Here is a 115,343-nt window from a genome sequence, read left to right as displayed (position 1 = left end):
CATTGGCTTGGAGGATAATAGTCAGCGGCCCAGGCAGAAAGGCTTGATAGAGTTGCTTCAGATAACTGGGCTGGTTCTTAGAAAAAGCATAAATCTCTTCTATGCTAGCCACATTGAGATTAAGAGCCTTGTCACGAGGTCTTCGTTTTAATTCGTAGACTCGCTCAACTGCCTCTTCATTTAAAGCCTGAGCAAAGAGGCCATAAACAGTTTCTGTCGGCAGGACAACCGCTCCACCTGCTACCAGAGTCTTTTCTATCTTATCCATTGTCCATCGCCACCATTCTATCTTTGCCAAATTGATCTTTCAGGACTCGGATTCGTTTTTGAGGGAAGTTTTTTTCCAGCAACTCCCTGATGCCATCTCCTTGCTTGTAACCAATTTCCAGATAGATTTTTCCTTTTTTTGTCAGATAGTCTCCTGCTTGCTCGGCTATTTTCCGATAGACGGCATAGCCATCTTCCTCAGCAAAGAGGGCCATGTGAGGCTCTGAGGTCAAAACATTGAGTCCAACTTCGTCTTTATCTGCTTCTGAAATATAGGGCGGGTTGGAGACGATAATGTCAAATTTTCCTTGAATCGAATCCAAGCAATCGGATTGGACAAAAGCAAGGTTAAGTTCGCAGGACTGAGCGTTTTCTGCTGCCAAGGCAAGAGCATCATCCGAGAGATCAGAAGCAGTAATCTGCCAGTTTGGACGGCTGTTTGCCAGTGCCAGAGCAATGGCTCCGCTACCCGTTCCGATATCCAAGACAGACAGAGAACTTTCGAGATTTTCTGACAAAATCAGCTCCACTAGCTCCTCCGTCTCAGGCCTTGGAATCAGAACCCGCTCATCCACCTTGAGAGTCAGGCCGTGAAAGTCACTGCTGCCAATGATATACTGGGCTGGCTTGTGAACAAGCAGCTGCTCTTGAATAGCTTTTAGCTGGTCACGGTCTTTTTGACTTACTTCTGCCCTAAGTTTGAGAACAAAGTCGGTAAAGGAGAGCTTATTAAGAGCCCTATAAACGAAAGACAGGCTTTCTGCTTCTTCTCCAGCTGCTACCAGCTCTTGCTCTAGCTGCAGCAAATATTGAGCTAATGTCATTATTTATTCAGCTCTTCTAGTTTTTGCGTTTGGTCATAGAGAACCAGAGCGTCAACGACTTCATCCAGTTTGCCAGCTAAAATCGTGTCCAGCTTTTGCAAGGTCAAGCCGATACGGTGATCTGTCACTCGATTTTGCGGGAAATTATAGGTGCGAATCCGCTCTGAGCGATCACCTGTACCAATCGTAGACTTGCGCTCTGCATCTTGCTCATCTTGAGCGATTTGAACAAAGTGGTCTGCTACACGAGCTCGGATGATTTTCATAGCCTTATCCCGGTTCTTCTGCTGGGTCCGCTCTTCCTGCATTTCGACCTTGATATTGGTTGGTAGATGGACAATACGAACCGCGGTCGCAACCTTATTGACGTTCTGTCCGCCAGCACCTGAAGCATGGTAGATGTCCACTCGCAGATCTTTAGGATCAATGTCGTATTCGACTTCTTCGATTTCTGGCATCACCAAGACAGTTGCTGTTGAGGTGTGAACGCGACCTTGGCTCTCGGTTACAGGAACCCGTTGTACGCGGTGAGCACCAGATTCATACTTAAGCTTTGAGTAGACCGACTGGCCTGAGACCATAGCGACCACTTCCTTTATCCCACCTACACCATTATAAGAAGCCTCCATGACTTCGAAGCGCCAGCCTTGGCTTTCAGCATATTTTTGATACATCTGCAAGAGGTCTCCTGCAAACAACTGCGCTTCGTCTCCTCCTGCAGCCCCGCGGATTTCAAGGATAATGTTCTTATCATCGTTTGGATCCTTAGGTAAAAGAAGGATTTTTAGTTTTTCCTCGTATTCTTCTTTTTCAGCCTTAGCATCCTTGAGCTCCTGCTTGGCCATTTCTTCTAAGTCAGCATCACCAGAGGCGTCTTTTATCATTTCTTCAGCGTCTGTGATGTTTTGCAGGACTTTTTTATACTCGCGATATGCCGTCACTGTATCGCGGGTGCTGGCTTCTTCCTTAGAAAGGTCCATAAAACGCTTGGTATCGCTGACTACATCAGGGTCGCTTAGGAGTTCACCAAGCTCTTCGTAGCGATCTTCAACCGCTTGTAACTGTTCATAGATGTTCATAGATTTTTCATCATCTCCTTTTTTCTATCGTTGGATTACTTAATGTCGGGGTTAAAATAGTGCTTGCGGCAAACTGAAATATATGTCTCGTGGCCGCCAATTTTGATCTGCTCACCATCATAAACCGGCTTTCCGTTATCAGTCCGTAAAACCATGGTGGCCTTACGAGAGCAATATTGGCAAATGGTTTTAATCTCCTCAATCTTGTCAGCCAAGAGCAAGAGGTGCTTGGAGCCTTCGAAGAGTTCATTGCGAAAATCGTTCTTCAGACCAAAAGCCATAACAGGAACATCCAGCTCATCCACCACTCTAGCCAAATCATAGACATGATGGCGTTTCAAGAACTGAGCCTCATCGATCAAAACGCAATAAGGTTTTTCAGGCAACTGCTGGATATAGCCAAAAATATCCGTCTGGTCTTCAATAGCTATAGCATTCCGCTTCATGCCGATGCGACTAGAAACAACACCAAAGCCGTCGCGGGTGTCAACAGCCGAGGTCATGATAACCACGCTCTTGCCTTGTTCTTCATAATTGTGGGCCACTTTCAAAATTTCAATAGTCTTACCCGAATTCATCGTACCATATTTGTAGTATAACTGAGCCATAATTTAAATCTTTGCTAATTCATTATCTCCATTTTTACTTCACATTATTTTACCATAATTTACTACTCTTTAAAACCTCATTTATGATAAAATAATAATAACGAAATAAAGGAGGCAGAAAATATGCCATTTGTTAGAATTGATTTATTTGAAGGTCGTACTCTGGAGCAGAAAAAAGCTCTTGCCAAGGAAGTAACTGAAGCCGTTGTCAGAAATACTGGCGCACCTCAGTCTGCTGTCCATGTCATCATTAACGACATGCCAGAAGGAACCTACTTCCCACAAGGTCAAATGCGAGAAAAATAAAAAAGAAAAGTCAGCAGTTTATATCCTTATAAACTGCTGACTTTTTTCTATGAATGAGTCCTACTATTCTCTCTTTTGCTCTCAAATTCTTTAATTAATTTTTGATACCAATAAAAACTATCTTTTCGAATCCGCTCTAGACTACCTCCTTCTTCCTCATCACGGTCTACATAAACAAATCCATAGCGCTTGCCATAGCCGTTGAGCCATGAAAGTAGATCTGTGAAAGACCAAGTACAATAGCCGATGACTTGGCAACCATCTTCGATGGCATTTTGTACAGCTGTAATATGGTTATCAAGATATTCAATCCGATATGGGTCGTGGATCTTTCTATCTTCTGTTAAGGTGTCATACTCTCCTAGCCCATTTTCAGTTATCATAATTGGAATATCATATCTGCTGGTAATCCGTCGCAAAGCTATCCGTAAACCAATTGGATCTATTTCCCATCCCCAGCTGGTACGCTCTAAGTGTTCATTTTGCACATGCTTAAACTGGTCCGGCTCTCCAGCTTCAGCATTCGGAACATTAGCAGCAAAAGTATGGGATTGGTAATAGTTGACGCCTACGAAATCAGGACGGCCAGCTTTTAAAATATCTAAATCTCCTTCTCGGATATCTAATTCTATACCGAATTGATTTTTCAAATAAGCTAGAGCTGTCCTTGGATAACGTCCTAATAAATAAGCATCCATCCAATACCAAACATTGACATCCAAAGATTTCTCCATGGCTAGGACATTTTCTGGCTGATTATCCAGAGCATAGAGGACAGGAAAAGCAAAGCTTGGACCGATTTGACCTTTTATTTTCAAATCATGGAATCGTTTGATAATCGTTGCATTAGCCAAGTTGACAATGTGATTTACCTGATGCATTAACTGAATATTTTTGATTCCTGGTGGAAAACGACCATCCCGATAACCTAGTCCAACAAAGACATTTTGCTCATTGAGTCCAATCCAATATTTCACTCGATCTCCAAAGTTTTCAAAGAGAACCTCTGCATAATACAGGAAATCGTCAATTATTTTTCTGGATTCCCAACCGCCGTACTCATCTTGCAGTACTTGAGGTAAATCCCAGTGATAGATTGTGATAATGGGTTCAATATTGTATTTGAGAAGTTCATCAATCAGATTTGAATAAAATTCAATCCCTTTCTGATTGACCTCTCCTCGTCCCTCAGGCAAAATACGGGTCCAAGCAATAGAAAAACGATAAGCTTTCAGACCCATTTCTGCCATCAGTTTAACATCTTCTTTATAGTGATGGTAATGGTCCACTGCCACGTCGCCAGTCGTGTTTTTAAAAGTCCTATTAGGCTGGCGAACAAAGACGTCCCATATAGATAGGCTCTTACCATCTTCATCCCAAGCTCCTTCAACTTGATAGGCAGCTGAAGCCGATCCCCAGAGAAAGTCTCTGGAAAATTTTGTCACATCAATCAAGCTGCTGCACCTCCTTTGGCTTCTAGAGCTTCCATTTCAGCTTCTTGCTTAACCAATTGCTCTTCATATTTCTTGAAGAATGGATAGTAGATTAACATAGCTGGTAAAATCAAGATATAGTCCCAAACAAAGTTTTGCCAACGAAGGGTTGTCAAGTAGTTGCTGAATCCCATTGGCAACTGTGCACTAACCACTATCCAAGCAGGAATAATAAAGCCTGTTTGGTAAGCAAAATAAGTCAAGATCATCATAATTGGCACATTGAGTACATAAGGGATACAAAGAATTGGGTTGAACATAATTGGCATACCAAACGTTACCGGCTCATTGATACCAAACCACCCAGGAATGAGCGAAATCTTAGAAACGGCACTAATTTGTTTGGATTTTGAGCGCAAGCCCATCAGGACCAGGGCCCAGGTATTTCCTGTACCACCAACTAAAGCCATGGAAGTGTAGAGTAAGACTGGGAAGAATTGCATTGGCTGACCGTTCGCATGAAGAGCAGCATTGGTCGTTGCCGCTTGAATCCCAAGTGGAGAAATGATTGGAATAATGATGAGGGTACCATGAATACCGAAGCACCAAAGAACCAGCGCTAACATACAAAGCATCACAATCCCTGGTACAGATGATACAGCGCCAAGCGGTGCCCGTAAGAGAGCCATAAAACCAGACGGAACGTTGTAAGCTCCTGCTGTCAAAGCACCAATACCAACATTCAGTAAGAGAAAGAGAGTAATGGAGAAAAATACTGGCAAAATAGAACCAAAACTATCTTGAAGAAATTGTGGCACTACATCTGGCATCTTAATTTTAATATCTTTTTCATAGCAGAATTTTTCAATCTGTACGACTACAAAGACAATGAAGAAGCTGATGAACATACCTTGTGACCCAAGATAGTCTAACTGTAGTCCGGAGAATTTTTCAGTATCAACAAAAGCTCCTGCTACCAGCATGAAAGTAACTGCTGTATCAACCGCGGCCATAATAGGAGATTTCAATTTCAAATTCTTAGCATAATGATAAGCAAAGAAGATAGCAACCCAGATAGAGATAAAATCCATCGAATAGCGGAAAGGCAAGGTCAATGTATTATACACTGCATCCCCTGTTTTGAACCAGCCTAGAGCTGTTTCATTTCCAATTGCAGCTAAGACTTGAAATAAGGAACCCACGGTAATCAATCCCAAGAGAGATCCTAATCCAGCTTGTAAAGACTGTATAAACACATTGTTGGCCAGTTTATAACCAATTTCCTGAAGTTTGGTCATAAATTTACTGTTAAAGAATTTTTCCATTAGAAAAACCTCCTTAAGATATTGCTTTAATTAATTGAAAGATATTCTTACAATCTCCCATTGCATAATCCATAGCTGGAATGGTGGCAACAGGTTTTGATACTGTCTCTTTGACCGAATCAAGTTTATAAGAGACCTGAGGACCTAATAAAATCACATCATATTCCTGAGCATAATCTTGATAGTCCATCAATCCGACCGCTTTGATATCGAGGTCAATGCCTTGGTCATTTGCATATTGCTCCATTTTTTTCATCAGGATACTCGTGGACATACCAGCCGCACATATTAATAAGATTTTCATTGTCTTTCTCCTTCTCGATTGGAATACAGCTCAATCATCTCAGTGATAAGGTCAATGGCCAAAAGACTGGTCATAAAATGGTCTTGCGCATGAACAAGCAGTATACTCAACTGATGACCGTTTCCTTGTGCCTCTTCCTGCAATAAATCTGTTTGGGAATGATGGGCCTTTAAAATAACACTATTTGCCTCATCCATTAATTCCTTAGCTGCATCGAATTCTGCTAGTTTTGCTTTTTTAAGTGCTTCAAAAGCTAAGGATCGGGCTGCACCAGAATTAGCAATTAAGGACATGGCAATAATCTCTGCTGAACTATTCCATTCTTCCATACAAGCTCCTCCTTTCCAGTTGACTTCTTACCCACAGTTTACTATAGCTCTATTCTACTGTCAAAAGCGCTTAGATTTTCTTGATATACAGTTTTCTAGCTTAGTGTATCCATTTTCAAATGCCATTCATACTCAATTTGTTATAAAAAAATTACAGCAATCGTTTCTTGCGTGCTTTACTGCTGGCACTCGCTATTTTTAAATTGTTCCCTTAATATATTTTAGAACCTATCGTAAAATTAGTGTATAAAAAATAATCGTTTTTTATGATAATGTATAACACAAAGCTAAAGAGTATAAAAAAGCACTAAAAACCGTCTCATTTCCCTAAAGGGGTTACTTTCCACAAGGGCTTATTATATACTTAATTTATGAAGATTATTAGAGAACTCCAAGTCACTTCAAACGAATTTTATGACTTTTTGGAAAGCGAGTTTCTGAATCAAATCAATCAAGCTGACAATCAAACAAAAAAGATAGATAGGTTAAAGAAAGGACTTCGTTACTCAAAATTGTCAGACAATGTCTATACTAAGACTGATTATGAGATTCTGGACTATCGTCGCCATGAAACCTACGTCATTCAAATCTCGTCCCACAGTGAAAAAACGATTACTTCCTACAAGACCAAGCCTTGCGCAAAAGGGCTGGAGGTTACACTAGAACAAGAACAAAATAAATTGACAAAAAATTCAAAAAGCAAGCTCATCAAGTGGATGGGGGAGCTACTCTACTTTGGTCGTCTTTCGGAAAATCTTTATAAGATTCAAGGCGAAATCGAGAAGGCTAGAAAAGAGAAAACTCAGTAACAAGCAAATCCGATTCATACCTTCTTTTTGCGCCCAGATTTATGACTTGCAGATATTCAGATAGTTCAAGGAGCAGATTATGAAACAAGGCATCACACCTCAATATTGGAAACAAGAAAACAACGGTCGCTATTTCACTAAAGAAACTCAAATATTTAGCCCACTTCCTATTTTGACCGACACTTTACTGGCTCATCCAAAAGCAAGAAATGATGGCCAGCTGGCTTTCCCTGCCATTCATTTCATAGAAGGGATTTCCCGAGAAGTCGGACAAGAGGTCATGCTGTCCTTTTCACTTCCCTATCCATCCAACCCTGAAGCGCACATCGTAAAGGTTGCTCAAGACGGCATTTTCGTTTATGCCTTGTCCCAGCGTGGCTTATTTTATGGGGCCATTTCAATTATCCAAATGTTACAGGATGGCTACATGCCTTATGGCTTGGCCTACGACGAACCCGTCTGTTCTGAGCGTGGCCTCAAGATCTTTTTACCGTCTCGTAAGAATATGGATTTCTTCAAGCAATTTGTGGATATGCTTGCTTTTTTCAAGTACAATACGATTATGATTGAAATCGGCGGTGCTATGGAATATAAAAAACACCCTGAAATCAATCAAGAGTGGATTAAATATTGTGCTGATATGGCTGAATACTCTGGCAAGACCAAAGAAATCCAAGACTATACCTTCCCTTGGTATAAGAATGCCATTCACATGGAGAATGGTGACGGGGAGTTTCTAAGTCAAAATGATGTGAAAGATCTGGTCCTCTACTGCAAGGAACGATTTTTTGAGGTGATTCCTGAAGTGCCATCCCTCGGTCACTGCGATTATTTGATGCTTGGCCACCCAGAAATTGCAGAAATCCCTGAAGATCCTTATCCGGATACTTACTGCCCATCAAATCCTGACTCTTATGAACTCCTCTTTGATGTTTTGGATGAAATCATTGAGGTCTTTGAACCTGAAGTCATCAATGTCGGACATGATGAATACTATTCAATTGCCATGTGTGAGCGTTGCAAAGGGAAGGCTGGAGCAGACATCTTTGCAGAAGACATTATCAAGATTTATGACTATCTCAAGCAGAAAAATGTCCGAACCATGATTTGGGGAGACAAGTTACTGAAAAACGCTATCGTTCCTGATGCAGGGCCTTTTGGTGGAGCAGAAATCATCATGTACACTCCCCAGTTCAAAAAAGATACAGGCAAAAAAGTTGGCATCATGCCGGCAACCTGGCAGGCCATTCACCAGATTCCCAAAGATGTCGAAATTCTCCATTGGCTCTGGAGTTTGGATGAAAAACTGGAAGATGAAGTTTTAGAAGAAGGCTTTAGTATCCGTTATGGTAATTTTGAAGGCTATCTCTTTCCGCATTGGGCTGAGCATTTGAAGAAGGGGAGCAAGGGAGCTATCATCTCCAACTGGAGTACCTTAAACGAGGTGATCCTGCAGAGAAATGTCATTTTCTTCGGCTTGGCCTATGCTTACGAGATGTTTTGGAATCATGACTATCGTGATGAAGACTATGCAACTATCCGTGATAAAACCTTATCTTATCTCTTCCATTACCACTATCCCGACCTTCAGAACCACACGCGCAGTCTTGAAGCACTGGCGCACCCTAGCTGGATTGAAGTTGGCTATGCTACAGACTATTTTGTGGAATACCAATGGTTTGTGGACGGTGTCTTCCCTGAAATGGAAACCTATCAAATCGGAAATATCCTACTAACCTATACTGATCAAACCGAGTTTACTGTTCCTATTATCTTTGGAGAAAACATTGGCAAAACAAGTGTTAACTGGGAACGGTCTACCAATACTAACCCTCTACCTGGCGAACCCATCTATAAGGTAGATGAGCAATTATTTGAAGTCTCGCTTAGCACCAAACCTTATCAAAAAGACGGCCAGACTTTCTTTGCCTTTCCAATCCAAAATCCTTATCCAGAAAAGGAATTGAAGAATGTAGAGGTTCAAACAGAAGCTAATAAAGATTGTCAAATTTTTGTTGATCAAATTGCCTATTATCACTAAACTTGAGGCTTATTTCAAGCTATCAGGTAGAAAGAGCGAAGTTTATTCGGAGTCAGAATCATCCAATTCAAAAAGAACTACAAATTTCTAGACATCAGGTTACTGGACACACTGATTGCTTATCCTATTTGAAACGAAGGGAGGTGGGAGAGTGAGTGAAAAGAAAACATTTCTGAAACAATTCTTACGGCTCAGTCTACCGTTTTCTCTTCAATTTCTACTAGCCAGCGCTGTCAATCTAGCTGATGTTGTCATGATTGGACAGCTAGGGGAAAAACAAATCGCAGCTACTGGTGCTGCCAACCAAATTTTCTTTCTCTTGACTATTGTACAGTTTGGTATCGGTAGCGGAGCTTCTGTCTTCATGGCCCAATACTGGGGAGCCCAGCGAATTGCTGATATGAGAAAAACCTTGGGATTAGTCTATATGCTGAGCGGGCTCATCTCTGCTACCTTTACTTTAGTCGCTTTACTTTTTCCCAAGCAACTGATTGGTTTTTATATCCATGATACCGAAGCTATTCAGTTGGGCGCCCAGTACTTATCAATCGTCTCTTGGACCTACTTGATGACAGCTATTACAACTTCTCTGGCTACTATGTGTCGCTGCAGTAATGAAGTTTTCTTACCAACTCTTGCTAGCCTCCTATCAATGGCGACCAATATCATTGGCAATGCCGTCCTTATTTTTGGACTGATCGGATTTCCTAAACTTGGACTGGTTGGTGCCGCTATTGCTACCTTTATAGCTCGATTGCTAGAGCTTTGCTGGTTAGTCTTTGGTGTCTATCGAACAAGGATGGCTGGAGCCGCTAGCATAGCTGAACTCTTTGCCTTCCACAAAGACTTCGTTTATCAATTTTTGAAAAAAACCTTACCAGTCGTCTTCAATGAAGGCGCTTGGTCGCTCGGAACATCGATTGGCTTGGCCATTATCGGACTATTAGGTACTGAAGTTGTGGCCTCTACCCAGATTGCTAGCGCCATTGCCCAAATTGGATTTGTCTTTGTACGCGGTGCGGGAAATGCCGTAGCTGTTATGCTAGGCAATACTATCGGAGAGAATCAAATAGAAAAAGCCTTACAAGATGCCAAGCGCTTCTTACTTCTATTACCTCTCATCGGACTCATCGTCAGCGTCCTACTCATCTGGGCCATGCCTTTAGCGCTGAAACTCTACAACTTAAGCAATCAGACAGAGCAGCTAACCATCTTGATGATTCAGTTAAATGCCCTGTTGTTTATCCCAAAAGCTTTTAGTGTTGTTTTAATCGTTGGGATTTTACGTAGCGGAGGCGATACCAACTATGCCTGCCTGCTAGATATTTTACCTGTTTGGCTCTTCAGCATTCCACTTGGCTATGTCCTAGTTAGCCTGCAGGCTCCCATTTGGCTAATCTTTCTTGTGATAAATGGCGAAGATATTCTCAAACCAATCTGGGGCATCCCTCGTGTCTTCTCAGGGAAATGGCTGCATAATCTTGTGCAAGAGCACATGTAAAAAAGCATCTAAATCACAACATTACCACAGAAATCGGAAATGTATATCCCGACTAAAAAGGTAATGAGAGTTAGGTGCTTTTTTATTGGTTTGCGACTCCAACTTACAATTTTATAATTTGCGCAGCATCTGAATTAAAACACTGACCTCTGCGTCATCTACAAGAATCTTAAAGCTTCGTTCCACCGTTCGAATGATTTTCCTAACGTGCTTATAATCATCAGGGAATTTTTCGATAACACCAGCAATTTCTTTACTATTCTTCTTCAAGCATTCTCCTGAAAGGGTCCGCTCCACTAGACACGCAATATGAACAAACAAACCTATTGTTTGCTCCTCTGTCAGCTGATAATAAAAATCAAATTCATCTAAAATAGCAGGAAGAATCTTTTTAATCTTAGCTAAGGAAGTATAGACAAATTGCTCTTCTAAAAATTGGTAAACTTTCTCATAATCGTAGCTATTGACAGAGGTCGGTACAAACATCAATAATTTATCTAAGTGCTCCTTGGGCTGCTCAAAAACATCTTTAATGGAAATGAAAGGGATACCCATAATTTGAGGGTCGAAAGTTCCAACAAAAGCATGAACTTGATAGGTCTTTCTTAAGGCCATCACTTCCTCAATCAACATCTCCTTATTAGCAACTGACAAAGCAATGACACGGTAACCCAGCTTTGAATACTGATCAAGATAGTGCTTGAGCTGAAGAGAACCGCCTTCGCTGGTATAACAGAGTGTAATGATGATTTTTTCTTGGTCCCGATTTTTATAAAGCTGATTCATTTCCATATGAAAAGCATGAAAGACACTGTCAATATCATTTTCTATCAAACAGCGCCGTGCAATCCCCATGCCAATCATAGTAATGGGAATTTCAAATTCTCTGATTTTAATCAGAGTTTCTTCTCGAATTTTATCCAGCATTTCCTTAATCGATCCCATATCATAGAGGACGATGACCCCTAAACCTTGGTCTAGCTCCTCAATTTGCTCTTTTAATTTACGATAACTTTCCTCTAGAGATTCTTCTAATAGAATATCAAAGCCATACACTTGGCTATTTTTAGTCAGCATCTTGGTTGATTCAGCCAAGGACTTGGCAACTCCTTTACCATGCAAAACGTAGAGCAAGATAGGTCGTAGACTATCTTGTTTCTTTTCGGATTCAATAATAAACATGGTTAGGATGACGATTTCATCTATCGGAACAGCTAGTTGAAATCTTGTTTCTAGTTGCCTGGCAAATTTAGAACATTGTGCATACTCTATTGGATAATCCCGAATCACTTTCACAATAGCATCATTATCCAACTGCCGATTTAAAGACCCTTTCTGCTTAAGCATCGCATTGACATGAAGGCTGATGCCGTAATATGCCGTCGAATTAAGCTCTATATTGAGTTCTTTTTGAACAGATAGAACAAAGGCTTGTACCAACTGGATTACTTCAGCAGAAACAATCGTCTCAAGCTGATTAAGATTTTCCAACTCATCTTCTTTCTTAACAAAAGGTTTGTATTCAATATAGCTTTGAATATAGTTTCTCACTGCCTCAAAAACATCATCCTGCTCAATGCCTCTTTCTGATAGCTGAGAATATTCTGATTTAATTTTGTTATATAAATCATCTGACTCTTGCTCTGGAAAATCCAGCAATCCCAACTCCTTATCATAAATTAGCACCTTACGTTTGCCAATCAATTCATCGATTTTAACTACATTATGACTTCCTAAATGCCGAATCCCTTGATAAGGAATGGGCAAATCGTCATTACTGAGTGTTAAATCTTTTAGATCTGACCTCAAACTTCTTACAAAAGCATTGGCGCAAGCTGTTCGAACTGCATATTCTAATTCTTTTATATTGCTAATATTCGCCGATAGGATGAAGGAATGAATAACATCACGCGGCACTTGAATATCATGCGCAGAATTCTTTGATTCAATAGCTAAAAAGTAATTTAGTAACTCTAGCTTTTCACTAATCGGTCGATTCGGATAAGAAGGCAGCTGGATTACAACAGGAAGTTTATTGGATAAATGTTCAGATAGCTTAGCGCTACTTCCGATAATTACCAAACCTTTCTTCTGACGTCTCTTTTGTTCTCCTTCTCTGTGATTCAGCCAGGAAATCAATCTATTTTGATCCGCCGAAGATAGAACTTGTATGTTATCTATAAATAAAATTCCTTCTGCCACTTTCTCAAATACAGACTTCGTCCCCTCTGAGCCAAATAACAACTTCAGCAAATCATCCAGAACATCAATATAGTCTAAGCAGTTAATTTTTTCAAACAACTGAGGTTTACTAATCGCTTGATTTTGAATGGCAAACTCCATCATTTTATTAACGAAGTGAGTTCTACCAGCACCGACCTCGGATAAAATGAGAACTGGAAGGGCATAATTTGGGTATAGAATAGCTGCTTGTGCTAACTGGATGGCTGTTCGCAAACTGCCATTTTCACCTATGATGCTTGGAAAATCCAAAGGATTTTCCACAAATACCTCTTTTAATTGGTATTTAACTGGCCGTGTATTTCCTTTAACGAGTATCCCTTCTTTTACCAATTGATTCAAGATAGTGCTCACATTTGAGCGTTGCATTCCTAAAGCAGCAGCAATTACTTTCGTTTCAAGACCTTGCTTATTATTCTTTAGTAATTCTTGCTCTAGATATTCTAAGACTAGTGTTTTGGCAACCTTCATGTTCTACCTCACTGATATTTTTCTCCCATTATCGTCATTCAATTTATCTTATACTGCAGCTTTATTCACCTACTTAGAGCCTTAGAACTTACTCCCTATCATCCTGTCATTTCCTTATCTAAACATTATAAATTTGAAGCAAGAGGATGATAGAATACATAAAGGCCAACTGTTAATGAGTGATATAAACAGCTGGCCTTTTTCTTTATCATTCAGGAATGAAATTCATTATTCATTCATTTATCAGAAAACCAAGTCGTAAGGAGACTCCAACTTGTCCGCTAGACTGGCTAGAAACTCCGCTGCGGGCTGACCGTCTACGACTTGATGGTCAAAAGTCAAGCTGAGCGGCAGGAATTTCTGCTCGTAGACTTGTCCTTGACTGTCAAGAGCCAGCGCCGTTTGCAAGGCACCAACTCCTAAAATGGCTACTTCTGGTGTATTTAGGATAGGAGTGAAATACTCAATCCCTGCTCCCCCGAGATTAGTAATACTGAAGGTTGAACCTGAGTAAAGAGCCGGATCCAAAGTTCCTTTACGAGCTTGATTGGCTTCCGTTTTGATAGCTAAGCCCAAGTCAGCCAGCGTTAGCTTATCCACGTGACGAATGACCGGAACCACCAAACCATCACTAAGTGCCGTCGCGATACCAATATGAATATCTTCTACTTCCTGATATTGACCATTGAAATACCAAGCATTGAGCTGAGGGTGATCTTTCAACGCCTTGGCAACAGCCTTTGTAAGCAGGGTCGTGATGCTGATTTCGCCATTTTCTAGTGGAGAAGCGACCTTATCCTTCATATCCTGTCTAAAGGCTATCAGCTGACTGATATCCACCTTACGATGCAAGGTCACCTGAGCAGATGTCTGGAGACTATTCATCATCCGCTCTGCAATAGTCTTGCGCATACCTATCAATCCTGCACCATAGTCAACTTGACCAGCATGCTGAAGGACTGCTGAGCTACTTTCAGGTGTTTGGTTTGGAAGCGCCTCTGGTTTATAATTTTCCACATCTCGTCGGGTAATACGGCCATTGCCTCCCGTTCCTGAAATCAAGGAAATATCATATCCTTTTTCCTTAGCAATCTTGCGGGCAAGAGGAGTGATGAAAATACGGCCATGTTCACTGTTTCCGACAGAGTTGGAACTTGCCGCCACAGTTTTTTCTGCTAGTCCAACCCCTGCATCAGCGGACTCTTGCTCACTTTCTGACTGGTTCGCAGAGGCTCCTTCTACTTCCATACCTGGAATAGATTCTCCTGCTTCACCAATCCATGCAATTACTTTCTTGCACGGGACAGTATCGCCCGCCTGACTGATAATTTTTAAAATCACTCCTGCGCTTGGTGCTTCTACATCGCTGGTCAATTTTTCAGAACTGATTTCCAAGACAGGCTGACCAGCAGCTACGGTGTCTCCTTCCTTGACCAGCCAGTTATTTATCAAACCTTCGGTCATTGTTAAGCCTAGCTTAGGCATTACAATTTCTGTAGCCATACTTGCCTCCCTTCTATCTCTTTAGATCGTCAATCAATTCTGCAGCAACAGTCAGAACCTTATCAGCATTAGGGATATAGAGCTGCTCCAGATTCACAGCAAACGGCACTGGCACATTTGGCGCGCAGACGCATTTTACCGGACCATCAAGATAATCAAAGCATTTATCAGTCACTACAGATGCAATATCCGTCGCTGTGTTATTGTGAGGGTTGGATTCATCAACGATAATCAGTCGTCCAGTTTTCTTGACTGATTCAAAGACAGTCTCCTCATCCCAAGGAGCTACTGTTCTCAAGTCAATGACTTCAACCGAAATACCATCTTTTTCCAAGCGATCCGCTACTTCATAAGCTACATAAAGCATCTTACCGATAGTAACGATAGTGAGGTCTGTTCCTTCACGGCGGACAGCAGCCTTTCCAATTGGAACTGTATAATATTCCTCTGGTACCTCTCCCTTGATACCATAGAGAGTCTTATCTTCTGAATAAATCACGATATTGTCGTCTTCAATGGAAGCCAGCAGTAACCCTTTAGCATCATACGGAGTTGCTGGAACAACTACCTTTATACCAGGAATAGATCCAAAGATACCGTAATATGAACCCGAGTGTTGAGCTGCAGCCGAAGCTCCTGCCCCATGCATGGTCCGCATTGTCATCGGAACCTTGGCCTTGCCACCAAACATATAGCGCATTTTTGAGCCTTGCCCCAGAATGGCGTCAAAGCAGAAACCGATAAAGTCATTGAACATCAGCTCCGGTACTGGACGCAAGCCAGTCAGAGCCATTCCAACAGAAGCTGACACGTATCCGTGCTCTGAAATCGGAGTATCAATCACCCGCTCTCGGCCATATTTTGGCATGAGTCCCTTGGTCACACCCATTACACCGCCCCAAGCATCTTCGTTTTCTTCTTCCAAGTGATTGATTGTTACACCGCCAGCAATATCTTCTCCCAGAAGGATTACGGTGTCATCTTTTGCCATTGCCTGATCCAGCGCTTCATTGATTGCTTTCATAAATAACAGTTGTCTAGCCATTTGATCAACCTCCTTCTATCAATCAGCAAATACATCTTCCAGCAGAGACTCGGAACGAGGAATCGGACTGTCTTGAGCAAATTTGATAGCTTCTTCCACATCCTTTCGAGACTCCTCTAATATGGCATCAAGTTCCTCTTCAGTCAAGAGGCCATGCTCGATAGCGTAGTCACGGAAGACATCTAGAGCATCCACATCAGCCCAGTCTTTTTCTTCACCTTCCAAAGCCTTATACTTCTGCTCATCCCCTTCAAAGTGACCATGATCCCGATATGTTACAGCTTCAATTAAGGTAGGTCCTTCACCTCTACGAGCCCGCTCTACAGCTTCCTTGGCTACTTGGTAGACAGCGAATAAATCCTTACCATTAACCCGAACGCCGGGCATATTATAAGCAGCCGCTCTCTCGGCAATGGTGCCAGACGCTGAAGAATACCATTGCGGTGTCGATTCTGCAAAGAGGTTGTTTTCATTGACAAAGATAACTGGCAGTTTCCAAATTGATGCCATATTGAGACATTCGTGGAAATTCCCTTCATTGGCTGCGCCGTCACCGAAGAAACAGACAGCCACACTATCGGTTTTCAAGTACTTGTTTCGCATAGCAGCACCGGTAGCTAGACCAAAGCCTCCGCCAACCATACCATTGGCACCGAGGATTCCCTTGTCCAAATCGGCGATGTGCATCGATCCGCCTTTTCCTTTTCCAAGCCCAGTCTCCTTGCCAAAAATTTCTGCCATCATTCCCTTTAAATCTCCGCCCTTAGCAACACAGTGACCGTGTCCCCGGTGAGTACTGGTAATATAGTCCTTGTCTGTCAGATTGGCACAGACGCCAGTAGCAATCGCTTCCTCTCCAGCATAAAGGTGAACAAAACCAGGAATCTGTCCTGCAGCAAAGAAACGCCGAGTATTTTCCTCAAAATTACGGATATCCCACATGGTTTTATACATGGTCTTGGCTTTTTCTTTGGAAACCTGCTCTACTTCAACTTCAGTAGCATCATAGACTTTTAAATCTACTAGCTCTGATACAGCACTTTGGTTTCTTGTTTTGCTTAATTGTTGTGGTAAATCTTTATAATTTGACATATTTTTACCTCCTCATTAATCGTCCTGAACGAGTCTTTTAGCGACGTCTTGTATTAGTTCTGATGTGGTAGGATGGGCAAAAACTGCTTCAAGAACTTGATCCAGCGTTGCTTCAGCCTGCCTCAGCAAAATCAAATTCTGCAGAAGATCTGTACCGTTCGGACCAACAATGACTGCACCTAGTAGAAGATGGTATTTCTTTTCTGAGATTAGCTTGACATAGCCCTCTGTCTCACCTATAGCAATAGCCCGCCCATTATAAGAGAAAGGCAGCTGTTGGACCAGAACATCATAGCCCGCCTGCTCAGCCTCATCCTTGCTGAGACCAAAAGAAGCTACTTCAGGACTGGTGTAGAGCGAACGGGGAACACCGAGCGGATCAACTGCTTCTTCAGCTCTCCGGCAGATAGCTCTCACAGCTTTTATTCCTTCTGCACTAGCTACGTGAGCCAGCATATAAGATTCTAAGAGATCACCGATAGCATAAACATGCTCTTTGGATGTTTCGTAGTATTGATCAACCTGGACAAAATTTCGCTCCGTCAAGGCTAAACCCATATCCTGTGCTAGCTCTAGATTTGGTTTGCGGCCAGTAGCGACCAAAAGATGGTCGAAAGCAACCTGCTCGTTCTCAAGCAAGACAGAATTACCAGTTACTTCCTTTATCTGCGCTCCCTGATAAATCATCACCCCCATTTTTTTTAGTTTCTTTTGAATCACATGTCGCGCTTCAGCTTCTTCAGTCAAAAGAATTTCCGGCGCGACCTCAATAACAGTGACAGCAACACCCAGAGGAGCCATAGCGAAAGCTAGCTCAATTGCGATAACGCCACCTCCGATAATGACTAACTTCTCAGGAAGCTCCCTCAAGTCAAAAAACGTATCCGTCGTTAGATAGTCAACTTGTTCCAATCCCTTGATAGGAGGCACAAAAGGATAACTGCCAGTAGCCAAAATAACATCTTTGCCACTGATTGCTTTACCATTGACGGAGAAAGTTTGGTCTTTGACAAACTTTGCCTGACCTTCTATATACTCAATGCCTAAAGACTTAAAGCTAGCATGAATTCCAGATTGCAAACTGGCAACAACCTGATTCTTTCGGTCTACCAATTTCTCAAAATCAATCCTTTCAAGATTGCTCTCAATGCCATAATGCCTGGCTTCCTCTATTGTCAACAGCCAATGACCGTGCTGGAGATAGGCCTTAGACGGTATACATCCTACATTCAGGCAGGTTCCGCCGATAGAATTCTTTTCTACCACAGCCACTTTCTTGCCCAAACGAGCTGCTTCTTCAGCCGCCACATAACCACCTGGTCCAGCACCGATAATCAAAACATCATAAACAGACAAAACAGGCCTCCTTTCATAAAATGCAAAGGGTGCTCCAACAATCAAAATGATTGCTGTCGGCTATAGATACAAAAAGTATCTCATTATTTATTCATATATCTAAGACTCATCTCGAAATCTTAAGATACAGTCTGCTCTAAAAAAGATAAACCTCCTTTCTTCATTTTTCTTTGTCTATATATAGTAAGCGCTTACTTTTTGAAAGAAGCTTATACCAAATAATTAAAATCCAGTTGCCCATCTTTCAAACTGACATGGACTGTCATTTCAGTTGTTTCCTTATTTTCGACCAAATAACGAGCCAAAGGCGTTTCTAGATAGCGCATAATGCTTCTTTGAATAGGACGAGCACCAAATTCTGGTTGGTAGCCTTTCTGGGCTAAAAAAGCATAGACTTCTTCTCTCAGATGAAGCTGAATCTTCTGATGTTCCAACCTTTCTTGAAGCTGCCGAACCATAATTTTTACGATATTGACCATATCTTCTGCCCTTAGAGGGTTGAAAATAACCGTTTCGTCAATCCGATTTAAAAACTCTGGTCTAAAGCTATGTTGCAGCAAGGATCGAACTTCATCCTGCGTTTCAGAAGTCAGTCCCTGTTCACTTTTGAGACTTTCCAAAATCTGCTGGGAGCCAATATTGCTTGTCATAATCAAAATAGTATTTTTAAAGTCAATAGTACGCCCTTTCGAATCTGTCAAGCGTCCCTCGTCCAAGACTTGCAGCAGGGTGTTGAATACATCCGGATGGGCTTTTTCAATCTCATCCAGCAAGACAATCGAATAAAGTCTCCTACGAACAGCTTCTGTCAGCTGTCCTCCCTCTTCAAATCCGACGTAACCTGGCGGCGGACCAACTAAACGAGCTACGGCATGTTTTTCCATGTACTCAGACATATCCAGCCGGACCATTTCCAGCTCATTACCAAACAGCCGCTCAGCAAGGGATTTTGCCAGAGCAGTTTTCCCGACTCCAGTCGGCCCCAGAAAGAGAAAGGACCCAATAGGACGCTTTGGATTTTGAATTCCTGCTCTCGAGCGCAAAATCGCCTCCGAAACCTTTTGAACAGCTTGGTCTTGTCCTACAATTCTCTGGCGCAGGAGCTTGTCTAGTTTTAGCAGGTGTTCGCGCTCATTGTCCATGATTCCCTGCACTTTGATTCCCGTTATACGCTCTACGATACTAGCTATATCTTCACGACTGACGTCTGGTCGTTCAGTTTGCGCTTGACCTAGCTGGATTTTCTTAACAGCACACGCCTCATCAATCAAGTCCAGTGCCTTATCAGGCAAATAACGATCTGACAGATAACGAATTGAAAGACTGATTGCTGCCTGCAAAGCTTCGTCCGTCAGCCTAACTCTGTGAAAGTCCTGATAATTCTCCCGCAGTCCTTGCAGAATTGCCAATGCCTTATCTTGATCGGGCTCCTCAATGCGAACCCGCTGGAAACGCCCTTCCAGAGCTTGATCCAGCTCGAAGCTTTCTCGATAAGCAGCAAAAGTCGTTGTGCCAATGATATTAATCTGACCCTGAGCCAAGAGTGGCTTTAAAAGATTGCCTGCATCAAGAGAACCCTCTGTCCGCCCTGCCGTCACGATTTGGTGGATATCCTCAATATAAAGAATAATCTTCCCCTTAGCAGACAGCACCTCATCCAAAACAGCCTTGAAGCGTTCTTCAAACTCTCCTCTATATTTAGTTCCAGCAATCAATCCGCCTAGATTTAACTTAAAAACTTCTTTGCCCAATAAATGTTCTGGAACATCATCTGCAAGTAATCTTCTAACAAACCCCTCTATCACTTTGGATTTTCCAACACCTGGAAAGCCTAGGAGAATGGCATTGCTTTTCTCTTTCCTACACAGCACACGGATAATATCGTCAATTTCGTCTTTTCGACCAATTACCTGTCTATCGGTCTGGTCAGCCAGCCATTGATTAAAGTTAGTCGCATATTTGCTCAGGGCTTGATAGCGACTCTCCTGACTTGGAGAGATTGCTCGTTTGCCTTGGCGAAACTTATTCAACTTTGCCGCAACTAGCTCCTTATCAATTCCTGCCTGTTTCAAAAAGACAGTTATCGGATTTCTCTGCTGATGAAATAGACTGAGAATCAGGTGCTCTACTGTTACCACCTCGTCCCTCAGTTCCGCCCTTTCAGCCTCTGCATCATCCAAAAGATTCTTGAGGCGTTGACTATACTGACGTCCGTAGCGGCTCGTGTCCGTATGTGAAAATACAGGAATCTTGGCTAGTTCCTGATTGATGACGCTGATAAATTCATTAATATCAAGGTCCAAACCGGCATAGAATTCCAAGGCAAAAGTCTGAGGCTGGGTCAGCACTGTCCAGACATGCGGAATGTCCACTTGATAATTGTGTTTTTGAATAGCTAATTCCTTTGCAGCATTTAGTACTTCTTGCAAAAGATTGGTATAGTGTTCGGTCATATAGTTTCCTCGCTTTTCTACTGAAAACCAAAGTCAACTGCAAACAATATTTTAAAAATTAACCTATTTTAACAAAAACTTAACTTGATAATCTTATGTTTATTATATCATTTTCACAATCAATATACTAGAAAAAATGTAAGCGTTTTTCATGTTTTAATCTAATTTTAACAAAAGATTGTGAAAAAAAGAGCACTGACTTATCCTAAAGGGACAAACCAATACTCTTTAATTTGTAATATTCTTAGCCAAACGATTAAGCCGCCACTGAAAGAGAATACCGCTCGTCACCAAGCTTGCAATGAGGCCAATCCAATATCCATAAGGGCCCAAGCTGGTAAAATGATCCAAGAAGAGTCCCAGGGGTAGCGAAACTCCCCAATAAGCAATCAAGCCCAAGTAAAACGGTACCTGAGTATCCTTGTAGCCCCGAAGAATGCCCTGCAAAGGAGCCGCAAAAGTATCTGCTAATTGGAAAAAGAGGCTGTAGGTCAGAAAAACAGATGTCATTCGGATAAACTCGGTATCCGACCCATAGAGAGCAGCCACACGGTCGCGTAAGACATAGAGAAAGAGGAAAGTAAATCCAGCAATTCCCAAGGCCGTCAGCCGCCCAAGTTTACAGAATTTCTTAACATCGTCAGGACGATTAGCTCCAATTTCATAAGAAACAATGATGGACATTGAGGTTGAAATACTCATAGGAAAGGCATACATTAAGTTTGAAAAATTCATGGCCGCCTGATGGCTAGCAATGATTAGTGACGAAAACTTAGCCATGACCAGGCCAACAACCGAGAAAATCACAACTTCAGCAAAAAAGGTTCCGCCGATAGGCAGTCCAAGTCGAATGCCTTCAATTAAGCCATTTTTGTCTAGCGGTCGAATCTTCCATAGCTCATAGGCTCGAACTTTTGGATGTTTGACTGCTACTAACAAGGATATGAGGAGCAAAACCCAATAAGCCAAAGAAGTCCCAAGTCCAGCTCCAGCTCCGCCCATTTCTGGAAAACCAAATGCTCCGTAGATTAGGGCATAATTAAAAGTGCCATTCAAAGGTAAAAGTAAGAGCATGAGATACATGGAAAGCTTGGTCAACCCCAGAGCATCAAACAGAGAACGAATGGTGCTAAAGAGCAAAAGAGGGATAATGCCGAGCGCTAGATACCAAAGATAGTTCTTTGCCACTTCTTCTACCAAAGGCTCTAGGCCAAGGTGAGACAAAACTAGAGGAGCGCCCACAAATACCAAGGCAAATAAAATTAGCGATAGCCCCAAAGAAAGATAAATAAACTGATAAAAATCAGAAGCAATCTTTTCTTTTTTCCCCTGCCCTAAATGGTGCCCGATTATGGGTACCAAGGCAGACACAATCCCTATCAGCAGGTCGAAAAATGGAATCCAAAGACTAGTTGCCATAGAAACACCAGCCAGATGCAAGGTGTCATACTGACCAGTCATGGTCGTATCAACAAATGAAGCAGAAAAATTGGCCAGTTGGTAGATCAAAATTGGCAAAAAAATAGAAATAAAGAGCCGCATCCGCTGCTGTAAATTATGAGTTTGGTGCATAGAAATCCCTCAAAAACTTTTTCTACCCAAGTAAAATCAATGAGCTTAGATTTTAGAATATCAACTATCTTTACTATACTATAAGCCAGACAGATAGTCAAAAGGAAAAGGAAATTATATATCTGCCTCGGTGAAGACAATCTGCCCCTTCTCAAATCCTGCGATTCGCGCCAAAGAAAGAACACGATAACCGGATGTTTCCAAAAGTTGACGGCTATCCTGAAACGATTTTTCAATGACAATACCAACCGCTTCAACCTGAGCGCCCGCTTGCTCAATAATGGTAATTAAGCCCTTGGCTGCCTGACCGTTAGCTAAAAAATCGTCAACAATCAGCACCTTATCGTCAGAGTTGAGAAACTTCCCAGCAATCGAAACGGTCGAAGTCACTTGCTTGGTAAAAGAGTAAACTTCAGCCGTCAAAATCCCTTCTGTCATCGTGATATTTTTGGCTTTCTTAGCGAAAATCATTGGTAGACCCAGCGCCTCTGCTACGTAGACAGCCGGAGCAATACCAGAAGCTTCAATAGTTACTACCTTGGTAATTCCTGCGTCCTTTACCGCCTCCGCAAAGACCTGGCCAATCTCTTTCATCAATGAAAAATCAACCTGATGGGTCAGGAAAGAGTCAACTTTCAGGATATTTTCACCTAAGACTTGTCCATCTCTGAGAATCCGTTCTTCTAATGTTTTCATTTGTACTCCTTCCTTTCCAAAATCCATCTTGATTCTAGCAGAAAAAGCACAGATATCCGTGCTTTTCCTTTACTCTTTTTCATTTTTATTCTCGGTCTTGTCTTCTTCTCCAGCATGATTAACTGCTTTTTTGAATTCTGAAAACATTTTACCGATAGATTGCCCCAGTTCGGGCAGGCGTTTTGGTCCGAAAATAAGTAGGGCTCCCAGAACAATAATGATTACCCCAGGTACTCCGATGTCTTTTAAAAGTCCCATTAGTTTCTCCTCATTGATTTTCTTTGATAAATGATGCGACTGAGCAAGATGCTGACTTCATAGAGCAAAATCAAAGGTACTGTCATAGACAGATCGCTGATAAAGTCGGCCGGTGTCAGGACAACAGCTAAAACCAGCAAAATGAAGTAAGCGTATCGTCTATATTTTACCAAAAATTTCGGATTGAGCAAACCAATAGAAGTCAGAAAGGACACAAGAACTGGCAGCTCAAAAAGGCAAGCAATCGGAATAGTGGTATGAAAGACGAAACTAAGATAATTCTGCGCTGTCAGTCGTGTCTCAAAGAGGCCCTCACCCAGCGACAGCAAAACCTGCAAAATAGCTGGAGTCACAAAGTAAAAGCCGAAAGCCAGCCCCAGAACAAAACAGAGAAAGGTAGCTGGGATATAAGCAAAAACAGCCCGAGCTTCATTGGCTCGCAAAGCTGGTCGGACAAACTCCCAGACCTGATAAACCAAAAATGGCAAGGTCAGGGAAAAAGCGACAAGGCTAGCCAGACTGATATAAATCCAAAGGATATCATCCGGCCCCAGCACCAGCAGCTTCTGCACAAAATTACTGGTCAGCCATCGATAAATATCGGCTGAAAAGAGCAAGCCAACCAGAAAAACCACGAAGAAGCAAGCTAATACCGCTAGAAAACGCCGCCTGAACTCTGTCAAATGCTCAATGATAGTCTGTTCTTTCTTATCCATGCAGCTGCTCGCTTTTCTGATTTTTCCAGCTAACATAGACCACCAGCAGGATAAAGAACACCTGACTGATGACCACTTCTAGGCTTGGATAAATCCCTATCCAATCCACTGTTACAAAACCATTGATTAGGTGAGTCGGTAGGATATTGGTCAGCTGAAGGGCATGGATGCTGACGCCCAGCATTTTAAAGGCCAGGGCATAGATGAGCCAGGTCAGCCAGAAGAAAATGCTGTGTGGCTTGAGAAGACCTGAAGCCTTGCTCATGATAAAGGCCAGAAAGACCAAGACCAGAACAGCCAAGCCGATTCCCAAAAGAAAATCAGTCATAGTGATGCGCGGCAGAATGCCCGCATAAAAGAGGATAGTCTCAGCCCCTTCACGGAAAACTGCCAGAAAGCTAAGAGCAAACATGGAAAGAAAACTGCCAGTGGCTGTTACTGCCTTCATTTGGCTTTCCATGAAATCATTCCATTTCTCAATAGATGCCTTGCTGTGCAGCCAGATACCAACTATTATCATCATGGCGACAGCGAAAATTCCCACTGCACCCTCGATAATCTCACGATTGGATCCAGAAGCAACTGCCGGGAATAGAAACTGCAGCAAAGCTGCAATCACAGCGCTGGCTAGAACTCCACTCGCTGCCCCGGCATAAACCCATTTGAGTCCTTTTTTCATCTTGGATGCTTTCAGAGTCGTTATCAAAGCCATGACAATCAAGAGCGCTTCTACACCCTCACGCAGCAAAATCAGCATAGCATCAAAGAAATGATAGGAAGCTGTTGTGTCAATCTGGGACAACTCACTAATCAAGGATTCTAGCTGCTTTTGATACTTCACTTCGCTACCCTTGACCATAATAACAGGCGTCTGACTCTCAACCTTGGTATAAAGTGAAGGATTATTGACACTGACATCTCCTTCAATCGTTGGCCAAATGGTGATGAACTCTTTCATCTTGGCAGCAGCCTTTTTATCATCTCCGCTTTGAAAGAGACTCAAAGCCTCCTCTAGCAGCTTAATCCCATCTTTCAGCGTTAGATTGCCAGCAGTTTCTTGGACTTTCTCTCCTTTGACAAAATTATCAATGGCAGTTTTCAAATCATCAAAAGAAGACTGAATCATGTCAAAGTCAGTAGGCTCCGTCTCAATGGCACTGCGCAGAAATGAAATGGCTGTTTCTACCTTGCCGTAATGGGCTGTGCTGTTGTCTCGGACCACGCTTTCATTGGTAGTCCAGGTGCTATTCATCTTTTTGTATGCTTCTCTTGTCGCTTCTAAATCCTTAGCGCTAATGGCTTTTTGTAGATTTTCAAATTTTGGCTCTAGCTTACTGAGAAGCTTCTTTTTCTCAGCTTCTAAGTCGACTGGATTCTGCTCTTTCTCAAATTTCAAGAGGGCCGAAGAGATTTGTGTCAGCTTCTCCTCAGTCACCTGACCCGATAAGTCTAGTGCCTTGCTTACCTCTTTTCCCGCTGCAGAGTCGTGATTAGCTACCCTTTCAAAGTCAGTCTTGATTTCTCCGATTAGCTGCTTGGCTTTTTCCTGGTCTTTCTGTTTGACCGCAGTGCTGGCATCAGTGATTTTGACGAATAAACTGCTGTAGCTATCATCCGCTAAAACCGGCTTAGCTAAAAAGACAAGCAAAAGCCCCAAAATCACCAGGCTTTTATTCAAATAATTTTTGACCAAGGTATTCTCCTTTTTTCACTCCACCAAAGCAGGCAAACAAGCCACTGCCAATATGCGTGACGTATTCATTCATCTTATCTTGAGCGCCTAGATTAGTTAGAACTTTGACAAAGCTGTCTGGATCTTTCTGGAAGGAAAGAAAGAGTAAGCCTGTGTCGAACTGACCAGTAGTTTCATCAATCCCATCCGAGTACGAATAAGACCGGCGATATATAGGCTTATCAACCTCCTTGGCCAGACGGACGTGTGAATCCTCTGGCAGCAATTCCAAGTCAACCTCGTCAAACTCGTCTTTCTTGCCAAAAGGCGCTCCGCTATCTTTATAGCGGCCGAAAGTGTTTTCCTGCTCCTGCAGATTGGTTCGGTCCCAGGTCTCAAGGAACATCTGGATTCGGCGGACAGCCATGTAAGAGCCCCCCTGCATCCAGTCCTTGCTATCGCACCAAATGACCTTGTCGAAGTCTTTTTCCTTGGTCACATTGGCCGTTCCATCCTTAAATCCAAAGAGATTACGAGGCGTTGACATCCGGTCGCCAATAGCAGCAAAGCCCGACTGACTCCACTTCATGGTGATGGCATTTCTCCCCTTGCGGACCAGATTGCGGACCGCATGAAAGGCCACCTGCTCATCATCCGCGCAGGCCTGGATGACAATATCGCCACCCGTATATTTTTCTTTAAGCTGCTCCTTTGGAAAAGGCGGCAAATCCCGAAAAGCTTTCGGTCGTTTGTCTGACAAGCCCATTTTTTTCAGAAAAGAGGCTGAGACCCCAAAGGTCAAGGTCAGTCGATAAGGGTTGAGACCGACAGTTTCTCCAGTGTCCGTTGGCGGTAAAAGAGCATTTGACTTGTCTTTTTTGACTAATTCTCCATCGACTAGCTTCTCGCTATAGGCTGTCCAGTCCTTGAAGAGCTGGATAATGGTCTCCCTATCTGTCGTATGCAAATCCAACACAACAAAGTAGATATTCTTCTGCATCGGGGTTGTAATACCCGCCTGATGCTCCCCGTAAAAGCTGATTTCTTCCTCACCGTCAGCGAATTTCTTATCTTCCTTCGCCTGATTAGCGAAAAAAGCAGATGCACCAGAGACACCCAGTGCAAGACCAGCGCCTCCAATCCCTGCTTTTTTAAGAAATTCACGACGATCCATCTTTTTATTAAACCATTTTTCGTCGTTTGTCATATGATTACTTCCCGTCTAGAATGACTCCCATTTGTGAAAGAGGCTCACCCAGTTTGGTAACAGCTTCCGCCAACTCCTTGGTTTCTTCTTTTGTCAATTCTGTATAGAGCTTGTAGTTTTCAGAGTCGGTCATGTGTTTATCTAGGAGACTATTGACGTTTTTAAACTCAAGTTCCAAGGTCTTGACAAGCTTCTCATCCTTGTCCTTAATTAATGGCTTGAAGAGCTCAAAAATCTTTTCTGCTCCTTCAATATTTGCTCGGAAATCATAGAGATCTGTATGAGAGAATACTTCTTCCTCACCTGTAATCTTGCTGGTCGCCACTTCATTGAGCAAGTCAACAGCGCCTGTCAACATCATATCCGGAGTCACTTCAACCGTTGCGATTTTAGCCTTTAGCTCCTTGATATCGTTAACCAGCTGATCGGCATAGCTTTCAGTGCCCTTGGTTGTATTTTGCTCCCACATGATTTTTTCAATGCGGTGGAAACCAGACCAGCCTTCTTCGGTCTTGTTTTCGTCCACATAGTCGACTAAGCGGAAGTCAATTTTAACATCTGATTCACCAAAGCTCTCAGCAATCGGCTCCGAGCGCTCGTAGGCCATCCGGATAAGCGGATACTGCTTTTTAGCTTCATCAAGCTTGCCTTCTTTAAGGGTATCACGAAACTTCTCCGTATCTGTCAGGAGCTGATCGATTTGTCCTTGGACAAAGGTTTTGTAATCCGCTGTCGCCTTGTCCAATTCTTTCTGATTGACAGCCGTTTGGCTGCTAGATGCTTGACTACTTGAGCCAGTCTTGTTTGTAGAATTGTTGGCTGCACAGCCAGTCAGTAAAATTGCCGTTGAAAATAGGACGATGCCAAGTTTTTTCATGGTGACTCCTTTGTTTTCTCTCTGATATGAGATTATTTCCTGTAAATTATACCAGTTTTTTTCTCATATTTCAAGAAATTGTCTGACAATTTAATCAAAAACTCTATATTTAGACCGCTAAAGCAGCTCTTCTTTTACTTTCCCAATCTCTGTCTTTTTCAGCACCAAGTAAATCGTATCCCCCAAATAGAGGCGCGTGCTGCCATTGACTGTTTGAGTCTTGCCCTTGTGGACATTCATGGTAATCAAGACTCCATCTGGTAAGTTTAGCTCATGCACTTGACGACCAGCAATCTTTTCAGAAACAGGGATTTCAATTAAAGTCGTATCTCCCTGATCCTCAATACTGTCTGGCAACATTTTTTCCAGCATGGCTTCATAGACGGGCGCTCCTTTTAGCAAATCCATGATAATGTAAGCAGTCAGAGTGACCAGTCCCAGAGGCATAAGATTACTGATATCACCGACCATTTCAGTCACTAGAATCATGGCTGTCAGCGGAGCCTTGGAAATGGCGCCAAAATAACCACTCATGCCTAGGATAATGAAAATTGGAAATTGCTCCTGAGAAATCAAACCAAGCTGCAGACAGACTGCACCCATTGCTCCGCCAAGCAATGAACCCAGAGCTAGAATAGGCAGGAAAATCCCACCCGGCAATCCACTCCCGTAACTTAACATACTCCAGACAAAACGCAGAGCAAAAAACAAGAGCAAGGTTTCCACAGTGTAATGACCAGCAGTCAAAGATAAAATCAATTGATTGCCCCCGCCCAGCAAGTGAGGAAGGAAATAACCAATCGGAAGAATCAAGACAAAGGCCAGAATAGGATAATAGGCTTCTGAAATCCTAAACAAGCTACCCAAAAATTGATAAAGCAGCTGAATATTCAAAATGACTTTCTCATAAATATAGCCTGACAAGCCCAGCAGCAAGCCCATGACTAAATAAATCCAATACTGCTCCAGCCTCATGACCGGGATATTATCCGGCATGTCCAACACTGGCGTCAGTCCAAACATGGATAGCGAGACAAAGTTAGCAACTAGACTGGCCGCCAGTGTAGAAACCCAGAAAAAACGTGAAAAATGACGGTAAACTTCTTCTACTACGAATAGCAGACCAGCGATTGGTGCATTAAAAGCTGCTGCTAAGCCTGCCGCCGCACCGCTAGCAATAAGCGCTCTCTCCTCAGCAGCACTCAGATTCAAGAATTTAGAGACTCCTTTGCCGCTCATAGCGCCTAACTGAATACTTGGTCCTTCTCGCCCCAGCATCAGACCGGTGGAAATGGCTAAAATCCCCAATACAAACTTCTTCCAGAGAATACTCCACCAAGAAAGCGACATCAGGCCTTTCAGCTCTGCTTCGACCTGCGGAATCCCTGACCCCTTGATATTTTTCTCCGACTTTACCAAGCGGTCATTGAGCAAGACGATGAAACAATAAAGCAATACCAAGGCCAGTAACCAAAGCATAGACTGCTGACTCCTATGGTAGACAACCTGCACTAAATGAAAGATTTTTTCAATCAGAAAGCGAAAAATCCCTACTACTAGTCCAGCAAAAATCCCAACTAAAACACCTCGCAAAACCTGGGAAATAATCGAATGAGTTGCGAAATTAAATTCTCTCTTGATGTCGTCCTCACGTAAGCTAGCCTCTTTTGCCATTCCCAATCTCCTCTAAATAGTTACTTTACCAATATTCTAGCACAAAGCAGGCCTGATAAACAGATGAAATATAAATTTCTTATTTTAGTTTTCTTTTTAAAGACTCTACACAAAAAAGTCCGGGAATTGTCCCAGACTTACTTATTTTCTTATTTAGCGCGCAAAGCTGCTTGAGTAATGTAGTTGTATGGTTTGTTGAAGTGCGGCAGGAAGAAGAGATCTAGCAAGGCCAATTTATCAATTGTAACCTTTTCCTGAATGGCCAGTGAGAACATGTGAATTCCCATAGACATATCTTCTCTAGAAACCATCTGAGCTCCAAGAACTACACGCGTGTCCTTATCATAAACAATCTTAATTGTAACATCATGATGCTCAACCTTTTCAAGGAAAGTTGGTTTTTGAGTATCTTTAAACTCAACTACTGCTGGGCTGTAACCAAAGCGTTTAGCTTTTTCTTCTGTCAGACCAGTTGAAACCATCTTCAGACCAAAGATTTCGATACCGTTAGAACCTTGAACACCATTCGACTCCAATTCATGACCGCAAGCATTATGAGCTGCTACGATACCAGAGCGCAAGGCGTTAGAAGCCAAGGCGATGTAGTTTGTATCGTTGATAGAGTTATCGTAGACAGTCGCACAGTCACCAATTGCATAAACATCTTTAATGCTAGTTTCTTGCTTCTTATCTACCAAGAAAGCACCATTGCGGAATGTTTCTAGCTTGCCAGCACCAAGACCAGTGTTTGGACGGAAGCCAACTGCCAAGACAACCATATCTACATCATAGCTAGCCTTATCTGTTACAATACGTTCTACCTTGCTTTCACCTTCAATAGCCTGAACAGTTTGACCGAAGGCTAATTGAACACCATTGTCTTCAAGGTTTTGGCGCATCATATCAGACAAGTCGTGGTCATAGTAACCTGCCAAGCAAGTATCCACAACATCAATCAGAATCACTTCTTTACCAAGGCGTTTGAAGGCTTCTGCCAACTCAACCCCAATGTAACCAGCACCTACTACTGCCACACGTTCGATATGTTTGCTCTTGTCTTGTAATTTTTCAATAACATCTGCAGCATTTTGATACAATTTTACGAACTGCAGATTTTCTAAGGTTGACTTAAATTCGCGGCTGTTAGGATCTAGCTCAGCACCTTTAATCGGAGGCAGAATTGGCTGAGAACCTGTTGCTAAAATCAATTTGTCATAAGACTCTACATGCTCTTTGCCATCAACAATAGCTATAACTTTTTTCGCATCATAATCAATTGACTCAACTGGTGAGTTCATATAAACTTTTGCGCCTTTTGCTTCAAAAGTTTCTTTGTCTGCATAAAAAAGTCCATCTGGCTTGCTGATTTGCTGTCCAATCCAAAGGGCCATTCCGCATGCCAAGAATGAAATGTTTGAGTTTTGGTCAAAAATAACTACTTCATTTTCTGCACCATAATTATCCAACATTGTATTAATACACGCTGTACCTGCGTGGTTTGCACCAACTACAACGATTTTACTCATAAGAATAGTCCTACCTTAATTTATAATTTACTAGACAAGTATATCATCTCCTGTGAGCGTTTACAAGAAATTTGCTCGAGATTTTCAAAAATTCTTATACAGCCTAAAAAGCTATACTACCGCTGTCTCATCGCTTCGAAAATACAGCTTTGTGCGAAAGTTAATTTTCTGAAAATATAACAATTTTAAGATTGTGAAACCGGTATCTTTTTGATATAATAAGGTTAGAGAGGTTAATTTTAGAAAGGTTGTGATAATGTGGACTTTGCTTCTCGCTCACTTCATTTGATGGGGAGTTCGATTTGCATATCTCTCTGTCATGAGCGAGCGGAAATACTCTTAGATGAGGCGGTCCAACTGCTTCATCTCTATAAAAATCGCTTCAGTGCCAATGATGAAAACTCAGAACTTATGACTATCAATCATCTGGCAGGAATTGAAAGCGTCCAAGTTCATCCAGAGCTTTTTGAGCTGATTGAGTTGGGAAAATATCACAGCCTAGCAAAAGGCAGCCACTTAAATATCACGATTGGTCCTCTCGTCCAGACCTGGCGGATAGGATTTTCAGACGCCCGTCTCCCAAGTAGGGAGGAGATTCAGCAAGCTCTAAGTCTGACCGACCCAAACTTGCTTGAGTTGAATCCAGAAGATTGTAGTGTCTTTTTGACTAAGAAAGGCATGAAGTTGGATTTAGGTGCCTTGGCTAAAGGCTATATCGCTGATAAGATTAAAGACTATTTGCTGAGTCAGGGAGTGACCTCTGCTCTTATCAATCTTGGTGGCAATGTCCTGACAATTGGGCATAATGCAGTCAGCCAGCGTGCCTGGCGAATTGGTATCCAAAATCCCAAGCAGCCTCGCGGCAATCACTCAGCTATACTAGCGGTCACCAATCAGTCAGTGGTCACATCAGGAATTTACGAGAGAACCCTTACAGTTGAAGGGCGGAACTACCATCACATTCTGGATCGCAAAACAGGTTATCCTATCGAAAATCAATTGGCTAGTCTGACCATTGTTTCAGACAAATCGGTAGATGGTGAAATCTGGACAACCCGTCTATTTGGTGAAAGTCCGACATCAATTCTGTCTCAGATTGAAGAGCAAGCAGGGATTGAAGCCTTGATAATCACCCAAGACAGTCAGCTCTTCTGTAGCTCAGGCCTTTTAGAGCAGATAATTCCTGCTTCTTAATTCAAAAGTGATAAATTTGCTGCCACACTAAGCGGTAACTCTATCGCTCAAGCTTTTATAAATAATGCCCATTTAAAAACACCCTCTCTTTCTTTTGGTTTTTACCTGCCTAAAGAAAAATAACTGCACCTACGAGGGATTTGTATCTTCATTTCAGAAAGGAAATTTTATGTTAAAACTTATTGCAATTGTTGGAACAAATTCTAAACGTTCTACAAACCGGCAACTTCTTCATTATATGTCTAAGCACTTTGCTGACAAGGCTGAAATCGAGCTGGTTGAGATTAAAGATATCCCAATGTTTAATAAACCTGCTGACAGAAACGTCCCTGAGTTAGTATCAGAAATTGCCGAAAAAATCGATGCAGCAGACGGCGTACTTATTGGTACACCTGAGTACGACCACTCTATTCCAGCTGTGCTCATGAATGCTCTGGCTTGGCTTTCTTACGGAATCTATCCACTGCTGAACAAGCCAGTCATGATCACTGGTGCTTCTTATGGTACACTTGGCTCCTCTCGTGCCCAGCTGCAGCTCCGTCAAATTTTGAACGCTCCAGAAATCAAGGCAACTGTTCTTCCAGATGAGTTCTTGCTTTCGCATTCCCTTCAAGCTTTTGACCAAAGCGGAGACTTGGTAGATCTTGACGTTGTCAAAAAATTGGATGCTATCTTTGATGACTTCCGTATCTTTGTCAAAATTACTGAAAAATTGCGCAACGCACAAGAATTGCTTCGCAAAGATGCTGAAGAATTTAACTGGGAAAAATTGTAAGATAGGAGACCGAAAGAATGAAATTTGTTGGAATTGTAGGATCAAACTACGAACAATCATATAACCGAAAATTGTTGGAATTCATCCGCCGTCAGTTCAAAATTAAATTTGAATTGGAAGTCTTAGAAATCGATGAAGTCCCAATGTTTAACCAGGATGAAAAATGGGATGAAAGTTTCCAATTGCGTTATTTGTATAACAAAATTACACGTGCAGACGGTGTCATCATCGCAACTCCTGAGCACAATCATACTATCAGCGCTCCTTTGAAGAGTGTCTTAGAATGGCTCTCTTACGAGGTTCATCCTTTCGAAAACAAGCCTGTCATGATCGTCGGTGCTTCTTACTATGACCAAGGAACTTCTCGTGCTCAAGTTCACCTGCGTAAAATCCTAGACGCCCCTGGTGTCAATGCTTACACTCTTCCAGGCAACGAGTTCTTGCTGGGCAAAGCCAAGGAAGCTTTTGACAATGATGGCAATATCACCAACGAAGGAACTGTGAATTTCCTTGAAACATGCTTAGATAACTTTATCAAATATGTAGAGGTCGTTTCAAAATTGAAAAAACCAAAACCAATTGAACCTGAAGACTTAGACTGCGGAAAACCAATCGCTACGACAATTACAGAAGTTGATCCAGATGATCCAGAATGGGTAGAAAAAGTCGCTGAAATCACTGGCGCTGTTTCTGGCGATACTTACGTCAAACTCGACCATGGTATCTTAACTGTTAACCAGATTGATATGTTCTTAAAAGCTATGCCATTTGAATTGACATACGCTGACGATAACAATCAATTCCTCTACTACAACAACGCCCACCAAGACCCAGACACCATGTTTGCCAAACGTGTGCCACCTCAGTCAGGTAGCCGCATGTCAACCGTTCATGGTTCTCTTCCACCAGCTCGGATGAAAAATGTAGAGTGGGTTATCGGAACACTTCGCAACGGAAACCAAGAATACGTACGTACAATCGTCCCAGGTTCACCTGCAGGCGTTATCAATACCCACAACTACCAAGCTATGTACTATCCTGACGGATCATACGCAGGAATCAATGAAATCGTCTTTAATTTCCAACCATGGCTTGACTGGTACTTAAAAGAAACTGGTCAACGTTTGGTTGGAGGCAGCGGACCATTTGCTCCTGCCGGAGGTCATGGAGACGCAGACGCTACTTCTGGTGCTTCTGATGCTGAAGGCGATGGAGGTCATGGAGATGGAGGAGCCGATGCGACATCAGGTGCTAGCTCTTAATTACCTTACAAACTAAAAAAGAATGGATCATAAGTCCATTCTTTTTTCGCTTTATTTCATTTCCTTGAAAGCTGCTTCTGCATCAGCATTACTGATAGCGCCAAACTGGATTTTCCCGATTTTCCCTTGACTGTCAATGAGGATTTCAGTTGGGATACTGCGGATCTGATAGGCTTGGAAAATTTCTCCTGAAGTGTCAAATAGAACTGGTACATCTTTATAACCTTGTTCTTGAAACCATTTTGGGAATTCCTCGGCAGATTTCTCTCCTTGAAGACCTGGTGCTACAACTGTCAAGATTTCGAAATCACGGTCCGTTTTACCAGCCAACTCGACCAATTCCGGCATACTCTTCTTACAAGGTCCACACCAAGAAGCCCAGAATTTTAGATAAACTTTCTTGCCTTTGTAGTCAGAAAGTTTGACTGTTTTTCCATCCATAGACTGCAGAGTAAAGTCAGGTGCCTCTTGACTGAAAGCTGCTTGGGTGACTGTGCTTGTCTGAGTGGTCTCACTAGACGAGCTACTGGTTGTGGGCATAGTCATAGGCTTATCCTCCTGTTCCGAGCAGGCTGCCAAAAAGACCGCTGCTGACACAGTTGCTAATAATGTAACGATTTTTTTCATATTTCTTTCTCCTTTTATCCAAAAAGTCCAGACAGGGCGTTGAGCTGTCCTAGCATCAGCAGAATTCCCATCAGAATAATCAGAGCTCCGCCGATTTTCTTCATCAGGCCCATATAAGGCTTGATTTTATTAAAATATTGCATAACAAAGCTAGATGCCAAAGCTAGAATTAGGAAAGGCAGGGCCATTCCCAAAGTGTAAATCAAGGTCAAAATTGCTCCCTGAAATGCACCATTCCCACCTGAAGCTGCTAAGGCTAAGACTGAGCTGAGAATCGGTCCAATGCAGGGAGTCCAACCAAAGCTAAAGGTAATTCCCAGCAAGAAAGCAGACCAAAAATGATGTTTCTGGCCGTTCTTTTTGAAAGTCAAGCTCTTTTGAATCTGTAACTGGCGAATGTTAATAAGCTCCATTTGATGCAGACCCAGCAGAATGATGAGACCACCCATCACATAACGAAAGGTAGGGCTGTAAATAATCGTTCCTAAAAATCCGGCTCCAAAGCCTAGCAAAAAGAAGACTGTAGAGATACCTGCAATGAAAAAAAGTGTCCTAACCATACCCTGCCAAGCAAGCTCTCGGCCGAATACTTTCAAGGTCTTGACCTCCTTGTCATCCAACAAAATGCCAATATAAACTGGCAACAAGGGAAAAATACAAGGGGAAAAGAAGGACAAAATACCCGCTAAAAAAACTGAAACAACAAATAAAGGTGATTCCATTTACTCTCCTCTAACTACTCACGTAGAATATACATTCATTTATCATTATAAATGAATCTTATGGATTTTTCACAAATCCGCTACGGTAATTTTCTTGCAAAAATCGTGTGACTCGGAAAAGAGAAAATTTTGCTTGATGAACAGCAATAATAGTGCATTTTTTCAAACAGTAAAAAGCCGGAGAAAAAACTACCGGCTTGAATATTTTAAAACATAATAGATCTAATCATCTGTAACTAGTGGCAAATAAAGACTAATCTGGGTAAATTTATCTGGTTCGGACTGGATTTCCATATGGTAGTCGTCTCCGAACTGCAATCTTAAGCGTTGATCAACATTTTTCAGACCGACACCACCTAAGCGAAGGAGAGTCGCATCCATAGAGGCGTTGACATCAAAGCCACGGCCGTTGTCATAGATCGATAATATCAGCTGCCCCTCTTCTGCTGCTGATGTCACCCGAATCACGCCTTGTCGGTCAATTTCCTTGATGCCATGGTAGATGGCATTTTCAACCAAGGGCTGGAGTACCAGCTTGGGCAATTTATAATCAGCTATAGATTCATCCTCTTCAATCGCATACTGGAGCTTGTCGCCATAGCGTTGCTTCTGGATAAAAAGATACTGACGAACGTGGTCAATCTCATCTTTGAGAGCAATCTGTTCATGCCCTTGATTAAGCGCCAAACGGAAATACTGAGCGAGTGATTTTGTTACCTCAACAACACGTTTGCTGTCATTAAACTCAGCCATCCAGACAATCGTATCCAAGGTATTATAAAGGAAATGAGGGTTGATTTGAGCTGAGAGAGCTCGGAGCTCATAGCGTCGGACATTTTGTTCTTCAGTCTTGACAGCTTCCATCAGCTGTTCAATTTGGTCCAGCATTTTATTGAACTGCTGAGCCAAGTCAACCAACTCTGGAGAACCCTTTGCTTCCGCTCGCAAATTTGAGTCACCTGCGCCAATCTTTAGAATAACTGCTTGTAGATTCTGCAGAGGCTTAATCCACAAACGAAGAACAAACCAAATACCAGTCAAGCACAGCAGGAGTGCTAAAATGCCCATTCCTACAAAAGAATAAAGCATCTGTGACTGAAGCATCTGCAATTGCTCTAATGAGGCAACGCCAATTAAAGTCCAGTCACTATCTGGAATGTCAATCTGATAGACAAATGCCTGCTTCTGGTCTGCATAACCATCCTTGACCGAGATATAGGACTGCATAGCTTTCATTTCCTGACTGGAGGAGTAAACACTTTTCTTAGGATGATAGACAAATTCATGCTGGCTATTGACAATAAAACTAAAGCCTTTCTTCCCTAGCTGAAGCCGATCCAGATAGGCTTTGAGACTCTTATAGCCAATATCCAGACGCAAAACACCGAGATTCTGCCCTGCTTCATCCACCACTTCCTGAGTGACAGAAACAACCCACTTCTCCTTCTCTGATGACAGAGATTCCTTGCGAGCAGGGGTCAAGACAGGCATGGCTTTGGTATGAACAGCTTCCTGATACCATTTTTCATTCATCATATCAGAAGATGTCTGCATGCTAATTTGAGAATCTGTTGAGACCACGCGCCCGTCCTTGGTAACCAATACTGCCGACACCAAATCCGGATCTGTCTCAATAATGGTTTTCATCAAAGCCTGTACTGACGTTTCGCTGCTTTCATGATTCTGAGCAAACTTCCGAATCGTTTCTTCCTTGCTCAGTGTGGAGGTGGTTTGTTTTAATTTTTGCAAATAAGAAGCAATGAACTGCCCGCTTTGCTCCATACTATTGCGCGTCGTCCGCTCTGTCAGCCGCCGAATAGTCCCCGAGCTAGTCTGATAGTAAAGACTCCCAACAAATCCCAAGAGGAAAAGAACCAGCAGAAAAATATAGACAATCAACTGGATAAGAAGCGGATATCGTTTCATTTCCCCTCCCCTTTTTTAAACTGCCGAGGTGTCAGCCCAACCACCTGCTTGAAGCGCTGAGAAAAATAGTTCATATCTTCAAAACCTACCTGCTCTGCTATTTCATAAATCTTCAAATCTGTAGTCAGGAGTAAGAGTTTTGCTTTTTTCATCCGCTCTTGGATCAGATAATCTTGAAAGGGCAAGCCTAGTTCTTTTTTGATAAGAACGCTAAGATAGGACGGACTAAACCCCAATTGGAAAGCTAAACTTTTCAGACTTAATTCTGAATCAGCTAGACGCGCGTGAATAGCCTCTTCCAACTCAGAGTGCTGTCCCTGATCAACCAAGTTTTGAATCTGGGCTTTTTTTCGTTCCTTATCAAGCTTAGTCTGCACCTTGGCCAACATTTCCTCAACATCATCTTTGGAAAATGGCTTGAGAAGATAGTCATCTGCGCCTAGTTTAATGGCGGTCCGAGCATAGTCAAAATCATCATAGCCCGTCAGAAAAACGATATGGCACTTAGGAGCCTGGTCCCTGACTAGCTTGGCCAGTTCGAGGCCGTTCATCTGTGGCATGTTGATATCGGTCAGCAGGATGTCAGCAGGATTTTCCTGAAATTTCTTCCAAGCTTCTATTCCATTTTCAGCCTGGGCAATGACTTGCATACTAAACTTCTCATAGTTTACCAAGGACGCAATTCCCTGTCTTACCAGATACTCATCCTCTACAATCATAATTGAATACACAAGATTCAACTCCTTATTTATACTGGATTTATTATAGCAAATTTTCAATCAAAATGCTCTTAAACATAATCCAAAAGATAGCCGTAGCCCTTCTCCTCCATCTCATCTTTTGGAATGAACTTGATTGACAAACTATTAATACAATAGCGTAAGCCACCCTTGTCCTTAGGACCATCAGTGAAAACATGGCCCAGATGGGAATTTCCAACTCGACTACGAACTTCTGTCCGTGTCATGTTGAAACTCTTGTCTTCTTTGTAAGTCGCAACATCTGGACTGATAGGACGTGTGAAACTCGGCCAACCGCAACCTGAGTCAAACTTATCCTTTGATGAAAAGAGAGGCTCTCCCGTCACCACATCCACATAGATACCAGCATCGAACTTATCCCAATAGCGATTAGAAAAGGCCCGCTCTGTATCATTCTTTTGTGTGACAGCGTATTCTTCAGGAGAGAGCTTAGCCTTAATCTCTTCATCGCTAGGCTTAGGATAGCGACTAGCTTCGATAACAGGATAAGCAGCTTGATTGACATCGATATGGCAATATCCATTAGGATTCTTTTTTAGGTAATCCTGGTGATAATCTTCTGCCTTGATAAAGTTTTTTAGAGGTTCTTTTTCGACGGCCAAAGGCTTAGCATATTTCTTTGCAACTTCATCAAAGACCTGGTTAATAGTCTCAAGATCAGCTTCGTCAGTATAGTAAACGCCTGTCCGATACTGGGTACCCTGATCATTTCCCTGCTTGTTTTTAGAAGTTGGATCAATAATGCGGAAATAGTGAAGCAGAATTTCTTTTAGCGAAATTTTCTTGGCATTGTAAGTGATGTGAACAGTCTCAGCGTGACCAGTTTGAGAGACTAATTCATACTTGGTCGTGTCTCCCTTACCATTTGCATAGCCTGATACTGCATCAAGTACACCTGGCACGCGAGAAAAGTACTCTTCTACTCCCCAGAAACAGCCGCCAGCCAGATAAATCTCCCGCTTGTCTTCTTCCTTGACATCTTCTTGCTTTTGTTGGGATACAGTTTCTGTCTTGCTCATAGAGGCTTTCTTGATTTGCTCAGGAGAAGATTGCTTACCATTACCCACAATCACATAGACCAGTCCAAAGCAGACAAGCAAGCCAAGCAGAACCAGAAGAATTTTCCATTTGCCTTCCATGTTCATTACTCCTTTCTACTTGATTTCTTTCAGTGTTTTCTCAATATCTTCCTTGCTCATATAGCCAATATGTGTCTTGGCAAGAGAGCCGTCGCTGCCTACGAAAAGAGCAGATGGATAAGAGCGAATACCGTATTCTTTCAGCAATTCTCCCTTAGTATCCATGAGAACTGGGAAGTCTTTGTAATCCAAAGATTTGTACCATTCCTTGAAATCATCAGCAGACTTTTCTCCGTTAAAAGTCGGAGACACCACCGTCAGCACAACATAATCTTTTCCTGACTGCTCCTTAGCCAAATCATTAGTATCACCAAGTGTAGATAGACAGATAGAGCACCAAGAAGCCCAAAACTTTAAATACACTTTCTTGCCTTTGAAATCAGACAGCTTGTAGGTCTTGCCATCTACTCCTTGCAGACTAAAGTCTTTGGCCATCTTGGTAGATTGCTCAGAATCAGCTTTTGTTTCCATATTGCTTTTATCACTTTTAGAAACTTCCGAGTTCATCTTCTGATTTGAACAGGCTCCCAAAAGGCCGACACAAAGCAGACTGATAGTCAATATTGATAACTTCTTCATCGTTTTCTTTCCTTTCAAAATAAGGAGAAAGCCGACAAAACTGACGACTTTCTTTCCTATGGTGGAATTCTTATTTGTCAGATGACATTTCGGATGAATCTTTCATGTCATCCTTCATGCTTGAATCGCTTGATTTCATATCATCTTTCATATCAGACTTATTGTCAGACATCATAGAAGAATCCTTCATATCATCCTTTTTCATTTTATCATCAGACATGCTGGAGTCTTTCATATCCTCCTTCTTCATGTCGTCTTTTTTCATATCATCTTTCTTCATCATACTGCTGTCATCCATCTTCTTCATATTAGAATCTGATTTTTGATTAGAGCAGGCTGCTAGGACAAAGATACTAAGTGCAGCGATTGTAAGTGTAGTGATTTTTTTCATGATGTGTCTCCTTTAATTATATAATTTTTATCCAAATAATGATGCTAAAGCGTTTAGATTTCCAAGCATCAGCAAAATTCCCATGAGAATGATAAGTGCACCGCCGATTTTCTTAAGCGTTCCCATATAAGGTTTGAGTTTCGCAAAGCGCTGTACTACCCAGCCAGAAGCCAAAGCCATAGCTAGAAATGGAAGCGCTAATCCAAGTGTATAAACCAACATAAGCAAGCCTCCCTGAAGAGCGCCGTTACCGCCAGAAGCTGCAATTGCTAAGACAGAGCTCAGAACAGGTCCCACACAGGGCGTCCAACCAAAGCTAAAGGTGATACCCAAGAGAAAAGCGTTAAGAAAATCACTTCTTTTACTATTCTTTTTAAGTTGGATGCTCTTTTGCTTTTGCAGTTGCTGGATATTAATGATTCCCATCTGATGGATTCCCAGTAGAATGACAATCCCACCAAGAACGTAGCGAAACCAAGGGGCATAGAGGACTTGCCCCAAAGCACCAGCTCCATAGCCCAAAACTAAGAATACAGTTGATAAGCCAGCTATAAAGCAGAGAGTCTTAGCTAGACCATACCAGGAAATATCTTTTCCCATAAACCGAACCGTTTTCGGCTGATCCGAATCCAGCAAAATCCCCACATAGACTGGCATAAGTGGTAAAATACAGGGCGAGAAAAAAGATAGAATCCCCGCCAGAAAAACAGAAATAAAGAACAAAAAACTTGTTGCCATTTCAAAAACCTCTCTATCAATTTCTGACTATAGTATAAAATAAAAATCCCCCTAAAAATAGGGAGATAGATTTGAAAAAACTTGAATTTGATGTTATCTTTGCTAAATCAAGCGTTAAAAATGTTTATCACTTATTGTGGATTTATGTTAAGTTGAGAGTAAATGTAAAAGTGCTTCCTAGGCCATACTGGCTTTCGACCATTATTTCCCCACCCAGCTGATGAGCCAACTCACGAGCAATAGCAAGGCCCAGACCATGCCCACCTGTCTTCATATTACGAGAAGTTTCCACACGGTAAAGGCGTTTAAAAATCTTATCCAAATCCTCAGGAGCAATACCCCGTCCTTCATCCTTCACACTGATTGTCAAGATTTGATCAGTTAATTGAGCCACTATCTCGATTTTAGTTCCAGGGTCGGAGTACTTAAAGGCATTATTTATCAAGTTGACCAAGATACGGGAAAGTTTATCGTAATGACTCTTAATTTTTGCTGACTCGGGAGACACTTGAATGTAGATGTCCCGCTCCTCCCGCTCAATCAATAGTTGAAATTCACTCATGACCTCAATCAATAGCTGGTCTAGAAAGACTATTTCAGCTTCTCCATCTGATTCTATTCGAGGCTGGGCATTAAGAGTCAAAACATCCAATTCTTCCACCAATTTATTCAAACGCTCTGTCTGACGGCTAATCGTGGTCAAGTAATGAATCTGCTCCTCTTCTTCGATCACTCCATCTAAAATCCCCTCCACAGTCGCCTGAATAGAGGTAATGGGAGTTTTAATATCGTGAGAAAGCTGGGCAATCATCATTCCTTTTTCTCGTTCACTTTCATCAAGCGACTCAAACGTTTCTTGCAAATTATACGACATATCGTTAAAAGCCTGACCCAACTCTTGAAATTCGATAGGGCCCTTGGCGTCAATCTCTGTACTAAAATCTTTGTCAGCAATATTCTGAGCCTGTTTTTTCAGATGCCGAAGGGAAGAAAATACTGGCGATAAAAGAAAGAGACTGACTGCCGCTCCTATAAAACTAGCAATCAATGTCATTCCAACTAGGAAATATATCTCGCTTTTTACAATCAACATTCGCTGGACTGCCCAGAAAACGAGTAAAATCGTTAGTAGGCTAGAAATTAGGTACCCTACTAGAATGTAACTTTTTAATTTCATTTTCCACCTCGTGATCTTTCCATTTTATACCCAAGACCCCAGACAGTTTTGATGGCAGGAGTGTTTGAACTGGCATACTTGGTCAATTCCTGTCTCAGAGCATGGATATGAACATTAAGTGTATTGGTATCATCTACGAAGTCTTCCTGCCACACCTTCTCGTAAAGCTCCGTCTTTGAAAAAACTCTCTCAGGATTACTAGCTAAAATCCAAAGCAGTTCAAAGGACTTCACTGTTAATTCCAACAAACACTCCCCGATACGAGCCTCATGAACCACATGATTCATCATCAAGTCACCGAGCTCAATTTGTTCGATCTCACCTCCACGATGAAGTCGGCGCAAAATATTATTGACTCTTAGAACTAGCTCGCGTGGACTAAAAGGTTTGGCTATAAAATCATCTGCTCCTAAGCTCAACCCGTAAATTTTGTCTTGCTCGCTGGTCTTAGCCGTTGTAAAAAGAAAAGGTTGATCAGGTACTATATACTGAACCTCACTGATAAAGTCATAGCCGTCCATATTTGGCATCATAATATCCGTGATGATCAGGTCAACAGATTTCTTTCTGAAAAGCTCTAATCCCTCCACGCCATCTCGAGCCACTAAAACTTGGTAGCCAGCCTGCACAAGATAGCGCTTTTTGATATCCAGAATATCCATCTCATCATCAACAAGTAAAATTGTCTTTCCCATTGCTAATCTCCTCATAAAAACAGTGTTATACTGGCTTTAGTATAACACTATTTTTAGTAATTTTTAAATGATTTGAACCTTAATCTTTTTGTTTTTCTTTCAAACCTAGAAAGCCAAGAATTCCTGCCAAGGCTAGTCCAAAGAAACCAATAGTAGCTGTAGCTGTTTGAGCTTCACCAGTTGTGGGTAACGTAGCCTTATCATTTTTTTTCATCGTATCTGCCATCGGCATAGAAGTTGGGTGTTCCCCCTTCACATCAGTCATGCGATGATCTACTTCCTTCGTACCCTCAGCAGTACTCATAGAATCTGTTGCAGAAGACTTCTTATTCATCTGACCTTCTTGAGATGGTGTTGTAGAAGGTTTCATATTCATTTGACCTTCTTGAGATGGTATTGTAGCCATTTCTTTTCCACGAAGCTGAATCGTTACTTGACGAGTCGCAATAAGATTTGTCAAATCTGGTTTTCCATCTTTGGCACCATAGACTTTGACAGTCGCTTGATAAGCATGAGTGCCATTAATACGAAGTTGGTCAAGAAGAGCTTGCCCGTCTTTACCTGTAGTATTGCCGTTCAAATCCACTTCGTAGAAGTATTGACCTTTCGCCAAGCCTTCAAGTGGCAAGAGGGCTGGATTGTTCGCTTTGCCATTGTCTGACCAAGGAGCTTTGTCAGAAGATTTGAGTAAGAGACGTGTCAACATGCCGTCTCCACCGAAAGCTTCATACGGAATAACTTGATTAACACCTGCCAAGAATGGACCAGGAACGTTTGCCTTTTCTAAGTAGCCAGCTGGGACATCAATATGGTCTTTAATATTTTTGGTGACTGAGTCTTTGACTGATTCTTTTGAAACAAGGCCATTTAAACTAACAGTTACATTTTTTGTTGCTACAAGATTAGTCAAATCTGGTTTACCATCTTTGGCACCATAGACTTTGACAGTCGCTTGATAAGCATGAGTGCCATTAATACGAAGTTGGTCAAGAAGAGCTTGCCCGTCTTTACCTGTAGTATTGCCGTTCAAATCCACTTCGTAGAAGTATTGACCTTTCGCCAAGCCTTCAAGTGGCAAGAGGGCTGGATTGTTCGCTTTGCCATTGTCTGACCAAGGAGCTTTGTCAGAAGATTTGAGTAAGAGACGTGTCAACATGCCGTCTCCACCGAAAGCTTCATACGGAATAACTTGATTAACACCTGCCAAGAATGGACCAGGAACGTTTGCCTTTTCTAAGTAGCTAGCTGGGACGTCTACTGAGTCCTTAGTATTTTCTTCAACTCCTTTTCTAACTTCATCTGGAGTCGTTACCGATTGAGAAGTAGCCGCTTCACGATCTTGGTTTGAAACTTCAACAAGAGTTGCCTCCGGTTTAGCTTCTTCTTTTTGATTGCTAACTTCTGCCATAGTCTGTTCTTCTTTTGGTTTTACCATTTCTTCCTTAGGAGATAGGCTAGACTTATCTAGAGAAATAGTTTCATCAACCTCTTCCTTAGGAGCTGACTGATTTGCAGGTAGAGCCGAATCCATTTCTTCTTTTAAAACTGTCTCTGGCAACTTATTCTTTTCTAATAATGACGAATCTTCTTGAAGAACTTTAGTAGGAGTTGAGGTGAGATCATCTGCATGTACGGTATTTGGTTGACCAACTAGCAAAAAGAAACCACTGGCAACAACAACGGAAGCCACACCCACGCTTAAACGACGAATTGACCAGCGGGTATATTTTTGATTTGAATTGAATTTCATAAGATTCTCCTTTAGGTTTGTTTTTTTTATGACTTTAGTATAATCTCCTAAGATTAAAAATGGTTAAGAAAAAGTTAAAATTTTTCTTAAATCTATCTTATAAAAGGATTATATTGTCATATTGCTCATAAAAAAACAGCTTGAATTCCTTCGCCATAAATTCCCTACTATAATTGACAATGAGTCAAAAAAATCCACCACATTGTGGCGGATGTTATCTATTAGCTCTCCATCTCAAAACGCTCACTCTTCTGCTTGTTTGGCAAAAAGAGAGAAAGTAGGATTCCAACTAGAGCTGGCACCAACCAAGGCAATGAAGCCTGAGCAAATGGAAGAGAATTTATAATACCACTTATCCTAGTGATATGGAACTGCTGTCCGAGAATACCCGCAAAGGAAATCAGAGTCACTGCTGCCACCGTTATTTGCATACCGATTTTGGACAGTGGTAAGAATTTATTGACAATGACAATCAGAACGATAACAATGGTAATTGGATAGAGAATTTGCAAGACTGGAACAGAATATTGAATGATGGCATTGAGGCCAAGATTAGCAATCGCAAAACCAATCAATGTAAAGACCGTGGCGTACACTTTATAGGATACTTTAGGGAAAGTTTTATGGAAAAATTCCGCAGTCGATACAATAAGTCCTGCTGTTGTTGTGAAGCAAGTCACAGTAACCATAGCTGCAAGGAAAATCTGTGCTGTAGGTCCAAAGATAGCCTGTGTCGCCTGCGACAGGACATAAACACCAGGATTGCCTTTGGCAATTATCTCAGCTGGAACTGGGAAATGATTGCCTAGAAAAGCCAAACCGATATACATGGCGCTAAAGCCCAACGCTACCATCAAACCAACAACCCAGATGGTTGAAACATATTCCTTTTTATTCTTGAAACCAAGCTGGTTAAGAGTTGTTACCGCAATGACGCTGAAAGCCACGGAAGCCAAGGCGTCCAAAGTATTATAACCTTCCAAGAAGCCCTTTCCAAAAGCTGACGCAGCATAAGCTTCTGAAGCCCGCTGAGGAGCATTTGATCCGTATTTCAAAGCTCCTAGAATGACTAAGATGATGATCAAAACTGCAAAGACTGGCGTCAGAATACGTCCAATCCGATCCAAAATCTTAGATGGATTCAAAGAAATCAGGTAAGCAGCCGCAAAGTAAAGTGTCGTGAAAACAATCAATCCGATACCAGTCATATTTTTAGACAGCATAGGAGCAATACCAACTTCATAGGCCACCGTCGCTGTCCGCGGAATAGCAAAGAAAGGCCCAATTGACAAATACAAGGTTACAAGATAGACAATAGCAAACCAAGGTGCAATCTTCTGAGAAATCTCGTGAATATAGCCCTTAGGATTGAGCGTTCCGATAATCAAAGTCAGAACAGCAAGTCCAACCCCAGACAAGACAAATCCTGCAATAGCTGGCAAAAAATGCTGACCAGATAATGTTCCAAGTGAAGGCGGGAAGATCAAGTTTCCAGCACCGAAAAACATTCCAAACAGGAGCAAACCTGTCAAAGTACCTTTTTTAATCACGAGAATCTCCTTTTTAATTTTTCATGCTTTATCATTATATACGGAAATAGCCACCTCCGCAAGATTTTTAACTTTTTCAGAATATTGATTCGAATCAAAAGAGAAAATATGATTTAAATCAAATCATATATCAATAGGTTTTAGCAAATTCCTGACTTATCCACAGATTTAAGGCTTATTTTAAAGTGATATAAATAAGTTTGTTTTAGATCGTATAATTTACCAACCTATCTCTATCTTTTTTTGATGGTTTACTTTCTTTAAACAGACATGCTCTACTGTTTCTGAATGCGAGAAAAATACAATATTGTCCTTCCAGATCCAAAACAAAATAAAAGAGATTTTTCATAGTAAAAAGGTTGAGACATCCTATCTCAACCTTTTAAAAATGGCTATAAAACATTTAGCAATCTTTACACATCGCTAAATCTTCTGTACTTAATTTCGAATTCAAAGAAGTTCTTCTCTTGCAGCATATGGAAAATATCTCGATAAGCCTCCTCATCAAAATGATGTCCCAAATACAAGATTTCAAAGCTTAACCCTTCATATTCCAGAAAGGCATTGGTCGTTCGAAAGCCATTACGCTTATAGAAGTCCATACGTGCTTGACGTTGCTCTAAATTGTCACATTCTTCATCGACACGTTCTACCTCTAGAACCATAGTTTTTTGATAAAACTCTGTCAGTTTATGAATGATTTCTCCCCCATAGCCATGGCTGCGAAGGTGCGGCATAATCGCAAAGAAGCTGACATAGAACATTTTTTCGTTATAAACTGCAAAAGCAAAACCAACAAATTCTTCCTCATTGTAGAAGGCAAAGAAATGAGACCGTTCATCATTGGTATAGCGGAGAAATTCATTAATAGGAACTCTCTCTTCTTCAGGAAAGGCTTCTCGATTTAAGGCCTCCACCTTATCTAAATCAGGAAATTCTGCTGTAATAATTTGACTAGTTAAAGACATTGCTACCTCACTTTGCTTATATTCTAGCAGTTATCAAATGATTTAGCAAACCTTTTAAACTTCTTCTGCTTTTTTAGAAAATTGACTCTGATAAAGGTCATAATAAAATCCTTTATCAGCCAAGAGACTCTCGTGATTGCCTTGCTCGATAATCTGACCATCCTTGAGCACCAAAATCTTATCCGCTTCTTGAATGGTCGACAGTCGGTGAGCAATGACAAAACTGGTCCGCCCCTGCATGAGAGTCTTCATAGCTTTCTGAATCAAGAGCTCCAGTCGTGTATCGACAGATGAGGTCGCCTCATCCAAAATCAAAATCTTAGGATTGGCCAAAAGAGCCCTCGCAATCGTAAGCAACTGCTTCTGCCCCAGCGAGATATTGCTGGATTCTTGGTTCATTTCCATGTTGTAGCCGCCTGGCAAGGTACGGATAAAATGATCCACATTAGCAGCCTTGGCTGCCTCTACAATTTCTTCATCAGTGGCTTGCAGATTGCCAAAACGAAGATTTTCCTTTATAGTCCCCTCATAAAGCCAGGCATCCTGCAGCACCATACCGAACTGTTTACGGTAGTCCTGACGGGACAGATGTCGTATATCATGCCCATCCACTGTAATCGCGCCTTTGGTCACATCGTAGAAACGCATAAGAAGATTAATCAGCGTGGTCTTACCAGCACCAGTCGGACCTACAATGGCAACCATTTCTCCAGGTTTGACCTCCAGATTGAAATTCCGAATGAGCGGCTTGTCTGCTACATACTGGAAGTCCACATCCTTGAAGCTAACCTGACCTGTCAGATCTTGATCCAGCTTTTCTGTCTCATCATTGACTTCGTCCGCTTCGTCCAGCACTTGGAAAATTCGATCCAAAGAAGACTTGGCACTCTGAAGCTGACCTGCCAGCTGAGTCAGGTTTTGAATAGGCTGGTTAATCTGCCAGACATATTGAACAAAAGCCTGCATATTCCCGACTGTCAAGCGCCCTGCAATAACCTGAAGACCGCCCAGCAGAGCTAACAAGAGGTAGGTCAGATCTGAAATAACATTCAAAACAGGCATCATCAAACCAGAAATAAAGCTAGCTTTAAAACCTACTTTCTGCAAGTTTTGCGTAATTTGACGAAAATCCTCCTGGGAGCTTTCTTCTCTGACATATAGCTTCAAAATATTAAATCCTGTCAGATTTTCCTGAACAAAGCCATTCATAGCCCCCAGTGCATCTGCCTGCTGTTTAAAGTAAGGCTGGGATTTCTTCACGATAAAGCGAGCACTGAGGTAGGTAATCGGAATCGAAACTACCACAATGATACCCAACTGCAGATTGAGCACCAATACCATGACGATAACCAAGATCAGAGTAAAGACTGCATTGATAACCTGCAGAAAGGACTGCTGCAAGGCGTTTGAAACAGCTTCGACATCGCTGGTAAAACGCCCCAGCAAATCACCAAACTGATGCTTATCAAAGTAAGAAACGGGGATACGATTAATCTTATGGCTAAGTTCATTGCGCAAGTCACGAATGGTAGCCTGCACTGCATTGGTCATAAAGTAATTAGAATAGTAAGAACCGATTTCATAAATAATCGCCCGTACAAAATACAAAATCATGACCCAGCCGACATAGGACACATTAATCTGGGCGCCAGCTACACCTTTAGCCATATCCAGCAGATTATTTGTCAATTCTGTAATAGCTAAACCTAATACAAAGGGCTCGACGACACTCATAACGACGCTGAGGATTTTGAGGAAGATCGCAAAGGCGACTGCAAATTTATAAACTTTTAGGTAGCTCCACAGACGAGCAAAACTAGATGTGTTTTTCATGTCAGTCTCCTTTCTATTCCTCTGTCAAAGCTTGATTTTTCAGCTGCGAATCCGCAATTTCGCGATAAATATCATTGGTTTCCATCAGTTCTTCGTGCTTCCCGCGTCCGACGATTTCACCCTGATCCAAGACGATAATTTGGTCAGCGTCCATGATGGTTCCCACACGTTGGGCTACAATCAGCACCGTTGCCTGGCCTGTCACTTCCTTGAGGCGACGACGCAGCACCGCATCTGTCTTATAATCTAGAGCAGAAAAAGAGTCGTCGAAGATATAAATTTCCGGCTTTTTGACCACCGCGCGGGCGATAGAGAGTCGCTGCTTCTGCCCACCGGATAGATTGCTGCCTCCCTCAGCCAGATGAGTCTCAAAACGCTCTTCCCGACTCTCGATAAAATCCTTGGCTTGAGCAACATCAGCCGCCTGACTAAGCTCTTCCTGACTAGCCTCTTCCTTTCCGTAGCGCAGGTTCGCCGCGATAGTTCCAGTAAATAGCAGAGCCTTCTGCGGAATAAAGCCAATCTTCTGACGCAGAGCCTTAAGATTGTACTCGCGGACATCCACACCGTCCACTAAAATTTTGCCCAGTGTTACATCGTAAAAGCGCGGAATCAGCTGCACCAGTGTAGACTTACCAGAACCAGTAGAACCGATAAAGGCAATAGTCTCACCCGGCTTAGCCTTGAAGGAAATATTATGCAGTACAGGACTCTCTGTCTCACCTGGATAAGCGAAGGTTACATTGTCGAACTCCAGATAACCCTGCGTCTCTGTCTCGGTTATACCATCTTCGTTAGGATTGATGGAAATGGGCATGTCCATGACTTCCTTGAGCCGCTGGCTCGATACTGCCGTCCGAGGATACATAGTAAAGAGATTGGCCAAGAAGAGGAAGGACAGCAGGGCGTGAAAGCTGTATTCGATAAAGGCAACGAGATTCCCGATTTCAAGACTGCCGTCCCGCAAGGGGTCTAGGGCAAACCAGACAATGGCCACAATCATCGCAATAATAATCTGCACAAAGAGTGGCTCTGTCAGACCAGTCAGCTTAAAGAGCTTATTGGAGTTTTGCGCGTAGACCTCATTTTCGTCAGCAAAACGCTTCTCTTGAAATTCCTCTCTTGCAAAAGCTCGAATAACGCGTAGACCAGTCAGATTTTCCCTCACATACTGATTAATCTTATCAAGGGTCTTCTGCTGCTTTTCAGACAAGGGCTTGGTTTTAACCGCCACATAAATGACCACGACAGCCAAGAAAGGCACTGAAACAGCTACAATCCAGGCTAGAGATGGGCTGGTCAGAAAAATCATGAGAATACTGGACAGCATCATCATGGGAGTAATGACACCCATTTTCAGGGTTTGCTCTGCAAACTGCATAAGCACAAAAGCATCCGAAGTCAAGCGCGTGACCAATGAAGACACACCGATTTGCTCATACTCATGATGAGAATACTCTTGCAGCTTGGCATAGAGATCATTGCGCATGTCCTGCACCATGGTCGTCGTTAGCTTTCCAGCCGCATAAGCCAGAACGATTCGCCCCAGCACTCCTAAGATAATAACGCCAAACATCACCCAAGCCCAGAAAAAGAGCCGATCTGTCTGCTTAGGATTGATTCCCTCATCAATCATCCGAGCCAGCACCGTTGGCAACCCTAGATTGACAATCACAAAAAAGATTGCCGCAACAAAGTCCAAGACCAGCCACTTAGGATATCTCTTCAAATAAGACCAAATGTATAACATAACTCCTCCTTCACCATCTATTCAAAAATAACTCACTATAAAGCACCCAAGTGCTTTTAAAACACAGAAAAGAGCGCGCAAATGCACGCTTTAATACAAATATTATAACAAAAATATGAAGTAGGGTAAAGGTCATTTCAGACTATTTTCTGCTTATCATCAGCCTCATAAATGACTGTCAGCAGCAAACTTCCTGAAAGCAGACTAGCAACTGTTTTAATTGCATGACTTATATAGAAAAACAAACCTAGTTTTCACTAGGTTCGTCATCTTTTATCTTTAAGAAAGCTGGACTCTAAGAAAAATCAAATCTCTTCTCCCAACGTGTCAGACTTGCAACTTTGCAGTCCATTTGACAAACTCAAACCAATCACTTCTGGTTTTCAAAGATTGATGTTCTGAAATCATTGGTCTGATCGAGGTAGGCTTTGAAGACTGCTTTTTTCAGCTTATGGACAGCACTGTCATGTTCTGGTTTATAGCCGCTCCAAGAATACCAATTATCATTTGCATCTTTGAGAACTGCTTCATCCATCAAGGTTTGCAACTCTTCTACTGTACTTATAGTCTTAGTAGCATAACTTGTCCATGGTTGTCTCGTATCATCAAATGTGACCTTGTTCAGGCTGTCGAACTTGTTTTTACGCTCTTCATACATAGCCTTCTTAAACTCTGTCCAATTATTAAATTGACCATTGAAGACCTTGCGTAAAACCAAGTCATCAATTACCAGACCTCTGGTCTTACCATATATACTGATGGTTTTTCCGTTTTGCTTAGCATCATCTTCATACTGATTAGAGATATAAGGGACCATACCATCTTTAAAGCCTTTGGCTGCCAGAAGCTCATAAGCCATACGCCGTCCCATAAGATCTCCAGGCGTTCCTTTTTCACTGCTTAATGCCGAATAAATCGGAGAGAAGAGTTTAATCGTATGGTAGCCGTTTCTTTCTACATCACCATTTTTGTACTCACGCGCTGAAAGAATATGATTTTCAATGAGACTGTCGAATGAATTTAATTTTTGTGCATCTGCCATTGTAATATTTTTTATCACATTGGTTGCGTAAACATCATTTCCATCAGCATCTCGGACATATTTATTCTCAATCTTTCTCAGAGCATTCACTTTTTGTACATCGGATAGACGGTTTACGATTGACATCCCTTCTAGGTACTCCAACATATAAATGACATCAAACATATTGTGAACATAGTTTTTCAAATCATCCGCATTTTGGAATCGTTCAGTTGGATCAAGGACTTGCAAACGTGATTTTTCAGTCGCATCTTTCTTGTCATATTTGAGAATGGAGTTGACCGTGATTGTCGCATCATCTGGATGATCCGGCGCTTGCAACAAGCCCTTGGCGAAGAATTCTGGACCAAGACCGCTTCTTCTTCCATATCCACCTAAATAGATCTCATTATCAGAATCATGCGTCATTTCATGGGTATAGGTAATGGCTCCGTCCTTGTCCAGCATACGATAGCCCATGTAGTAAACCCCGTCTCCAGTAGCATAAGCTCCGTGCTTGTTGTGCACGACCTTGTTTCCAACAGGTCCAAAGAAGTACTTCATAGCTGGATTAGAACTATTGAATTGCGCCTCCGCTGTAGCTTTGCCGACAGTAGTGTCATCACCGAACTTATAGGCATCATAGACCAAGATATTTCGATAGAGCTTTTCGCGACCCTGCTCGTCTAATATTCTATACCAATAATCATAATGGTCTCGTTGGCGTTTTGCGGTTTCTTGAGCATTATCTTCAACAAACTTATTGAGTTCTGCTCCTGCTCTGTGCTCCTTATTTCTATATCTGTCATAGGCGCCAAAGCCAAGACTGGATATAGTCGAGATGACAAAGACTGATCTTTCAGGCATTGTCAGCAATGGTAAAACCATATTTCGGTATTTCCAAGTGTCGCTGGTAATTCTATCATAGACCCCGATAGAGTATTTGCTGCCAGCCTGCTCTTGTTTGATCCTCACCTCATCAATAGCTGATTTTTCTTCAACGACATAAGCCTTGGTTTGCTCTTTGAACCATTGATTATTTGTTTTGGTTGGTAAAAATACTTCTCGGTAATTGACAAGCGTGCTGAACAGATCTTTTGTTCCATTATTGTTTGCTAGGCTGATGCTATAAGCATCTACGTTGTTCTTGGCCAGAAGATTGTTAAAGCCAGTTTTCCCTAATTCAATGATCGTGTCTAGCGGTGATACGTTGCCCTTACCAAAGAAATCCATGTGATACATGACTAAGTCTTTGACGTTAACGTCACCATAGTTAAAGTTGTACCAGCGCTCTAAATAGGTCAAACCTAGAAGCAAGGCTTCCTTGTTGCGTTTGATTTTATCTACGACGTAACCATTAATCGTTTGATTTTCGCTGGCAATGACTGCATCAGCAGACAACAGTTTTTCCAGTGTATTTGCTAGATTTTCCTTTGTTTTGGCGAACTGCTCTTCTAAGTATAATTCTGTTAATGAAACTCCTGAAGAAATACCTAGGGTGTTTCTGATAGACTCTGACTGATAATCGACCGCTCTCAAATCAGGCAAAACTTCATTAATGATTGAACTATGATTATGTAAGAATTGATTTGGCGTATAGATGAGATCAGTATCGCCGACACGGTATTCTGCTAACTTACTAAAGTCAGATTGGTAGGTGATATCTAGTATTTCAGATGAATGATCCTTATAGTGCAGCAAGAGCTTATTAGCCGCCTCTTTATGCGAAGCAATATCTGTAATTACTTCATTATTCTTCATCATGACTGCAGATAGGACTTCTTTTTCATGCAAAGCGCTATCTTCTTTTACCAGATTACCGTATTTGACAATGGTTGCCTTATTATAAAACGGCAGTAATTTTTCTATATTCTTATATGCTAAAGCTCGACTGGCTTGATAGTCTTTAACCTTGGAAAAATCACTTTCTATATTTCTGCTAGTCAGTAAGTTTTCAACTTTCGGTACAGCAAGAGAGTTGATTTCAGATTTCTTACTTGCGATTTGAGAAGCATCAAGGATTGTTCCTCTCTCTTCGAGGGATTCCTTGGTTACGACCTCATCCTTTTCAAGAGTCACTTTGTAGACTCTGTTCTCCTTGTTGGTATATGAGTCAGTTATTCGCATTCCTCGATAGTGATACCCACTAATGGCATTTCCGTTCATAACATTGACATCACTGAGAACATTATGCAATCTTCCAGCGTGTCCCTCTTCGCTAGACTCTCTATCCCACAAGTAGCCAGCCACACCAGCAACACTTCCAAAGCGCTTCACATTATTAATGTTGCCCTCAGCATAACTATTGCTGATAAGCGCATCTTTCTCTACAAGACCTGCAAGACCACCAACAGTTTGGTTTGTACTATCCGCATTTGACGAGATGGTAATTGTAGCTTTTGACTTATCAACAACTGCATTGATGCCAGTCAGTTGACCTACTAATCCTCCGATATTGTATGGTGACCTCGTTTCATAGGAGTTGACAATTCTTCCCTTGAAACTGCTATTAGAAATCTTAGAATTATCAGCCTTCCAAACCAAGCCACCAATGCCACGTTCGCCAGCCAGAACACCGTCTACGTGGACATTGTTAATCCTTGTTTCATTATTGGCTTCATTTGCAAGGGCTCCAATATCCGTTTTCCCTGAGATATTTACATCTTTAAGAGACAGATTTTCTACAGTAGCAGCGCTCAAAGTGTTAAATAAAGGCTTCTTCAAATTATAAATAGCATAATTTTTTCCGTCTTTACTGCCAAAGAGCTTACCAGTAAATCTACCCTTTATATAACCGCTAGCGCCATTTTCTAGTTCTACCTCGTTGGCATTCAGACTAGCTCCTAAATAATAGGTTCCACCAAGATTATTATTTATAGCTTGAACCAGGTTACTAAAGGAAGTGAAGTTTGTGACTTCTCTCTCTGCCTTTTTAGCTAGATAGAAAGTAAAATTCTCCTCGTATTTATTGTCAATGTCCTGTTTTAATTTTTCAGCACTTGCTGTAATTTTATAAACCGGCTGACCATCTTTTGTGCTATCAACTATTGAAGAAATCGGCAAGAAAACATCTTTAAACTTAGAAGATTTGACCTTCACGAAATAATTGTCTTGATTGGTTGGAACTGTATCCAGAGAAACGTGTTGTTTGTATTTTCCATCAGTTAGACTATACAGCTCTACATCAGATACATTTCTTAGCTCGATATTCTTTTCTAGCTCTTGCTTCTGCTCTTTCGGCTCTTGAGCTTTTTCAGCAGGATTTTCCGCTTCAGGTACCGCTGGTTCAATATTTCCAGTATATTCTTGTGGAGGTTCCACCTGCTCAGGTTCAACAATCGCTCCAGCTTGAGGTCCTGTGTATTCCGGTAATGGTGTAACTTGCTCGGGAGCGACCACCGCACCTGCTTGGGTTCCTGTATATTCAGGTAATGGTGCCACTTGCTCGGGTGCCACTACTGCACCTGATTGAGTTCCCGTATACTCTGGCAATGGAGTCGCTTGCGCAGGCTCGACTACTGTGCCTGCTTGAACACCTGTATATTCTGGCAAGGAAGAAACTTGTTCAGGCTCAACGATGGCACCGGATTGAACACCAGTGTATTCAGGCAACGGGGTGACTTGTTCGGGTGCGACTATCGCACCTGATTGAGTTCCTGTATACTCTGGTAATGGAGTCGCTTGCGCAGGTTTGACTATTGCCCCGGATTGAACACCTCCAACCTCCGGTTCAATTTGTTCCGGCTCAACGATCGCTCCAGATAATGTACCTGTATACTCAGGTAATGAAGCAACCTGTTCAGACTCAACCATTGCGCCGGATTGGACGCCTGTGTATTCGGGCAATGAAGACACTTGCTCGGGAGCGACCAAGTTAGCACCCACTGGCTTTTCACTTGGCGCTTCAACCTTTTTAGTCCCTTTTTCTACTATTTTAGGAGTTGCTTCCTCAATTTTAGTAGAAAGAATTTCCCTTGATACTTCTTGATTATTGACAGTAAAAATTCGAACGACTTCTATTTTCTGGCCTAGTTTGCCTTCTTGTTTTACTCTTACAGTACCTTCAGCTAAATCCGGATTCTCTTGTATTTGTTCTTCATAGGCTATCTCAGTTTCAACGGTCTCTTCTTTGTATAATAGTTCCGGCTTAGCTACTCGGCCAGATAAAACTTCATCTTGAGGCTCAATTGTATTGACGCCAACCGTTTGATTTTTCAGCCCATTTTTATCAAAAGAAACAGAATAATCTAACTTCTTATTTTGGTTTAAAACTTCTTTATCTTCATTAGCATTCTGCTGATTATCAAGAATCTTATTACCTAATATTTTTTTAATTGATTCATTTTTTATGTAGCCAACATAGGTATAGCCCGAAATTTCACCTGGTGAAGGCAGACTTTCCCCAGCTGACACTTGATATTCCGCATTATACTGCAGTAAGATCCCATTTTCCAGCGCATCGACGGATAGTATCAAACCTCCTCCGACACCAGCACCCACCAACACAGTCAATAGGAACTTGCTTTGAACCTTTCTTTTTGACACAACAAAAACAACCAATCCTATCGTCGTTAACAGACCGGCCGTCATCATAGTATTGGAATTGTTACTGTCGCCTGTATTCGGTAAGGTTTTTGCTTCAGTATTTGAGTTTAACCTGTAGACAAGATAGTAAGTCTCCTCATTGCCTTCAGGCATTTTAGGAAATCCACTTACAATCAACTCCTTTTCTTGCGGAGTTATTTCAGTATCTGTCACGTATTTATAGTGTACATTCAACTTTTCCTGTGCTTGAACAGAGTCAACCCCAACGATAGAAACAAAAAACAAACTAGAAATAGCAGCCGAAACAAGCCCGACAGCTAATTTCCTAAAAGCAAACCGAGTTTGCTTCTCCCCAAAAAACTTTTTCATAAAATCCCTTTCAAATTATTCTAAAAAGAATAACAAATCCTTTAACCAGAAAATGAGCAACAATATCAATTGCATTCATTCATCTGAATCCCCCTAACAAAAATTCCCTAATTAACAATCTCATATAACTTTTATCTTATTCATAATATCTCCTAAATCACAATAATCTGTCTAAATTATATCATACAATCCTATTTTTTGTTAGCGTTTTAACATAAAAATGATTTTTGGATACAAAAAAACCAAGTCTTTCGACTTGGTTGATTTCTATGATTGGAAACTCTATTATTTAAGAGTAACTGAAGCGCCTGCTTCTTCCAATTTAGCTTTAAGTTCTTCAGCTTCTGCTGCAGCAACGCCTTCTTTGATAACGTTTGGTGCACCATCAACAAGTTCTTTAGCTTCTTTCAGGCCAAGACCAGTGATTTCACGTACAACTTTGATAACGCCGACTTTCTTGTCGCCAGCAGCAGTCAATTCGATATCGAATGAATCTTTAGCAGCGGCAGCTTCACCAGCACCAGCAGCAGCTACAGCTACAGGAGCAGCTGCAGTTACACCAAATTCTTCTTCGATAGCTTTTACAAGGTCGTTCAATTCAAGGATTGAAGCTTCTTTAATTTCAGCAATAATGTTTTCAATGTTCAATGCCATTGTTATTTCCTCCAAATAAGTTTAAATTTAATTTTGTTATTTTTTTGTAGCTAGGCTACGCTGCGTAGCTTATGATTAAGCTGCGTCTTCTTTGTTGTCTGCAACCGCTTTGACTGCAAGAGCAACGTTGCGCACTGGCGCTTGAAGTACAGAAAGGAGCATAGAAAGAAGTCCTTCGCGGTTTGGAAGAGTTGCAAGTGCAAGAATCTCTTCTTTTGATGCGACAGCGCCTTCAATTGCACCACCTTTGATTTCAAGTGCATCAGCGTTCTTAGCAAAGTCGTTCAAGATTTTCGCTGGAGCAACAACATCTTCGTTAGAAAATGCTACTGCAGATGGTCCAACAAAAATAGATGCCAGGTCTTCAAGTCCAGCTTTTTCAGCTGCACGACGCAAGATTGAGTTTTTGATAACTTTGTACTCAACTTCGCTTCCACGAAGCTCACGACGAAGAACGGTATCTTGCTCAACAGTTAAACCACGAGCGTCCACAACGACGATGGATGCAGCAGCTTTCATTTTCTCAGCAACTGCGTCAACTAGTTCCGCTTTTTTAGCAATAATAGCTTCACTCATTTAGTGTTTCACCTCCGTAATTATTTTGCTTGGGGAATTTTCCAAAAGAAAAACGCGCCCAAACCTAGACACGAAAGTACAATACGCTTCTTTTTACATGATACGTTTTGTCCTCGGTAGGATCTTTATGAGTCGAGCTCCCCTACTGTCTTAGGCAGTTTTTTCAAACCATTGATAATTATAGCAAAAGAAAAAAAAGATTGCAAGTCTTTTAAGCAATCTTTTTGAATTTAATATTACTATCCCGCAAATCTCTTACTTGACTAATATCTACTTCTTTCCCTTAGTCGAAAGTTTCGAGTTCAATATAATCAAAGTTCTCTCTTAAATACTCAAATAAGGCGTCTTTATGATTGTTCTGATTCATTCCAATAAACTTTCGAAACAAATCTGTACGGAGTTCAGTTTCACTGCCATCAAGGAACCATGCAGAAAAATGAACTCGTCTCACCTTATGACGACTACCTAAACGATTCATCTTCATAAATGCATCTATCTTAGAACATTCTGGCAGGTAGGCAATATCAAATGTCCTGTAACAAATGAGATGATTGGCATAGACCAAAACTTGCAAATCTTTGTCAAAGTAGTCCGCATCATTAAGATTTTGCCAGTCCTCCTCAAGCTCAGGATAACAATCTCTCAATTCCTGGATATTACTGTTTAACAAAAGATTATTTTTTATCATTCTATAGATAGACTTGAATAATTCAATATGAAACCAAATATAGCAACCAATCAACATAAAATTTTCATGAATCAAATCTAGCCAAAATGATAATCCTACTTTTAATGTATGATAAATAACACTACACGAAAAAAAACCAAAGAAGATAGCGCCAAACATTGGACCGACCATCATCAAAATTCTAGCTTTTAGCGGAGAAAACTTAATCCTTTTTCCCATTTCCCTCAGCTCCACCTAAAATCAATTCTTTATCTCCTTTTATATCGCATCCCCCCTCTTGTGTATTTAACTCTGTTTCCATCTGGCGACTGAACAGTGATCTTATTCATAACATTTGCTTTTGATTGCGTAATATACCAAATTAATTTAACAAACTTAAGCATTTTCTACTGGGTAGGTTAAGTACAACACATACGCTGTCAATTCACTACTCATTATCATTCACCTCTCTATATTCATTTATTATAGTTTCTGATTTTAGGGAACGCGAAGTGGACATATTAACTTGAACATATTTTCTATCATCACTGATATTTCTGGTAAACGAAAGAACAAAATTTTCATTTTGATTTCTCCAAGATGAATCCAAGTGATTCTTTTTCGCTAATTCCTCATCCAAATAATATGCCAAATGATAGGCAGGAATTTCAGGGTTATATCGACTATTAATTAATTTATAGCCGGCCAATATTTTTCCAGAAAAAACATTGGATTGAAAGAGAAAAGTGATGTTTTTCGCTTCTTCCTCCATAACATAATCTGAATCTAAGCTCTCCCACCCTTGAGCAGAATATTGAATATTGTGTTTGTACGCAATCTCACTAGTTATATCATCTTCAAAAAACCGTCCAGTCTTTTTTTCAATAAATCCTTTAATGGATTTATCAATAGGATTCCCTGAAACATTTATAGAATATTGAACATCTTTCCCAGTCTCGTCAAAATTTGAAACTGTATAAATAATTTCAAATCCTTTTGGATAAAATTTAAACAAGTCCAAAACATTTGCAGCAGAATAAATCTTTTCTAAATCCACAAACTGACTTTCCACATGAGCTCGGCTATTTTTATCACAACCAAACAAATTTGTAATAATTACTAAACCTCCTAAAATTATAATGAATATTTTTAAAAATTTCTTCATAACCTTCTCCTTTTCCTTAGCCATCATCCCATTGTTTGAAAAACCATGGTTTATCCTTGTGATTTTATTCCATTATCTCCTCCTTCATCTTTGTCAGTTCCTTAAGCATTTCTTGAACTTGGTGCAGAGAAAGACTGATAGAATCCTGACCAGCAGGTTTTTCACAGGGTTTTATCAATTTATAAATCGTCTGATTAGAGATGCCATACTCTTTGACTAATTCCGAGAATAGCTTACATGAATCATGTAAACGAACAAGGAGTTCCTTGAATTCTTGGCTGTACTTTTGTGATATGTAAACATCTCCCTTGGTTATCTACTATTCTACAAAATGCGTCCGTGCAATCATGCTAACATCATCAGTATAAACATCATTATCTAATACAAAATAACTATTTATTTCTATGATAGTAACGGATATGAAATCTATCCCCTAAATCTTTATACTCTTTACATACATCTCCTTTTATAACATATTAACCTACATCCTATTATAGATTACTTGGATTGTTTTGTAAATCAATTTGGAAGATAAATACGAACTTTTAATTGTGTTATAATTTTATAGTTTGTGTTTAGAAAGTTTTACCAATTTCAAATAAAAAACTAGAGGAATTTCATCTCATCCCTCTAGCTATTTGATTAGCTTCCAACAAACTGCTCTGTAAGGAGACATCAAAAAAGGATTCGAAAATCCTTTTTTGTCAGTCCACATAATTACTTTCTTCCTTATTAAACCAAGCGTATGGCAAACCTATGAGTAGACCACCACCGATGAGATTACCGATAAAGGTTACGCCCCAGTGTCGTAGGATATTTCCAATACCAAAATTTTGCACTTCCGCTGCTGCTGAGCTGAATTTCACGATAGCAAAGGAAGCAAAGTTGGCTGCCAAGTGTTCGTTAGTTAGGAATACAAACATATAAATGGCTGATATAACTAAGAAGAGCTTAGCTGTACTATCCTTGACCAAGACGAAGGAAAGAATAGCGATATTAACAAAGATATTTGCCAACACTCCCTCGAGCAGAATCAGCTCATTAGATCGAGCAAGCTTCATCTGCACAACACCAGAAATGAAACTTTCTTTGCTAAGCCCTGCATAAGCAGCCGAGTTAGCAAAGAGCCAGCCGGCAATCAAAGCGCCAATCAGATTGAAAAAGGTACAATAAAGCAAAATCATCAAGGCTTTTTTCCAGTCAATCTTTTTCAAAAAGGTACCAGCAGTTAGAAACATCATATTAGAAGTCACCAACTCTGCATTTAGAAAGACAATGTAAGCCAATCCCCAAGCAAAGATGAAAGGAAAGAGAAAACGCCCAGTTCCTGGAACAATCTTATTCGTCAAATCTGCCGCAATGGCTCCAGCCCCAGTACTAAAGGTTAGGAAAGCTCCAGCAAAGATGGAACGAACGGCATACTTGGCCTTGCTTGTATCAAACAAAGCTTCTTTCTTGTGGCAAGCTGCTTCAATTTTAGGGATAAATGTCGATTCAGGCATAAAAAATTCTCCTATTAATTTAAACTATGTATAGTATATCACAAAGTTCTTTCTTTTGATAGCGTTTTCGAGAACCTTTTTAAATTTTCTAAAAAAGGATTGAAAATTTATTTTCAATCCTTTAATCCTTTTGCTAACTGAGCAATATCTTCTGGCCGTGTTCGGCAGCAACCACCAAAAAGCCGCACTCCTTGCTCTTGCCAAAGTTTACTATTTTCCAGCAAGCTCCGCTCCTGCTTTGGATCATCATGCCATGTCTTGGTCAAGCCATTATAAGTTTCGCCAGAGTTTGGATAGGTCAGAAAAGGTTTGTTGCACACTTGTCCAAGCCCATCTAATAACGGAGCAATTAAATGTGGAGCTGTACAGTTAAAACCAACTGCCAAGACTTGTGGACTTTCTTGAGCCAAGTTTCCTAGTTCCTCAATTTTAGTGCCATCTGATATAGCATTCTCCGACTGGGCGACAAAGGACAAATAAGCCTCAGCCTGCGGAAATTCCTCAGCTAAAAGTCGGAGGATTGCTGCCGCTTCTGCTCCATTTGGAATGGTTTCAATAGCCAATAAATCACAGCCTGCTTCTAGTAAAGCTTGGATACGCGGACGGTGAAACTCTTGGAATTCTTCTTCACTCAGCTGGTAGTCTCCCGTATACTCCGAACCATCAGCTAAATAGGCAGCATAAGGCCCTACCGAGCCTGCAACCAAAGGATAGGGCCACTGCTTTTGCTTTTCCGGAGATAATGCTTTCCAGATATTTTCGATTGCTTTTTGTGCTAAGAAGACTGTCTCTTTCAAAAGATCATAAGCCTTTTCAGGAGTTAGTCCTGCCTCTATAAATGCTGGAATGCTAGCCTGATAACTGGACGTAGTGATGATATCGCTGCCAGCTCTCACATAGCTTTCATGCACATTTTGAATAATCTGAGGCTGGTCTAATAGGTATTGAGCGGACCACAGCTTACCAGATACATCATAACCCCGGCTTTCCAACTCTGTACCTAAGGCTCCATCTAAAATAATAATTTCTTGCTTGTCAAGCAAAGCTTTAAATTTTCCCATGAAATACTCCTAGAATCTACTTAAGTGAGCAGAACCAACACTAGCAAATACGAAAATTCGAAACTAGAGAGACCGGCAAGGAGACATAAAAAAGAGGTCTCCCTCTTTTTTGTTGTCTTCATTAAAATCTATTCGCCCAGGCGGTATCGACATCCAAGATATCCTGAGTAGTGTATTGCTGACGATAAGGATTGTAAACGATATAGCCAGCTCCAGACTCATAGAGTGGTGAATCAAAGCGAGTCAAATCGTATTTTTCAATAATATAATTCAATTTAGCATTATAGCTAGTATCTGTCGCATAGACACCGGTCAGGGCAGCCGTAGCATCCTGATAGGTTGGTGCATTGCTCTTCCATGCGCCCGCAAAATGCCCCTGTTTGAGAACCGAAACATAGTCTTGCAGAGACTCTACATAGCTAGGATATGAGCGGAAACTGTCATTAATGGTATAAGTATTTCCCTCTCCATCATCTTCCCAAGTCTCCATATTAGCAGACTGACCATCATAGTTACCTTTGATACCGAAAAGGTTATAATGAGGTTCACCTGACAGACCAGACTGTCCTGAGCCACTTTCTAAAATAGCCTGGGCAATCATAACAGAAGCATAAAGATCATTATCCTGTCCCAACTGACGCGCTGGCTCACCGATTTGTGAGATGAAATAGTCTGTCTGATTCATAGGCTGCTGATCACTATTATTAGCGCTAGCAGGATTAATATGCTTGGCCAAGACAAAACCAACAGCAATCGTCGTTGTCATGATGAATAAAGCTGAAAGGATTCTCTTACCTTTTTTTGAAATTCTCTTTTTCACAGCACTTCTCCTGAATAAGATGTTAATGATACCATTGTAACATACTAAAGATTAAAAAAACACTATTGATAATTTACAAGTATATGACATTTTTCGTTTTATTTCAAAAAATCCAACTCAAAAGACGAGTTGGATTTAATTCGTATTATTAAATTTTTGACAAAATCGCATCCCAAGCAGCATCTAAGCCATCCTTGGTGACTGAGGAAAAAAGAATGAAATCATCATTTCTGTCAAAGTCCAGCTTTTTCTTAATAGCTGACTCGTGCTTATTCCATTTTCCGCGAGGGATTTTATCAGCTTTGGTCGCTACTAGAATAACTGGAATGTCATAATATTTCAGAAATTCATACATTTGCACATCATCTGCGCTCGGATCATGACGAAGATCAACAAGGCTGACAACCGCTCTGAGATTTTCACGACTGGTCAGATACTCCTCAATCATCCGCCCCCATTTTTCACGCTCTTTTTTGGAAACACGGGCATAGCCGTAACCTGGCACATCGACAAAACGCAGTTTATCATCAATGTTGAAAAAGTTTAGCAGCTGAGTTTTCCCAGGTTTTCCAGAAGTTCGCGCTAAATTCTTACGATTAAGCAGTGTATTGATGAAGCTAGACTTTCCAACGTTGGACCTGCCTGCTAAAGCAATCTCCGGAATATCGTCTTGAGGGTAATGCGATTTATTAGCTGCACTCAGCAAAATCTCTGCGTTGTGGGTATTGATTTCCATAAGCACCTCGTTAGGCAGTTTCTAGAATAGGCTTATCTGTTCCATCTACTGCTTCTTTGGTAATGCGGACAAGTTTCACATTTTCCTGACTTGGAACTTCAAACATGACATCCATCATAGTTTCTTCGATGATAGAACGAAGACCGCGAGCACCTGTTTTACGTTCAATCGCTTTATTGGCAATCTCCTGCAGAGCATCCTCGTCAAATTCAAGCTTAACGTCATCATAAGATAGAAGTGCCTGATACTGCTTAATAAGGGCGTTTCTAGGCTCTTTCAAAATCCGAACCAAATCATCAACTGTTAGTTGCTCCAGAGCAGCAAAAACAGGCAAACGACCAATCAACTCAGGAATAATCCCAAACTTTTGGACGTCTTCCGAGATAATTTCCTGCATATAGGAACTATCTTCGTCGATTGCTCGGTTATTCTGACCGAAACCAATGATTTTCTCACCCAGACGCTGTTTTACGATTTCTTCGATACCGTCAAAAGCACCGCCAACAATGAAGAGAATGTTCTTAGTATCAACTTGAATCATTTCCTGCTGCGGATGCTTGCGTCCACCTTGCGGCGGTACACTAGCTACGGTACCTTCGATAATCTTCAGCAGAGCTTGTTGAACCCCTTCACCTGAAACATCACGAGTAATTGAGACGTTCTCACCTTTCTTGGCAATCTTGTCAATCTCATCGACATAGATAATCCCGCGTTCTGCACGTTCAATATTAAAGTCAGCTGCCTGCAAAAGTTTGAGGAGGATATTTTCCACATCTTCACCGACATAACCAGCTTCAGTCAGAGCAGTTGCGTCCGCAATGGCGAAAGGCACATTGAGGCTGCGAGCCAGAGTCTGCGCCAGGAAGGTCTTACCTGACCCGGTCGGGCCAATCATCAAAATATTTGACTTTTGCAGTTCCACATCTTCTTCTTCACGGCTATCATGGTAGTTAATACGCTTGTAGTGATTATAGACCGCTACTGCCAAGGCACGCTTAGCTCGGTCTTGCCCGATAACATAGTGGTTCAAGATATTCAGCAGCTCCTGAGGTTTTGGCACCTCAGACAGATCTGCCAGCACTTCCTCAGCCAGCTCTTCACGAATGATTTCCTGTGCTAACTCTACACATTCATTACAGATGAAGGCATTATTTCCAGCAATAATCTTCTGCACCTCATCTTGGTTCTTCCCACAGAAAGAACAAAAAACCATCATATCATCATTACGACTTGTAGGCATTGTTTACTCCAATTCTAAAATTCTAAATCTATTTATTTTTTTCATACATGTTAAAAAAGTGTCATATAAAAAGCATGAATGGAATTTACTAAGTTTGTAAAAGCATTCAGCAAAAATAAAGCTGCCAGTCCAAACCGCTTTTTCCGAAAGGTTTGAACGGCACAAATAAGACAAATGACACATAAAAAGGCCGTAAAAAAACCAAAAATACTACGTTCCATTCTTACGAGTCCTTCCTTTGGTATCTTTTTATTGTAAAATCATAAGGATTCTTTTCATCTTTGGCATGAAATTCACTGCTAACTTCCTGATAAGGAGCCCAGTCAAATGTCTCAGGGAAATAGGTATCTCCTTCCAACTTAGCAGCAATCTGAGTCTGAATCAATTCTTCCAAATACGGTTCAAAAACCTTGATAATCTGGGCTCCGCCAATGATATACAAGTTTCTCTCTTGCTTGTGGTACCAATCCAAGACATCTTCCACCTTGCTGAACAACAGGACATTTTCATTGTCAAATTGATAGTTCTTGTCCTTGCTCAAAATCAGGCTGATCCGATTTGGCAGAACGCGACGCTGCAAACCATCGAAGGTCACTCGACCCATCAAAATAGCATGTCCAGTAGTTGTTGCTTTAAAATGCTGCAATTCTGCCGGGAGATGCCAGGGCATGACTTTGTCTTTTCCAATCAGACCATCCTCCGCCTGAGCCCAAATGGCAATAATCTTCTTTGTCATCCTTTTATCCTTTGTATTAGTAACTCTATTCTATCAAATTTGCTGTAAAAAGGCATGTTTAAAGTATGATTCAAGCAGAACTTTTGCAGAGGTTGGCGGTTTTCGCATACACTTATCAAAATCGTTAAATAGCCAAATCGAACTTCAGCTGAGGTTTAACGGGATTATAGTCCAGCAAGTCAAAATCTTCTGCCTTGATATCAAAGAAATTGGTCCCATCGGGTACATTTAAAACGAGTCGAGGTTGACAGTCGCTAGGTTCCCGACGCAATAGCTCCTCCGCCTGCTCGAACTGATTGTCATAGATGTGCAAGTTATTGATAAAGTAAAAGAACTTGCCGACCTTCCAGCCAAAATGCTTGGCAATCATCATCTGCAGAGCAACGTACTGCATTGCATTGATATGATGAGCAACTAACATATCATTTGAGCGCTGAGTCAGTGTTGCATCCAGATAAATGTCTCCACCCACACGCCGAACGTCAAACATGGTCTGAAAAGCACATGGAAGCAAGCCATCTGTTTCTTCAAAAGCTTCATAATCCCAGAGAGAGATGATATTGCGACGATTCCAAGGATTATCTTCCAACTGTTGGAGAATTTTATGGATAATATCATGCTTCTTGACAACAGCTCCGTAGCGCTGGCCAATAGTACCCGTATCGCCAACTTCCCAGTCATTCCAGTAGTGAACATTATACTTGTCGTTGAGCAGTTCCAGACTATTGGACTGGTCTTGATAGATCCAAAGGACTTCCTTAATGGCAGACTTGATGGCAATAGGGCGCAGAGTCGTGATTGGGAACTCGCCCTTGCTCAAATCATATTCTGCAAAAGAACCAGTGATATATTTAGAGTTAGCTACATTTCCATCCTTGTAGCGCGGACGGGCATTTTCAGAAAAAACACCTTGCTCCATAATCTTTTTAATATTCTCTTTGAAAATCGTATCTGCTAGCGTCATGATTTCTCCTTCGTTCAGTGAGCTTTTTCTAGTATAGCAAATTTTCCATAAAAATTCTCCTACAGACCTTTCTGCAGGAGAACAAATGAAGCATACTTGTAGAATTATTGTAAGACCAATGATGCTGCCCCGACAACACCGGCATCATTTCCAAGAGTAGCCAAGGCCAACTTGGTTGAAGTACGAACCTGCGGGAAGCTATTCTCTTCATAAACCTTGCGCACACCATCAAGTAAGAAGTCACCCGCAGCTGATACGCCACCACCAATAACGATTGTAGATGGGTTAAGAATAGAGCCGATATTGGCACAGGCAATTCCTAGATAGCGCGCGAAATTGCGGTAGACAATCAGAGCCAGCTCATCGCCCTCTTTCGCCAAGTCGAAGACAACCTTTGCATTGACATCTTCACCATTGTCGATCAGTTTTTTCAGCTCAGCATCACCAGCATACTCATCAGCATAGCGACGAGTCAGATTGACAATACCAGTTGCAGATGCAACCGTCTCCAAGCAGCCTTTCTTGCCACAGGTACATTGAATCGGCTGATCAAAGTCAACAGTGATGTGGCCCAACTCTCCTGCTGCTCCAGCAAGTCCGTGCAAGAGCTTTCCTTCTGCAACAATTCCTCCGCCAACACCTGTTCCTAGTGTCATGAATACTACATCAGGCTGGTTTTCTCCAGCGCCCATCCAACGTTCACCCAAAGCAGCAACGTTAGCGTCGTTGTCAATATAGAAAGGAATCCCAGTCGCTTTTTCAATCTTATCCTTGACCGGCTGCAGCGTCTTCCAATTGAGATTGTAAGCACCGATAACAGTCCCTTTCTCACGGTCAACTACTCCTGGCGAACCCATACCAATCCCGATAAAATCCTCAGCTGAAAGCTGAAGTAAGTCCAAACGATGCAGGATTGACTCAATCATATCATCTACGATGTGGCTACCTTCGTCCAAAATATTGGTTTTAATGGACCATTTTTCTTGGATTTCGCCCTCTGAAGTCAAAATAGCAAACTTAATAGATGTTCCACCAAGGTCAATTCCGATTATTTTTTTCGACATGATGTTCTCCTCTGTGTTTTATTTATCATCATTATATCAGATTTTTTCAGTAAGGAAAAGGTTTGCATAAAGAAAAGTGAAAATCAAATCCATCTTTATTACCAAAGTAAACTCACAACTCTTTTGTATAATAATATCTTTCACCAGTATAAGGATAGTCTTTCAGCGCAAACACTTCTGTATAGCCGTGCTTTTTATAAAAATCCGGCGCTTGAAACTGATACGTATCTACAAATGAATATTTGCATTTCCTTTCTCTGGCTTCCTGTTCCGCCCTGCACAGTATTTCCGAGCCTATGCCTTGCCCTCGTAAATCTTCGCTCACATACAAATACTCTATCTCCAGCCAATTTCCAAAAGTTTCGGCCGCCATGCCGGCTAGCAGATTTCCTTGTTCATCTTCCACATAGATGTTAAGAGGTTCGCTTTTGGAGGGCTCCCTCTTTGATTGATTGTAGGATCTAATTAAATTTCCCAGTTCCTGTGTTTTCTTTGAGTCGGTATTTTCTAATCTTAGTTTCATAGATGCCTCCGTTACATCTCTAAAGGTTTTAGATTAACAGTATATGAAACTGTTCGGACTATATCTTCACCTTAAATATCCTTTTGACTTGCTAACCATTGATTATGGTACTCCATCATCGTTTCATAAATATATTTCGGTTTCTCTTTTTTTAGCAACATTAGAAGAATTTCTAACGGTTCAGGTATTCCAAACTTATACCTTCTGCTCTTTCTAGAAGCAAGCCTACTTTTCTTCAAAGCTTCAGGATCCACTGAATGAAAACAAATCGTCAAAATATGTCTCTTATTGAATAATTGGATCTTCCCATAATGTCGAATACGTTCAATTTTATAGTCTATCCTCTGGATTTCTTCCCAACTATAAAACGAAACTTCTCTAAAAAGAAGGGGTCTAAAGTAAAAGCCCTGTTCCGTTAGACGAAGAAAACGTTTATCCCTAAACAAACAAATCCATACTAAAAAAGACAGGAAATCAAAAACAATTGTACCTATCACTAAAAACAATTTTTCAATCACAGAAATATTGGAGTCGAATAATAGGTATCCGTTTTTAGATGGTAATATAAGAACTGCAGTCAAAAAGCCAGCAAGAGCGCTCGCCGATAAAGAAAAAAGGAATATTTTCAACCAGCTCTGCCTAAACACTACTTCTTTCATCCATCTAACCCACTCAGGTATTCATAGCGCTCGTATTTTTCAAGCAATTTTTCGTTCTGCTCATCTAGTTCTTGCTGTAGTTGAGACAGACGAGCAAAGTCCGAGCCATTCTCCTGCATAGCTGCTTCAATCTCAGAAATCCGCTCCTCAAGCGCCTCGATATCGTCCTCAATAGACTCCCACTCCTGCTTTTCAAAGTAGGTCATGCGCTTTTTCTCCTCACGCACCTTGGTCGATTTTTCCTTTTCAGTCTTTTGGGAAATAGCAGAGCTTTCTGCTAGAAAGACTTTTTCATCCAAGTAATCCGTGTAATTTCCGAAAAACTCTCTAATACTTCCATCCTCAAAAGCTAAAATCTTGCGGGCTACCTTGTCTAGGAAATAGCGGTCGTGGCTGACTGTAATGACTGGACCTGCAAAGCCTTGCAGAAAATTCTCCAATACCGTCATAGTCGCAATATCCAAATCGTTGGTCGGCTCGTCAAGAAGTAAGACATTGGGCTTTTCCAAGAGCAGCTTGAGCAGATAAAGGCGCTTTTTCTCTCCGCCAGAAAGCTTTTCGATTAAAGTTCCATGAGTAGAACGAGGAAAAAGAAACTGCTCCAAGAGTTCTGCAATGGAAGTCGTTCCACCGCCTATCTTGACCTCCTCGGCCACTTCTTGCAGGTAATTGATGACCCGCTTAGACTCATCCAAGCCCTCAATCTGCTGAGAGAAATAGGCCACTCGGACTGTCTCTCCGATAATGAGCTGGCCAGCCTGAGGCTGAAGTTTACCGGCAATCAGATTGAGCAAGGTTGACTTGCCGACACCGTTATCTCCAACAATCCCAATACGGTCCTTGTTCTGGATCAAAAAACTGAACTGAGAGAGAATTGGCTTCTGATCATAAGCAAAGTCCACATTTTGAAACTCGATGACTTTCTTACCGATACGGCTAGTTTCAAAGTTCATTTCTAGATTGCCGTCAGTCGTCTGACCAGCCAAATCGTTCTTGAGCTCATGGAAACGATTGATACGAGCCTGTTGCTTGGTTGCCCGAGCCTGAGGCTGCCGCCGCATCCAGGACAACTCCTGCTTGTACAGTTGCTGTTTCTTATGAAGCAAGGCCTCATCCCGCTCATCCTGCTCTGCCTTGAGACGAACATAGTCTTGATAATTTCCTTGATATTCGATCAAACGACCGCCATCCAATTCAAAAATCCGAGTTGAAATATTATCCAAGAAATAGCGGTCGTGGGTGATGAAAAGCACAGTTTTCTTGGAATTTTTCAAGAAATGGGTCAGCCATTCGATGGTATCAATATCTAGGTGGTTGGTCGGCTCATCCAGCAAGAGCAAATCGGCATCACCTAAGAGAACCTGGGCCAGCTGAACTCGGCGACGAAGGCCTCCTGATAACTGACCAACCTTAAGTGACAGATTAGTCAGACCAAGCTTGGACAGGACCGTCTTGACCTGACTTTCGATTTCCCAAGCATGGAGCGAGTCCATCTCGGCCATAACCGCTTCTAGCCTAGACTGTTGACTTTCATCATATGCCGTCAGGAGCAGCTCGTACTCGCGAATCAATTGCATTTCCCGTAAATCACTGGACAAAACAGTGTCAAGCACCGTCTGCTCCTCATCAAAACTAGGCTCCTGAGTCAGATAAGCAATCTTATAGCCTGTCTTAGCAGAAAAAGGGCTGACATCTCCGTCAAAGCCCGACTTGCCCGACAACACATCCAGCAGCGTTGTCTTTCCAGTTCCATTGACACCAATCAGACCAATCTGGTCTAGGTCATGAATGATAAAGGAAATATCCCGAAAAACAGTCTTATCTCCTACTGATTTGGTTAGCTTGTCAACGATAAAATCGCTCATTTCTTCTCCTTGATATAGGCGTAAATGGCCTCTAGTTCATTAGGTAAGTGGCCATCTACAATAGCATATTCCAACTCTTTCAAAATTTGGCCAAGTTTTGGTCCTGGCTTAAAACCAAACTCCCGCATCAGCATGCCACCATTGACCACCATTTCCTGCTTACTATGAATAGTCAGACTGGCATCAAGATTCTGAACCGCAGAGAAATCAACTGCCAAACCTTGCGCCTGCCGAAGCTCTTCTGCTTGTAGCAATAAGTCGTAATCATAGGCATAGCAGTCTCGCTTGGTTAAGTCTCGTTCTGAGCGAATGGCCGCAATCTCAACTAAATCTTCTACTTTCTTGGCAAATTCACGAGAGGTCTTCCATTTTTTTAGAAAGCCTTTGACATTTTGCACATCCAAGGTCAGTAAAAGTGCTGCCCAAGCCTGCTCGGATGCTGAAAAGCGAAAATGTGAATCCAACTCGAAGAGCCTTTCTAACTTAGCTCTGCTTCCCTTCAAATCAGGTAAAAATTCTATAGCACCGCTTGTTAAAAGCACCTCTAATCCCTTGCGCCAAAACGGAGCCAGCAAGAGCTTGTCAAACTCAATAAAAATTCGTTCAACTGAAATCTTTTCCAACAAGGAAGCGCAATCCTTCATCGCTGCAAAAGTATCTTGCTCCAGGTCAAAATCCAAGGCAGCTTGAAAACGAAAGCCCCGCATGATGCGTAGTGCATCTTCATTAAAGCGCTCAGCAGCCGTCCCAACTGCCCGCAAAATCTGATTTTCCAAGTCATCCAAGCCTTGGAAAAGATCGATGACTTGACCGTGTTCATCCAAAGCTAGGGCATTGATGGTAAAATCGCGTCGCTTGAGGTCTTCCTCCAAAGAACGCACAAAAGAAACCTTACTAGGCCTACGGTAGTCCACATAAACATCCTCGGTCCGGAAAGTCGTCACTTCGTATTCGCGGTTATTTTCCAAGACCAAGACAGTTCCATGCTCAATCCCCACATCAACTGTCCGGTCAAAGATACGCTTAGTTTCCTCAGGATAGCTGGAGCTGGCAATATCCACATCGTGAATAGGTCGCTGCAAAAGGGCATCTCGAACAGAGCCCCCAACAAAATAAGCTTCAAAGCCAGCCGCTTTTATCTTCTCTAATACTGGCAAAGCCTCCTGAAATTCAGAAGGCAGAGTTTCTAATCTCATAGTAAATGTTCCAATCCATAGACTAATTCTGAGCGTTTGGCAACTTTTTTAATGGCAAGATTAACTCCTGTCATAAAGGAAGCACGGTCATAGGAATCATGCCGCAGGGTCAATCCCTCTCCCTGACTGCCAAAGATTACTTCTTGATGGGCAACCAAACCTGGCAAGCGGACCGAATGAATACGCATGCCATCGAAATCAGCTCCGCGAGCGCCGGCTATAGACTCTTCCTCATCAGCAGCTCCCTGCTCCTTGCTTGGTCTGACTTGGCTGATGAGCTCTGCTGTCTTGATAGCCGTCCCGCTCGGTGCATCCTTTTTCTGGTCATGGTGCAGTTCGATAATTTCTACATTCGGGAAATACTTGGCTGCCTGTGCTGCAAACTGCATTAGCAAAATAGCTCCTAAGGCAAAATTTGGAGCAATCAATCCACCCAACTCCTTTTCCCTAGACAGTGTGATTAACTCTTCCAACTGTTCTGGAGTAAATCCTGTCGTTCCGACCACCGGGCAAAATCCCTGTTCCAGAGCGAAGTGAGTATTGTCATAAGCTACTTTTGGAGTTGTAAAATCAACCCAGACATGGGCTTTCAGCCCAGCCAATTCTTCCTTGGCATTGAAGACGGGAACACCAGCCACTTCTTTTTCATCCGTAAAGGGATCCAGCAGTCCAACTAATTCTAGTTCAGAATCTTCTGTTACCATTTTATAGGCTGCTTGGCCCATTTTCCCTTTAAAACCAGCAATAATAACTTTGATACTCATGTTTTCCTCCTTACAGAGACAAGCTCAGGCACTCAGACAATCAAATTACAGGAATATAAGCAAGTGCAACACTACCCTTGCCTAGGTGCGTCCCGATAACACTGCCAAAGGTTGCGATAGGAACTTCGCCAGCAATACCGCTGTCTAGCAGATTTTGCTGAAGTTCAGCTGCTTTTTCTGGTGCATTGCCATGGATAACCATAATCTGATAAGCACCGCCTGCTGTTCTTTCTTGGACAAGTTCCAGCATACGCTTGGTTGCTTTCTTCTCCGTCCGAATCTTTTCAAAAACCTCTATCACACCATGTTCATTAAAATACAGAATAGGTTTGATACTGAGCAGATTTCCCAGAATAGCTGCACCGTTAGACAGGCGTCCTCCTTTGACCAAGTGGTCCAAGTCGTCCACCACGATAAAGGCGCTGGTGCCTTCAATCTGCTTCTGGACATTAGCTAAAATTGTGTCAAAATCTAGGCCTTGTTCTGCCCACTCTAGAGCTGATTGGGCCATGATACCGAGCGGTGCACTGGTAATCTTAGAATCTGGAAAGGCAATTTGCAAACCATGAAACTCATCTTTCAGATACTGAATGTTTTGATAAAAACCAGAAATTCCGCTAGATAGAAAGAGCCCCAGAACATGGGTATAGTCTTTGCCGTCTAGAATGGTGAGAATCTCTTCTAACTCAGCAATGCTAGGCTGACTGGTCTTAGGCAGTTCATCTGACTGAGCCATTTTTTCATAAAATTCACTGGCTGTTAAATTTCTGCCTTCGACATAAGTCTCACCAGCAATCACGACTGGAATATCCAAGACGAAAAGATTTTCATTCTCCAGCAGCGAAGCCGGCAGATAGGCCGATGAATCTGTGATAACCGCTAACTTCATGATTAAAACTCCAAATTAATGCCTGGCAAATCTAGAGCAATTTCTGTCACTTCATAAGTCAAGCGGTTGAGCATGGTCAGGCAAGGCCGAGCCAGCTCTTCTACTTCATCGTGGTCAAATTCACTCGGTTCCTCAATAAGACGACCGTGAATGTGGTTGGCTTGCGAAATAGTTCCGCTGATAACAAAATTCTCAAAAACAATCATAAAGGTCAAAATCACAATCAATGAAGTTGTGTGGGCTTCGACATCTCTTTTGACCAATTGGAAATTCACATCAACCTTGGTTTCAGGTGTTCCATTTTCTTTTTCCCACTCAAAATTTCGGGCGTCAAAATGGTACTGACTAACAAATTCTTTTTCGCGCTGTATGTTCATTTTTATTCTCCTAAAAATATGCGATAGGCCCATTATACCATATATCGAGCGAAGTTTCCATGCTAAAATTTGCAGGCCAGAAAACACAAAAAAGAATCTCACTGACAAGCGAGATTCTTTAAATATTATTTTTTAAGTGGTTTGCGCAGGTAACCAAAGATAATACCGCTGACTACTGCACCAATCAATACATATACCAAGTAAAGGATTGGATTGTTTGTCAAACCGATAACGAAGATTCCTCCGTGAGGAGCCATGAGCTTGATACCTGACAATCCTACAAGAGCACCTGTTAGAGCTGAACCTACGATAAAGCTTGGAATAGCACGGGCTGGGTCAGCAGCTCCAAAAGGAATCGCTCCTTCTGTGATGAAAGATAGTCCCATAACGATGTTGGTAATTCCAGAGTCACGCTCTTCTTCTGTAAATTTATTTTTGAAAAGAACTGTTGCTACAAACACTGCTAAAGGCGGAACCATACCAGCTGCCATAACAGCCGCCATAACAGTTGAACCACCACTTGTCAATGATTCAGCCAAAGAAAGAGTACCCACAGTATAAGCAGCCTTATTAACAGGCCCCCCCATATCGACAGCCATCATTCCTCCTACCAGAAGTCCAAGAATAACTGCTGATGTACCACTCAAGCTCATAAGGAAGTCATTAAGAGCTGTATTAATCGCTGACATAGGAATGTTTACTGCCAACATAGCAAATCCGGTAAGAGCAACACCTAACAAAGGGAGAAGAAGAATAGATTTAACACCTTCAAGTGAACGAGGAACTTTGATGTATTTTCTAAGCAATAGTACGATACCACCAGCTAAGAAACCGCCTACCAAAGCTCCTAGGAAACCAGATGAAACTTGGGATTCAGCTAGCGATTTCAAAATTGCTTCAGCTTGTTCCGGAGTTTTATTTGCAAGTTCTTTGTATACTGGAATATTTCCATAAGCAATACCTGCTTTAGCAATTGCACCTGCCACAAAACCAGCCACCAATCCAGGTTTTTCAGCAATGGAATATGCAATATAAGCAGCTAATACAGGAACCATGAAGCCAAAGGCTGCTCCACCAATCTGATTGAAGAGAGCTGACAAACCATTATAATTCCCCAAGTGACTCAACTGATCTTTAGGAACCCCTTGATCGAGCAAGAATGAGATAGCAATCATAATCCCGCCACCGATAACGAATGGCAACATTTGGGAAACACCGCTCATCAAGTGCTTGTAGAAAGCAGCTCCCAGGCTAAGTTTCTCATCGCCGGATTCTGCCGTACCGCCACCATTGGCTGTCTTGTAAATTTCAGCATTTCCTGAAAGAGCCTGATTGATTAGTTCTTCCGTCTTACGAATACCATCCGCAACAGGTCGTTTAATTAACGGCTTGCCATCAAAACGATTCATTTCTACCGCTTTATCTGCCGCGATGATAACAGCTTTAGCTTTTTTAATGTCTTCTGCTGTCAGCTTATTCCCAACACCACTAGCACCGTTGGTTTCAACCTTGATGCCGACACCCATTTCAGCTGCGACCTTCTGCAAGGCCTCTTGGGCCATGTAAGTATGCGCAATCCCTGTTGTACAAGCTGTTACAGCTACAAGGAAGTCTCCGCCTTCATTGGCAGGTTCGACGACAGCAGGTTCTTCTGCTTTTTCTGAAGCTTGGTCAAAGAGCTCAATCACCTGAACAGGCGAAGTCACTTGGCGCAACTTATCCGCAAAGCCATCTTTCATCAGGTATTGGGACAATTCAGCCAAGGCCGCCAAGTGAGTGTCGTTAGCACCTTCTGGAGCTGCAATCATGAAGAAAAGGTCAGTTGGCTGGCCATCCAAACTTTCATAATCTACGCCTTTATTTGACTTGGCAAAAAGCACCGTCGCTTCTTTTACTGCAGTATTTTTGCTGTGGGGCATAGCGATTCCGTCACCTAGACCTGTAGAAGTCAAGGCTTCACGAGCCAAAATCCCTTCTTTGAAAGCTTCGAAGTCTGTCACATAGCCATGATCCACTAGGCTCTGAATCATTTCTTCGATAACAGCTTTTTTCTCTGTTGCCTGCAAGTCTAGCAACATCACATCTTTTCTTAGTAAGTCTTGAATTTTCATATTTTTTCTACCTCTACTTTTTCATAGATTTCTTTTATATAATCAGCTGTCGCCAAATCATCTGAGAAGGTGGTTGCCGTTCCGCAGGCCACTCCCCATTTGAAGGCTTGAATAACATCGCCAGAGCGGACAAACTCTCCAGTAAACCCAGCCACCATAGAGTCGCCAGCGCCAACAGAATTTTTCACATCGCCCTTGATAGGTTTAGCGAAGTAAGCACCTTCTTGAGTTACCAGTAAGGCACCATCACCAGCCATGGAAATGATGACATGCTGGGCACCCTTGTCTAAGATTTGGCGGGCATAACTCTCAATCTGATCCAAGCTTTCAAGCTTGACTCCGAAAATATCACCTAGTTCGTGGTTATTAGGTTTGACCAAGAGCGGCTCAAACTCTAATGAATCAAGCAACGTCTGGCCTTCAAAGTCACAGACGACTTGCGCTCCTGTCTTTCTGGTCAGGCCAATCAACTCCTTGTAGACAACATTTCCTAGATTTTTAGGACTGCTGCCTGCGAAGACTACCGTATCTTCTGAAGTCAGAGAAGAAAGGAACTTCTCAAGTTCTTCTAGTTTCTGACTGGAAATTTCTGGACCAGGTCCATTAATTTCTGTCTCAGCATCTGCTTTAATCTTGACATTGATACGAGTATCCTGCTCAACTTCTACAAAATGGCTTGAGATTCCTTCCTCTTCCAGAGTATCTGTGATGAACTTGCCAGTAAAACCACCGATAAAACCAGTCGCTGTATTCTCAATACCTAGACGTTTGAGAACTCGGCTAACGTTGATTCCCTTCCCGCCAGCGAATTTGTCGTCACTGTCCATCCGATTGACGCTTCCTATAAGGACCTTGTCCAGACGAACAATATAGTCGATGGAAGGGTTTAGTGTGACAGTATAAATCATACCTCAATCACCTCCGTTTTTTCTTTCAGCGCTTGAATCACTTCCGATTCATTTTGAATAGTAATAATGCTTGCTTTGGCAAGAGGAGCGACCTTGACAAAGGACGTCTGTCCTAGTTTAGAAAGATCAGCCAAGACATAAGTCTTCTTAGCATTCTCCAAAATCGCTCTTTTGACAGCTCCTTCCTCCATGTCTGGAGTGGTAAAGAAGCCATCGTCAATGCCATTCATTCCAATAAAGGCTTTATCGAAATTTAACTGACCGATTTGATTTAGGGCAACACCGCCAATGCTGGCATCTGTTGAGGGCTTGACCTTTCCGCCGATAATGACTGTCGGGATATTGCGCTCTACCAACTTGGTCGCATGGTGAATGGAGTTGGTGACGACTGTCACTCTAGGATCATGCAACTCGTTGACTAAAAGCTCATTGGTTGTCCCCGCATCAATAAAAATCACATCATGCTCTTGAATCAAGCTTGCTGCCATCTTGGCAATAGCTGTCTTTTCTTGAATGCTTTTGATAGATTTTTCCTGATTGCTCTCTTCTTCTTGTAGAAAATGAAGGCTTTCGGCTCCACCATGAACTCGTCGCAGTTTATGCTCGCTCTCCAGTTCATCCAAATCTCTTCTGATAGTTGATTCTGAAGTGTTTAAAGCATGTACTAGATAGTCTAAGGAAACAAATTTTTCTCTTATGACTGTCTCTAGAATAACCTGCTTTCTTTCCGACTTCAGCATAAAGCACCTCCTTTGGAATCGTTTACGATTATTATTATACCTCTTTATTTTCCAATGTCAAGCATTTTCTATCAAAAACTTTCATTTTCTATCTTTTTATCGAACAAAAAAAGAGCTGGACTATATCCAACTCCTTACATATCGTTGCATAACTGCCAAATAAAAGGCAATTAGCTATTATTAATCAATGATACAAGATAGGCTGCCATGACAGGCAGAAAAGTTCCAAGAAAAGTAAACACAACCAGAACCCAGAACCAGACTGATTTAAAAGCCTGTCGGTAGGTCCCTGGGAGCGAACGATTGGCGTCAATGTATTCCTTAAATTTTGGCCACTTCAAGATTAAAAGCAAAAGAAATACTGTGCTGCCAGCGATTAATAGGCCGTAAAAAACGATGTTAACAATAGGCTCTGGAGCTTTTTTTGAAAGAAAAGCTATCCCTTCTGCTATGACAAAGTTATTGAGAGCATGAAAAATGATAGACCAGATAATCGAATACTCAAAAGCGATATAACCAAAGCCTAAACCAATCAAACTAGCAAAATAAAACTGATAAAGATTTTCGTGAAAGAGACCAAACAAAATCGCAGTCAGAAGAATGGCAAAAACCTTTCCATGCTTCTCTAATGCTCGCAATCCAGCACCTCTAAAAATGATTTCCTCCGTAACTGGAGCCATCAAAGATGAATAAATCAGCATAGTCAGTGTCTCAGAACCGCCGCCTCCCGATTCCATACTAGATAGATCTAGATTGAAGAGTTGCATGATAGCCTGCATGATCTGATTGACAACAGCTGTAAACATTTGGGCGAATAAAAGGAAGCAAATCATATAAAAGAAAACTTTAGGAGTCATCTTCCGCCCCTTGCGACGAAGGTCGTATTTAAAGAGCTGCTTACCCCGAGACACAGTGAAAGTAAGAACACCGAGACAGGAAGCTAGAATATAGGCTCCACCGTCCTTTTCCATGAATTTGGTAACAATGTCTTGCGTCTTTTGAATGTCCATACCTTGTCCTGGTATGATGACAAAAAAGGCAACAAATACGTAAACGAAGACAGCAGCAACCATGACCCATAAATAAGTGAAGCAAGTCGCTGAAAATCGTCCTAGATCTTTTTTAGGATTTAAAGGTTCGGGTATATAATACATAAAATCTCCTATATTAAATTTTCTCCTTACCCTTTCGGCTTAAGAAATACAAGGTCAAAAAGATTCCCTCATAAAGCAAAGCAAAAAGAATAAAGGCGTGCATGAAAAATTCTTCTGGCAGAATCCAAATGACTGGATCCTTTACTGGGTCAAAAATCCAGGTATTGTCTCCGGCAAAGAGAACCTGATGAAAGAGTGTAAAAAAATTGTTAAAACCAATCATAAAAGCCAGTCCAACAAAGACAAGCGGCAAGAGACTAATCATCAGAAAAGCCCGTCTGTAGAGACCTAAAAATCCCTTTTTGACTACTTTTTTGACAAAGAAGATCAAAGCCGGCAGAGTAACTAGAAAAATAGCTTGCGCCAAGTGAAAAAGATACTTGACTGCCTGAAAATGATGCAGACCAGCTGCTGACGAGCGAAAATCCGGCATTGCCAGCTTCTGACTAAAAGGATTGGTCAGGTAATCCATCAAAATATTAAAATTATACTGGATGGTCTCTGCTTTCAAATAAACCTTATCTGGCAAGTTGAAATAAGAAATCTCTATCGGGTATAAGAGCCAAGCTAGATAAATGGTTAGCAATATCGCTGCTGCCAGCAAGCACAAAAAGCTGGCTGAAAATCTCAACTTATCACGCATCGAAGTCCCACTCCGCTAGACTGGACAAGACATGCGTTGGTTGGATAGGCAGATTGGGCACCTCTTCTGGCAGGGTAAAGCCTGTCGTAACCAAGAGCGTCGGAATGCCATTGTCGATTCCCGCTCGAATATCTGTCAGATAGTTATCACCCACCATGACCACTTCTTCACGCGCCAGTCCTAGATGCTCTATAGCTTTTTCCATGATGATGGCATTGGGCTTGCCGATAAAGGTTGGCTCAACCCGAGTGGCTGCTTCCAAGAGGGCGTTGATAGCACCCGCTCCCGGCTGCAGACCTCGTTCGGTCGGAATATTAAGATCTGGATTGGTCCCGATAAAATGAGCACCTTTTTGAATGGCTAGAGTCGCTATTGTCAACTTCTCATAGTCCACTTCCCAGTCCAGCCCAACTACTACATAGTCTGGATTTTCTGTGTCTTCTATATATCCAGCTTCTTCAATAGCATGTTTAAGTCCCACATCACCAATGACATAGACTTTCTTGCCCAGTTTTTTCTCCTGCATATAGTCAATGGTAGCTAAAGTCGCTGTGTAAATAGTCTCAAGCGGCGTCTCAATATTAAAATTTTTAGCTAGCATGGTCTGCACTGCTTCTGGCGTGCGAGTAGTATTATTGGTCACGAAAAGATAGGGAATCTTGCGCTTCTGCAAGTCATGCACAAAAGCTTCACCAGCCGGAATCCGACTCTTGCCCTTATAAATCGTCCCGTCTAAATCAATCAAATATCCTTTATAAGTCATTTCTACTCTTCCTCATTCTCATGTTTAAACTCTTGCCAGGTCACCAAAGCCTGGGCATTGACTTCGCCGTCACTGGAAATCTGGTGATTGCTCTGCAGACCTTCTAGGTCGTAGCTAGAAGCAATCATGCCGCCCGGTCGAACTTCCTTGACATACTTAAGATGGACTTTCTTGGGAATGTGCTGGGTGAGGAAATCTGCTCCCATAACCTCAAAAATCCAGTCCAGATACTTGCTATTGTTGACATGGCCGTTCATATCCAAGTCGTAAAAGCGTACATGGTAGTCCTTGCTGACAGGATTTTCCAAGTCTGGATACTTAGGACCGCGCAGTAATTTCTTGGAAAAGTCAGACTGGTATGGCGCTACAATCTCTGGATCAACGGCACGAACCTTGCGGCTATCCCGGTCCATGAGAACAAAGGTCGCCATCATCTTGATAATGGCCTCACCCGCCTCATCAAAAATCGTGAAGCGACGGTAGCAAAAGAGCCGATTGTAGGTCAAAGCTTCTGTTTCAATGGTAATTTCCTCTGCAAATCGTGGCAGACGTGTCACATCAATATCATAGTCCGTGATAATCCAGACTAGATTATACTGCTCCAGCATATCCTTGTCACTGACGCCAAGCTCAATCGACTGCATCCCCGATACCTGCAAGGATAGCAGGATGACATCCGGCAGCTTGATATGGCCATTCATATCTGCCATATCGAAAGGAATTTTCATTTTCATTTGATAAGTTAAGCCCATGATTTACTCCAATATAAATTTCTCAGCAACCGTATCGCCCAAAAAGAGACCCTGTTTGGTCATCCGCACGATGTCTCTGTCCGGCACTAGCAAGCCCTGCTCAGTCAGTTTAGCCACGACAGCTCCGTATTGATCTTCAAAGGAGAGACCGAATTTTTCCTCAAAGCGCTTTTTAGAAACACCTGACTTCTTTCGCAAGCCCAAAAACATCTCTTCTTCCATCTTTTCTTTCAGCGTCAGCACTTCTTCCTGCACACGGGTATTGCCTGCTTCCACCGCCTGCATATAATGACGAATAGGCCCGTGGTTTTTATAGCGAACACCATCGACATAGCCAGACGCTCCTGCTCCGATACCATAATACTCCGCATTATCCCAGTACATGAGGTTGTGGCGGCTCTCAAATCCTGGCTTAGAAAAGTTAGAAATCTCATAATGCTCAAAACCCGCCTTTTCCAGCTCAGCTATAATGTATTCAAACATCTCCGCTTCCAAATCTTCCTTAGGTAGAGGCAGTTTCCCTCGCCGCATCCGATTCATGAAGACCGTATGATTTTCCAAAATCAAGCTATACAAACTCATGTGGGGAATGTCCAGAGCAATGGCCTTGGCTACATTGGTTTTCACATCTTCCATGGTCTGCTTGGGCAGGGCATAAATCAGATCAATAGAAATATTGTCAAAACCCGCTTTTTTGAGATTGGCAATATTCTCGTAGATGTCCTTTTCCGAGTGACTGCGTCCAATCTGCTTGAGCATGCGGTCATTGAAGGTCTGTACGCCCAGCGAAACCCGATTGACAGGTGAGTCTTTGAGTATAGCAATCTTCTCCTGATCCAAATCCCCAGGATTGGCTTCAATGGTCAGCTCTTCTAGATAAGACAAGTCCAGCTTGTCTGTCAGCTTTTCCAGCAAAAAAGCCAACTGGGGTGCCGATAGAGCCGTCGGAGTCCCACCACCGATATAAAGGGTACGGAGCTTTTGGATATCATAAGAGTCATACTCCTCAATCAAATGCTCCAGATAACTATCTACCGGCTGATTTTTAATAAAAACCTTGGAAAAATCGCAGTAATAACAAATCTGAGTACAAAAAGGAATGTGCACATAAGCAGAAGTCGGTTTGGTTTGCATAGTAAGATTATAACATAAATCATAAAGACAAGCGGGATAAATGTTGGATTAATAAGGTTAAAATCATAATCGCCAAATCCCTGCTTCAAGCTTTAAACACTTTTATTAAGCAAGTATTATTCAGTAATTTTCGATATGAGAAAATTAATCATTGCTTCTTCTTTGTTGAATTTTTCTTTTTGATATTTGATTAAGTTAGCTTCTTTTAGATTTTCATTCAGATAATACAAATGAATATCTAAAAATCTCTGCAAGGCATAACGAAAACAAACAGTTTTATCGATTGGTCTGGAATAATATTTAAAAAAATTATCTAGCATTTCTTCATATTTTGACCTTTCAACTTTCTGCAGGATTCCCCAAAATAAGGTTCCAATATCCTCTTCAGGCAATGAATATCTGCAATCTCCAAAATCCAATATGGCTACTTCCTTTTCGCAAAGCAGCAAATTTTCATTATGTAAGTCGTTATGAATAAAAATATTCCTCTTCTCAGACTTCATTGACTTCAATGTTTCTGTGTTCTCTTGAAATATTTTCCACAATGCCTGATAGCCTGGAATGATTCTTTCAAGCTGAGGATTGTAAGAAAAAGCTCTGAAATGCAAAGAAGAAATCAAGTCGTCATAAAAGGAGACTCTTTCAAATGTCATCAAATATCTCTGAGAAAAATTATGTATATTTGCTAATTTTCGAGCAAGTTTTGTCAAATTATAGGAAGAGAAAGTCATTTGTTCACCTCTTAAATAAGGATATTTCAGAAAAAAGAGACTTCCATTCTTCACATCCAGCCGATGAATGAACTTCCCATCTGGAAAAGACAGATACCGAAGCGGATTTAACTTGTTCTCGTATAAAGTATTGACAAAATACACTTCTCTTTCTAGATACGCAAAGGCTTGCGAAAAAATTGGCAAACTTTTGGCCAAATAAAGCACACGAACCACCAACTGGTCATCAATCAAATAATTTAGATTTTCACTACCTTTTGAGAGTTGAGAAATCTGACAATCATGACCGTACCATTTATGAAGATTATTCAAGATAAAATTTTCATCTGCAAATTGTTGAAAGAACATAATTCCCCCTCTGATTTGACTACCAACCTATACAAAATCTACCAGCTTAAAACTGGTAGATTTCTTTATTTCCCCAACTCCTGCGTCCTCTTGTAGGCAGCTTGAACGGCATCCATGACCGTTCCTCGAAAGGCATTTTCTTCCAGACTAGCTACCCCAGCGATGGTCGAACCGGCCGGACTGCAGACCTGGTCTTTGAGTTGGGCAGGATGTTGCCCACTGACCTGACTTAGCTTGGCAGCGCCTAAAAGGGTTTGATTGGCCAGTTTAAGCGATATATCGCGACTGAGTCCTGCTCGGACACCAGCGTCCGCTAAGGCCTCTATAAATAGATAGACGAAAGCTGGTCCACAGCCAGCAAGAGCTGTTGCTGCATCCAACTGTTTTTCCTCTAGTTTGACTAAAAGGCCAGCTGAAGACAGAAGCTCGCGCAACAAGTCTTCATCCACTTGATTCGCCTGGTAAGATAAGCTATAGGTAATAACACCCTCACCTACGTCTACCGGTGTATTAGGCATGATCCGAATCCAACGATGGTGGCTAGGTGTCAATTTTTCTAATATTCCCAAGGGCAGACCAGCAGCCATAGAAACCAGCAAAAGAGACTCCCGTTTTTCTAGAACTTCCTGATATTCAGCCAGCAAGTCAGCAAATTGAGCCGGTTTGATTCCCAGAAAAATCACTTCTGCCTGAGAAAAAACTTCTGCATTACTGACCGGCTGCCCACCAACTTCCGCAGCAATCTTTTCAGCCTTGTCACGACTGCGATTAGCCAGAAGTAATTCGCTTCTAAATCTTTCATCTTGGGCAACTAGACGGGCAAGACTGCCGCCCATATTTCCCAGACCGATAAATCCAATTTTCATCTTTATTTCCTCACTTGACCAGTCCCTTGGATGACGTATTTATAGCTGGTCAACTCTTTCAGCCCCATAGGACCTCTGGCATGCAGTTTTTGAGTAGAAATCCCCATTTCGCAGCCAAGGCCAAATTGACCGCCATCTGTAAAGCGGGTTGAGGCATTGACATAAACGGCTGCGCTATCCACCTGCTCTGTGAAGTAAGCTGCCGCTGCATCGTTCTCCGTCACAATGGCATCCGAGTGATGGGTGCTGTGAGCTTCAATATGCTCCACCGCTTCTTCCAGCGAGGAAACCAGTTTGACCGCCAAGATATAGTCTAAAAATTCGGTGTCAAAATCTTCTTGTTTAGCTTGCGAGCCCGAGATATACTGTGTCGCTTTCTCATCCAAACGCAATTCAACAGCTTTTTCTTGCGCAGCATCTCGATATGTCACTAGCATCTTCTGCAAACGTGGCAAAAATGCAGCTGCAATTTCTTCGTGAACCAGCAGTACCTCCATGGCATTGCAGACAGAGGGGCGACTGGTCTTGGCATTCTCAATAATCGCCAAAGCCTTGTCCTGATCAGCGTCCTTATCTACATATATATGAACAATTCCAGTACCTGTCTCAATAACTGGCACAGTAGCATTTTCCACAACCGCCTGAATCAGTCCGGCGCCACCCCGAGGAATGAGTAAATCCAGATAACCCTTGGCCTTCATCATAGCCTGGGCGGAAGCCCGGCTGGTATCAGAAACCAACTGGATACAATCTGGTGAAATAGCCGTCTGTGCCAAGCCTTCTTTCAGAGCTGTGACAATAGCTAGCGCAGTCTGATAGGCATCCTTGCCACTTCTGAGAACGACTGCGCTACCACTCTTTAGAGCCAGAGCCGCAGCGTCTGAAGTAACGTTAGGCCGGCTTTCGTAGATAATCCCAATCACACCCATAGCCACCCGCTTTTTACTGATGACAAGTCCGTTATCAAGCTCAGTCCTTTCCAAGACTTGCCCTACAGGATCCTCCAAGTCAATCAGCTGGCGAATGCCCTCAGCCATGGCAGCAATGCGATCCTCGTCCAGATAGAGGCGGTCCAGCATCACATCTGAAATCTTACTTTTTGCTACAGTCATATCCAATTCATTGGCTGCTAAAATGTCCGCACGAGAAAGCCAAAGCTGCTTTGCCATTTCTTCCAATGCATGGTTTTTCTCAGCCGTTGTGGCCGTATTAATCGTCTTCTTAACTTTCTGAACCTTTTCAAAAATCGCTTGTGTTGAGGTCATCGCTTCTCCTTTCCTTGTCTTCTAAAATTCAGCAAATAAATCATTTAACTCCGGTGTCAAAGAGATCCAGTCATCCCGATGAATGACAACACCTTTAGGTTTATTTGACTTGAGCATATCTTTAAGAGCTGACTTGCCAAAACGCACGCGCCCTTTACCAAGAATAGCTCCGCTGCCTTCCTCGTAAACCGTCACCGTATCTTGATAGGCAAAGCTCCCCGATACAGATACAAGTCCAGACACCAACAAACTTTTTCCCTTATTTCTGAGAGCGTCGGCTGCTCCTTGGTCCACATAGATTTCCCCTTGACTTTTAGCATAGAAAGCTAGCCATTGCTTCTGCGTTTTTAGACCTTTTTCTTGGGCCAAAAAGAGACTGCCATCCTTGGTTTCCTCCGTAGCTTCCAGCAGAGCATCAGTCTTGAGCGAGGAGCAGATATAGACCGGAACTCCAGACATGGTCGCCAGCGTTGCAGCTTTTATCTTTGTTAGCATTCCGCCAGTCCCATTGCTTGTTCCTGCACCGCCTGCCATATCAATCAACTCAGAAGAAATCTTCTCAATCTTTTCAAGTCGACGAGCATCTGGATTGGTAGAGGGATTGGCCGTGTAGAGTCCATCTACATCTGTCAAGAGCACCAGGAGGTCCGCCTGAACCATGGCTGCTACCTGCGCACTCAGTGTATCATTATCTCCGACCTTGATCTCTTCGATGGCTACCGTGTCATTTTCATTAATGATAGGAATAGCTCCGCGATTCAGCAAGACAGACAAGGCCTGGTGGGCATTCTTGTACCGCCTCTTATCTGCAAAATCGTCCTGAGTTAAAAGAATCTGAGCAGAAATGATTTGCTTCAAAAGAAGATTGGTTGTATATTCCTCCAAAAGCAAGCCCTGTCCAACAGCAGCTGAAGCCTGTTTATCCGCCACCTTGGTTGGTCGCTTTTTAAAGCCCAGAGAAGAAAAACCTGCCGCAATAGCTCCTGATGAGACCAAGATTAACTCATGCCCCGCCTCATGCAAAAGAGCCAACTGCCGAGTAATTTCCTTTACTTTAGCGCGTGACAGACTGCCATCTGCGTTAGTCAATGACGAAGTCCCCACCTTAAATACGATACGCTTTGCTTTCATTTCCTTTTCCTTCACTGCTAGATTGTCTTATTATACCACGATTTACAGAAAATAAAAACGACCGCGATTGAAGCGATCAAAGGAAAATTTGTATTTTAATGATGAATGGACTTGCGCTATCCTTGTCGCAATTTTTCTAAGGTTTCTTGGAAAATAGCTGGCACTTCAGCTGTAAATTCCAGCACTTCACCAGTTCTAGGGTGAGTAAAGCCCAAAGTTCGCGCGTGCAGAAATTGGCCATGTCCTTTCAGAGTTTTACGAGGTCCGTAGACTTCATCTCCAGCCACAGGATGTCCAATGTAAGCCATATGGACGCGGATCTGATGAGTTCGTCCTGTTTCCAGCTGAAGCTCAACCAAGCTATAGTCACCAAAACGTTCCAAGACTTGGAAACGCGTCAGAGCTGGCTTGCCTTTGGCAGTCACTGCCTGCTTCTTGCGGTCTTTTTCACTGCGACCAATCGGTGCTTCAATCACTCCACGGTCATTAGGCAGATTTCCATGAACAATAGCCCAATACTTGCGTAGGGATTTCTTATCCTTGAGCTCATCAGCCAGAGCCACATGGGCTTGGTCATTTTTTGCAATCATAAGAAGCCCTGAAGTGTCCTTGTCAATCCGATGAACAATCCCCGGACGGAGGACACCGTTGATGCCAGAGAGGTCTTGGATGTGGTACATAAGGGCGTTGACTAGCGTACCGCTGGTATGGCCCGCAGAAGGATGAACCACCATTCCCTGAGGTTTATTGATGACTGCCACATCCTCGTCTTGATAGACGATTTCTAGCGGAATATCCTCAGGCACATACTCAACCACTTCTGGCTCAGGCAGCTCATAGGAGATGATGTCGCCTTCTTTGACAGCGTATTTGGCTTTTTTGGCTTGTCCATTGACCAAAATCCGGCCGTCCTTAATCTGCTCATGAGCCAAGCTCCTTGACAAGTCTGTCAGCTCGGCAACCGCCTTGTCCAATCGCTGACCAGCTACTGAAGCATCAATTCTTACTTCCATCTTTTTCTTCCTTCAAAATCATCAGCAGTAAAATAGCTACACCAAAGGTCAAATACATATCTGCCACATTGAAAATAGCAAAATTAATAAAATCTAACTGAAACATATCCACGACAAAACCTTGACGTATCCGGTCAATAAAGTTCCCCAAACCACCAGCAACCACCAAGGTCAGTCCGGTCAGCATCCACTTTGAGGCGTGGAGGTGCTTGACGAGGTAGTAAACCGCTCCGCCAATAACCAGGAACGTTACCAAACTAAAGAGCCATTGCTGATTTTCCAGCATGGAGAAGGCTGCGCCGGTATTCTGAAGATAGGTCAGACTCACCAGATGAGGAATGAAACTCTTAACCTGCCCCAGCTTAAAACCGCTGACAATATACAACTTAACCAGCTGATCCAGAACAATAAGAATCAAGACTGCAAAAGGAATAATAATTTTTCTTTTCATACTTTATTTTTTCTGTGCAAAATACTCTTTCATAACCGATACGAAGTCTTCTCCGACCTGAGTCAACTCCACATCTTCACGCTTGACATAGACCATATGGTTGTCCAAGTTGTCACGAAGCTTGATGACAGTAATACCATTTACACTGTTGCTGTCCAAAAAGCCAGATCCAGTCGCATAAGCATCAGTTCGCTCCAAAATTCCATTCAAAGTCGCCCGGTCCGTCACATTAAACATCTGTGAGCTGGCACTGGTATCGACAAAGTTCTCTGAATAATAGAGATATTCGTCCTTTTCCTGAGTGAAGCGAACAGTCGGCAAAGCAGCCAAATCTTCCATGACAAGCTCCTTCTTCTGAGTCAGAGGATGATCTTCCCGCAGATAAATGTGGGTCTGAAAGGGAATCAGCTCAATTACTTCCAAACCAAGCTTTTCCACCCGCTGCATAATCCCTTTAGTGTTCTGATTATTGAGGTAGATAATACCGATTTCACTATGGCCTTGCGCTACTTCATCCAGAATCTGTACAGTTGTTGACTCAAAAATCCGGAAGTTCTTATACTCTGGATAGGTCTGAGAAAATTGTGTAATCAAAGGTGGCAGAAAATCATAGTGCTGGCTGGCAATAGAAAACTCATCCCGCTCTTCCTCAGGATTGGCATATTGGTTTTGAAAAACATCAAAGCCCTTGACCAAGTCTTGAGCCTTCTCATAAAACTCCATTCCTCGGCGAGTCAGAAAAGTCCCGCTGCTAGTCCGACGAAAAATCTTGAAGCCCAGCTCTTTTTCAAGATCACGAACAGAGATAGACAGACTAGGCTGGCTGACATACATTTTTTCCGCAGCTTCTCGAAAAGTCCCACTATTAGCAATGGCGACTACATAACGCAATTGTTGAATATTCATAACATTTTCCTTCTTTACATATCGTCTCATTATATCATAAACAAAGGCAGAACAAAAGAAACCAGCTGTAAGAAGCCGGCTTCTCCTTTTAAGTTAATGAGCAATCTGAGACAAATTTGCTATTTTTCTTTTAGATAGACAACCTCTGTCATCTCTTTGAAGCCTAGCTTTTTATAAAGTTTCAATGCTCGGGTATTCTGCTTTTCTACGACAATCTGAAACTCCTGTCCATTGAGTTTATTCAAATCCTGCATACTTGCAAGTAAGAGATAGCTTCCTAGCCCCTGCCCCTGAAAATCTTGATCAACCGCCAAGCCAAAGAAATAATTGGTTCCAAAATCTGTATCAACAGACACAGAAGCTACAACTCTACCATCTTTCTTCAAGATATAAAGCAGACTGGAGCCACTGTTCATGGATTCTTGGGCGTATTTCAAGGAAACATCTAGCGGTGTCTCAAAGACTTGGGACTGAAAGGCTGAAATCTCTTCTGACAAGTCCAAACTTCCCTGCAAGACCTCTATCCCTTCTCTCTTTTCCAGAGGAAAAGTTTGAGCAGGCTGTGCCAGCCAGATTTCTGCTTCATCCGCTTGGTAATCAAATCTCCGAACAAAATCGGGATGACCGTTCAAAAATACCAGCTCTGCTACATACTCAATCTCAGTCAAATCATACTTATCAGCTACCTTGGCAAAAGCAGCTAAGAGCAGATTAGCCATACCCTGACGGCGATACGTCGGCAGAACATAGAGAGAAACCTCTGCTTGACCAGGTTCGTCCGCATAGACTGATAAAAATCCGATGGTTCGGCCATCCATCTCAGCTAAGAAAAAGGCTGGCATTTCAGGAACTGCATTATAATTATTATCCAGATAGGGCAGCCGATAGCCTCCATCTACCTTATTACACTCTTGAACTAATTCAAATAATTCCTGCTTTTCTTTCTCGGGCAATGCACTATAAATTCTTATTTGCATCCGTCTCACTTCCTTTCAGTATTTCTTTCTATTTTACTACAAAAACCTTAGTCAAGCCATTCAAAAAGGGACTGGAAAAATCCAGCCCCAATGTCGCTAAGTTAATCATTTTTTATTTTTCAACGTGGTCAGCAAGTTCTTCCTGGGCTTTTTTATTTGCCGCAGTAGCTTCTTCTTTCCATTTTATCTTAGCCGCTTCGTATTCTTTAGTCGTTACTACATCCTTCTGAAGCTGGGTCAGCTTGAAGTTGTAGCTTGAACCTTTGACACCAACTGGTGAGTAGGCCTTTGTAAATGGCACTGATTTAGTAACAGACGGTGTTGCGCCTTGTGAAACAGTCGGAATAATCAAGCCGCTATCTAGCAACCAAGCTTCCGCTTCTGCATACTTTTCATAACGCAGCTGCACATCGTTGGTTTCAGCATTGGCTTCTTCCAGCATCTTAGTATATGTATCCAAGCCAAGCTCTTTAATCTTATCATTGTCTTGACCTGGTTCAAAACCAAAGTTTTGCAAGCTTCCGCCGTTCTTGATATTGAGAGTATCTAAGTAGGTAGATGGGTCTTGGTAGTCACCGGTCCAACCACCAGTAGACATATCATAGTCTTTTTGAGCAGCAGAGTTAGCAAAATAGGTGATATTATTAAGATCGTCTGTGCTCATCTTTTGCAGATCAATGACGACATTTTCTGCTCCAAGAGCCGATTCGATAGACTGCTTGGTTGAGCTAGCCCATTGAACTCCAATCGTGCTAGACTGATCCACAGGCATATCTAAGTGAATTGGGAATTCAACTCCCTTAGCCTGCAAGGCCTGCTTCGCTTCTGCAAATTTCGCCTTAGCTTTTTCAGGATTGTAGTAAGGATCTTGAGCGTCAGAGAGGTCAATTCCTTGCCATTGGCTGCCATAGTTGACTAATTTTTCCCCAACAACGGTTCCAAAGTCCTTGTCGCCAATTTGAACAAAGCTAGGTGGTACTAAGGTATTTCTCAAGACCTTAGTCGCTCCGTCTTCACCATTTCCTTGCGCACCATAAGATGTACGGTCAAAGGCAAAGTTAATAGCCTGACGGAAATCCTTGTTCATGATTGCTTCGTTGGTAGCAGATTTTTGAGCGTCTGTTGTTTTAGAAGTATGATTGTAAGACTGACGGTTGTAGTTGAAATTATAGTAATAAGAAGTAGAATCTTGCGGGCTGTATACGATATTGTCCGCATATTTCTTCTTGACTGAAGCAAAGCCTGAGCTATTCGGATAGAGACGAGCTGTGCTGTAAACGCCATCGCTGAAGTTACGAATCAGCGCTTCCTGATCATTTCCATCATAGTAGGTCAGCTTGATACTATCCAGAGTGACATTGTCTTTGTCGTAGTAATTTGGATTTTTGACAAATTCCATCACAGACTTGGAAGTCAGAGACTTGAGCAAGTAAGGACCATTATAGAGGATGCTAGATGGCTTGACAGAGCCAAAATTGCTTCCTTCTGCTTTCAGAAACTCTTCATTAACTGGGAAAAGAATCGTGCTGGTCGTTTTAGAGTTCCAATATGGCTCAGGGCGAGCCAGAGTGTATTGCAGGGTATGGTCATCAATAGCTTTGACACCAACATTGTCAAAATTCTTATCTTCACCCTTGATATAAGCATCCAAGCCCTTCACAGAGTCCTGAACTAGATAAATAGCTTCAGAATTTTCATCCGCTGCATACTTCAAGCCAGTCACAAAGTCCTGAGCTTTTACTTCTGCATATTCTTCACCATCGGATGTGTACCATTTAGCATCATCACGCAGCTTATAAGTATAGGTCAGACCGTCCTTAGAAACTGTCCATGACTTCGCGATTGAGGGAACTAGATTCCCGTACTTGTCATTTTCAAAAAGTCCATCAACCAGGTTGGAAATGACATCACCTGTCGTTGCACGGTTTGTAGCAAGATAGTTCAAGCTGTCAGGGTCTGAACTATAAACGTAAGTATAATTATTTGTGCTAGATGAAGACTGGCTACAAGCTGTTAGCAATAGCCCGGCGCTCAGTGCAACTCCAGTCGCAATCAACCACTTTGATGCTTTCATGGATAGAACCTCCTTTGATGTTACATTTTATAACATGAACTATTATACCAAAAAGCGTATAAAAAGTAAATAGTAAACCGATGACAGATGAGTAAAATATTCAAGTCAGTATGCTTTTAGGAAACACATAAAGCTCTCAGCTACCGCATTCCTACTAATTTCCAAATAAAAAAAGAAGAATCCGTTTTTACTGCAAACTTGCTTTGGATTCTTCCTTTTTGTTATTTTATCAAGAATAAGTAAAACTGTAAGCTCTTCAACACTGCTCGCTCATTCTTTTATTGCCTATAGTCTGCGAGAAGACAAGTCATATAGATAGACAGCTCCAAACAAGAACAAAGCACCCAACAAGACTAAGAACAAACTGCTGCTGTCTCCTGTTTTTGGAAGCTGATTAAACTGTGCAGCCTGCTGACTTAGTTGCCGACGAGAACTTACAGGTTCAACAGAACTCAAACTCAACTGAGGAGGAGTTTGTTGGCCTGGAATCGTGTTCTGCCCAGCTGCAGCAATCTGAACAAGCTCCTTGTAATAACCTTCTCCTATGCTGAATTCTCTGTCTTGACTGTCAATCAAGGTCAGGGAAAGCACTGGACTGAACTGACCTTCTACTAAACCTTTCAAGCTGATCTCAACTGGATTGGTATCATTGGCTTTTTTAGAAATCAGAACAGTATCGCCAGAGATGGTATAGTCAGGACTTGGCAGGATGCTGAAGTGCTGAGTATCCATCTTAAGGGCAAGACGGTAGTCATTTTTCTCTAGACCGTTTAATTCACTCAGGGTAACCGTAGCTGTAAAAGGCTGATCTAGCTGGGCAGATGCAGGGACATTCACTTTTATTTCCTTAACTGGATCGGTATAAAAGATACCATGCCCGATAGGATAGGCAACCTCTGTCTCAGACATGATACCATCCTTGATACTCGGCACATTTACTGGTAACTTCCCAACATGATTTTGACCATTGAAAATGACTTCCACACCTGCTGGGATATTAGGACCGAAGGCATTGTCTGGCTTCAAAGACTCAGTTGGATCCATGCCCTTGTTTCCATAAACCGCTACTATAGCCTTGGCATTAGGATAATTCGCTACATCATAAGGTTTAGAAATGCTCATGACAGCTGCCTGTTTTCCAGTTGCATTTACATAGTCCACGACTTCTGTCGGAACTCTTGTCAGCCAGAAATCGCTAGCTAGTTGAGATTGCCGTCCAATTTCAGAAATCAGAACAAGGTGAGTAGCCTGGTCAATCTTTTCTTTCAAATCTTCTAACTTGGTTGTTTTGCTGTAGTTTAGCGCTTCATATGTGACACCTGCTGGAATCACTCCGTCAGCTATCAGACGCTTGACACCCAGCTCTAGCCCAGGCACTTCATCGTCATAAGCCGCTAGCATCAAAATCCTGTCGCCAGATTTGACCTTAAAGGGCAGAACAGTATCTTCGTTTTTAACTACCGTCACTGCACTAGCAGCGATTTTTCTCTCGGTATCTCTGTTTAGCTCTGATCCAACAGTTGCTTCAGCCTTAGCTTGGGTACGCTCAGATGGGTCAAAGTCTAAAATACCCCGTTTTTCTTTTAGGTTCAAGATGCGGGTCACAGACTCATCCAATCTGCTGACTGGAATATCCCCTCTCTGAACCGCCAGCTCAATATCATTGATAATCTTATCGATTTTAGCTAAATCACTCTTGCTGCGTAAGACAGTTGGCATCAGCACCACATCTACACCTGATTTGATTGCCATGATAGCCGCTTCGGATTCTCCAAAGTTTTTGGCAATCGCATCCATGCCCATAGCATCAGATACCACCACTCCCTTGTAGCCAAATTTCTTACGAACAATACCGGTAATAATGTCATCAGATAAGGTAGCAGGGATATAGATGGTTTCCCCAGTTTGTTTAGATATAACCGTGTCTTTTTCGATCTGAGGATATTGGATATGGGCAGTCATCAGCATATCAGCGTTTTTGTCAATGGCAGCCTTGAAAGGCAGCAGCTCCAGCGCTTCTAGCTCCGCATAGGACTTATCCACCAGAGGCAGGCCAGTGTGAGAATCCACCGCCGTATCGCCATGCCCAGGGAAATGCTTAGCCGCTACTGCGACATTGTATTTCTGAATCCCCTCCATCATAGCCGTTCCCAAACGGGCAACCACCTTAGGATCTGAAGAGAAGGAACGCAAACCAATAACGGGATTCTGCGGATTGTTATTTGTGTCAAAAACTGGGGCAAAGTTGACATTCAAACCTAGAGCCGACAGCTCCCGTCCGATAATTTGACCTGCTTGATTGGCTAACTCTGGATCTCGCGTCGCGCCAACTGCCATATTGCCTGGAAGAGCAGTCCCGCTGCCCAAACGATAGACAATACCACCTTCTTGGTCAATAGCGAGCAAGAGCGGCAACTTGCCATTATTAGCTTGGTTACTGATAGCTGCTTGCTGCAGGGCCTGCGTCAAGGCCAAGGTTTGAGCAGTTCCTTTCACATTCTCAGCAAAAAGAATAACTCCGCCAAAGTCGTATTTATCAACCGCTTCTGCCACTTCTTTATTAAGCTCCGTCATATCGAACTGGGCGGCTTGACCCTCTTGCTGCCATTTTCTGAAGTCTGGCATCAGCATCTGGGTAATCTTCTGACGAAGCGTCATATCCGCCACAAGCTGCTGCACTCTCTTAGAAGCTGGCGGCGCATCAGTCACCGCCTGACCTTGAGGTTGATTGGCACCTGAGGAAACTTCTGCTGCCTGCGCAGTCGCTGGTTTGGCAGAGTCTTCTAGCAAATTACCAGTATTGCCTTCTTGGGTTGAAGCAGTAGTTTCAGTAGCTGCAACTTCCGAAGCATCGGAGACTGGCAAGGCTTTTGCAGCAATCTGACTATCCTGACTTGGCGTGCCACTAGCTCCTACACCACTATCAGAAGAGTCCGATACAACTGCAGCACTTGCTTGTTCAGACTGGTTAGCAGATTCTGGCGGCTGATTAACCGAATCTGCTTTTATGGCTCCCAATGGCCAAAAAACTAGTAATGATAAGGCAAGCGCCAATAGCAATTTATACCTTTTCATCATAGGCATTCTCCTTTCATCCCTATAATAATAGCACAAAAAACGATGTTTGTAAACGTTTACATATTATCTAACGATTGTTTGTTTTTATCACCAATTAGTAATACAATCTCTATAAAAATGAAATAGTATTACAATATTATAGAAATGTTACAGAGGTATAATTTTATAGAAATAACATAACCTAACTGTTAAAAACAAGATTCTTTTATCTTGTGCTAACAGTTGCATAGAAAGGATTTGCTATGAGACAAGAAAAGAACACCAAAGCAATGTTCAACCGCCGCTACTGGCTGGGGCTTTCCCTGGCTTCTGCTGCGACTTTAGCCGCTGCTTTGATTTCCACCGGAACAGTTCGAGCGGAGAACAAGTCAATCCCTGACTGGGCTTCTAGACGTGAAGTTGGTATTTACGATCCTAGTGTACCAGACATTGAGGACGACCCTACTATCTTTGATGATCCAGGACCTATCAAGGTTCCGGAAGCTCCTAAGCGTGACCTTCCTAGCGTTATTGATGAAGAAACTGGTGAAAGGATTAGAAATAGAATCGTTCTTTACAAGGGTAAATACTATGCACTTGATCCTATTAGATCTATATACGAAGTTCGGGATGATCCAGGAGAACAAATTCCGACGAATCTAAAAAACTCTTTCTATACTAGCCCAACAGGTAAGGTCTATTATTTTGACGAAAAAGGACGAAGGGTCATCAATCTTTACAGTGTAGACGGCAAGCAATACTTCTTTGATTCTTACGGAGAAATGGTTAAAAACAGATTTGTTAGTTACTCTGAATACACTTATTACTTTAGAGAAGATGGAACACCTTATAAAAACGGACTTTATAAGATTGGCAAGTACTATTATTACTTTGGTGAGTACGGTGAACTTTATAGGCAATCTATTGTCAACTACAACGGAAAGACCTATTATGCAAATTGGTATGGCGTTGTTAATATAAAAGATGAAGAAGTTACACCATAACGAAAAATACCAGAAATGAGGACGTATGTCTTCGTTTCTGGTATTTATTTTATTCAAAATCACTCAAATAGAAAATTCATTTTTTATAAGCAGATGGTTATTGTTCTTTTGATTTTCTTACACTAATACCTAGTCCCAATCCAGCCAGAAGCAAACCAAGCCCCACAACACTATAGACTGCCTTTTCGCTACTTCCTGTTTTAGGAAGAGACTGTTCTGATTTAGCCAAAAGTGTTGGTGCCTGAACATGGTAGACGGTAGATGTAGGCATTGTAGTACGACGCTCAAGATAGAATTGATAACTATCTTTTATGATCTTATAGTAACGAGCTTCATTGACACTTTCAACAATCCATGAAGTGGTTCCCTTTGTCAGAGCATCAGCTAAGTTATTTTCGATATCAAGCACTCTGCCTTCTGTTGCAAAATTTTTGTAAATTCCCTCAATCGCTTTTACCGTCGCTACAGTTCTTTCTATACCAGCAGCTTTTAGAGCCGCAAGTGTATCAGCAACTGTCGGAATTGAAGGATCTTCTTTCATTTCAGCATCTGTCAATAAAACGACGAATTTCTTATTTTTAGATGACTTAGACCAATCATAGGTCGAAATAATCTGGTTCAGGGCAGGAGTTGGTGTTTCTGGAGTATCTCCTCCACTCGCTATACGAATCGCAGCCAATGCCTTTTCGAGCTCAGCCGGATCAGTTGTAAAATAAGATGAACCAAACCGTGTTAGAACCGTATCTTCATCTTTGCTGCCAGAATTACGGCCGTAGACTTCATCGCTAAATGTTGCCAGACCAAAACGTGCTGTAATACCCTCTTTAGTAATATTTCGCACAAATTCATTAATATTTGCACGAACAATATCAATTGTGCTGCCCATGGATCCTGAACGGTCGACAACAAATACAATATCAGCTGAACCAGCTTTTGTCACAGTTGGTGGCGTTGAGGTGTAGGTAATAGTTGTAGTCTTATCTACTCGCTCATACTGCGTATAGGGATTCCCACTTTCATCTGTGCCAGATAAAGTATTTTCAGTACGTCTAGTTATTGGATCTGGCGCCTTATCAACCTTTCCTGGAGCCACTTCCGTCTTTGTAACATCAACGGTTGCCGTTTCTACACGGACTGTTTGATTGCCTTCTTGACTTTCTTTGACATCAACGGGTGATACATTTTTTGAGACATCGATCAAATCTCCTGGTTTCGCTGCAGATTCTTCAACAACAGGTTTCGTCGTATCAGCAGCAATTTCAGCACCAGCAGCTTCAATCGGAGAGCTTACTGCTTCAGTTTTTGCTATACCGCTTGAAGGTGGTGTCCCAACCTGGTCTGCAAAAATATGCGAAGCTTGTGAAAAGGCAAATAGAAGAGTTGCTGATGCTAATCCAACTTTCAATTTGTACAATGAAAAGCCTGGAAGTTTAAATGATTCTTTTTCCATAATTTCTCCTTATCTTTTTAGATTTAGAAACATGATTGCATCTATTTTATATAGAATAACATAAAAAAATAGGAACTACAAGCGATTTCAAATATTTATTAGTCTAAAAATTAAAATTTTAGAATATTATCAGAGTTTGTATGCTAAAATTGATGAGCATCATCATGAATCATTAAACAAATGTTTTATCGTGCCGTCTCTAATAAGAAATCCCCATGCTCAATTATCCGAGCATGGGGATTTCTTATTAATTATTTAGCGATTGGGTAAACAGAAACTTGTTTCTTATCGCGTCCTTTGCGTTCAAAGCGTACTACGCCTTCAACCTTTGCGAACAAAGTATCATCTCCGCCGCGTCCAACGTTGACACCTGCATGGATATGAGTGCCACGTTGACGGTAAAGGATTGTGCCGCCTGTTACGGTTTGACCGTCAGCTGCTTTAGCTCCCAGACGTTTCGCTTGTGAATCACGTCCGTTAGATGTAGAACCTCCACCTTTTTTGTGGGCGAATAGTTGCAAGTTAGCAAGATTCATTTTTAACATAATGTTTTTCCTCCGTGTTAGTTTTCTGTGATAACTCTGGTTTGAACGAACTCAGATGAGTCCTCCGATAAGTTTGCCATTCCTAGGAAAAATGATTCAAAGAAAAGCTGAGTCATTTCTCTTTGGTGTGACGGTATATCCTGAGGAATTTCAACCTTCAGATAACCGCCTTCTATTTCGTTTAATTCTAAGTTTGGTTCGTAGCCTGCGAATTTCTCAACTGAATTGACAAAATTAATGGCGAGCGTCGAAACAGACGCACACACGACATCAAAGCCGTATTCACCACTCGCGGCGTGACCTGTGATTTCTGCACGCCTCAGTTCGCCATCTTCGGCTCTTTCAAAGACTGCGTGTATCATTTAATCTCCTTAAAATTAAGCGTTGATAGCGTTGATGACAACTTTTGTATATGGTTGACGGTGACCTTGTTTACGATGGCTACCTTTTTTAGGTTTGTACTTGTAAGTAACAACCTTCTTTTGCTTGCCTTGTTTTTCAACAGTTCCGACAACAGAAGCTCCAGCAACAAGCGGAGTTCCGACAACAGTGTTTTCACCACCAACAAGAACAACTTCGTCAAAAGTAACATCTTGACCAGCTTCAGCGTTTAACTTTTCAACGTAGATTGCTTGACCAACTTCAACTTTAACTTGTTTTCCGCCAGTTTTAATGATTGCGTATGTGCTCATTATGCACCTCCTATGATTTTTTTGGGGGTTCCCCGTATTTTTGTGAAGACTCGCCTAGCATCGTGGGACGAACCACTTAAGAGAAGAGCTCTAAGTATAACAAAGAATAAACTAGGAATTGAGCCGAAGGCATAACTTGTGTTAGGCAAGGCGATAATAACAAAGTTTAAATTTGTTATACGACGAGCAACGATGTTCGTGCGGTTGCACAGGAATGTGCATAGTCAACTCTATAAGTATAGCACTTCTGGAGCTCTTTAGCAAGCTTTTTCATCTCATGAAAACGGATTTTCAAGTATTATCTTTAGATTTTGTCCACTAATGAACCAGGACAACCTCTGTTATCTGCTAACAGTTTTATTAAATAATTATTAGTTCAAAAAATTCTAAATATAACGCCGTACCTTATCTTGATAGGCTTGATATGACTTTCCGAATTTTTCAAGACACCAGCGCTCCTCAGAGAGGATAATCCAGTGGGCCGCAGTCTGAAAAGTCACTAAAATCAGAAAGAAAATCATTGTTTTGGTCAAAAAAGCTATTCCCAAAAAACAAACAAAATAAGCTACATACATGGGATTACGGGAATAGCGATAAAGACCCTTTGTATTCATGCCGTTTGCATCTGGTCTAGCGAAATCCCTCATACTGATAGCACACAAAGCCAAACCAAACAAGTAAATAGCCACTCCAGCATAAAAGAAAACAGAAAAATGAAAGTTGATTTCAAGGAAAAAAGAAATTATGAACAAGGCTAGATTGCTCAATTGATAAATCATATAAGCTATCTTTTCTTTTCCTTGGACTGGTGCAAAATAAGTTGCGCGTGACAAAGCATTTTTGGTCAAATGACTCAATAAAGGAAAACGAATCAGCAGAAAAGGAATTAAGAGAAAAACAGCAAGCATAAAGGTCACCTTCTCTCGCTTTTACAAGAGCCCCTCAATCAGCTCATCAACTTCATCAGCCTCTGCTTGCGGTCTGATTTCTGTAATCATGATGCCTGCGACAGCGCGCTCAACCAAGCCTTCAACATCTAGGTAAGTTTCGTACTTCTCAGCATTCTTGATTTTTGGATTGGTTTTTGGCCGATCTGGAGCAAAAATGGTACAGCAGTCTTCAAATGGCTGGATAGAAATTTGGAAAGTATCAATTTTCTCTGCAATCTCAATGATTTCCAGCTTGTCCATGGTCACGACAGGACGGATAACTGGTGTATTGGTCACAGCGTTGATAGCCTGCATACTTTCAATGGTTTGACTTGCCACCTGACCAAGACTTTCTCCGTTGATAATGACTTGAGCGCCCCTCTCCTCCCGAATCCGGTCTGTAATCCGCATCATAAAGCGACGAGTCAGTGTCATCAGGTAGGCTTCTGGAGCCTTGGCCTTGATTTCCTCCTGAATCTCTGTAAAAGGGACTTCGATAAACTGGATATTACCGCCAAACTTGGTCAGTTTCCGAGTCAGATCCTGAGCTTTTTTCAACGCACCTGGACTGGTGTAAGGCGGACTGGCAAAGTGAACCGCCTCAATATCCACACCGCGCTTGAGAGCCAGATAGCCAGCCACTGGTGAGTCAATTCCTCCCGACAGCATGAGCATACCTTTTCCTGAAGTGCCAACTGGCAGGCCTCCAGCACCACGAATCGTCTCATAAGAAATATAGGCCGCTTCTTCACGAATTTCGACACGTAGCTCAATATCCGGCGCTTTCATCTTGACCTGAACATTGGGAATAGCCTCAAAAACAGCATCCCCCAATGTCTGATTAAGCTCGCGGCTATCTAACTCAAAGCTGTGATCACTGCGCTTGCTAGCAATCTTAAAGGTCATGCCTTCCTGATAGACTTGCTTCATGATTGTTTGAACAGCTTCAATCAAGGCTGGTACAGACTTTTTAACCCTATAAGATGGCGAGAAATTCTGAATCCCAAAAATCTGCTTGAGCGATTCGGCGACTGGCTGATAGTCGGTTCCTTGCAGATAGATATGAGTGCGGTCACGGTCAGCCTTGACATGAACCCTCGGATAGATTGATAAGACTGATTGGATATTGCGTTTGAGTTTGTTGATAAAGCGCATGCGGTTCTTGCCCTTGGTTGAGAGTTCACCGTAGCGTACCATAATTTCTGAATATTGCATTGTTTACCTTACTTTTCTTGTTTTTTCGTAAATAATTTTAAAAGTTGTCAAAAACTGCTCCATCTGGCTCATATCGTTGTCAAAATCCAAACTGATACGGACAGCAGTTTGAGCGAGAGACTTTTCGACCCCCATAGCGATTAGGGTTCCTGCTGGCTTTCCAGCCTTGGAAGAGCAAGCGCTGGTAGTCGAGATATAGATCTCGTAGTCTTCAAATGCATGGACGATGACTTCACCCCGCACTCCCTTGATACCAAAGGTTAGTATATGGGGCGCAAAATCCTCCATGTCTGAGAAAATCACCACATCTGGATACTTCTGTAGCTCTTCAAGGAGAATCTTCTTCATCTGAGCCGTCCGCTGGGCAAATACTTCTTGCTTTTCCATAGACAGCCTCAGGGCCTTGGCCGTCGCTGCAATGCCAGCTAAATTTTCCGTCGTTGAGCGCTTGTCTGACTCCTGGCCGCCACCAGTCAAGAGGGGACTGATTTTCTTACCAGACTTGATATAGACAAATCCTACTCCCCGGACACCGTGAAATTTATGACTGGAAAATGTCGCAAAATCCACACGATCCGTCAGATAAGCAGCTGTTGGAATCTTCGTAACAGCCTGTACAGCGTCCACATGAAAGGAAATAGTCGGCTTGTCTGATAGCAGTTCGGATATTTTCTGAATGGGCTGAAAACTGCCAATTTCATTATTGATAGCCATGATGGAGATCAGAGTGGTGTCTGGTCGAATCAACTCCTCTAGCTTGTCTACCTCAACAAAACCTGCCTTGTCCACTGGCGCAAAATCTATTTCAAACCCTTGGTTCTGAAGCCAGAGGGCTGATTCTTTAACCGCGGGATGCTCAATATTAGATACGATGATGTGTTTGCCAAAGGGAATCTTTTCAAAGGCAACTCCCTTTAGCACCCAGTTGTCCCCTTCTGTCCCTCCGGACGTAAAAAAAATCTCCGAAGAAGACTTGCCTAAAAGCTCTGCTATTTGCCTGCGAGAAGCTTCTAAAAGACGGGTTGCCTGACTGCCTAAACTGTGCAGACTGGATGGATTTCCCCAGATTTTAGAAGCTACTTCTGTGTAAGCAGCCAAAGCCTCAGGATAAGGCTTGGTCGTCGCTGAATTATCTAAATAAATCATGTTCTTTCCTCTAAATTTCAATACTCCTATTGTAACACGAAAGAGAAACTGGAACAAGAAAGAAAAAGCCCTAAATTCTTAGAACTTAGGACTAAACATCACCGGTCATAAAACTCATGCAGCAAGCCAAAGAGTTCCTGTTGTTGAGCGAACAAGCTCTGACCGATGGTAGTAGATTTGATGAGGGTTCGTTCCTCTACATTTTCAATCACCTTTTTCAGGGAGGTCTGAGCAAAAGGCGATTCTACAACTTTTTGAGCATTTTGGAAAGGCTGATGGGTCACTAGCTGGAAGCCATAGGAATTATTGAGCAGTGAATAGCCAGCCGTTCCAGTCTTCTTCTGATAGGCCTTGCAGAGGCCACCATCAATGACAAAGAGCAGACCGCCCCCACGGATAGGTGACTCTCCCTTGCCTGTCTTAACCGGAGTATGACCATTGACCATTCTAGACTCTTGAGAAAAGAGGCCAAATTCTTCCAAAATCAGCTGGCAGACTTTCTCAGAATTTCGATAAGAAAAATAAGAATTTTCTACTTCCTTGTGGGTGTCCTTATCTTCAATGAAATAGCGCTCCAAGGTAGTCATCTTTTCTTTGCCAAACAGAGGAGACAACTTGCCTTTCCAGCAATACCAAATCAAATCAGTCGACAAATCATCGCCCACTTCCTTGTCCTTGGCCGCCTGTCGAATATGATACTCAAAGAAATCCAGCAATTCCTTGCCAGAGTAATGGGCTTGATTGAGAATGAAAGGCTGGAATTCTCCTGACGGCTCCAGAGGAATGCAGCCGTGAAAAAGCAAGTGCTGGTTGTAAATCTTATACATAGAGCCCTTGTTCATCAGAAGACTCATATGTTCTGCCATCTTAAGAGAACTTTGGAACGAGGCCAGCATACTGTCTACAGCTTGATTTTCTTCTGGTGTCAAAGCTGACGGATTTTCAGGATTGATAGTTTGGAAGCAGGTATTAACCAGGGCATGCTTGGTATCGTCAATCGTAACACTTTCTTCCCAATAGTCAATCTTGTCCAGCATAACATGATCCTGCATCTGGAATTCAGGTCGTCGTTTGATGAGCTGATTTTCCAGCTTGAACTGGATAATCGCTAAGGCTTGGTGAACCTTTTCCAGCTGCAGAATTTCCTCTTCAGAAAACTCCTGCTCTCTGCCACCAAGAATAGGCCTAAACTTAGGATTAGACTGGTAAGTCTTGTCCGCAAAAAGAGTCAAGGAGCGCAGGTTTAAACCATAATCTTTCTCTATATCCCAGAGATAGCCATAGCGAGCTGCGATGCGCAGCACATTGAGTAAGCAGGCCTTAGAGCCAAAAAAGGCTCCCATCCAGATAATGTCGTGATTGCCCCACTGAATATCGAGCGAGTGAAAACGCTGCAGTTCATCCATGACCTGAGCACTGCCGGCTCCTCTGTCAAAAATATCTCCAACCACATGCAGATGGTCAATCAACAACTGCCGAATACTTCGGGCCAAGCCTAGAATAAAAGGCACCGCTTCCCGCAATTCAATCACATAAGTCAGGATATTCTCAAAATAGGACTTTTTATCAGCCAAAGCCCTGTCGCTATAGAGCAACTCCTCGATAATATAGGCATACTGTGGCGGCAAAGCCTTTCTGACCTTGGAACGACTGTATTTTGCACCTGCAAAAGCCAGCAAGTTCAAGAGCTGGGGAATAGTTTCCTGATACCAGTCTTGGTATTTAGTTTCTTCCCCCAGCACAAGCTCAGGATAGGAAACCAGCGCTGACAGGCGGTCCTTATGAGCTTCTGACAAGCTGTCCCCAAAACAGTCCTTAATCTTCTCATTGAGGATACCTGCACAACTTCTCAGAATATAGTCAAATGCAGCAAACTCCCCGTGAATGTCACTGATATACAGCTCCGTTCCTTTGGGTAGGTTCAAAATTGCCTCTAGATTGGTCAGCTCTGTAATGACCTTCTGCCGACTGTCAAATTCTTTCAGTAAAATACGCTTATATTGCTCCATCATATCCCCTCACTCTATAACCGCTTTCTCAATCTTCTCTCTTATCTCAATTTCTTCAAATGATCTTCAATCAAGAAAGCTGTCTCCTCGATTGATTTATCCGTGATATTGATGACATGTGCCCGATACTTTTTAAAGACTTCTTTTGAGTAGTCTAGTTCTTCGTATATCTTTTCCAGATCTGTGTAGCTAGTCGACTGGGTTAATCCCAGAGAATTCAAGCGATTACTACGTATCTTAGACAGTTTTTCTGGCTCACATAAGAGGCCAATAATCCGCTCTGGTTCAACCTTATCCAATACCTGAGGCAGAGGGACTTCTGGAATCAAAGGCAAGTTGGAAACCTTGTAGCCTTTATTAGCCAGATAAATACTGAGTGGTGTTTTAGATGTTCGGGAGACGCCCAAGAGCACCAAATCCGAATCCAAAAATCCTTGCGGCGCCTTGCCATCGTCGTATTTGACCGCAAACTCAATAGCAGAGATTTTATTAAAATACTCAGTGTCCAGCCGGTGCAGAGTACCCGGCACCTCTATAGGACTGGTGCCCGTCTTTTCTCTGATAATCTCAAAAAATGGATGCATCAAATCCAGATAAGCAAGGCCATTGGACTGACTGAACTCTCTAGCTACAGCTGCTAGCTTGCCATCGACCAGAGTACTAATCACAAGGGCATCATCCTTGATGGCATCGCGCAGAATATCCAGCAATTCTTCTTCTTTGTTGATAAATGGAAAACGATAGCTGTTATTAAAAATAATATCTGGGTACTGGGCTGTCACCGCAGACAATAGCTTCTGCGAAGTCCCCCCTAAAGAATCTGAAATGCTGTAAACAATAATTTCTTTCTTCATGTTCATTCCTCTTATCTATTAACCTCAGCGCTTCTGGCCTCTTGAATAATATAATCCAGCAGGGCTGACTTGGTCACAGTTCCTAAAATTTTACGCTCATTATCCTTATCCACTACCGGCAGCGAATCAATCGAAAAATCCTGCAAAACTGCTGCTGCTTCCAAAATATTCATATCCTTGTAGCAAGTTTTGATATGGGGCATTCGGGTCATGCAGACCGCTACAGGAGTGCTGTCAATGTTAGTATTGAGCGAAGCCCGCAGCAAGTCCTTACGCGACAAAATCCCTAATAGCAGCTTATGCTCATCAATGACATAGAGAACATCCGCATCATACATAAATAAGGTAATAATGGCATCTTGAATAAAGGAATCATGAGATACCAAAACAGGCGATGTCATAATTTCCGCCACTTCCTTTCGAAAGGTATCGAAAAAGAAAAGCGTCTCTAAATCCGAGCCCGAGTACGTGTAACCAACTTTAGGTGTAGCCTTCAAAATCCCAACCAAAGTCAGAAAAGACAGGTCCGAGCGCAGAGTCGCCCGAGAAATATCGAGTAATTCAGAGATTTTCTCACCGCTGAGTGGCTGGTGTTCTTTTACAATTTCTACAATTTTCTTTTGCCGTTCACTTAATTTCAAATAGGTCTGACTCCTTCTTTCTTTATGTAGATGATTGGCCTGATTTCGCTTAAAATTTAGGAATTATTACTCATATTTTATTTTTAAACGTTTAAATAATCATCATTTTGTAACACATTATAACAAAAAAAGAAAAATTGTCAATAAAACAGGATACTTTTTTCGGTTGACAAATATATGTGATGTATATTACAATGTAGTTGTCCTACAATATGACACATATTTCATAATTTTGGAGGTAAATATGGCGAAATGGATTTACTCCTTCGAGGAAGGATGTGCAGATGACAAAGCCCTGCTTGGCGGAAAAGGAGCCAACCTAGCTGAAATGACCAATTTGGGACTGCCTGTCCCTCCAGGTTTTACTATTACTACAGAAAGCTGTATCGAATATTTAGAAAGCCCTTATTTCTTTGAATCTTCTTTAAAAGAAGATATTTTGAAAGCGATTACTGATTTAGAAGAGAAAACAGGTAAATATTTCAGCGGCAACGACTCTGCCTTGCTCTTAGTGTCTGTTCGAAGCGGAGCCAAGTTTTCCATGCCGGGCATGATGGACACTATTCTCAATCTAGGTCTGAACGATTTAAGAACCCAGACTCTGGCTGAGCAGACCAATGCTGACTTTGCCTACAACTGCTACCGCCGGTTGCTGCAAATGTTTGCTGATGTGGTTTATGGAATTTCCAAGGATGAGTTCGATGACCTCTTGGGCTATTTTGAAAGGAATGCTGGCAAACAGGCCAAGGATTTCACATTGGAAGAACATCAAGCATTAATCGACCAGTACAAGCAGCTTTATCGTGAGCATCATCAAACCTTCCCGCAAAGCTCAAAAGAACAGCTCTATGCAGCTATCAAGGCGGTCTTCAAGTCTTGGAATAATCCCCGAGCTAAGGTTTACCGCAACTTGAATGATATTCCTCATGATTTGGGAACAGCGGTAAATGTCCAAGCCATGGTCTTTGGCAATAGCGACCAAGCCAGTGGTACAGGAGTCGTCTTTACGAGAAACCCTGCCAGTGGTGAGCATCAGCTATTTGGCGAATTTTTGCTCAATGCACAAGGAGAGGATGTCGTAGCCGGTATTCGGACTCCTGAGCCTATCGCTGCACTTGAGACAGCTCTCCCTCAGGCTTATGCAGCCTTCCAAGACTATGCTAAGATTCTCGAAAACCACTATAAGGACATGCAAGATATCGAATTTACCATCGAAAAGGGTAAACTCTATATTCTCCAAACTAGAAACGGTAAACGGACTGCCAAGGCATCTTTGAAAATCGCCTTAGATCTGGTAGACGAGGGCATTATCAGCAAAAAAGAAGCTCTCCAGCGTGTATCTCCTGCTACGATTAGCCAGCTCATCCATCCTGTATTTGAAGAAAAAGCTCTGCAAGATGCTCCTTTCTTGGCTCAAGGACTGCCAGCCAGCCCTGGTGCTGCAACTGGTGAGATTGTCTTTACAGCTGAGCGCGCCAAAGACTACCACTCCTTGGGTAAAAAGGTCATTTTAGTCCGTCAGGAAACTTCACCTGAAGACATTGAGGGCATGGTGGTCAGCCAAGCCATCGTAACCAGTCAGGGTGGTATGACCTCTCACGCAGCTGTCGTAGCCCGAGGAATGGGAACCTGCTGTGTGGCTGGTTGTGGAGAGCTGACCATCAGCGAGGACAGCAAAACTGTTTCCTGCGGAAGTCTTGTTTTGACCGAGGGTGATGTCATTTCAGTTGATGGCAGCTCTGGGCGCATTTATAGTGGTGAGATTCCGACTGTCCTAGTCGAAAATGACCAAGAACTCCAACGACTGCTTTCATGGGCAGATGAGTTCGCACAACTCAAAGTCCGTGCCAACGCAGAGACCGTTCAGGATCTGAAAACTGCTATTAAGTTTGGGGCAAAGGGCATTGGTCTGGCTCGTACCGAACACATGTTCTTTGGTCAGGAACGGATTCTGGAAATGAGGCGCCTGATCCTGGCCGACAATGAATTGGAAACTAGATCCGCCCTCAAAAAACTGCTGGAGTTCCAAGAAGAAGACTTCTATCAAATGTTCAAAGCAGTTCAGGACAAACCTATGATTATCCGTCTTTTGGATCCGCCCATGCATGAATTTCTACCTAAAGATTCACAGGAAATCAAGGCTTTGGCTGACAAACTACACAAATCGCCAGAAAAACTGACTCGCCGCATTGAACAATTGCAAGAAAGTAATCCTATGCTAGGTCACCGCGGCTGCCGTCTGGGGATTACGCAACCAGAGATTTACAAGATGCAGATCGAAGCCGTCTTCAAGAGTGCTATCAAGCTGAGTCAGGAAGGATTGACCGTCAAGCCAGAAATCATGATTCCGCTGATTGCAGACAAGGCTGAGCTGGAATCTGTCAAAGCCTTTCTGACCCAACATATCAACAAGCTCTTTAGGCATCAAGGTCAGGAACCTTTCCCTTATGAAATTGGCACCATGATTGAACTTCCGCGTGCCTGTCTGGTTGCAGACCAGCTGGCTCAGGAAGCAGACTTCTTCAGCTTTGGTACTAACGACCTGACCCAGATGACCTATGGCTTCTCACGAGACGATATTGGAAAATTCATCGGCCATTATAAGGAGAAAGAAATCCTTCCTTTTGATCCTTTCCAAACTGTCGACCAAGCCGGAGTTGGTGAATTGATGCGGATAGCTATCAGCAAGGGGCGTCAAGTCAAGCCCGACCTTTCAATCGGCATCTGCGGCGAGGTCGGTGGTGATCCGGCTTCTATTCCTTTCTTCCAAGAAATTGGTGTCACCTACGTCTCCTGCTCTCCTTATCGGGTTCCAGCTGCAAGGCTAGCTGTCGCTCAAGCGGCACTCCAAGATGAGAAGGCGTAATTACTTTGCTATTCTAGCTCAAGAAGCTGCTCAATCCAAATTTGAGCAGCTTCTTTTCTTAACAGCAATCTTCTGTGTGCGTTTTCATAGATAAAAATTTGATTTTTTTAAGACATTTTCAGATAAAAAACGTATAATGAGAGATAAGAAATCATTGAAATTTTAAAAGGAGATTCTTGTAAGCATGGAAAACTATTCTCGCAGTAATAAAAACAAGACAAAATCATCTAAAAAACCTACTAAACAGCATATTAAAACCGGCCTTTCAGCCTTCCAAAAGACTATTGCAACGATTGCCAGTATCTTATCCATCATCATTGCCAGCATCACGATCATGAATCTGACCAGTCATAAGGATGAAAAATCAAAATCTGATACCAGCAGCTCCACTGCAACGACTACCATTATCAAGGAAATCGAAAAAGAAACAAGCAGCCCTGCTTCAACGGCTGCAACTGATACAGCTGCTTCCAGCAGCGATACAGCAGCGGTTGAGACTAGTGCGTCTAGTTCTGCAGCAGATACAGCAGCAGGCGACACTACTGCTTCTAGCTCTGCGGCAGACACTGCAACCAATACACAGACAGAAGCTTCAAACTAAACAAGCAGAAAACGTCCAGCTCTAAGAGCCAGGCGTTTTTCTTGTATTCATCAAGCAACCTTGCTTGACTATCATTTCCGATACATCTTGACTTGAAGATAGAGGTCGTTGTATGTCCCCAGCCATTTAGGGCCCAACTGCTCATAAACTTCCAGATGTTTCATCGTTTCCTCAGTCGGATAAAAAGCTTCATCTTCCTGAATTTCCTTAGGCAGCATGGCCTTGGCAGGAAGATTTGGTGTCGAATAACCAACATAAAGGGCGTTCTTATAAGCATTTTCCGGTCTCAGCATAAAGTTAATAAACTGATAGGCTGCTTTTTTGTTTTTGACTGTTTTGGGAATGACAATATTGTCAAACCAAAGATTGCTGGCTTCTGTTGGCACGACATAGCGTAGGTCTTCATTGGCCTCCAGCATCTGCCGAGCCTCGCCAGAAAAGGTCACACCGATAGCTGCATTGTTCTGAATCATGTATCCTTTCATCTCATCAGCCACAATGGCCTTGATATTTGGCGTCAGAGTGTAGAGCTTGTCGACAGCCTCCTGCAACTGATCTGCATCTTTGGAGTTGAGACTATGGCCATCCGAGTTCAGACCAATTCCCATGACTTCACGGGCTCCATCAATCATCATGATGGAGTTTTTGTATTCAGGACGCCATAGATCATTCCAATGCTCTGGAGCTTTATCAACCATTTTTTCATTGTAGACAATGCCCAGCGTTCCCCAAAAATAAGGAATCGAATACTGATTTCCAGGATCGAAAGGCTGGTCTAAAAAGTCAGATCCGATATTTTCCAAACCTTTAATCTGGCTATGATCTAGCTTTTCTAACAAGCCTTCCTTCATCATCTTAGCAATCATATATTCACTGGGAATCGCAATGTCGTAGGTTGTGCCGCCCTGCTTCACTTTTGTATACATGGCTTCATTGGAGTCAAAGGTATCGTACTGGATTTGGACACCAGTTTCCTTAGTAAACTCAGTCAGAAGCTCAGGATCGATATAGTCACCCCAGTTGTAAATGACCAGCTTATCGCTCTCCTTGCTCTGAGTCCGACTTTCAATCTGGTAACCAACACCCCACAAGACTAAGATAATCAGCAGAATCCCCGCTAAAAATGAATAGAGCTTTCTCATACGGTCTCCTCCTTCTCACGGGTGATAAAGTAATACCCAATTACCAAAGCAATGCTAAAGAGAAATACCAAGGCTGACAGGGCATTGATTTCCAGAGAAATTCCCTGACGAGCACGGGAGTAAATCTCAACAGACAGAGTAGAGAAACCATTGCCTGTAACGAAGAAAGTTACTGCAAAGTCATCTAGCGAATAGGTAAAAGCCATGAAATAGCCAGCAATAATGGCTGGAGTCAGATAAGGTAGCATGATTTCTTTCAGCATTTGCAATTGGCTAGCGCCTAGGTCATAGGCAGCCTTAATCATATCATCATTCATTTCTTTCAGACGCGGAAGAATCATCAGCACCACAATCGGAATGGAAAAGGCCACATGGCTAGCCAGCACAGAAAGGAAGCCTAGCTGGAATTTTGCAGTGGTAAAGAGAATCAGAAAACTTGCCCCAATCATGACATCCGGTGCCACCATGAGGATATTGTTGATAGACAGAAAGGCATCCTGATATTTCTTGCGAGCTTGATAAATATAGATGGCTCCAAAAGTTCCAATCAGCGTCGCAATCAACGAAGACAGAAAAGCCAGAAAGAAAGTCTGAACCAAAATCAAAATCAAGCGTGAATCCTCAAAGAGATTCTGAAAATGACTGAGACTGAATCCTGTAAAACGATTCATGTCTTCCCCAGCATTAAAGGCATAAGCAATCAGGTAAAAGATGGGGATGTAGAGCACCAAAAAGACAAAGGCCAGATAGAGATTTGCAATTTTTTTCATCGCCCTCTCCTTTCCTTGGTTGCCCACATGGTAAAGAGCATAGCAACAATCAGCACCACTCCGATAGTAGAGCCCATGCCCCAGTTTTGAGTAGTCAGGAAGTGCTGCTCAATGGCAGTTCCCAGAGTAATCACTCGATTCCCCCCGATTAAGCGAGTCAGCATGAAGAGACTGAGACTAGGGATAAAGACGGACTGCACTCCACTTCTGACACCATCCAAGGACAAAGGGAAAACAACCCGACGGAAAGTCTCCCAGCGATTAGCTCCCAAGTCATAGCTGGCATTGATAAGATTTGGATCCAAATCATCCAGAACATTGAAAATGGGCAGAATCATAAAAGGCAGCTCGATGTAGCTGGCTACAAAGATAAATGAAAAGTCCGTAAAGAGAATCTGCTGCGGTCCTACTCCGATAAAAGTCAAAAATTGGTTAATTGAGCCATTCTGACCAAAAATACCGATGAAAGCATAAGCTTTGAGCAGAAGATTGATCCAGGTCGGCAGGACAATCAGCATGAGCCAGAGCTGCTTGTGCTTGAGCTGAGTCAAAAAGAATGCGGTCGGATAGGAAATCAGCAGGGTTACGACAGTAATAATTCCTGCATAAAGAACCGAATTCAGACTCATCTTGAGATAGGTCCAGTTCTGCGATGTGAAGTAGGTCTGGTAATTTTCCAGCGTAAACTGGCCCTCAATGTTGAAGAAGGACTTCCAGATAATCATGACAACAGGTGCCAAGACAAAGAGGAAAATCCAGAGCAGGTAGGGCAAGAGAAAAAGATTAGAGGTTGTTTTCTTCATCGCGTTCCTCCTCAATAGCATTGATCAGCCCCGCTTCCTGCTCTTCTACTTCTACATATTCTTCGATACGGGCATCGAATTCTTCTTCAGTTTCATTGAGACGCATGATATGGATATCTTCAGGCTCGAAATGTAGACCAATTTCTTCACCAACAATGGCCTTGCGAGTCGAGTGAATCATCCATTCATTGCCCAGTTCATCATAAGCGATAATCTCATAGTGAACGCCACGGAAAAGCTGGGTATCAACTTTAACCTGCAGCTTGCCTTCTTCTGGCAGAGTAATCCGCAAGTCCTCCGGCCGAATCACCACCTCGACAGCTTCATTTGGACGCATCCCGCCATCCACTGCTTCAAAGCGCTTGCCGTTAAACTCAACCAGATAGTCTTCAATCATCTTTCCAGGCAGAATATTGGACTCGCCAATGAAGGTTGCAACAAAATGGTTGATAGGCTCGTCATAAATATCAACAGGCGTTCCCGACTGAACAATCTCCCCATCATTCATAACGAAAATCCAGTCACTCATAGCCAAGGCTTCCTCTTGGTCGTGTGTGACAAAGACAAAGGTAATGCCCAGACGCTGCTGCAATTCCCGCAGCTCATACTGCATGTCCGTACGCAGCTTCAAATCCAGAGCAGACAGCGGCTCATCCAGCAAAACGACCCGTGGCTGATTAATGATTGCCCGCGCAATGGCTACACGCTGGCGCTGGCCGCCCGACAGTTTGCGAATAGAACGGCGCTCAAAACCTTCCAGCTGAACCATTTTCAGCACTTCTGCAACCCGCTCTTGAATTTCTTTTTTATCAACCTTGCGCAGACGCAGCGGAAAGGCAACATTTTCAAAAACATTCATATGCGGAAACAGTGCATAGGACTGAAAAACCGTGTGAACGTCTCTTTTATTAGTCGGAATATCATTGATGCGGACGCCATCAAGAAAAATATCCCCGTCTGTCGCGTCCAAAAGACCGGCAATAATGTTCAGAATCGTTGATTTTCCAGAACCAGAAGATCCCAGCAAAGTATAGAACTTTCCTTCTTCCAACTCGAAATTAATATCTTTCAGAACGACAGTATTATTATCTTCAAAAACTTTTGAAACGTTTTTAAACTCGATGATTGGTTTTTTCAATTGTCATAAATTCCTTCTTTCTCGTATTAACAGATTAAGGGTTCTGTCAGACCGCTGCTACCTCATGAGGGCTGTAAAGGCCCTTTATAAATTCCGTGTCGATAGGCTTTCACCCCCTTACTAAGTTGCAGCCAGCTGCAGTTCCTTATCCAGCATACTTCTACTGGAAATCATATCTGTCTTACAGAGATTCACCAATGATGCGGACTTCGCGCTCCAGAGTAATACCTGAATTTTCCCGCACCCTTTCAATCACATGAGCGATAAGATTTTCGTAATCTTGAGCCGTTCCTTTATCGACGTTAATCATAAAGCCGGCATGCTTCTCAGATACCTCTACACCACCGATCCGATGACCTTTGAGTCCTGCTTCACTAATGAGCTGACCAGCAAAGTGACCCAAAGGACGCTTGAAAACAGAGCCACAGGATGGATATTCCAAAGGCTGCTTGAGCTCCCGCAGATGGGTTAAGCGCTCCATTTCCTGACGAATCGTTCTGTGAACACCAGGCGAAAGAGCAAACTTAGCAGAAATAACAATGTCGCCTGTTTCCTGAACCAGTGAGTGACGATAGCCGAACTTCATATCCCGAACATCCAGCGTTTTGACTTGACCCTGAGGAGTCAGTACCTTGCAAGACACCAAGACATGAGCAATCTCGCCGCCATAAGCCCCAGCGTTCATAAAGACAGCTCCGCCAACGCTACCTGGAATACCACAGGCAAACTCAAAGCCAGTCAGACTGTTCTGCAAGGCGATATGGGTTGTCTGAATCAGATTAGCTCCAGCCTCTGCCTCAATCATATAGCCATCTACTGCTACATTATTGAGCTTGTCAAACATAATCACGAAACCTCGGATACCGCCATCTCTCACAATGATATTACTGGCATTTCCCAGCACCATCCAAGGAATGTCTTCTTGATTGGCAAAATTGACAATACGAGCCAGCTCATAACGATTGCGGGGGAAAACTAAGAAATCGGCTGCACCCCCGACCTTTGTGTAGGTGTATTGACTCAAAGGCTCATTGAAGCGAATGTCGATTCCCTCTAATTCAGATTTTAATTTCTCTAGTTTTTGCATGATTTTCTCTCTTTTATGTAAACAAAATACACTCTATTATATCAAAAATCTATGGCATTTACGATAGATTACAAAGAAAAAGCTGAGAAAGGTCAGCTTTTTAATGATTATAATTGCCTAGTAGCAAAACGTTGTGTTTGAGTAGAAAGAGCATTCCTGATGGCACCGAAAGCTCCCGCTCCACTCGCCAGAGCCTGTAATTCTAAATGATCCATAAAGTGAATTATCCTCCTTTAAGCTAGATCCATTATAGCACAGTTAGGTATAAAAAGATAGGGATATCAACTCCATAGCTTACAAATGAAAAAAGAGGCTCATAGTGAACCTCTTGATGATTTATTTTTCTACCCGGACGCCCTCTGTGTCTACCTGAAGCCGGAAGATTTGCCCTTTGAAATTCTGTTTTTGCAGAAGCTGATAAATCGTCTCCGTCTTGTGCTTAGGTGATAAGACCATAACAGTCGGCCCCGCTCCTGAGATATAGGTTGCATAAGAGCCGTTTTTTCTGGCCAAGAACTTAATATCTGAAAATTCCTTGATCAAAGGCTGACGGTATTTCTCGTGGAACAAATCAGACTCGATAGCCCGACCAGCGATTTTCATATCACCTTTTAAAAGAGCTGCAATCGCAACATTGGCAATGGAGCTAGCCGCAACAGCTTCCTTGTAAGAAAGCCGATTTGGTAAGACTTGGCGGCTCTCAACCGTCCGAAGCTCATAGTCTGGGATATAGGCGATGAAGTCTGCGTCCGGAAAGTCCGCTACCACAGCAGACACCTGATTTCTAGATGAACTAGATACGACCAAATTACCATAAATAGCTGGCGCAACATTGTCAGGATGACCTTCAATCTTGGTAGCGATTTTCAGTTTCTGATAATCCGACAAATTAAGATGAGCCAGCTGGTTGGCCAATTCAATCCCAGCCACAATGACCGAACTAGAAGACCCAAGCCCACGAGCCAATGGAATATCACTGGTCATTTTCAAACGGCGTGGCTGAATATCTGGA

The 115,343-nt window shown here is 42.2% G+C and carries 104 protein-coding genes and 2 other annotated features (1 of these 106 running past the window's edge); of the genes, 10 read left to right on the top strand and 94 right to left on the bottom strand.

The window, feature by feature from the left end; genetic code table 11:
- The 4 genes in view from RWX26_RS03820 to RWX26_RS03805 are tightly spaced (at most 35 nt apart) and all read right to left on the bottom strand, a layout consistent with a single transcriptional unit that may run on beyond the window.
- On the bottom strand, positions 1 to 268 hold the start of the coding sequence (locus RWX26_RS03820; RefSeq protein ID WP_002897582.1) for an L-threonylcarbamoyladenylate synthase. It extends 323 nt beyond the left edge of the window; the window shows 268 of its 591 coding nt (coding positions 1-268); its start codon is at positions 266 to 268; the stop codon falls past the left edge of the window.
- Positions 261 to 1,091: a peptide chain release factor N(5)-glutamine methyltransferase gene (gene prmC / locus RWX26_RS03815; RefSeq protein ID WP_314579352.1), complete on the bottom strand. Its 831-nt coding sequence runs from the start codon at positions 1,089 to 1,091 to the stop codon at positions 261 to 263. Before prmC ends, RWX26_RS03820 begins: the two co-directional genes overlap by 8 nt.
- Positions 1,091 to 2,170, bottom strand: coding sequence for a peptide chain release factor 1 (gene prfA / locus RWX26_RS03810; protein ID WP_314579351.1), 1,080 nt, complete (start codon positions 2,168 to 2,170; stop codon positions 1,091 to 1,093). Before prfA ends, prmC begins: the two co-directional genes overlap by 1 nt.
- Before the next feature lie 35 nt (positions 2,171 to 2,205).
- Positions 2,206 to 2,778, bottom strand: a complete 573-nt coding sequence (locus RWX26_RS03805) for a thymidine kinase (RefSeq protein ID WP_002897586.1) — start codon at positions 2,776 to 2,778, stop codon at positions 2,206 to 2,208.
- Between the two features lie 105 nt (positions 2,779 to 2,883).
- Here RWX26_RS03805 and RWX26_RS03800 point away from each other — a divergent pair, with 105 nt between their 5' ends.
- Entirely contained in the window at positions 2,884 to 3,084 is a 201-nt protein-coding gene (locus tag RWX26_RS03800; RefSeq protein WP_223310287.1) for a 4-oxalocrotonate tautomerase, read from the top strand.
- A 47-nt stretch (positions 3,085 to 3,131) separates the two neighbouring features.
- Here RWX26_RS03800 and RWX26_RS03795 read toward each other — a convergent pair whose 3' ends face one another.
- The 4 genes from RWX26_RS03795 to RWX26_RS03780 are packed head-to-tail and all read right to left on the bottom strand — an operon-like array spanning position 3,132 to position 6,475.
- Entirely contained in the window at positions 3,132 to 4,538 is a 1,407-nt protein-coding gene (locus tag RWX26_RS03795) for a glycoside hydrolase family 1 protein (RefSeq protein ID WP_033179156.1), read from the bottom strand.
- Complete coding sequence (locus RWX26_RS03790; RefSeq protein WP_314579344.1) at positions 4,535 to 5,842, bottom strand: PTS transporter subunit EIIC; 1,308 nt, start codon at positions 5,840 to 5,842, stop codon at positions 4,535 to 4,537. Before RWX26_RS03790 ends, RWX26_RS03795 begins: the two co-directional genes overlap by 4 nt.
- A 13-nt stretch (positions 5,843 to 5,855) precedes the next feature.
- Positions 5,856 to 6,146: a PTS sugar transporter subunit IIB gene (locus tag RWX26_RS03785; protein WP_002895527.1), complete on the bottom strand. Its 291-nt coding sequence runs from the start codon at positions 6,144 to 6,146 to the stop codon at positions 5,856 to 5,858.
- Positions 6,143 to 6,475, bottom strand: a complete 333-nt coding sequence (locus RWX26_RS03780) for a PTS lactose/cellobiose transporter subunit IIA (RefSeq protein ID WP_002895529.1) — start codon at positions 6,473 to 6,475, stop codon at positions 6,143 to 6,145. The genes RWX26_RS03785 and RWX26_RS03780 overlap by 4 nt, the downstream gene beginning before the upstream one ends.
- 371 nt (positions 6,476 to 6,846) lie before the next feature.
- On the opposite strand from RWX26_RS03780, the gene RWX26_RS03775 reads away from it, so the two are divergent.
- The 3 genes from RWX26_RS03775 to RWX26_RS03765 all read left to right on the top strand — a co-directional run bounded on the left by RWX26_RS03775 (position 6,847) and on the right by RWX26_RS03765 (position 10,826).
- Positions 6,847 to 7,284: a DUF3284 domain-containing protein gene (locus RWX26_RS03775; protein ID WP_314579340.1), complete on the top strand. Its 438-nt coding sequence runs from the start codon at positions 6,847 to 6,849 to the stop codon at positions 7,282 to 7,284.
- Between the two features lie 79 nt (positions 7,285 to 7,363).
- Positions 7,364 to 9,325 (top strand): family 20 glycosylhydrolase, encoded by a 1,962-nt coding sequence (locus tag RWX26_RS03770; protein ID WP_314579338.1) that lies wholly within the window; start codon positions 7,364 to 7,366, stop codon positions 9,323 to 9,325.
- Between the two features lie 115 nt (positions 9,326 to 9,440).
- Positions 9,441 to 10,826 (top strand): MATE family efflux transporter, encoded by a 1,386-nt coding sequence (locus tag RWX26_RS03765; protein WP_314579336.1) that lies wholly within the window; start codon positions 9,441 to 9,443, stop codon positions 10,824 to 10,826.
- Positions 10,827 to 10,937: 111 nt separating this feature from the next.
- Here RWX26_RS03765 and RWX26_RS03760 read toward each other — a convergent pair whose 3' ends face one another.
- The 15 genes from RWX26_RS03760 to nox form a co-directional block, all read right to left on the bottom strand.
- On the bottom strand, positions 10,938 to 13,538 hold the full coding sequence (locus tag RWX26_RS03760; protein WP_314579334.1) for a PRD domain-containing protein: 2,601 nt from the start codon (positions 13,536 to 13,538) through the stop codon (positions 10,938 to 10,940).
- 243 nt (positions 13,539 to 13,781) lie between these two features.
- Positions 13,782 to 15,041, bottom strand: a complete 1,260-nt coding sequence (locus tag RWX26_RS03755; RefSeq protein ID WP_314579331.1) for a dihydrolipoamide acetyltransferase family protein — start codon at positions 15,039 to 15,041, stop codon at positions 13,782 to 13,784.
- 13 nt (positions 15,042 to 15,054) lie between these two features.
- Positions 15,055 to 16,086 carry an alpha-ketoacid dehydrogenase subunit beta gene (locus RWX26_RS03750; protein ID WP_314579329.1) on the bottom strand — a complete coding sequence of 344 codons (1,032 nt, stop codon included), beginning with the start codon at positions 16,084 to 16,086 and terminating at the stop codon, positions 15,055 to 15,057.
- 18 nt (positions 16,087 to 16,104) lie between these two features.
- Complete coding sequence (locus RWX26_RS03745; protein WP_002897599.1) at positions 16,105 to 17,178, bottom strand: thiamine pyrophosphate-dependent dehydrogenase E1 component subunit alpha; 1,074 nt, start codon at positions 17,176 to 17,178, stop codon at positions 16,105 to 16,107.
- A 15-nt stretch (positions 17,179 to 17,193) separates the two neighbouring features.
- Positions 17,194 to 18,534, bottom strand: a complete 1,341-nt coding sequence (lpdA, locus tag RWX26_RS03740) for a dihydrolipoyl dehydrogenase (RefSeq protein ID WP_314579326.1) — start codon at positions 18,532 to 18,534, stop codon at positions 17,194 to 17,196.
- 209 nt (positions 18,535 to 18,743) lie between these two features.
- A complete protein-coding gene (locus RWX26_RS03735) occupies positions 18,744 to 20,987 on the bottom strand; it encodes an ATP-dependent Clp protease ATP-binding subunit (RefSeq protein WP_314579324.1) in 2,244 nt (747 codons plus the stop codon).
- 228 nt (positions 20,988 to 21,215) lie between these two features.
- Entirely contained in the window at positions 21,216 to 22,559 is a 1,344-nt protein-coding gene (locus RWX26_RS03730) for an MATE family efflux transporter (RefSeq protein WP_314579321.1), read from the bottom strand.
- 114 nt (positions 22,560 to 22,673) lie between these two features.
- Entirely contained in the window at positions 22,674 to 23,255 is a 582-nt protein-coding gene (locus tag RWX26_RS03725; protein ID WP_314579319.1) for a xanthine phosphoribosyltransferase, read from the bottom strand.
- A gap of 69 nt (positions 23,256 to 23,324) precedes the next feature.
- Complete coding sequence (locus RWX26_RS03720) at positions 23,325 to 23,513, bottom strand: twin-arginine translocase TatA/TatE family subunit (RefSeq protein ID WP_002897604.1); 189 nt, start codon at positions 23,511 to 23,513, stop codon at positions 23,325 to 23,327.
- Positions 23,513 to 24,229, bottom strand: coding sequence for a twin-arginine translocase subunit TatC (tatC, locus tag RWX26_RS03715; RefSeq protein WP_314579316.1), 717 nt, complete (start codon positions 24,227 to 24,229; stop codon positions 23,513 to 23,515). The genes RWX26_RS03720 and tatC overlap by 1 nt, the downstream gene beginning before the upstream one ends.
- Positions 24,222 to 25,922 (bottom strand): FTR1 family protein, encoded by a 1,701-nt coding sequence (locus RWX26_RS03710; RefSeq protein WP_314579314.1) that lies wholly within the window; start codon positions 25,920 to 25,922, stop codon positions 24,222 to 24,224. The genes tatC and RWX26_RS03710 overlap by 8 nt, the downstream gene beginning before the upstream one ends.
- Positions 25,900 to 27,108, bottom strand: a complete 1,209-nt coding sequence (efeB, locus tag RWX26_RS03705) for an iron uptake transporter deferrochelatase/peroxidase subunit (RefSeq protein WP_314579312.1) — start codon at positions 27,106 to 27,108, stop codon at positions 25,900 to 25,902. Before efeB ends, RWX26_RS03710 begins: the two co-directional genes overlap by 23 nt.
- Before the next feature lie 4 nt (positions 27,109 to 27,112).
- Positions 27,113 to 27,985, bottom strand: coding sequence for an iron uptake system protein EfeO (efeO, locus tag RWX26_RS03700; protein WP_314579309.1), 873 nt, complete (start codon positions 27,983 to 27,985; stop codon positions 27,113 to 27,115).
- 117 nt (positions 27,986 to 28,102) lie between these two features.
- Positions 28,103 to 29,659, bottom strand: coding sequence for a chloride channel protein (locus tag RWX26_RS03695; RefSeq protein WP_314579305.1), 1,557 nt, complete (start codon positions 29,657 to 29,659; stop codon positions 28,103 to 28,105).
- 149 nt (positions 29,660 to 29,808) lie between these two features.
- The gene (gene nox, locus RWX26_RS03690; RefSeq protein WP_314579303.1) at positions 29,809 to 31,185 is read right to left on the bottom strand and encodes a H2O-forming NADH oxidase; all 1,377 of its coding nucleotides are present in this window, start codon (positions 31,183 to 31,185) and stop codon (positions 29,809 to 29,811) included.
- A gap of 258 nt (positions 31,186 to 31,443) precedes the next feature.
- Here nox and RWX26_RS03685 point away from each other — a divergent pair, with 258 nt between their 5' ends.
- From RWX26_RS03685 to RWX26_RS03675, 3 genes are all read left to right on the top strand, one after another.
- Positions 31,444 to 32,379, top strand: a complete 936-nt coding sequence (locus tag RWX26_RS03685; protein ID WP_314579301.1) for an FAD:protein FMN transferase — start codon at positions 31,444 to 31,446, stop codon at positions 32,377 to 32,379.
- A 169-nt stretch (positions 32,380 to 32,548) separates the two neighbouring features.
- Positions 32,549 to 33,154 carry an NADPH-dependent FMN reductase gene (locus RWX26_RS03680; RefSeq protein WP_314579298.1) on the top strand — a complete coding sequence of 202 codons (606 nt, stop codon included), beginning with the start codon at positions 32,549 to 32,551 and terminating at the stop codon, positions 33,152 to 33,154.
- A gap of 17 nt (positions 33,155 to 33,171) precedes the next feature.
- Positions 33,172 to 34,416 (top strand): NAD(P)H-dependent oxidoreductase, encoded by a 1,245-nt coding sequence (locus RWX26_RS03675; RefSeq protein WP_314579296.1) that lies wholly within the window; start codon positions 33,172 to 33,174, stop codon positions 34,414 to 34,416.
- A 51-nt stretch (positions 34,417 to 34,467) separates the two neighbouring features.
- On the opposite strand, the gene sdbB is transcribed toward RWX26_RS03675, so the two are convergent.
- The 55 genes from sdbB to RWX26_RS03405 form a co-directional block, all read right to left on the bottom strand.
- On the bottom strand, positions 34,468 to 35,043 hold the full coding sequence (gene sdbB, locus RWX26_RS03670; RefSeq protein ID WP_314579293.1) for a thiol-disulfide oxidoreductase-associated lipoprotein SdbB: 576 nt from the start codon (positions 35,041 to 35,043) through the stop codon (positions 34,468 to 34,470).
- 14 nt (positions 35,044 to 35,057) lie between these two features.
- Positions 35,058 to 35,765 (bottom strand): thiol-disulfide oxidoreductase-associated membrane protein CcdA2, encoded by a 708-nt coding sequence (ccdA2, locus tag RWX26_RS03665; RefSeq protein ID WP_314579289.1) that lies wholly within the window; start codon positions 35,763 to 35,765, stop codon positions 35,058 to 35,060.
- 222 nt (positions 35,766 to 35,987) lie between these two features.
- Complete coding sequence (locus RWX26_RS03660) at positions 35,988 to 37,691, bottom strand: sensor histidine kinase (protein ID WP_314579287.1); 1,704 nt, start codon at positions 37,689 to 37,691, stop codon at positions 35,988 to 35,990.
- Entirely contained in the window at positions 37,688 to 38,422 is a 735-nt protein-coding gene (locus RWX26_RS03655; RefSeq protein ID WP_314579285.1) for a response regulator, read from the bottom strand. The genes RWX26_RS03660 and RWX26_RS03655 overlap by 4 nt, the downstream gene beginning before the upstream one ends.
- A 59-nt stretch (positions 38,423 to 38,481) precedes the next feature.
- A complete protein-coding gene (gene msrB / locus RWX26_RS03650) occupies positions 38,482 to 39,591 on the bottom strand; it encodes a peptide-methionine (R)-S-oxide reductase MsrB (RefSeq protein ID WP_314579282.1) in 1,110 nt (369 codons plus the stop codon).
- Between the two features lie 15 nt (positions 39,592 to 39,606).
- Complete coding sequence (locus RWX26_RS03645; protein ID WP_314579279.1) at positions 39,607 to 40,170, bottom strand: redoxin family protein; 564 nt, start codon at positions 40,168 to 40,170, stop codon at positions 39,607 to 39,609.
- Between the two features lie 70 nt (positions 40,171 to 40,240).
- Complete coding sequence (locus tag RWX26_RS03640) at positions 40,241 to 40,561, bottom strand: hypothetical protein (protein ID WP_227969368.1); 321 nt, start codon at positions 40,559 to 40,561, stop codon at positions 40,241 to 40,243.
- Between the two features lie 27 nt (positions 40,562 to 40,588).
- Entirely contained in the window at positions 40,589 to 41,299 is a 711-nt protein-coding gene (gene ccdA2 / locus RWX26_RS03635; protein ID WP_125401639.1) for a thiol-disulfide oxidoreductase-associated membrane protein CcdA2, read from the bottom strand.
- Between the two features lie 142 nt (positions 41,300 to 41,441).
- Positions 41,442 to 42,476 (bottom strand): HAMP domain-containing sensor histidine kinase, encoded by a 1,035-nt coding sequence (locus RWX26_RS03630; protein WP_061595195.1) that lies wholly within the window; start codon positions 42,474 to 42,476, stop codon positions 41,442 to 41,444.
- A complete protein-coding gene (locus tag RWX26_RS03625; RefSeq protein WP_032907405.1) occupies positions 42,473 to 43,171 on the bottom strand; it encodes a response regulator transcription factor in 699 nt (232 codons plus the stop codon). The genes RWX26_RS03630 and RWX26_RS03625 overlap by 4 nt, the downstream gene beginning before the upstream one ends.
- 79 nt (positions 43,172 to 43,250) lie before the next feature.
- The gene (locus RWX26_RS03620) at positions 43,251 to 44,921 is read right to left on the bottom strand and encodes an SSURE domain-containing protein (RefSeq protein WP_314579270.1); all 1,671 of its coding nucleotides are present in this window, start codon (positions 44,919 to 44,921) and stop codon (positions 43,251 to 43,253) included.
- Between the two features lie 221 nt (positions 44,922 to 45,142).
- Entirely contained in the window at positions 45,143 to 46,471 is a 1,329-nt protein-coding gene (brnQ, locus tag RWX26_RS03615; protein ID WP_314579268.1) for a branched-chain amino acid transport system II carrier protein, read from the bottom strand.
- A 413-nt stretch (positions 46,472 to 46,884) separates the two neighbouring features.
- Positions 46,885 to 47,439 (bottom strand): GNAT family N-acetyltransferase, encoded by a 555-nt coding sequence (locus tag RWX26_RS03610; protein WP_002895565.1) that lies wholly within the window; start codon positions 47,437 to 47,439, stop codon positions 46,885 to 46,887.
- A 54-nt stretch (positions 47,440 to 47,493) separates the two neighbouring features.
- A complete protein-coding gene (locus RWX26_RS03605) occupies positions 47,494 to 49,272 on the bottom strand; it encodes an ABC transporter ATP-binding protein (RefSeq protein WP_314579264.1) in 1,779 nt (592 codons plus the stop codon).
- A 13-nt stretch (positions 49,273 to 49,285) separates the two neighbouring features.
- The gene (locus RWX26_RS03600; RefSeq protein ID WP_314579262.1) at positions 49,286 to 51,022 is read right to left on the bottom strand and encodes an ABC transporter ATP-binding protein; all 1,737 of its coding nucleotides are present in this window, start codon (positions 51,020 to 51,022) and stop codon (positions 49,286 to 49,288) included.
- Between the two features lie 370 nt (positions 51,023 to 51,392).
- A complete protein-coding gene (locus RWX26_RS03595; protein ID WP_314579259.1) occupies positions 51,393 to 56,957 on the bottom strand; it encodes a ZmpA/ZmpB/ZmpC family metallo-endopeptidase in 5,565 nt (1,854 codons plus the stop codon).
- Positions 56,958 to 57,242: 285 nt separating this feature from the next.
- Positions 57,243 to 57,611 (bottom strand): 50S ribosomal protein L7/L12, encoded by a 369-nt coding sequence (gene rplL, locus RWX26_RS03590; RefSeq protein WP_002900419.1) that lies wholly within the window; start codon positions 57,609 to 57,611, stop codon positions 57,243 to 57,245.
- A gap of 75 nt (positions 57,612 to 57,686) precedes the next feature.
- Positions 57,687 to 58,187 carry a 50S ribosomal protein L10 gene (gene rplJ, locus RWX26_RS03585; protein WP_011836923.1) on the bottom strand — a complete coding sequence of 167 codons (501 nt, stop codon included), beginning with the start codon at positions 58,185 to 58,187 and terminating at the stop codon, positions 57,687 to 57,689.
- Between the two features lie 37 nt (positions 58,188 to 58,224).
- Positions 58,225 to 58,360: a sequence feature (ribosomal protein L10 leader region), on the bottom strand.
- Positions 58,361 to 58,470: 110 nt separating this feature from the next.
- Entirely contained in the window at positions 58,471 to 59,094 is a 624-nt protein-coding gene (locus tag RWX26_RS03580; protein WP_314579253.1) for a hypothetical protein, read from the bottom strand.
- 208 nt (positions 59,095 to 59,302) lie between these two features.
- Positions 59,303 to 60,019 (bottom strand): hypothetical protein, encoded by a 717-nt coding sequence (locus tag RWX26_RS03575; protein WP_314579252.1) that lies wholly within the window; start codon positions 60,017 to 60,019, stop codon positions 59,303 to 59,305.
- Between the two features lie 64 nt (positions 60,020 to 60,083).
- A complete protein-coding gene (locus RWX26_RS11195) occupies positions 60,084 to 60,314 on the bottom strand; it encodes a helix-turn-helix domain-containing protein (RefSeq protein WP_399558266.1) in 231 nt (76 codons plus the stop codon).
- 409 nt (positions 60,315 to 60,723) lie between these two features.
- Positions 60,724 to 61,521 carry a formate/nitrite transporter family protein gene (locus tag RWX26_RS03570; RefSeq protein ID WP_314579249.1) on the bottom strand — a complete coding sequence of 266 codons (798 nt, stop codon included), beginning with the start codon at positions 61,519 to 61,521 and terminating at the stop codon, positions 60,724 to 60,726.
- Positions 61,522 to 61,634: 113 nt separating this feature from the next.
- Entirely contained in the window at positions 61,635 to 62,582 is a 948-nt protein-coding gene (gene mmuM, locus RWX26_RS03565; protein WP_314579246.1) for a homocysteine S-methyltransferase, read from the bottom strand.
- A gap of 121 nt (positions 62,583 to 62,703) precedes the next feature.
- Positions 62,704 to 63,402, bottom strand: a complete 699-nt coding sequence (locus tag RWX26_RS03560) for a glucosaminidase domain-containing protein (protein WP_314579242.1) — start codon at positions 63,400 to 63,402, stop codon at positions 62,704 to 62,706.
- 148 nt (positions 63,403 to 63,550) lie between these two features.
- Positions 63,551 to 64,138, bottom strand: coding sequence for a ribosome biogenesis GTP-binding protein YihA/YsxC (yihA, locus tag RWX26_RS03555; protein WP_002900427.1), 588 nt, complete (start codon positions 64,136 to 64,138; stop codon positions 63,551 to 63,553).
- A gap of 10 nt (positions 64,139 to 64,148) precedes the next feature.
- The gene (gene clpX / locus RWX26_RS03550; protein WP_002895582.1) at positions 64,149 to 65,378 is read right to left on the bottom strand and encodes an ATP-dependent Clp protease ATP-binding subunit ClpX; all 1,230 of its coding nucleotides are present in this window, start codon (positions 65,376 to 65,378) and stop codon (positions 64,149 to 64,151) included.
- A gap of 50 nt (positions 65,379 to 65,428) precedes the next feature.
- On the bottom strand, positions 65,429 to 65,599 hold the full coding sequence (locus tag RWX26_RS03545) for a hypothetical protein (protein WP_002895584.1): 171 nt from the start codon (positions 65,597 to 65,599) through the stop codon (positions 65,429 to 65,431).
- Positions 65,600 to 65,601: 2 nt separating this feature from the next.
- Positions 65,602 to 66,114, bottom strand: a complete 513-nt coding sequence (locus RWX26_RS03540; protein WP_314579241.1) for a dihydrofolate reductase — start codon at positions 66,112 to 66,114, stop codon at positions 65,602 to 65,604.
- A 124-nt stretch (positions 66,115 to 66,238) separates the two neighbouring features.
- Positions 66,239 to 67,078, bottom strand: coding sequence for a thymidylate synthase (locus RWX26_RS03535; protein ID WP_314579239.1), 840 nt, complete (start codon positions 67,076 to 67,078; stop codon positions 66,239 to 66,241).
- 104 nt (positions 67,079 to 67,182) lie between these two features.
- Positions 67,183 to 68,142, bottom strand: coding sequence for an ROK family glucokinase (locus RWX26_RS03530; protein WP_314579236.1), 960 nt, complete (start codon positions 68,140 to 68,142; stop codon positions 67,183 to 67,185).
- A gap of 112 nt (positions 68,143 to 68,254) precedes the next feature.
- Positions 68,255 to 68,665, bottom strand: coding sequence for a GNAT family N-acetyltransferase (locus RWX26_RS03525; protein WP_314579233.1), 411 nt, complete (start codon positions 68,663 to 68,665; stop codon positions 68,255 to 68,257).
- Positions 68,666 to 68,736: 71 nt separating this feature from the next.
- Entirely contained in the window at positions 68,737 to 69,324 is a 588-nt protein-coding gene (locus RWX26_RS03520; RefSeq protein WP_314579231.1) for a hypothetical protein, read from the bottom strand.
- On the bottom strand, positions 69,321 to 71,189 hold the full coding sequence (locus RWX26_RS03515; RefSeq protein WP_314579228.1) for an ABC-F family ATP-binding cassette domain-containing protein: 1,869 nt from the start codon (positions 71,187 to 71,189) through the stop codon (positions 69,321 to 69,323). Before RWX26_RS03515 ends, RWX26_RS03520 begins: the two co-directional genes overlap by 4 nt.
- Entirely contained in the window at positions 71,186 to 72,385 is a 1,200-nt protein-coding gene (locus RWX26_RS03510; RefSeq protein WP_314579225.1) for a CCA tRNA nucleotidyltransferase, read from the bottom strand. The genes RWX26_RS03515 and RWX26_RS03510 overlap by 4 nt, the downstream gene beginning before the upstream one ends.
- Positions 72,382 to 73,149, bottom strand: coding sequence for a 4-hydroxy-tetrahydrodipicolinate reductase (dapB, locus tag RWX26_RS03505; protein WP_314579223.1), 768 nt, complete (start codon positions 73,147 to 73,149; stop codon positions 72,382 to 72,384). The genes RWX26_RS03510 and dapB overlap by 4 nt, the downstream gene beginning before the upstream one ends.
- A gap of 40 nt (positions 73,150 to 73,189) precedes the next feature.
- On the bottom strand, positions 73,190 to 74,038 hold the full coding sequence (locus RWX26_RS03500; protein WP_314579221.1) for a DegV family protein: 849 nt from the start codon (positions 74,036 to 74,038) through the stop codon (positions 73,190 to 73,192).
- A gap of 2 nt (positions 74,039 to 74,040) precedes the next feature.
- A complete protein-coding gene (locus RWX26_RS03495) occupies positions 74,041 to 74,415 on the bottom strand; it encodes a DUF1149 family protein (protein WP_002915309.1) in 375 nt (124 codons plus the stop codon).
- A 125-nt stretch (positions 74,416 to 74,540) separates the two neighbouring features.
- Positions 74,541 to 76,526, bottom strand: a complete 1,986-nt coding sequence (locus RWX26_RS03490) for a fructose-specific PTS transporter subunit EIIC (protein WP_314579218.1) — start codon at positions 76,524 to 76,526, stop codon at positions 74,541 to 74,543.
- Positions 76,523 to 77,434 carry a 1-phosphofructokinase gene (pfkB, locus tag RWX26_RS03485; RefSeq protein WP_314579216.1) on the bottom strand — a complete coding sequence of 304 codons (912 nt, stop codon included), beginning with the start codon at positions 77,432 to 77,434 and terminating at the stop codon, positions 76,523 to 76,525. The genes RWX26_RS03490 and pfkB overlap by 4 nt, the downstream gene beginning before the upstream one ends.
- Positions 77,431 to 78,174: a DeoR/GlpR family DNA-binding transcription regulator gene (locus RWX26_RS03480; protein ID WP_002913607.1), complete on the bottom strand. Its 744-nt coding sequence runs from the start codon at positions 78,172 to 78,174 to the stop codon at positions 77,431 to 77,433. The genes pfkB and RWX26_RS03480 overlap by 4 nt, the downstream gene beginning before the upstream one ends.
- A gap of 170 nt (positions 78,175 to 78,344) precedes the next feature.
- Positions 78,345 to 79,328 carry a CPBP family intramembrane glutamic endopeptidase gene (locus RWX26_RS03475; protein WP_314579212.1) on the bottom strand — a complete coding sequence of 328 codons (984 nt, stop codon included), beginning with the start codon at positions 79,326 to 79,328 and terminating at the stop codon, positions 78,345 to 78,347.
- Between the two features lie 13 nt (positions 79,329 to 79,341).
- Positions 79,342 to 79,971, bottom strand: coding sequence for a TIGR01906 family membrane protein (locus RWX26_RS03470; RefSeq protein ID WP_314579209.1), 630 nt, complete (start codon positions 79,969 to 79,971; stop codon positions 79,342 to 79,344).
- Positions 79,964 to 80,734 (bottom strand): TIGR01457 family HAD-type hydrolase, encoded by a 771-nt coding sequence (locus RWX26_RS03465; protein WP_314579206.1) that lies wholly within the window; start codon positions 80,732 to 80,734, stop codon positions 79,964 to 79,966. The genes RWX26_RS03470 and RWX26_RS03465 overlap by 8 nt, the downstream gene beginning before the upstream one ends.
- 2 nt (positions 80,735 to 80,736) lie before the next feature.
- On the bottom strand, positions 80,737 to 81,486 hold the full coding sequence (locus tag RWX26_RS03460; protein WP_268686653.1) for an acyl-[acyl-carrier-protein] thioesterase: 750 nt from the start codon (positions 81,484 to 81,486) through the stop codon (positions 80,737 to 80,739).
- A gap of 3 nt (positions 81,487 to 81,489) precedes the next feature.
- Positions 81,490 to 82,620 (bottom strand): radical SAM family heme chaperone HemW, encoded by a 1,131-nt coding sequence (gene hemW / locus RWX26_RS03455; protein WP_314579203.1) that lies wholly within the window; start codon positions 82,618 to 82,620, stop codon positions 81,490 to 81,492.
- Positions 82,621 to 82,736: 116 nt separating this feature from the next.
- On the bottom strand, positions 82,737 to 83,699 hold the full coding sequence (locus RWX26_RS03450; RefSeq protein ID WP_314579202.1) for an aminoglycoside phosphotransferase family protein: 963 nt from the start codon (positions 83,697 to 83,699) through the stop codon (positions 82,737 to 82,739).
- Between the two features lie 65 nt (positions 83,700 to 83,764).
- The gene (proC, locus tag RWX26_RS03445) at positions 83,765 to 84,565 is read right to left on the bottom strand and encodes a pyrroline-5-carboxylate reductase (RefSeq protein WP_314579201.1); all 801 of its coding nucleotides are present in this window, start codon (positions 84,563 to 84,565) and stop codon (positions 83,765 to 83,767) included.
- 2 nt (positions 84,566 to 84,567) lie between these two features.
- Positions 84,568 to 85,830, bottom strand: a complete 1,263-nt coding sequence (locus tag RWX26_RS03440; protein ID WP_314579199.1) for a glutamate-5-semialdehyde dehydrogenase — start codon at positions 85,828 to 85,830, stop codon at positions 84,568 to 84,570.
- A 21-nt stretch (positions 85,831 to 85,851) separates the two neighbouring features.
- A complete protein-coding gene (gene proB / locus RWX26_RS03435) occupies positions 85,852 to 86,961 on the bottom strand; it encodes a glutamate 5-kinase (protein ID WP_314579197.1) in 1,110 nt (369 codons plus the stop codon).
- Between the two features lie 116 nt (positions 86,962 to 87,077).
- Positions 87,078 to 87,974 carry an RluA family pseudouridine synthase gene (locus tag RWX26_RS03430; protein ID WP_314579195.1) on the bottom strand — a complete coding sequence of 299 codons (897 nt, stop codon included), beginning with the start codon at positions 87,972 to 87,974 and terminating at the stop codon, positions 87,078 to 87,080.
- The gene (lspA, locus tag RWX26_RS03425) at positions 87,958 to 88,425 is read right to left on the bottom strand and encodes a signal peptidase II (RefSeq protein ID WP_314579193.1); all 468 of its coding nucleotides are present in this window, start codon (positions 88,423 to 88,425) and stop codon (positions 87,958 to 87,960) included. The genes RWX26_RS03430 and lspA overlap by 17 nt, the downstream gene beginning before the upstream one ends.
- A gap of 3 nt (positions 88,426 to 88,428) precedes the next feature.
- Positions 88,429 to 89,331, bottom strand: coding sequence for a LysR family transcriptional regulator (locus RWX26_RS03420; protein WP_032908183.1), 903 nt, complete (start codon positions 89,329 to 89,331; stop codon positions 88,429 to 88,431).
- A gap of 119 nt (positions 89,332 to 89,450) precedes the next feature.
- Positions 89,451 to 90,308, bottom strand: coding sequence for a GNAT family N-acetyltransferase (locus RWX26_RS03415; RefSeq protein WP_314579189.1), 858 nt, complete (start codon positions 90,306 to 90,308; stop codon positions 89,451 to 89,453).
- Positions 90,309 to 90,420: 112 nt separating this feature from the next.
- Positions 90,421 to 92,382 (bottom strand): peptide ABC transporter substrate-binding protein, encoded by a 1,962-nt coding sequence (locus RWX26_RS03410; protein WP_314579187.1) that lies wholly within the window; start codon positions 92,380 to 92,382, stop codon positions 90,421 to 90,423.
- A 285-nt stretch (positions 92,383 to 92,667) separates the two neighbouring features.
- Positions 92,668 to 95,466 (bottom strand): glycoside hydrolase family 3 N-terminal domain-containing protein, encoded by a 2,799-nt coding sequence (locus tag RWX26_RS03405; protein WP_314579183.1) that lies wholly within the window; start codon positions 95,464 to 95,466, stop codon positions 92,668 to 92,670.
- 236 nt (positions 95,467 to 95,702) lie between these two features.
- Between RWX26_RS03405 and RWX26_RS03400 the strand changes: the two genes are divergently transcribed.
- Positions 95,703 to 96,443, top strand: coding sequence for a hypothetical protein (locus RWX26_RS03400; protein ID WP_268701471.1), 741 nt, complete (start codon positions 95,703 to 95,705; stop codon positions 96,441 to 96,443).
- Positions 96,444 to 96,540: 97 nt separating this feature from the next.
- Here RWX26_RS03400 and RWX26_RS03395 read toward each other — a convergent pair whose 3' ends face one another.
- The 10 genes from RWX26_RS03395 to RWX26_RS03350 all read right to left on the bottom strand — a co-directional run bounded on the left by RWX26_RS03395 (position 96,541) and on the right by RWX26_RS03350 (position 105,924).
- The gene (locus RWX26_RS03395) at positions 96,541 to 97,893 is read right to left on the bottom strand and encodes a vWA domain-containing protein (protein WP_314579177.1); all 1,353 of its coding nucleotides are present in this window, start codon (positions 97,891 to 97,893) and stop codon (positions 96,541 to 96,543) included.
- A 251-nt stretch (positions 97,894 to 98,144) separates the two neighbouring features.
- Positions 98,145 to 98,438 carry a 50S ribosomal protein L27 gene (gene rpmA / locus RWX26_RS03390; RefSeq protein ID WP_314579174.1) on the bottom strand — a complete coding sequence of 98 codons (294 nt, stop codon included), beginning with the start codon at positions 98,436 to 98,438 and terminating at the stop codon, positions 98,145 to 98,147.
- Between the two features lie 17 nt (positions 98,439 to 98,455).
- Entirely contained in the window at positions 98,456 to 98,800 is a 345-nt protein-coding gene (locus RWX26_RS03385; RefSeq protein ID WP_227963388.1) for a ribosomal-processing cysteine protease Prp, read from the bottom strand.
- Positions 98,801 to 98,815: 15 nt separating this feature from the next.
- A complete protein-coding gene (gene rplU, locus RWX26_RS03380; protein ID WP_002904398.1) occupies positions 98,816 to 99,130 on the bottom strand; it encodes a 50S ribosomal protein L21 in 315 nt (104 codons plus the stop codon).
- 36 nt (positions 99,131 to 99,166) lie between these two features.
- Positions 99,167 to 99,346 (bottom strand) — a sequence feature (ribosomal protein L21 leader region).
- Positions 99,347 to 99,516: 170 nt separating this feature from the next.
- Positions 99,517 to 100,038 carry an isoprenylcysteine carboxylmethyltransferase family protein gene (locus RWX26_RS03375; RefSeq protein ID WP_314579166.1) on the bottom strand — a complete coding sequence of 174 codons (522 nt, stop codon included), beginning with the start codon at positions 100,036 to 100,038 and terminating at the stop codon, positions 99,517 to 99,519.
- A 21-nt stretch (positions 100,039 to 100,059) separates the two neighbouring features.
- Positions 100,060 to 101,274, bottom strand: coding sequence for a tRNA uracil 4-sulfurtransferase ThiI (thiI, locus tag RWX26_RS03370; RefSeq protein ID WP_314579162.1), 1,215 nt, complete (start codon positions 101,272 to 101,274; stop codon positions 100,060 to 100,062).
- Positions 101,275 to 101,277: 3 nt separating this feature from the next.
- Complete coding sequence (locus tag RWX26_RS03365; RefSeq protein WP_314579160.1) at positions 101,278 to 102,420, bottom strand: cysteine desulfurase family protein; 1,143 nt, start codon at positions 102,418 to 102,420, stop codon at positions 101,278 to 101,280.
- Between the two features lie 98 nt (positions 102,421 to 102,518).
- The gene (locus tag RWX26_RS03360; RefSeq protein WP_049539799.1) at positions 102,519 to 104,429 is read right to left on the bottom strand and encodes a fructose-bisphosphatase class III; all 1,911 of its coding nucleotides are present in this window, start codon (positions 104,427 to 104,429) and stop codon (positions 102,519 to 102,521) included.
- Positions 104,430 to 104,470: 41 nt separating this feature from the next.
- A complete protein-coding gene (locus RWX26_RS03355; RefSeq protein ID WP_293827451.1) occupies positions 104,471 to 105,289 on the bottom strand; it encodes a pyruvate, water dikinase regulatory protein in 819 nt (272 codons plus the stop codon).
- Between the two features lie 5 nt (positions 105,290 to 105,294).
- On the bottom strand, positions 105,295 to 105,924 hold the full coding sequence (locus RWX26_RS03350; RefSeq protein WP_002895628.1) for a CBS domain-containing protein: 630 nt from the start codon (positions 105,922 to 105,924) through the stop codon (positions 105,295 to 105,297).
- 244 nt (positions 105,925 to 106,168) lie between these two features.
- On the opposite strand from RWX26_RS03350, the gene ppdK reads away from it, so the two are divergent.
- On the top strand, positions 106,169 to 108,790 hold the full coding sequence (gene ppdK / locus RWX26_RS03345) for a pyruvate, phosphate dikinase (RefSeq protein ID WP_314579154.1): 2,622 nt from the start codon (positions 106,169 to 106,171) through the stop codon (positions 108,788 to 108,790).
- A gap of 184 nt (positions 108,791 to 108,974) precedes the next feature.
- Positions 108,975 to 109,391, top strand: a complete 417-nt coding sequence (locus RWX26_RS03340) for a DUF6556 family protein (RefSeq protein ID WP_125330961.1) — start codon at positions 108,975 to 108,977, stop codon at positions 109,389 to 109,391.
- Positions 109,392 to 109,462: 71 nt separating this feature from the next.
- Here the strand turns inward: RWX26_RS03340 and RWX26_RS03335 are convergent, their stop codons facing one another.
- The 6 genes from RWX26_RS03335 to thrB form a co-directional block, all read right to left on the bottom strand.
- Positions 109,463 to 110,533, bottom strand: a complete 1,071-nt coding sequence (locus RWX26_RS03335; RefSeq protein WP_314579150.1) for an ABC transporter substrate-binding protein — start codon at positions 110,531 to 110,533, stop codon at positions 109,463 to 109,465.
- Positions 110,530 to 111,303, bottom strand: coding sequence for an ABC transporter permease (locus RWX26_RS03330; RefSeq protein WP_002900472.1), 774 nt, complete (start codon positions 111,301 to 111,303; stop codon positions 110,530 to 110,532). The genes RWX26_RS03335 and RWX26_RS03330 overlap by 4 nt, the downstream gene beginning before the upstream one ends.
- Positions 111,300 to 112,106, bottom strand: coding sequence for an ABC transporter permease (locus RWX26_RS03325; protein WP_314579146.1), 807 nt, complete (start codon positions 112,104 to 112,106; stop codon positions 111,300 to 111,302). Before RWX26_RS03325 ends, RWX26_RS03330 begins: the two co-directional genes overlap by 4 nt.
- Positions 112,087 to 113,244 carry an ABC transporter ATP-binding protein gene (locus RWX26_RS03320; RefSeq protein WP_002906676.1) on the bottom strand — a complete coding sequence of 386 codons (1,158 nt, stop codon included), beginning with the start codon at positions 113,242 to 113,244 and terminating at the stop codon, positions 112,087 to 112,089. The genes RWX26_RS03325 and RWX26_RS03320 overlap by 20 nt, the downstream gene beginning before the upstream one ends.
- A gap of 181 nt (positions 113,245 to 113,425) precedes the next feature.
- Positions 113,426 to 114,331 carry a UDP-N-acetylmuramate dehydrogenase gene (gene murB, locus RWX26_RS03315; protein ID WP_002897679.1) on the bottom strand — a complete coding sequence of 302 codons (906 nt, stop codon included), beginning with the start codon at positions 114,329 to 114,331 and terminating at the stop codon, positions 113,426 to 113,428.
- 336 nt (positions 114,332 to 114,667) lie between these two features.
- On the bottom strand, positions 114,668 to 115,343 hold a 676-nt coding region (gene thrB / locus RWX26_RS03310), incomplete at its 5' end, for a homoserine kinase (RefSeq protein ID WP_314579141.1).

It is taken from the genome of uncultured Streptococcus sp. (genome assembly GCF_963536705.1).
In the GTDB taxonomy this organism is placed as follows: Bacteria; Bacillota; Bacilli; order Lactobacillales; family Streptococcaceae; genus Streptococcus.
Note: the sequence above shows the minus strand (reverse complement) of the source record. Positions and strands in the feature narration are given on the sequence as shown.

Excerpts from the sequence above, each read along its gene's own strand:
- efeO (WP_314579309.1), bottom strand. The coding sequence starts at position 27,985 with ATGAAAAAACTTGGCATCGTCCTATTTTCAACGGCAATTTTACTGACT.
- RWX26_RS03610 (WP_002895565.1), bottom strand. The coding sequence starts at position 47,439 with ATGTCTTTAACTAGTCAAATTATTACAGCAGAATTTCCTGATTTAGAT.
- RWX26_RS03575 (WP_314579252.1), bottom strand. The coding sequence starts at position 60,019 with ATGAAGAAATTTTTAAAAATATTCATTATAATTTTAGGAGGTTTAGTA.
- yihA (WP_002900427.1), bottom strand. The coding sequence starts at position 64,138 with ATGGAAATCAATACCCACAACGCAGAGATTTTGCTGAGTGCAGCTAAT.
- RWX26_RS03680 (WP_314579298.1), top strand. The coding sequence starts at position 32,549 with ATGTTAAAACTTATTGCAATTGTTGGAACAAATTCTAAACGTTCTACA.
- RWX26_RS03745 (WP_002897599.1), bottom strand. The coding sequence starts at position 17,178 with ATGTCAAATTATAAAGATTTACCACAACAATTAAGCAAAACAAGAAAC.
- RWX26_RS03675 (WP_314579296.1), top strand. The coding sequence starts at position 33,172 with ATGAAATTTGTTGGAATTGTAGGATCAAACTACGAACAATCATATAAC.
- RWX26_RS03415 (WP_314579189.1), bottom strand. The coding sequence starts at position 90,308 with ATGCAAATAAGAATTTATAGTGCATTGCCCGAGAAAGAAAAGCAGGAA.
- RWX26_RS03520 (WP_314579231.1), bottom strand. The coding sequence starts at position 69,324 with ATGAAAGAAGTAGTGTTTAGGCAGAGCTGGTTGAAAATATTCCTTTTT.
- rplJ (WP_011836923.1), bottom strand. The coding sequence starts at position 58,187 with ATGAGTGAAGCTATTATTGCTAAAAAAGCGGAACTAGTTGACGCAGTT.
- RWX26_RS03330 (WP_002900472.1), bottom strand. The coding sequence starts at position 111,303 with ATGAAAAAAATTGCAAATCTCTATCTGGCCTTTGTCTTTTTGGTGCTC.
- RWX26_RS03480 (WP_002913607.1), bottom strand. The coding sequence starts at position 78,174 with ATGCTGAAGTCGGAAAGAAAGCAGGTTATTCTAGAGACAGTCATAAGA.
- RWX26_RS03660 (WP_314579287.1), bottom strand. The coding sequence starts at position 37,691 with ATGAAACGATATCCGCTTCTTATCCAGTTGATTGTCTATATTTTTCTG.
- RWX26_RS03755 (WP_314579331.1), bottom strand. The coding sequence starts at position 15,041 with ATGGCTACAGAAATTGTAATGCCTAAGCTAGGCTTAACAATGACCGAA.
- prfA (WP_314579351.1), bottom strand. The coding sequence starts at position 2,170 with ATGAACATCTATGAACAGTTACAAGCGGTTGAAGATCGCTACGAAGAG.
- RWX26_RS03770 (WP_314579338.1), top strand. The coding sequence starts at position 7,364 with ATGAAACAAGGCATCACACCTCAATATTGGAAACAAGAAAACAACGGT.
- murB (WP_002897679.1), bottom strand. The coding sequence starts at position 114,331 with ATGCAAAAACTAGAGAAATTAAAATCTGAATTAGAGGGAATCGACATT.
- RWX26_RS03335 (WP_314579150.1), bottom strand. The coding sequence starts at position 110,533 with ATGAGAAAGCTCTATTCATTTTTAGCGGGGATTCTGCTGATTATCTTA.
- RWX26_RS03510 (WP_314579225.1), bottom strand. The coding sequence starts at position 72,385 with ATGAGATTAGAAACTCTGCCTTCTGAATTTCAGGAGGCTTTGCCAGTA.
- RWX26_RS03805 (WP_002897586.1), bottom strand. The coding sequence starts at position 2,778 with ATGGCTCAGTTATACTACAAATATGGTACGATGAATTCGGGTAAGACT.
- RWX26_RS03430 (WP_314579195.1), bottom strand. The coding sequence starts at position 87,974 with ATGGAAGTAAGAATTGATGCTTCAGTAGCTGGTCAGCGATTGGACAAG.
- RWX26_RS03640 (WP_227969368.1), bottom strand. The coding sequence starts at position 40,561 with ATGAAAAAAATCACTACACTTACAATCGCTGCACTTAGTATCTTTGTC.
- RWX26_RS03405 (WP_314579183.1), bottom strand. The coding sequence starts at position 95,466 with ATGCCTATGATGAAAAGGTATAAATTGCTATTGGCGCTTGCCTTATCA.
- RWX26_RS03400 (WP_268701471.1), top strand. The coding sequence starts at position 95,703 with ATGAGACAAGAAAAGAACACCAAAGCAATGTTCAACCGCCGCTACTGG.
- prmC (WP_314579352.1), bottom strand. The coding sequence starts at position 1,091 with ATGACATTAGCTCAATATTTGCTGCAGCTAGAGCAAGAGCTGGTAGCA.
- lspA (WP_314579193.1), bottom strand. The coding sequence starts at position 88,425 with ATGAAAAGAAAAATTATTATTCCTTTTGCAGTCTTGATTCTTATTGTT.
- RWX26_RS03420 (WP_032908183.1), bottom strand. The coding sequence starts at position 89,331 with ATGAATATTCAACAATTGCGTTATGTAGTCGCCATTGCTAATAGTGGG.
- RWX26_RS03450 (WP_314579202.1), bottom strand. The coding sequence starts at position 83,699 with ATGTTCTTTCAACAATTTGCAGATGAAAATTTTATCTTGAATAATCTT.
- RWX26_RS03735 (WP_314579324.1), bottom strand. The coding sequence starts at position 20,987 with ATGACCGAACACTATACCAATCTTTTGCAAGAAGTACTAAATGCTGCA.
- dapB (WP_314579223.1), bottom strand. The coding sequence starts at position 73,149 with ATGAGTATCAAAGTTATTATTGCTGGTTTTAAAGGGAAAATGGGCCAA.
- RWX26_RS03465 (WP_314579206.1), bottom strand. The coding sequence starts at position 80,734 with ATGACTTATAAAGGATATTTGATTGATTTAGACGGGACGATTTATAAG.
- RWX26_RS03630 (WP_061595195.1), bottom strand. The coding sequence starts at position 42,476 with ATGAAATTAAAAAGTTACATTCTAGTAGGGTACCTAATTTCTAGCCTA.
- RWX26_RS03645 (WP_314579279.1), bottom strand. The coding sequence starts at position 40,170 with ATGAAGAAGTTATCAATATTGACTATCAGTCTGCTTTGTGTCGGCCTT.
- nox (WP_314579303.1), bottom strand. The coding sequence starts at position 31,185 with ATGAGTAAAATCGTTGTAGTTGGTGCAAACCACGCAGGTACAGCGTGT.
- RWX26_RS03340 (WP_125330961.1), top strand. The coding sequence starts at position 108,975 with ATGGAAAACTATTCTCGCAGTAATAAAAACAAGACAAAATCATCTAAA.
- pfkB (WP_314579216.1), bottom strand. The coding sequence starts at position 77,434 with ATGATTTATACTGTCACACTAAACCCTTCCATCGACTATATTGTTCGT.
- tatC (WP_314579316.1), bottom strand. The coding sequence starts at position 24,229 with ATGGATAAGAAAGAACAGACTATCATTGAGCATTTGACAGAGTTCAGG.
- RWX26_RS03440 (WP_314579199.1), bottom strand. The coding sequence starts at position 85,830 with ATGACCTCAACACAAGCGATTTTTGAAAAGGTTCAGAAAGTTAAGAAG.
- RWX26_RS03530 (WP_314579236.1), bottom strand. The coding sequence starts at position 68,142 with ATGTCGAAAAAAATAATCGGAATTGACCTTGGTGGAACATCTATTAAG.
- proC (WP_314579201.1), bottom strand. The coding sequence starts at position 84,565 with ATGAAAATTGGATTTATCGGTCTGGGAAATATGGGCGGCAGTCTTGCC.
- ccdA2 (WP_125401639.1), bottom strand. The coding sequence starts at position 41,299 with ATGGCAACAAGTTTTTTGTTCTTTATTTCTGTTTTTCTGGCGGGGATT.
- RWX26_RS03355 (WP_293827451.1), bottom strand. The coding sequence starts at position 105,289 with ATGAACATGAAGAAAGAAATTATTGTTTACAGCATTTCAGATTCTTTA.
- efeB (WP_314579312.1), bottom strand. The coding sequence starts at position 27,108 with ATGACAAACGACGAAAAATGGTTTAATAAAAAGATGGATCGTCGTGAA.
- RWX26_RS03625 (WP_032907405.1), bottom strand. The coding sequence starts at position 43,171 with ATGGGAAAGACAATTTTACTTGTTGATGATGAGATGGATATTCTGGAT.
- RWX26_RS03750 (WP_314579329.1), bottom strand. The coding sequence starts at position 16,086 with ATGGCTAGACAACTGTTATTTATGAAAGCAATCAATGAAGCGCTGGAT.
- RWX26_RS03475 (WP_314579212.1), bottom strand. The coding sequence starts at position 79,328 with ATGTATTATATACCCGAACCTTTAAATCCTAAAAAAGATCTAGGACGA.
- RWX26_RS03495 (WP_002915309.1), bottom strand. The coding sequence starts at position 74,415 with ATGAACATACAGCGCGAAAAAGAATTTGTTAGTCAGTACCATTTTGAC.
- RWX26_RS03535 (WP_314579239.1), bottom strand. The coding sequence starts at position 67,078 with ATGACGCTAGCAGATACGATTTTCAAAGAGAATATTAAAAAGATTATG.
- mmuM (WP_314579246.1), bottom strand. The coding sequence starts at position 62,582 with ATGGGAAAATTTAAAGCTTTGCTTGACAAGCAAGAAATTATTATTTTA.
- RWX26_RS03790 (WP_314579344.1), bottom strand. The coding sequence starts at position 5,842 with ATGGAAAAATTCTTTAACAGTAAATTTATGACCAAACTTCAGGAAATT.
- thiI (WP_314579162.1), bottom strand. The coding sequence starts at position 101,274 with ATGCAATATTCAGAAATTATGGTACGCTACGGTGAACTCTCAACCAAG.
- RWX26_RS03375 (WP_314579166.1), bottom strand. The coding sequence starts at position 100,038 with ATGCTTGCTGTTTTTCTCTTAATTCCTTTTCTGCTGATTCGTTTTCCT.
- rplL (WP_002900419.1), bottom strand. The coding sequence starts at position 57,611 with ATGGCATTGAACATTGAAAACATTATTGCTGAAATTAAAGAAGCTTCA.
- RWX26_RS03540 (WP_314579241.1), bottom strand. The coding sequence starts at position 66,114 with ATGACAAAGAAGATTATTGCCATTTGGGCTCAGGCGGAGGATGGTCTG.
- RWX26_RS03325 (WP_314579146.1), bottom strand. The coding sequence starts at position 112,106 with ATGAAGAAAACAACCTCTAATCTTTTTCTCTTGCCCTACCTGCTCTGG.
- RWX26_RS03470 (WP_314579209.1), bottom strand. The coding sequence starts at position 79,971 with ATGCGTGATAAGTTGAGATTTTCAGCCAGCTTTTTGTGCTTGCTGGCA.
- RWX26_RS03365 (WP_314579160.1), bottom strand. The coding sequence starts at position 102,420 with ATGATTTATTTAGATAATTCAGCGACGACCAAGCCTTATCCTGAGGCT.
- RWX26_RS03580 (WP_314579253.1), bottom strand. The coding sequence starts at position 59,094 with ATGGGAAAAAGGATTAAGTTTTCTCCGCTAAAAGCTAGAATTTTGATG.
- msrB (WP_314579282.1), bottom strand. The coding sequence starts at position 39,591 with ATGGAAGGCAAATGGAAAATTCTTCTGGTTCTGCTTGGCTTGCTTGTC.
- RWX26_RS03780 (WP_002895529.1), bottom strand. The coding sequence starts at position 6,475 with ATGGAAGAATGGAATAGTTCAGCAGAGATTATTGCCATGTCCTTAATT.
- RWX26_RS03760 (WP_314579334.1), bottom strand. The coding sequence starts at position 13,538 with ATGAAGGTTGCCAAAACACTAGTCTTAGAATATCTAGAGCAAGAATTA.
- RWX26_RS03595 (WP_314579259.1), bottom strand. The coding sequence starts at position 56,957 with ATGAAAAAGTTTTTTGGGGAGAAGCAAACTCGGTTTGCTTTTAGGAAA.
- RWX26_RS03720 (WP_002897604.1), bottom strand. The coding sequence starts at position 23,513 with ATGGGACTTTTAAAAGACATCGGAGTACCTGGGGTAATCATTATTGTT.
- rplU (WP_002904398.1), bottom strand. The coding sequence starts at position 99,130 with ATGAGCACATACGCAATCATTAAAACTGGCGGAAAACAAGTTAAAGTT.
- RWX26_RS03570 (WP_314579249.1), bottom strand. The coding sequence starts at position 61,521 with ATGCCTGAATCGACATTTATCCCTAAAATTGAAGCAGCTTGCCACAAG.
- RWX26_RS03410 (WP_314579187.1), bottom strand. The coding sequence starts at position 92,382 with ATGAAAGCATCAAAGTGGTTGATTGCGACTGGAGTTGCACTGAGCGCC.
- RWX26_RS03525 (WP_314579233.1), bottom strand. The coding sequence starts at position 68,665 with ATGAAACTAAGATTAGAAAATACCGACTCAAAGAAAACACAGGAACTG.
- RWX26_RS03515 (WP_314579228.1), bottom strand. The coding sequence starts at position 71,189 with ATGAGCGATTTTATCGTTGACAAGCTAACCAAATCAGTAGGAGATAAG.
- rpmA (WP_314579174.1), bottom strand. The coding sequence starts at position 98,438 with ATGTTAAAAATGAATCTTGCTAACTTGCAACTATTCGCCCACAAAAAA.
- RWX26_RS03695 (WP_314579305.1), bottom strand. The coding sequence starts at position 29,659 with ATGGCAAAAGAGGCTAGCTTACGTGAGGACGACATCAAGAGAGAATTT.
- clpX (WP_002895582.1), bottom strand. The coding sequence starts at position 65,378 with ATGCCTACAAGTCGTAATGATGATATGATGGTTTTTTGTTCTTTCTGT.
- RWX26_RS03620 (WP_314579270.1), bottom strand. The coding sequence starts at position 44,921 with ATGAAATTCAATTCAAATCAAAAATATACCCGCTGGTCAATTCGTCGT.
- hemW (WP_314579203.1), bottom strand. The coding sequence starts at position 82,620 with ATGCAAACCAAACCGACTTCTGCTTATGTGCACATTCCTTTTTGTACT.
- RWX26_RS03545 (WP_002895584.1), bottom strand. The coding sequence starts at position 65,599 with ATGGAACGTAGTATTTTTGGTTTTTTTACGGCCTTTTTATGTGTCATT.
- RWX26_RS03360 (WP_049539799.1), bottom strand. The coding sequence starts at position 104,429 with ATGGAGCAATATAAGCGTATTTTACTGAAAGAATTTGACAGTCGGCAG.
- RWX26_RS03385 (WP_227963388.1), bottom strand. The coding sequence starts at position 98,800 with ATGATACACGCAGTCTTTGAAAGAGCCGAAGATGGCGAACTGAGGCGT.
- RWX26_RS03605 (WP_314579264.1), bottom strand. The coding sequence starts at position 49,272 with ATGAAAAACACATCTAGTTTTGCTCGTCTGTGGAGCTACCTAAAAGTT.
- RWX26_RS03730 (WP_314579321.1), bottom strand. The coding sequence starts at position 22,559 with ATGCACCAAACTCATAATTTACAGCAGCGGATGCGGCTCTTTATTTCT.
- ccdA2 (WP_314579289.1), bottom strand. The coding sequence starts at position 35,765 with ATGGAATCACCTTTATTTGTTGTTTCAGTTTTTTTAGCGGGTATTTTG.
- RWX26_RS03775 (WP_314579340.1), top strand. The coding sequence starts at position 6,847 with ATGAAGATTATTAGAGAACTCCAAGTCACTTCAAACGAATTTTATGAC.
- RWX26_RS03460 (WP_268686653.1), bottom strand. The coding sequence starts at position 81,486 with ATGGGCTTAACTTATCAAATGAAAATGAAAATTCCTTTCGATATGGCA.
- RWX26_RS03600 (WP_314579262.1), bottom strand. The coding sequence starts at position 51,022 with ATGTTATACATTTGGTCTTATTTGAAGAGATATCCTAAGTGGCTGGTC.
- proB (WP_314579197.1), bottom strand. The coding sequence starts at position 86,961 with ATGAAAGCAAAGCGTATCGTATTTAAGGTGGGGACTTCGTCATTGACT.
- RWX26_RS03725 (WP_314579319.1), bottom strand. The coding sequence starts at position 23,255 with ATGAAAACATTAGAAGAACGGATTCTCAGAGATGGACAAGTCTTAGGT.
- RWX26_RS03395 (WP_314579177.1), bottom strand. The coding sequence starts at position 97,893 with ATGGAAAAAGAATCATTTAAACTTCCAGGCTTTTCATTGTACAAATTG.
- RWX26_RS03500 (WP_314579221.1), bottom strand. The coding sequence starts at position 74,038 with ATGAAGTTAGCGGTTATCACAGATTCATCGGCCTATCTGCCGGCTTCG.
- sdbB (WP_314579293.1), bottom strand. The coding sequence starts at position 35,043 with ATGAAAAAAATCGTTACATTATTAGCAACTGTGTCAGCAGCGGTCTTT.
- ppdK (WP_314579154.1), top strand. The coding sequence starts at position 106,169 with ATGGCGAAATGGATTTACTCCTTCGAGGAAGGATGTGCAGATGACAAA.
- RWX26_RS03785 (WP_002895527.1), bottom strand. The coding sequence starts at position 6,146 with ATGAAAATCTTATTAATATGTGCGGCTGGTATGTCCACGAGTATCCTG.
- RWX26_RS03490 (WP_314579218.1), bottom strand. The coding sequence starts at position 76,526 with ATGAAAATTCAAGACTTACTAAGAAAAGATGTGATGTTGCTAGACTTG.